Source organism: Aeromonas sp. SCS5 (assembly GCF_001887375.1).
GTDB classification, from domain to species: domain Bacteria; phylum Pseudomonadota; class Gammaproteobacteria; order Enterobacterales; family Aeromonadaceae; genus Aeromonas; species Aeromonas jandaei.
The window spans coordinates 277847-358665 of the sequence record NZ_LFCS01000007.1; the positions used below are offsets into that span (position 1 = coordinate 277847).

Below are 80819 nucleotides of genomic sequence, written 5' to 3' on the forward strand. Positions count from 1 at the left end.
CCATCACCGCTGGCAAGATCGCCCCGGCCAACAAAGAGATGTTCCTGGGCATGTGCCGCACTGAAGGTGGTGTGGAGCAGTTCAAGGCATTTGTGCAGACCGCCCCGGTGATCGCCGATGCAGACAAGCTGAAGAACAAGGCTCCTGCCGCTGTCGATGGCTTGACCGAAAACCAGCTGGCCATGTGCCGCAAGATGAAAATCGCGCCGGAGCAATATCTGGCCAGTCTCAAGAACGTTGAAGGAGCTCAATAATGGCCGTCCCTAACGAAGCGCAAATTGTCTACGACCTGTTCGTGGCAATGAATGCCTCTTATACCGCAGGCATTTCCGCAGCCAAGCCGCAATGGAACATGATTGCAACCGAGATCCCGAGCACCGGTTCTGCCAACTATTACGGTTGGATGAAAGACATCCCGGGTATCAAGGAGTGGGTCAGCGATCGCCAGCTTGTCAAACTCGGTGCGCATGGTTATGCCATCGAGAACAAGACCTGGGAATCCTCGATCACCATCGAACGCGAGAAGGTAGACGATGACCAGATCGGTATCTACGCGCCGCTTGCCCAGAAGTTTGGCGAAGACGTGGCCCTGTTCCCTGATGAGCTCACCTTCACTCTGTTGAAGGACGGCTTCTCAACTCTGTGCTGGGATGGCCAGCCCTTCTTCGATACCGATCACCCGCTCGATACCACTCCGGCCAGCACCTTCTCCAACGTGATCGGTAATCCGGCCACTGATGTGGGTGAGCCCTGGTTCGTGCTGGATACCAGCAAGGTGATCAAACCGATCATCTATCAGCTGCGCCGTCCGTTCGTGTTCAAGAATATGAACCCGACCGAAGAGTACACCTGGTTCAATAACGAGATGGCCGCCGGTACTGATGGCCGCTGCAACGTGGGCTTTGGTTTCCCGCAGACCGCTATCGGCTCCAAGGCTGCGTTGACCAAAGAGAACTACGAAAAAGCGGTCGAGATGCTGGGTACCATGAAGAAGTCCAGCGGTGTCCCGCTCGGTACTCGCCCAACCACCCTGGTTGTCGGTTACAAGAACCGCGCCGCTGCCAAGGCCCTGATCGACATGATGCTGGTCGATGGTGGCAACACCAACATCTATTACAAGGATGTTGAAGTTGTGGTCAGCCCCTACGTGGTCGCCACACCGGCGCCGTAATCGCAGGCCAATCAGCCCCGGCACTGCCGGGGCATCTTTCAACCGAGAGGATGAACCATGGCGACCAGACAAGTTGATTTGACCGATGCCGCCTGGGTGCTGATCTCTTCTGCAGCCAGAGGGACCATGCAGAACCAGAGTGGCCAAATAGTGAAGTTTCGCGCGGATGCGGCTTTGCCTGCGCCAAGCGTCACCGTCGGCCACGTTCTGGAACGTGGCGCCAGTGAGGCATGGGCATTTGAACCGGTGCAAAACCTATATGGCCGACTGGAAACAGGCAGCGGCCCCCTGATTGTCACCGAGGGCTAAGCCATGTTCGGTCGCAGCTTTCTGTTGTTGCCTGGGCCAGCAGGCCCCACACCGAGCCGCAAGAAAAGCGAGGTGCGCTGGGCAGGGTTGACGGGCGTTAGCCTGCCAGCTGATACCGACCGAGATCTGATTGCCCTGCTCAAGGGGCTGCCAGCACCGGCAGCGGGCACGCTGGCGCCGTTCTTCAACACAACCAGCGACAAGCTCAACGCCTTCAACGACAACACCAGCCTGGCGTTCAAGCTGAATCTGGTGGGCAGCTGGGCAGGTGGTTCGACCAACCGCTCGATGCAGCTCGACTTCATCGGCACCAATGGCAACCGTCTGGTGGCGAGCAGAGATGCTGCAGTGACCAGTGATGTCATTACCCTGGCGACGTTTTTCAGTATCGATGCCGGTGGCTTCATCGTGACCAACGGCACCAAGCCGGTGATCCGCTCCAACGGCGGCACCTACAACTTGACGGCCGTGCTGCTTATCGCCGAGCAGGTCACCAGTCAGACCACGATTTCAGCGGTGTAAACCGCCAGTAACGACCGTTTAAAGGAGCATTGAGATGGCCCCGAAAAAGAAAGCCACCCCGACCGGTGACGACAAAAGCCCGCAGCTGGCAGCTGCAACAGTGGGCGCGGGTACCGAGCTGGTACAAGCGCCGCCCCAACCGAAGAAAGATGGCGAAGTGTTGGTAGACCCTGACGCAGAAGCTGCCCGTCTCGAAGCTGAGCAGCAGGCCGCCGAAGAGGCGCGACTGGCCGCAGAAGCGCAAGCAGCCGAAGCTGCCCGTCTCGAAGCTGAGCAGCAGGCCGCCGAAGAGGCGCGACTGGCCGCAGAAGCGCAAGCAGCCGAAGCTGCCCGTCTCGAAGCTGAGCAGCAGGCCGCCGAAGAGGCGCGACTGGCCGCAGAAGCGCAAGCAGCCGAAGCTGCCCGTCTCGAAGCTGAGCAGCAGGCCGCCGAAGAGGCGCGACTGGCCGCAGAAGCGCAAGCAGCCGAAGCTGCCCGTCTCGAAGCTGAGCAGCAGGCAGTGGAAGAGCAACAGGCCCTTGCCAATAAGATGGTCGATGCTGGCATCGCAACGTTCAACAAAGAACAGCCTGACTGGCTGCTCGGCCAGTTCGACGTCAAGGCCAAGTCACCGGCCGGTTTCTGGCGCTGTGGCATCCAGTTCCTGCACTCCAGCGCGACCCGCGTCTTTGTGGTCACCGCGAAGGCCGATGTGCCGCACGACCACAGCTGCGAGATCCCGTGCTGCTACCTGACTCAGGAAGAGGCCAAACGCGTCTATGGCGAACAGTGGCTGACCGTGCTTATCGATAGCGAAGTGATCAAGGACTAAGCCATGCCTATCTACCGCAAGAAGCCTGTCGAAGTTGAGGCGATTCAGTGGACTGGTGAAAACCTTGCTGAGGTTTTGGCTTTCACTGGTAAGTCTCCACGTTTTGAAGAGTGGTTTAGTTCATTTGATGAGTATGCCGCTCATGTCGCATCGGATGGCAACAAGTTCAAGGTAATGACCCTTGAAGGAACCATGGTTGCAAATGTTGGTGATTGGATCATCCGAGGCGTCAAAGGTGAACACTATCCGTGCAAGCCGGATATCTTCGCTGCCACCTATGAGCAGGTAGGGGAATAGCCATGGCCATCTACGCGACGAAGCAGGATCTGGAAGACCGCGACGGCTCGATGCTCTACAACTTCGCTCTCGATCGCAGTACCGACACGCTGAACGATGTCTGGATTGATGAGGCACTGGCCACCGCCGATGACGAAATCAATGGCTACCTGAGTCGTCGCTTTGTGCTGCCGCTGCCGACCGTGCCGGATCTGCTCAAGCGCAACGCCATCGTGATCGCCTTCTACTGGCTGGCCGACCGCGACAATCAGGCCAGCGACCTGCTGCGCGAACGCTATGACCGTGCCATCGCCAAAATCAAAGAGATTGCGGCGGGCAAGATTGATTTGGGCCTGCCCACGCCGGATATGCCGCCAGAGGGCAGCGTCGGCAAGGTCGAACTGGTGCAAGAGAACGAGCGCCTGTTCACCCGCAACAGCCTGAAAGGGGTGCTGTGATGGCGATCTCGGTGCAGGTCTCTACCCGGGGCGAAGAGCTGGCGCGCTATCAGCGTCTGCTCGATACCCTGGGCCGCAACGACTACAAGGCCGAACTGCTGGAAAGCATCGGTGCCGTGGTCGAAAGCCAGACCCGCCGCCGCATCAGTGACGAGAAGACCGCGCCGGATGGTACGCCCTGGGCGCCCTGGTCAGATGCCTACGCCAAGACCCGCCACGGTGGCCAAAGCCTGCTGCAGGGTGATGGCGACCTGCTCGATAGCATCGAGTATCAGGTGCAACGCAACAGCGTGCGGGTCGGCTCGCCGCTGGCCTATGCCGGAGTGCATCAGGACGGATTCAGCGGCTCGGTGCAGGTGCCTGCCCACGTTCGCCGCATCAGTCAGGCGTTTGGCAAGGCGCTCAAGTTTCCGGTCTATCAGTCGGTCGGCAGCTTCACCCGCATGATGGAGATCCCCCAGCGCGAGTTTCTGGGCCTCTCCAGCGATAACCAGACCGAGTTGCTCGCCGTGATTGGCGACTTCTGGCAAGACGTGATGAAGGAGGCAGGCCTATGATCCGCCCTGATTTTGGCACCATCGGCAGCACCGTCAGTGCCTGCGAAGGGGTGGTGAACTACCTAAAGCCCTATCTGGAAGCCACCGGCCCCGGCGCGGATCGGCTGATTGACCGGGTGCAAACCGTGGAGCGTCACATCGGACGCTTCTCCGAGCCTGATGATGTCAAACGCTGGATGGGTAACCGCGAGGGCGGCATCCGTATCTGCGCCCAGCGGGTGGTATCGATGCGCCGTGAAGGCAGCCTGATCGGCACTATCGAGTTTGTCGCCTTCGTGTTCTGCGCTGACCAGTGGGCATATGACAAAGACCAGCGCGCCGAAGTGATTGCCGGTCGGCTGGCCAACGCTCTGATGTTGACCGGCGGATGGCGTGGCACGGATGCCTATAAGGCGCCGGAAGGCGTGCGGATGGACAACCTCTACACCACCGGCATCGACAAGCTGGGGCTGGCGATCTGGTCGGTGACATGGCGGCAAGACTGGCCGCTGGATAACCCCATCGACCCCGCCACGCTCGACGACTTCTTGCGCATGAACTGGCGCGCCGAGCAAGGCGATGGCTCACCGGTCTGCGAGGCAGATATCACCGTGCCAGGCCCAACACCTTAGGAGCAATGATGGAACTCTATCTGAAACCGGCCCCCGGGCTGGTCATCAAAAAGCCGGATGGCAGCAAGCTGGCCGCCGATGGCGAGAAGGTACCGCGCACCAGCTTCTGGCTGAAACGGCTGGCAGATGGTGATGTGAACGAAGTGAAACCGGCCGCCAAGGCCACCAAGAAACCGCAAGCGAAGGAGTGACCATGGCTCTCGGAACTATCCCCAATGACGTGCGCGTGCCGCTCGTCTATATCGAGATCGACAACTCGCAGGCCCTGAGCGGCAACATCGCCCAGGATCAGAACGTGATGCTGTTCGGTCAGATGATCGAATCGGGTACCGGTGCTGGTACCGCCGATCCGGATACCGTGGTCGAGATCCCGGTCAGCGAATCGGCCATTGATGCCCTGTTTGGTCAAGGCTCCATGATGGCGCTGGCCGCCAAGCGTTATCGCAAGGCCAACAGCTACACCCGCACCTTTGCCATCGCCAGCGCCGACTTGGCAGCAGGTGCCGCGGCAACCGGCTCGTTTATCTTCGGGGGCCCTGCCACTCAGGCCGGTACCGTCTATCTGCTGATCGCCGGTCAGTCGGTGCAGGTTGGCGTTATCGCCGCCGATACCGCCGCCAGCATCGCCACCAAGGCCGTGGCCGCCATCAACGCCAACAAGAACCTGCCGGTGACCGCTGCCGTGGATGGCACCGACACCGCCCGCGTCAACGTCACCGCCAAGTGGAAAGGGCTGACCGGCAACGATATCGACCTGCGGTACAACTACTACGCAGGCGAGCAGCTGCCGCCCGGTGTCACCATTACCTATACCGGCATGGCCAACGGTTCCGGCGCCCCCGATATGGCCGCGCTGATCGCCGCTATGCCGGACGAGTGGTACAACCACATCATGATGCCGTTCAACGACACCGCCAGCCTGAACACCCTGCGCGATGAACTGCTGACCCGCTGGGGCCCGCTCAAGATGTCTGAGGCGATCGCCTATACCGCGTTCCGTGGCACCTATGGCGAGACCATCACCTTTGGCGAAGCGCGCAACGACTTCCTGATCTCCTGCATGGGTACCAGCAAGTCACCCCATGCGCCGTGGGAGTGGGCAGCAAGCTATTGCGGTATAGCGGCATACCATCTGGCTATAGATCCAGCTCGACCTCTGCAGACGCTGGTTCTTCCAGGCATTCTTCCGCCTGTCAAGGCAGACAGATTCCCTGCACTACCAGAGCGCAACAACCTGCTCAAATCCGGCATCGCCACCTATCAGGTGCAGCCCGGTGACGTGGTGGCCATCGAGCGCGAAGTCTCGATGTATCAGAAGAACGCCTACGGCGATCCTGATCCCTCTTACCTCGACATCACCACCCCGGCCACCCTTGGCAAGATGCGTTACGACGTGCGGGTGATGGTCACCAACCGCTTCCCGCGTCACAAGTTGGTTAACGATGAAGCGTTGCCGCTGATTGACCCGGCACAGCCTGTTGTTTCACCGAAGCTGATGAAAGAGGCTTTGCTTGAGGTAGCGCTCGACTGGGTTGCTGCTGGTCTGATGGAGAACTATGACCTGTTCAAAGAGACATTGAGCGTGGTTCGTCCATCTGGTGATCGCAATCGTCTGGATGCGCTGAGCAATCCGGATATCGTCAACCAATTCCGCATCTTTGCGGAACTGATCCAGTTCAAACTCTAAGGGGGACACCATGGCAGATATTCTTGGTGAAGTGACCATTCGTGTGAATGGCAAAGAGCTGAAAACCAAGACCGGTTCTGTACTGAATCCGGGCGGTTTCACCCGTACCCAGCACACAGGTGGCGGAAAAGTTCGCGGCGTGAGCAAGCGTTACACCGCCCCCAGCATTGAGACCGTCATCGCCGCCGCTGAAGACGTCGATGTGATGGAGATCAACGCCATCGAAAACGCGGCACTGGTATGGGAAGGGGATAACGGCGTCAGCTATATGATGACCGGTGCCGCCGCAGCAGAGGTCGCTCCTCTGCGTGAGGAATCTGGCGATATTGCAGTCACCTTCTTCGGCGACAAGGTAGTGAGGATCTGACATGGCCGTTATTACCTTCGAACTGCTGCACGGTATCGAAGCGAAAGGGAGCGGCGACGAGCCGCTCCTTTATCGTGAAGTGGGCCTGCGTGAACTTACCACCGCCGATCTGATTAAAGCCCAGCTCGATGCTGAAAAAGTGGTGGTGCAAAACGGCAAGGCGGTCGCTTATACCAGCGATGTAATGTATGGACTTAATTTGCTGTGCCGTCAGGTTGCTTATATCGGTGAAATTCAAGGGCCGCTCTCTTTAAAGATGCTTGAGAAATTGCATGTCGATGATTTCAGTCTGCTGCAATTAAAGGCCACTGAATTGGATGATGCCTTGATGGAGGCGTTGGCCGAGCGGGGGCGATCTAATTCAGCTGGTTGATGGTGCAATGGGGTTAATGTTTGCCATGAGCAAATATATACCGACATCCGAGCTGGAAAATTTGCCATTGCGCCATCTGTTTATTCGCTTCGATAAATTAAAAAAGGCGCTGACTCCTAATAAATAAAGGTAAATATCATGGCCAAGCAACTTGTCACCGATATCGTTATTAACCTCGCTGGCAACTTGGCCGCCAAATCACGGCAATATGGCCAGAGCATGAGCCAGTTTGCTGCCAGCAATCAGCGCGCCATGGGCTTGTTGCGCATGTCTACCGATGCCGCATCCCGTGGCATCGACTCCCTGGGTAATCGTTACGTCGCATTGGGTACCGCCATGGTCGGCGGCGCAGCCGTTCGTGGCTATGCCCAGCTCGACCGCCGGATCTCCCGCATCGCCATTGCCGCCGACATCAGCCGCGACAAGGCCAAGGAGTTGAAGGACGAGATCAACGCCGTCAGCAACACCAAGGGCATTCGCATCGACCCCAACGAAGCGACATCCGCCGTCGAAGAGATCCTGACCAAGACCGGCGATCTGGCCTACGCCATCGAGAACCTGCCCAATATCGCCGCCGTTATCCAGGCCACCGGCGCCGGTGGCCTTGAAGTCGGTGGCATCTTCACCGAGTTCAAGAAGCTGGCCATCGACTCCAGCGAAGCGGCGATGAAAGCGATCGATACCCTCAACATGCAGGGTAAGCAGGGTGCCTTTACCCTGGCCAACATGGCCAAAGAGGGCCCCAAGATTTTCGCAGCCTATGCGGCCACCGGACGAGAAGGGGCCAGCGCTGTGACCGAGCTGGGCGCCGCGCTGCAGATCATCCGTCAAGGTGTCGGATCTGACGCCGAAGCGGTGACGGCCTTCGAATCCATCATCCGCGATATCACCCGCCCCGAGACCGTCAAGAAGCTCAAGCAGCTGGGCAATATCGACGTATTCGACCCCGAGAAGCTCAAGCAGGGCAAAGAGGTGATGCGCAGCCTGCCGGTGCTGATTGAAGAGATTGTCACCAAGTCAGGCGGCCTCTCCAGCAAGCTCTCCATGCTCAACCTGACCGATGAAGCCAAGCGGGCACTCAAGCCGGTGATCGCCGAGTACGTCCAGACAGGTGACGTCAAGGCGTTTGACGAGTTCCTCAAGCTCTCCGGCGATGGCAGCACCACCATGAACGATGCCGCCGTGGCCGCCAGCGACTTTGCCGCCAGCCTGCAGCTGGTCAGTAACAGCTGGAACCAGTTTGCCAACCAGCAGCTGGCAGCCCCCATTGCCGAGCTGGCCGATGCTATCAACAGCCTTGAACCTGATGCGGTGCAGAACTGGCTTGAGACTGGCAAGAACATCGCCCTGGTTGTCGGCGGTTTGGTGGCTGTCAAGAAAGGGATCGACGCCATCAAATGGACGAAAGGCGTGTGGGATGCGGCCAAGCCAAGCAAGGGCGGAGCAGGTGGCCTTGGCGGTGCCATGGCCGATCTTGGCGCGACCCCTGTCTATGTGGTCAATATGCCGGGTGGTGGCATGGGGGGGATGGGCGGTGGTGCTGATCTCCCGGGTGGTTCAGGCAATGGTGGACCAAACCCATCATCAACAACACCTCCTAAAAAAAACCGCTTTGGCATGACTGGATTGGCAGAATTGGCCACCATCACGTATGCAACAACGTTGGCTCCTGAATTCAGCCCTATTTCTTTTTCCAGAGCTCAGGAACGGGCAGCAGATGCAGAAAAAAATACAGGTCTGTTTGATATTTCAGCGCCAGAAGGATTGGCCGCTCCCGGTTTGCTCGATGTGTTTGACGAAATGAAGGCATTTTTTACCCGTGATATTCAGCCGATGGCGCGCCCTGACAATCTGGCTGCATCCCTCGATATCAAGGTCAGCGATGACCGCATCACCGTTCGCGCCCGAGATGCGGCTCCCGGGCTGCAGGTGCGCGTGGATAACGGCCCTTCATTGATGCCTTAAGGATGGTTTGAATGAGCTTTGAAGAGCGTTTGACCGCCTCGATTAGGGGTGTTGAATTCCTGCTGAATACCGTGGAAGGCAAAGGCGGTCGCCGTGCCATCCCCCGCGAATACCCCAAGCGCGAAAGCAGCTGGACGGAAGACAATGGCGCCGCGATCACCAATGAGCAGATCACCGGCAAGCTGGTTGGCAAAGACTATCTATCCCAGCTGCGCGCCCTGCTCGATGCCCTGAACCAGCCAGGTACCGGCGAGATGATCCACCCGTGGTGGGGCGTGCGCACCGTGCAGGTCGGCGACGTCAGCCACCGGCTGGATAACGAAGAGGATGGCGTTGCCTATGTGACCTTCACGGTCTGGGAAGCGGGCAAGAACCTGTTCCCCTCTGCTGCCATCGATACCGCCGCCACCCTGGGCAATGCTGCCGCCTTGGCGCAGGGCGCCAGTGAGCAATCATTCCTCGATTCATTCGTCACCGGCATCGATAACATGGGCGTGATGGTCGATACTTTCCTCGACGATCTGGACGAGTTGACCCGTGGCCTGCCATCCCTGCCTGATCAGTTTCGCGAGTGGACAGATCGCCTGATGCGCACCAAGGATAGCGTCGGCGCGTTGCTGGCCTACCCGGGCGAACTTGCCCGCGAGGTGACCGGCATCGTGGAGGATGTCAAAGGCGTGGTGACTGATCCCATCCGGGCGCTCTCTGTTTATGACCAGGTAAGCCGCCGTTGGGAAGGGATGCGCGCCGAGCTGGCCATCACTGGCGGCCTGCCGACCAGCATCAACAGCGATGTGGCAACTGGTGTTGCATCTTCGGTACCGACCATCGACACCCCCACCGAGCTGAATACCGCGCTCGATAACGGCAAGGCCTTCACTGCGCTGATTGACCGCGCCACCTCTACGGCGGCTGCCATTGCCATTGCCAGTGCTGATCTCGGTACCAACCGCGACTTTACCCCAGACCAGAGCGGTCAGGTGACCATCGGACAGTCGCTGACCGGTGATCAGGTCAACAACCAGATCAGCCGTCCGGTCACCATGGATGGCGTCGTGGGGGCAGATCGCAATCTGCTGCTCACTGCTGACGATCTTGAGCAGCTGGCCAACTACTGGGCCAACCGGTTGGCCGAGCTGGCCATGGACGCGGTAGAGGTCGAGCAGAGCGATGTTTGGCGTGCCCTGCGCGATCTGCGCCTTGCCCTGCTTAACGACAGCCGCGAACGGGGCGCCAAGCTGCCGCGCCGCCGTCAGATCACCCTGACCACCACCACCCCTTCTGCCCTGCTGGCGTGGCAGCAGTATGGCAATGCCGAATACCGCGATCGGCTGGTGATGGGCAACAAGCTTCGCGATCCGGCGTTCATCACCCCGAGCACCACTATTCAGGTGATTGACGAGGTGACCAATGGCTGAACCAATCACCCTGCGCGTCGATGGTCAGCTCTATAGCGGCTGGCAGAAAGTGCGCGTTACCCGCAGCCTGCGCGATATCGCCGGTGATTTCGAGCTGACCCTGACCCGTAAATGGGATGACGCCAAAGCGATGGCCATCCGCGAAGGCAGCGCCTGCACCGTGCATATCGGCAACGATCTGGTGTTGACCGGATACGTTGACGACTTCACCCCCAGCTATGATGCCAAGGAAGTGAGCTGGGTGGTCAGCGGCCGCAGCAAGACCAGCGATCTGGTGGACTGCTCGGCCATCTACAAGAGCGGCCAATGGCAGAACGTCACCCTCGACAAGGTGGCCCGTGATATCAGCAAGCCTTTCAATATCGAGGTAGTGGTCGAGTGCGATCTGGGTGCGGCCTTCCCCCGCGTTGCCATCGAGCAGGGCGAGACCTGTTTCGAGCTGCTCGATCGCTTGGCCAAGCAGCGTGCCGTGCTGCTCACCACCAACGAGAAAGGCCAACTGGTGCTGACGCAGGCAAGCGAGCAGGAGATGGGCGCCAGCCTTATTTTGGGCAAGAACATTCTGGCGGCCCGTGGCAACTTCAGCATGCGCGATCGGGCATCAGAATGGATCGTCAAGGGCAGCAGCTACGGCGGCGGCGCAACGTGGGATAACACCCCGACCACTACCATCGGCGGCCAGAAGGCGACCATCAGCGATCCGGATGTGCCGCGCTATCGCCCCCGCATCATCATTGCCGAAGATGTCACCACTGTGGCCGGTGCCAGCAAGCGCGGCCAGTGGCAAAAACAGCGCAGCATCGGCGAAGGAACCCAGACCGAGATCACCGTTGCTGGCTGGCGCACTCAGGGGATGGAAGGCGACAGCGGCCCGCTCTGGCGCATTAACCGGATGTGCCCGGTGAAGGACGAGATCCAGGGGTTGGATGTGAACTGGCTGATCGTCTCGGTGACCCTGATGGAAGATGACCAGGCAGGCCGCGAGGCCATCATCAACCTGACCCCCCGCGAGGCGATGCTGATCCCAGCAGAAGTAACCAAGAAGCAGACCAAAGAGGTGACCACATGGTAAGTGTTCGTGATGTGCAGAAGCTGCTGGCCCCGCTGCAGCGCCGCCTGCGCCTGATTGCCGATCGCGCCATCGTTACCCTGGTCAATGACGCCCTGCAGCGCCAGAACCTGCAACTCAAGGTGCTGGCAGACGAAGGCGCTGATGATGTCGAGCGCTTTCAGAACTACGGCCACACCAGCGTGCCGCCAGAGGGGTCTGAAGCCATCGTGCTTGGGCTCGGTGGTGCCCGTGCCGGACTGGTGGCCATCGCCGTCGAGCACAAGGGATTTCGCCCGAAAGACTTGGAGGCTGGTGATAGTTGCCTATACCATCTGGATGGTCACAACCTCACCCTTGGTAAAGAAGGCTTGGCAGCGCTCAGCGCGAAAAGCGTCATTATCACAGCCGAAGAGAAAACCACCACCATATCCCCTGATAACGAGTTTCAGGGCGCCATGCACGTCACGTTGAACATCATTGTTGATGGCGATGTGATCATCAACGGCAAGTCGTTTCTGGAGCATAAACACGATTTACCAGGTGGGGGGCAAACATCGCCCCCAGTGTGAGGGGCGATGACCACAGCCATCATTTGGAACAACGAAACCGGCCGGGGCGATATCGAAATCACCCCGGCCGGTTTGCGTCAGGATGATGGCCTCGAAACGCTGGTGCTGCAGGTGCTGTTCACCGATGCCCGTGCCGATGACTCCGATGTGCTGCCAGACGGCACCGGCGATAAGCGCGGATGGATTGGCGACACCTTTGCCGACCAGCCTTGGGGCAGCAAGCTCTGGCTGCTCGACCGCGAAAAGCTCACCACAGACGTGCGCAACAAGGCTGTGACCTACGCACAAACCGCCCTTGATGCCCATTTAAAGCCTGATTACGCCAGCAATATCGTGGTGACCGGCGCCATTCCCCAGTTTCAGATGCTGCAGCTCACCATCGCCATCACCCGCCCTGACAGAACCACCACCACCATGACCATCAACAAGCGGTGGGAGGCGCAAGCCAATGCCGTATAACGTCCCCACCCTGCGCCAGATCATCGCCAGCGGCCTGCTCGATATCGAGTCAAGCCTTGGCACCGTGCTGCCCAAGTTCGGCATCGAGCAGGCGCTCAATGCCGCCGTTTCCGCTGGCCAGCGCGACCTTTACGATCATCAGATGTGGATCGTCCGTCAGATCATCCCGACCAGCGAATCGGATGACCAGACCATCATCGAAGTCGCCCAGTTTGAAGGGGTGATCCGCAAGCAGGCCACCTATGCCGCTGGCCCTGCCACGCTGCAGGGTACTGTGCCAGCACCTGTCGGTACCGTGCTGCAGCACAGCGACGGCCGTCAATACACCGTCACCAGCAGCGCCAGCCCGAGTGGTGGCGTTGTTGCTGTGCAGGTTCAGGCTACAGAGGCTGGCGCAGCAGGAAACCTTGCCGCAGGCCAACCGCTGGCACTGGTCACACCCGTTCCCGGGCTGCAATCCAACGGCGTCAGCGAAGACATCAGCGGCGGCGCCGATATCGAGCCCATCAACCAGCTGCTGGAGCGCCTGCTGTTCCGCAAGCGCAACCCGCCACTTGGCGGCGCTGTGCATGATTACGTGGCATGGATGCGTGAGGTGGCTGGTGTTACCCGCGCATGGTGCTTTGATGCGTGGCATGGTGGCAGCACGGTCGGAATTGCGTGGGTTTATGATGACCGGATCGATATCCTGCCCACCGTGACCGACAAAGAGAACATGCAGCAATGGCTGTTCCGTCATCCTGATCCGGCGACGGGTGTGCTGGTTGGTCGCCCTGGTGGTATCGAGGCTGTTGATATCGGCCTGACGTTGAAAGCCACGCCGCTCACTATCACCCCGACCCCTGACAGTGCCGATATTCGCGCTGCCATCGTCGCCAACCTGAATGGCTATCAAAGCACGCTAGAACCAGGTCAAACCATGCTTTTGTCTCGCATTCGCACCGCCATTGGTTCAGCGGTTGGAGTTGAAAACTACACCTTGAATTTATCTGCAGATGTGCCGGCAGCAAGTAACCAGCTCAATGTCATAGGAGCCATCACATGGCCCACGCTGTAGAACAGTGGCATGAGGTATTGCTGCAGCAGATGCCGCGTGGCCGTGCTTGGCCACACGATCCTGAGTCGAACACGTCAAAGTACGCTCTAGGCTTTGCCAAGCGCCTGGTCGATTGCGAGGTAAGCGCAGACCATCTTTACCTTGAAATGCGGCCAGAAACCACCGTGGCGCTGCTGCAGGATTGGGAAGAGTATCTTGGCTTGCCTGAGTGCGCGGTGCCGAATCAGAACTTTGAGAGCCGCCGCAATGCAGTGATCGAGAAATACCACCGCAAAGGCGGCCTGCAAACATGGCAGATAGAAGCGTTGGCGCTGGCCCTTGGCTTTACCGTCGAGGTGCGCGAGCACTTCCCCCACCACGTTCTGCGTCCGGTTACGTACCCTATTTGGCCTGACCGCTGGCGCCACACTCTTGAGGTTGTGGTATTCGGTCTTCCTGATGGCCGTTTCCGTGTTACCGACACCGTGATCACCCCACTTAAAACCCAGACAGCCTTGCTGCTGGAATGTACTTTGTCCCGCTACAAGCTGGGCGGATTTACGTACGAATTTGTCTATGAGGTCTGACTATGTACTGGATTGATAACTCCACTGGCGTCTCTGTTCCTCCGGCAATTCCTCCGGTTGTATCTCCTACTAAGCTTAATTTTACTGATGGCGGTGACGGTGAACAGCCAAGCATTCCTGGTGCTGAATGGTTTAATATGGTCACCGATGAATTGCTCAATATTCTGCTGAGAGCCGGACTGTCACCAATAAAATCCAGTCACACTCAACTTGCAGATGCTATTCAACTTATCTCATTTTTTGCATACCCGGTAGGGTGCCCTATCCCATGGCCTGCTTCAGCACCTCCTGCCGGTTTTTTATTGATGAATGGGCAGTCATTTAATACTTCTACCTATCCAATTTTGGCTAGTAGATATCCATCTGGTGTTCTTCCTGATCTCCGCGGTGAGTTCATTCGTGGTGCTGATCTCGGCCGTGGCGTTGACCCTTCAAGAGATGTGCTATCTAACCAATCAGACGAGATTAAATCTCACACACACTCAACCACTGTTACTACTACTGAAGAGACAGTAACTTTCGGTCCAACGTCTGTAGCTGGTTATGTTCCGGGTTCTTCAGTTGGAGCATTTGGAGGCAGTGAGACTAGACCAAGAAACGTTGCATTTAACTATATCGTGAGGGCTGCGTAATGAGCGAACCGAAGGTTTTGTGGGGTGATGATGGGTTTGCATCCCAAGATGGATGGTGTGATGCGTTTTGCGCTCTTCCATCTACAGGTGAGTATTCAGGTAAATTTGAAGTTTGGGTGTCTCGTGGCACTGGTTTGCCTGCTGGGGCTTACCTTACTCAACCTCCTGAACCTGTTTCTGGCAAAGCAATTGTCATGAAAAATGGCGCATGGTCTTTGGTTGATGACTATCGCAATCAGATTGCCTACAACAAGACAAACCGGCAGTCTGTGGTTATCTCCGACCTTGGACCTCTGCCATCAGACCTGACATTCATTCCACCATCCTCCCGCTTCGATGTCTGGGATGAGGTTGTTGGCAGTTGGGTGAAGGATTCTGATGCTGAGCGATTGTGGCTAACTACTCAGGCCCAAAAACAACGCGCATCACTTCTTAGTGAAGCCAGTATCGAGATCGCCTCTCTACTCGATGCTCTCGATCCTGATGTGATTTCCAATCCTGATGATCAGGTGCAGGCTAAGCTGTTGCTCTGGAAACAATACCGAGCTGCTCTGGCAGTTATTGACTGCACCACTCACCCTGTTCAGTGGCCTTCAAAGCCTGTTTGAAGACAGTTCAATCTAACTATGCACAAGGGGCCAACAGGCCCCTTTGTTATCTCTTACCATTCGAATTCCTAGTGAATTGATCACTGGCGGCTGTGATCAATTCACTAGCATCCAGTGATCAATCTACCCGCGCGGCTACACCCCGATTGGGGGCGGTTGGCGCGGCATGGGCAAGTTGTTCCCGCAGCTCGGCACCGGGTTCGAAGTAAGCGGACTGTGGCAAGTCGTTGACCTGCACCGCCATGGCGGTCAGACGATCGGCCAGCTGCTGGCGATAGGCGAGGGCCTGATTGGCGTAGGCCACGATGCGATTCGAGTCGAAGTTGACGTTGGTGAGGGTGGCGAAGAAGGCCTTGGGCACGAAGGCATCGATCTCGCGGTCGATGACGCCCTGCTCGCGGGCAGCCAGCGCCCAGGCGCTGAGCCCCTGCAAGGTATAAATCAGCACATCCTGCAGATCCGAGGTTTCCGCCGTCTTGCCGCACATACCTTGTGCATAGGCGCAGCCGTTGCCTGCCGGGGTACGAATTGTCTGTTCACATTGCACACAAAACATCATGTCTCTCCTAATTGGACATTTCAGTTGTTTGTTTTGTGGCGATTCTATTCCTACGGCTCTGAACTTAATAGGCATTCAATTTGCCAATTCAATTTTCATTGATGCAGATCAAAAACAAAAAAGCCGCCCAGACAGGGCGGCAAGCGGGTGGATAAAAGGAGAGACAACTCAGGTTTGCAACAAAGCTCACTTCAACAATGGGTCAGGCCAGGTAGGCGCGCAGCATCCAGACCAGTTTCTCCTGCTGCTGCACGTAGTCGGAGAGGATGGAGGCCGTGCCCTCATCACCTGCATCGGCGGCTTGAGCCAGAATGCGGCGCTGAGCCACCAGCAGTTCACGGAAGCTCCCCAGCAGGGATTCGACACAGGCACGACCGTCGTGCAGCCCTTTCTGTTCGGGAATAGCGGAGACCTTGATGTAGTCGCTGAAGCTGTGCAGTGGCACGCTATCCAGGGTCAGGATGCGTTCTGCCAGGGCATCGACTTTCAGCAGCAGGTCGTTGTAAATCTCCTCGAACTTCAGGTGCAGCTCGAAGAACTGGTTGCCACGGATATTCCAGTGGAAGCCGCGGACGTTCATGTAGAGGATCTGGTAGCTGGCCAGCAACTTGTTCAGCTCGGCAGCCAGAGCTTGTGATTGAGCGGTATCAAGACCAATCGGGCTTTTCATCATTCACCTCCAGATAAGGAAATCGGGTTTGACAATCTGTCTTGGAACGAATTCAGATTAACCCCTTGTTATTTGAAGGGATAATCGCTCGTACCTAACAGTTTGATAGCGAGTGGCTATCAAAGCGGGGAGGGAAGTGGTGAAAGGGTGGGCTAGTTTGGGTACTTCTCGAGCAGAGCCATCAGGATGGCCTGACACTCGCTATCCGGCTCGCTATCGACGTTGCCAGCGCGAAAGTGGAGCTGGAAGGCACGCATGACGGCGCGACTCTGCTCGTCCCACTGGCCGCTCTGGGGGAGGCCGTAGCCGTAGCGAGCCAGCTGCTGCTGCCACATGGTGGCACTCCATTCGGGCAGAGGGTTGGCAAGCAGCTCTGCCACCCGGCTTTCATCTGGCCAGGCGCCGACGCCGTACTCCAGATAGAGCTGACGCCAGGGGAAGTGGGGGCCGGGATCCTGCTTGCGCTCGGGGGCGACATCGCTGTGGCCCAGCACCTGGGTCGGCGGGATCCGGTAACGGGCGACCAGCTCCCGACTGAGGGCGCCGACGGCGGCAATCTGCTGCGGGGTATAGGGTTGCCAGCGGCGGGCATCGGGGGCCAGCAGCTCATCTTCCGGCGGATAGCCGAGGTTGACGATCTCGATGCCAAGGGAGCTGGCATTGAGCCCGGCATATTGGTGCCAGCGGCTGCGCCCGGCATGCCAGGCACGCTGGCTATCCGGCACCAGCTGATAGACGGGGAGCGGTGTCTCGCGGCTGTCACGGGGGATCAGGTAGTGGGCGCTCACCTTGTGCTCCGGCTCGGTCAGCAGACGCAGGGAGTGGGCGTCATCCTCGTCGGTGTAGTGAAGGATAAGAAATGCGATCCGCTCGTTCTGGTTGGCGCTCTGATAGCGAGTGGAGAGCTGGTAGCTCTGCTGGTTGCAGCCTTGCAGCAAAGGGCCAAGCAGCGTGCCGAGAAGCAGCGATGCGGCGATGCGCCATCCCCTGACTGCTCGACGTTTGGGCAGTGTGATGGAGAGGCGCTTCGTCATGGCTGCTGGCCTGCCGGTTGAGCGGTGCAGTTAGCTGCGGTATTTGGCGGTGAGGCCGAGCAGGAAGTTGCGCAGGATCTGATCCCCGCAATCCTGATAGTGCTTGTGATCCTTGGAGCGGAACAGGGCGCTCAGCTCGGATTTGGAGAGGTTGAAGTTGGCGAGCTTGAGCGTGCCGAGCATATCCTCTTCTTTGAAGTTGAGGGCGATGCGCAGCTTGCGCAGGATCAGGTTGTTGTTGATCCGGTTTGGCACCACCTGGGGCGGCGCATCTTCCCGCACACCGCGACGGGTGACGATGAGACCGTCGAGGAACTGGCTCAGGGCAGAGTCGGGGCAGGCGGCATAGCCCGCTTCCTGCACTTCTCCCTCTTCGGCCTCTTTCATCAGCCAGCCGTGCAGTTGGGCATGGTCGATGGCCAGATTGCCCTTGGCAAACATCTCGACCATCTCGTCGTTGCTGATGGTGAGGGCGTAGCGCAGGCGGCGCAGAATATCGTTGTTGGTCATGCTGACTCCTGTTTAAACGGCGCAACTTTACCATCTGTCGGCCCCCGCGTCAGAAAAAGCGGGGTAACGATATCCTGGGCGTGAACCAGTCTGGCTCAATTCAGGTAGCGTGGCGCCTCCTGGCGCACCAGTTCAAGGGCATCCTGCAGCTCCAGCAGCTCGGGCTCCAGCTCGCTGACCGGCACGCCGTCGCGCAGCTGTTGCTCCAGTTGTGACAGCAGCCGCTGCAGGCCGGGCACCCCCGAGTAGGCGCAGCCGCCGTTGAGACGGTGGAGCTGGGCCAGCACTTCACCGTCGTCGATGGCACCCGCAAGAGCGGCATCCAGCACAGGCTCCACCTCGTCGAAGCTGGCCAGCAGCATGGTCAGCATCTCTCTGGCCAGATCCTCCTTGCCGGCCGCCTGCCGCACCGCCAGCGCCCAGTCGATCTGCTGATCGCCGACAATCTGGTGACGGCGATGGGCAAAGTCGGTGATGAGTCTGGCCAGCATGCTCTCGTCGATGGGCTTGGCCAGATAGTCATCCATCCCCTGGCGGATCAGGCGCTCCCGCTCGCCGGGAATGGCGTGGGCAGTCACCGCCACGATCGGCGTCTCGGTATTGAGGGACTGGCTGCGGATCGCCTGGGTGGCGCTGATACCATCCATGATCGGCATCTGGATATCCATGAAGATGATGTCGAACGGCTGGCTCTGGGCCTGTTTGACCGCCTCCTTGCCGTTCTTGCAGAGCACGACCTGAGTCACCATCTCCCTGAGCATGGCGGCGATGAGCTTGAGGTTGGCGGCGTTGTCATCCACTGCCAGCACCTTGATCGGCTGCAGCTGGCGAGCAGATGGCTGGGCCGGCAGCTGCTGGCGGCTCGCCTCCGGGGTGAGCAGGGCGTGCAGCAGCTTGCGATGGTTGAGCGGCTTGGAGAGACAGTGCTGTGCACCGTGAGCCAGCATCGCCTCGTAGAGCGCCGGTTCATGGCTGCTGAGCAGCACTATGGTGTTCTGCTGCTGGCCGCTCAGGCTGTCGAGTCGGCTGATCACCTGTTGCGGAGTATGCAGGGTGCTGCTGCCAATGAGCACAATGTCCTGTTCACTCATCTCTGGCCAGGGGGCATCGTTTGTCAGTAGCTGCACATCGAGCTGCCACTCGGCCAGCAGCGCCAGCAGAGCGGCGCGAGCAAAGGGGTCCGGCTCCAGCAGCCAGAGCCGTTTGTTGCGGATGCGATCCAGCGGCAGCTGATCGGTCTGCGGCAGGGGAGAGACCTCCAGATCCAGGCTGAAAGAGAAGACTGAGCCCTTGTCCAGCTCCGACTCGAAGCGGATCTGGCCGCCCATCTGCTGCACCAGCTTCTGGGTGATGACCAGACCCAGTCCGGTGCCGCCATAACGGCGCGAGATGGAGGAGTCGGCCTGATTGAAAGCCTGGAACAGCTGGCGCTGCTGCTCTTCCGAGATGCCGATGCCGGTATCCCGGATCCGCACGTTGAGCTTCACCTTGTGGTTGCTGCTGCCGAGCTGTTCGATATGAACATCCACGTTGCCGCGCTCGGTGAATTTGATGGCGTTACCGGTGAGGTTGGTCAGCACTTGCTGCAGACGCATGGGGTCGCCAGTGAGGGTATCGGGGACATCCGCATCGACCCGCAAAGAGAGCTCCAGCTGCTTGTCGTGGGCGCTGGGGCCGAGCAGGTGCATGGTCTCGTTGAGGGTGTCGCGCAGGCTGAAGGGGATATGCTCCAGCTGCAGCTTGCCCGCCTCCAGCTTGGAGAAGTCGAGGATGTCGTTGATGATGCCAAGCAGGTTGCGCGCCGACTTCTCGATGGTCTGCATGTAGTCGGTCTGGCTCGGCGTGAGGCTGGTCTTGAGCAGCTGGCGGGTAAAACCGATGACGCCGTTGAGCGGGGTGCGCAGCTCGTGAGACATGTTGGCGAGGAACTCCGATTTGACCCTTGCCGCCTCCTGCGCCCGCTTCTTGGCCATGTCGAGCTCGACGTTCTGGATCTCGATCTGCTCCAGCGTCTCGCGCAAATCCGAGGTGGCCTGATCGATATTCTGCTGCATCTCCTCGTGATATTCGGAGAGCGCCTTGGCCATCGCGTTGATACCGTTTTTCAGCATGTCCAGCTCGCCGGTCAGCTCGCCGCTGACCCGAGTGTCGAGCCGCCCTTCCCGGATCTTGTGCACCGCCTGCACCATGTTGGTGATGGGCTGGGTCACGCTCTTGACCAGCCGGAAACCAAACAGGGTGCTGACGGCGACCCCGAGCAGCACCATAATGATGGCGAAGAAGGTATCGCGGTAGTGGAGCAGCATGGCGCGATCCGTGGTCATCTGCATCGAGATGTAACCGATCATCGGCGGCTCCACATCGCTGGGCAGCGGGAAGCCATCCATGGTGGTTTCGGCCTGGATCGGGGTGCGCAATATGATGTCGTCACCGTAGAGGGTGATGCTGGTCAGCTCCGGAATCGGCTCGCCATCGGGCAGTTGCAACCGGGTGAAGTCCCTGTGGTAGTTGGACGTCACGAACAGCTGGTTGTCCTGAGTGAAGACGGCGATGGACTTGATGAGCGGCGAGTTCTTGCGATGGGTCAGACCAATCAGCCGCTTGAGGGATTCGCGGCTGTGCTGGGTCATACCATATTCACTGGCGATGGCCAGTGGCTCTATGATGTTGATCCCTTGATCGATCAGGTTGTTTTCCAGCTGCTGGTAGCGATGGAAGGTGAAGTAGCCGGCCATCAGGCCACCGATGATCAAGGTGGGTAATATGGTAAATGCCAGCACCCGCGCCCGAAGGCCGTATTTGGTCATACTATTATTCTTGTGGGACAATAGCCTGCTGCAGATTCCACAATCATGACATAGCCACCTATAGGCACCAAGTTTTATGGCCCAGTTTTTCAAGCCCCAAAAGAAATCCACCCAGCCCCAACGCATTGAATTTACGGTAGACACCCTCGATCACCACTGTGTCGGGATCGGTCGTCATCAAGGCAAGGCGATCTTTGTTGAAGGGGCACTGCCCGGCGAGACCATCAAGGCCCGCATCACCGAAGACAAAAAGCAGTATGGCCATGCCGCTCTGCAACAGGTGGTGACACCGGCCGCCAACCGCATTGCCCCTTTCTGCAGCCACTACCGCGAGTGCGGTGGTTGCAGCGCCCAGCATATGTCGGTGGCGGATCAGCAGGCAGCCAAGGCGGCCGGGCTGGTCAATCTGTTCGAGCGTCTTGGCAATATCAGTGCGCCGGTACTGGAGCCGGTGCTGACTGGCGAGGAGCGTGCCTATCGCCGGGTCTGCCGGCTGGCCATCAAATTCGACAAGAACGGTCGCTGCACCCGGGTCGGTTTTCGTCGCCGCAACAGCAACGATCTGGTGGAGATCGAAGGGTGCCCGGTGCTGGCCGAACCGCTCTCTGCACTGATTGCGCCGATGCGCGAGTGCCTCAATCGCTTGAAGAGCCAGCGCGAGCTGGGTCATGCCGAACTGATCCAGGCGGAGCAGGGGATCATGATGCTGCTGCGTCATACCGGTCGTCCCAACGAGACGGATCGGGCGCAGCTGGTGGAGTTTGCCGCCGAGCAGGGTATCGACCTCTATCTGCAGGCGGCCGACGACAAGATAGTGGCGCTGCATCAGCAGTTCGAGCCCTCTTACTCGCTGGATGGCCTGTCTCTTGCATTTGCTCCCGGTGACTTCATTCAGGTCAATGGCCCCGTCAACCAGCAGATGGTCGATCAGGCGCTCTCATGGCTTGGGGCGGGCAAGGATGACAAGGTGCTCGATCTCTTCTGTGGCATCGGCAACTTTACCCTGCCGCTGGCCCGTCAGGCCCGCGAAGTGGTGGGGGTGGAAGGTGAGCTGGCCATGGTGGCGCGCGCCGAAGAGAACGCCCGTCGCAATGGCATCAGCAACGCCCGTTTCTACAAGGCGGACTTGAGCGGCGATATCGTCGGCATGTCCTGGGCGCGGGAAGGGTTCGATCTGGTACTGCTGGATCCGGCTCGTCCCGGTGCGCTGGAGGTGATGGAGCACGTCGTGAAACTTTCACCCAAGCGGGTGGTCTACGTCTCCTGTAATCCGGTGACGCTGGCGCGTGATAGCCAGGTGCTGGTGAAGGGCGGTTATCGACTGGTGCGGTTGGGCATGCTCGACATGTTCCCCCACACCGGTCATCTGGAGTCCATGGCCCTCTTCGAGCGGGGCTAGCTAGTGCTCATCAGCAACCTGAACTGAAGCTGTTTGAGCAGACGTGATTGGGGTAACCTAGCCCCTCGTAATTCGGCTGGGCCTGCCGGAGAGACCTATTGTCTTTTTTGACAATATGCCTTGAAACCCTCTCCGGAAATCCCCATTTGAGGCGATCTCACAAGGGGTGAAAGTGACTACTTTCGGCCAAACACTTTAAAGGATTGATACCATGGTTGCGGTTCGCGATATTCATTTGAAAGACAACTTCACCCTGGAGGAGTGGGTCAGCTCGCTCACCCTGAGTGACAGTGACAAGGAGCAGTTGCGAACCGTCTACCAGTATTGCCTGACGTTGGGCGACGAGGCCCTCACCAGCAAGCTGCTGGTGCGCGGCATCGAGATGGTGGGCATCCTGCTGATGCTCAGCATGGATCTCGGTACTCTCAAGGCCGCCATCATCTACCCCTTTGTCGAAGCCGGTCTCATCAGCCAGGAGCGGATGGACGAGGATTTCGGGCCCAAGATCGCCAAGCTGGTGGAAGGGGTGCTGGAGATGGAGGCCATCCGCTCCCTGCAGACCCTCCATCGCAGCGAAACCTCGCCGGAGCAGGTCGACAATGTGCGCCGCATGCTGCTCGCCATGGTCGAGGATGTGCGCGCCGTGGTCATCAAGCTGGCCGAGCGGATCGCCTGCCTGCGGGAAGCGAAAAAGGCGGATGAAGAGACCCGGGTGCTGATGGCCCAGGAGATCACCAACATCTATGCGCCGCTCGCCAACCGGCTTGGTATCGGTCAGCTCAAGTGGGAGCTTGAAGATCTCGCCTTCCGCTACCTGCACCCGGAAACCTACAAGCAGATCGCCAAACAGCTGGATGAGAAGCGGCTCGATCGGGAACGCTACATTCAGGAGTTTGTGCGCTCCCTGCGCGATGCGCTGAAAGAGGCGGGGGTCGAGGCCGAGGTCTACGGCCGACCGAAACACATCTACAGCATCTGGCGCAAGATGCAGAAGAAGCATCTCGAATTCAACGAGCTGTTCGACGTGCGCGCGGTGCGGGTAGTAACCAAGCGGCTGCAGGATTGCTATGCGGCGCTCGGCATCGTTCACACCCACTTCCACCACATTCCCCGCGAGTTTGACGACTACGTCGCCAACCCCAAACCCAACGGCTATCAATCGATCCACACCGTAGTGGTGGGGCCGGAGGGCAAGACGGTCGAGATCCAGATCCGTACCGACCAGATGCATCAGGATGCCGAGCTCGGCGTCGCTGCCCACTGGCGCTACAAGGAGGGTCCGCAGGCTGGCGGCAAGGCCAACACCTTCGAAGACAAGATCGAGTGGCTGCGCAAGCTGCTCGCCTGGCAGGAGGATCTCTCCGAGAGCGGCTCTCTGCTGGAAGATCTGCGCAGTCAGGTGTTCGAGGACAGGGTCTATGTCTTCACCCCGAAAGGGGATGTCATCGACTTGCCGGCGGGTGCTACCCCGCTCGACTTTGCCTATCACGTCCACAGCATGATCGGCCACCGCTGCATCGGTGCCAAGATTGACGGCCGCATTGTGCCGTTCACCTACGCCCTTCAGACCGGCGATCAGGTGGAGGTGATCACCCAGAAAGAGCCGAACCCGAGCCGCGACTGGATGAACCCCAATGCCGGCTTCCTGCGCTCCAGCCGGGCGCGGGCCAAGGTAGCGACCTGGTTCAGAAAGCTGGATCGGGACAAGAATATCGTGGCCGGTCGCGAGCTGTTCGAGAAGGAGCTGGATCGCCACAACCTCAGCATGTCCAAGATCGACAAGGGCAACATGCTGCGCCGCTTCAATCTGGAGAGCACCGACGATCTGCTGGCTGGTATCGGCAGCGGCGATATCCGCATCAACCAGGTGCTCAACTATCTCGACACCTGCTACAACAAGCCGACGGCGGAAGAGGAAGATCGTCGCCTGCTGGAGAGGCTGGAGCAGAAGGCCAATGCGCCGATGCGCCACAAGCCCAAGGATCACATCGTCGTGGAAGGGGTCGGCAACCTGATGACCCATATTGCCCGCTGCTGTCAGCCGATCCCGGGCGATGCCATTCAGGGCTTCATCACCATGGGGCGCGGCGTCTCCATCCACCGGGAAGATTGCGAACAGTTGAAAGAGCTCTCCCGTCGCAACCCGGAGCGACTGATCGATGCGGTGTGGGGGGAGAACTATTCCGGCGGTTACAGCCTCACCATCCGGATCATCTCCAATGATCGCTCCGGCCTGCTGCGCGATATCACTACCGTGCTGGCCAACGAGAAGATCAATGTGATGGGGGTACGCTCACGCTCCAACGTGCGCGAGCAGACCGCCGAAATCGACATGGAGCTGGAGATCTACAACATCAACGCCTTCAACCGGGCGTTGGCAAAGCTCAGCCAGCTCAACGACGTAATTAGCGCCAAGCGGCTTTGATAGCGAACCGACCGGCCCCAGTGGCCGGTCTGTATTTGCGACCCTTTTTGAACTAATCGAAAGCGAATATCCCATGTCCCCACGTTATGACTTCTCCCGACTGTTTGACATGAGATTGCTCGACTGCGCGGCCTGATGTCGCTTCCTCCCCCATTTAACGAATCGAAAGTGAGTAGCCCATGTCCCAACGTTACGATCTGCCCCAACTGCTCGACATCATGGCTCGCCTGCGCGATCCGCAAAACGGCTGCCCCTGGGATCTGAAACAGAACTTCCAGACCATAGTGCCGCACACCCTGGAAGAGGCCTACGAAGTGGCCGATGCCATCGAGACCGAAGATTGGCAGGGGCTGAAAGGGGAGCTGGGTGACCTGCTGTTTCAGGTGGTGTTTTACGCCCAGCTTGGCAAGGAGCAGGGGCTGTTCGACTTCGCCGATATCGTCGATACGGTGAGTGAAAAGCTCATTCGCCGCCACCCCCATGTCTTCTCGGATGCCGACCTTGCCAACGAGCAGGCGGTGAAAGCGAACTGGGAAGCAGAAAAGGCCAGGGAGCGGGCGGCCCTCGACAAAGAGAGCGTGCTGGACGATATCCCGCTCTCGCTGCCAGCCCTGACCCGCGCCGCTAAGATCCAGAAACGCTGTGCCACCGTCGGTTTTGACTGGAAGACGCTGGGGCCGGTGGTGGACAAGATCCACGAGGAGATCGACGAGGTGATGGAAGAGGTGCTGATGGTCGATGTGGACGAGGCGCGGGTGAGCGACGAGCTTGGCGATCTGCTGTTTGCTACCGTCAATCTGGTGCGCCATCTGGGCAAGGATCCCGAGCAGGTGCTGCGGGGCGCCAACGCCAAGTTCGAGCGTCGCTTTCGTCAGGTTGAGCAGATAATCGCCGCAGAAGGGCTGAAAATGAGCGATTGCACCCTCGAAAAGCTTGATGCTGCCTGGGACAAGGCGAAGGAAACCGAGCAAAGTTGATTTGGCGCAAGATGGGGCGGCAAGGAGCCTGATAGATTTTTGCTCATTGTTTGGGAGAGGGGTTTTTGGTATACTGTTTCCCCGTCCTGCTTCATCCCCGAAGCACCCCTTAAAATTCCCTAAACTTCTTTCAGGTTCAGCATGACGACCAAATATATTTTTGTTACTGGTGGCGTTGTTTCATCCCTCGGCAAAGGCATTGCCGCAGCTTCTCTGGCAGCCATTCTGGAAGCCCGTGGTCTGGATGTGACCATCATGAAACTGGACCCCTACATCAACGTGGATCCGGGCACCATGAGCCCGACCCAGCATGGTGAAGTGTTCGTAACCGAGGACGGGGCCGAAACCGATCTGGATTTGGGTCACTACGAGCGTTTCATCCGCACCAAGATGACCCGTCGCAACAACTTTACCACCGGCCGTATCTACGCCGACGTACTGCGTAAAGAGCGTCGTGGTGACTATCTGGGCGCCACCATTCAGGTTATCCCGCACATCACCAACGCCATCAAGGAGCGGGTGATTGCCGGTGCCGAAGGCCATCAGGTTGCCATCGTCGAAGTGGGCGGTACCGTAGGTGACATCGAGTCCCTGCCGTTCCTCGAAGCCATTCGTCAGCTGGCTGCCGAAGTGGGCCGCAACAATGCCATGTTCATGCACCTGACGCTGGTTCCTTACCTGGCTGCTGCCGGTGAAGTGAAGACCAAGCCGACCCAGCACTCTGTAAAAGAGCTGCTCTCCATCGGTATCCAGCCGGATGTGCTGATCTGCCGCTCCGACCGTGCCATTCCGGCCAACGAGCGCGCCAAAATTGCCCTGTTCTGCAACGTGCCCGAGCGCGCCGTCATCTCCATGAAAGACGTCGACTCCATCTACAAGATCCCGGCACTGCTGAAATCCCAGAACCTGGACTCCTACTTCACCGAGCGTTTCGGTCTGGAGTGCAAGGAAGCCGATCTCTCCGAGTGGGAACAGGTTATCTACGAAGAGGCCAACCCGACTGGTGAAGTGACCATCGGTATGGTCGGCAAGTACGTCTCCCTGCCGGACGCCTACAAGTCCGTCAACGAGGCGCTCAAGCACGGTGGTCTCAAGACCCGTCACTCCGTCAACATCAAGTACATCGACTCTCAGGATATCGAGACCCGTGGCTCCGAGCTGCTGGAAGGTCTGGACGCGATCCTGGTGCCGGGTGGCTTCGGTGAGCGCGGTGTGGAAGGCAAAATTCTGGCTGCCCAGTATGCCCGCGAGAACAAGATCCCCTACCTGGGTATCTGCCTCGGCATGCAGGTTGCCATGATCGAATTCGCTCGCAACGTAGCGGGCATGGAAGGGGCTCACTCCTCCGAATTCAAGAAAGATTGCGCGTACCCGGTCGTCGGCCTCATCACCGAGTGGGTGGATGAAGAGGGCAACATCGAGACCCGTACCGAGAAGTCCGATCTGGGCGGTACCATGCGTCTGGGTTCCCAGCTCTGCCACCTGGTCGAAGATTCCAAGGTGCGTCAGATGTACGGCAGCCCGACCATTTACGAGCGTCACCGCCACCGTTACGAAGTCAACAACAAGCTGCTGCCGCAGATCGAGGCAGCCGGCCTGAAAGTGACCGGTCTCTCCGCTGACAAGAAGTTGGTGGAAATCATCGAGATCCCGGATCACCCCTGGTTCGTGGCCGCGCAGTTCCACCCGGAGTTCACCTCAACTCCTCGTGATGGCCACGCCCTGTTCGCCGGTTTTGTAAAGGCGGCAGGCGAGTATCAGAAGCGTAATTTGAAGTAATTGAAAATAAATGCGGTTGGGGCACTGTGCCACAGCCGCTTTTTTTGGCATATTTTTGTTGTTTTTTTACGAAACCTGAGGAAATACACATGTCCAAGATCGTTAAAGTGATCGGTCGTGAAATCATCGACTCCCGTGGTAACCCGACCGTTGAGGCCGAAGTTCACCTGGAAGGTGGTTTTGTTGGTATGGCAGCCGCTCCGTCTGGCGCGTCCACCGGTTCCCGCGAAGCGCTGGAACTGCGTGACGGCGACAAGAGCCGTTTCCTGGGTAAAGGCGTGCTGAAAGCCATCGAAGCCGTAAACGGCCCGATCGCTCAAGCTCTGCTGGGTAAAGATGCCAAGGACCAGGCCACTGTCGACCAGATCATGATCGACCTCGACGGTACCGAGAACAAATCCAAGTTCGGCGCCAACGCCATCCTGGCTGTTTCCCTGGCTAACGCCAAAGCTGCCGCTGCTGCCAAAGGCATGCCGCTGTACGCCCACATCGCCGAGCTGAACGGCACCCCGGGTGTTTACTCCATGCCGCTGCCGATGATGAACATCATCAACGGTGGTGAGCACGCCGACAACAACGTCGACATCCAGGAGTTCATGATCCAGCCGGTTGGCGCCAAGACCCTGAAAGAAGCCGTTCGCATGGGCGCAGAAGTGTTCCACAACCTGGCCAAAGTGCTGAAGTCCAAGGGCTACAACACTGCAGTTGGTGACGAAGGTGGTTTCGCTCCGAACCTGAAATCCAACGCCGAAGCGCTGGAAGTTATCGCTGAAGCCGTTGCCGCTGCCGGTTACAAACTGGGCACCGACATCACCCTGGCTATGGACTGCGCTGCTTCCGAGTTCTACGACGCAGAGAAGAAAGAGTACAACCTGAAAGGCGAAGGCCGTGTCTTCACCTCCAACGGTTTCTCCGACTTCCTGGCTGACCTGACCACCAAGTTCCCGATCGTCTCCATCGAAGATGGCCTGGACGAATCTGACTGGGAAGGTTTCGCCTACCAGACTGCTGAACTGGGCAAGAAAATCCAGATCGTTGGTGACGACCTGTTCGTAACCAACACCAAGATCCTGAAGCGCGGTATCGACAACGGCATCGCCAACTCCATCCTGATCAAGTTCAACCAGATCGGTTCCCTGACCGAAACTCTGGCTGCCATCAAGATGGCCAAAGACGCTGGCTACACTGCCGTCATCTCCCACCGCTCCGGTGAGACCGAAGACGCTACCATCGCCGACCTGGCCGTTGGTACCGCTGCTGGCCAGATCAAGACCGGTTCCATGAGCCGTTCTGACCGTGTTGCCAAGTACAACCAGCTGATCCGTATCGAAGAAGCTCTGGGTGCCAAAGCTCCTTTCCGCGGTCTGAAAGAAGTTAAGAACCAGGCTTAATCAAGCCTCGGTCGTCAACCTCGGTTGACCCGGCCAGACCTAAGGTTTGGCGAACAATCCGGAGCCCTTGTGGCTCCGGATTTTTTTATGGCTGTTTTTCGTCGGCGTTGCCAGCGTGGCAGAAGTTGGCAGCGCAGCTGGCCAGCCAGGGTCAGCAACGGCCAGACTGGCAACAGATACAAAAAAGCCCGCATGATGCGGGCTTTTTACTTGGGATGTGCTCAGCTCTTGGCGTTGTCAGCCTTGCTGTGGGGGTCAACTCCCGCAGTCGTTGCGGTAGCTGTGGCGCTCTGTTCGGCCAGTTGCGGAGAGCGCAGGCTGGCTGGCGCGAGCTGGCCATAGGCGCGCGACTTGCCATCAAACAGCAGGCTCTGCTGATACCAGGTGGTGGCCCAGCTGAAGTCCCGTTCGCGGGCCGCCGCTTCGTCGCAAGGCTGTGGCCGGTGCAGTTGCAGATCCCTCTTCCAGTTAAAGCAGGTGAGCTTGTCCGGCTCGCGCATCGGATACTCGACGATCTGCTCGCCGTAAACCCGCCCTATGGTGCCGCTGGCGGCATAGATGCCCCCGCGCGGCGGTTCGCTTAGCAGGGAGTGGCCGGTAAACCAGGGCGCCTTGCCCCCCAGCAGGTCGAGGATGGTGGGGGCGATATCCTGCTGGGCACCGATGCCCGGTTGATGGCGCGGGGTGATGGAGCCATCGGTGGCGAACATCAGGAAGGGGATCCAGTACCGCCCCATATGGCCGCTGCGCTCGCCAGCGGTGTGATCGGCGGTGATGACGAACAGAGTCGGGCCAAGGTTGGCCTGCTGGTACTCCTCGATAAAGCGGCCGAGCGCCTTGTCGGCATAGTGCAGCACGCTCATCTGCCGCTCGTTGCTGCTCTGATCGCCAAACAGCCAGGGCTCGCCCGGCGGCAGCTGGTCATCGTGGGTGGTGGTGTTGTTCACCATGTAGAAGAAGGGACGCGACTCCGCGCGCGCCTTGCTCAGGATAAAGCGGTAGAGATCCGGGTCCTGATAGCCCCAGCTGTTCTGCTCCACCTCGGCGGCGGGCATCTCCAGCTTGCCGTAAGAGGCCTGTGTCCCCAGCAGCTGGGCCAGCTGCCCGGTCTCCCCCTTGTGCATCCCCTGAAAGACCGCAGTGCTCCAGCCTGCGTCGCTCAACAGCTTGGGCAGGCACTCGTAGTGCTGATCCTGCAGCGGCGTATTGGGGATGCCCGCCTCCAGCGGATTTTGATAGGAGCAGAGGGCGGTAAAGAACCCCTCCACCGTGCGGCGGCCGCCGGCGATCAGACCATCGGTGCGCAGCCCCTCGCGGTGCAGCGCATCCAGATGAGGGGTGGTGAGCGGCGCAGCCGGGTTGTAGCTCTGCATCAGCTCGGCAGGCCAGCTCTCCAGCAGCATCAGGATGATGTTCATCTTGCGCTGCGGCGGTTGGTAAGGGGCGTGGCCATCGAGCTGTGCCAGCGTCGTCAGCTGCTGCGCCGCGGGTTGCGGCAGCTGCTGATAGAGCGGCGTGCCGCCGCCGGTCTCGTCGGCGGAGCTGCTGCTGACCAGCATGGCGTAGACGGGATTGAGGGCGAGCAGCGCCTGCTGGGGATTGCCGATGGCGTAGGCGCGATCCGGCTTCATCGGCAGATCGGTCAGGGAGCCGCGCACGCAGAGCACCGCTATGGCAAAGGTGAGCAGCAGCGGCAGCTCGCTCTTCGCCAGCGTCATGCGCGCCGGCAGGTGCAACTGGCGGCGGCACAACAGGGCGCTGGCCAGCGCACCGGCCAGGGTTGCGACCATCAGCAACGGGTACTGCTTGAGGGCGGTGGTGAGCAGACTGCCCGCCTCGCGGGTCACCTCGCCCAGCTCATAGCCGATATGGCGCCCCGAATTGGCGAAATACATCAGGTCGGCCACCTGCAACCCTGCCAGCACCATGGCCGGAACCCACCACCAGAGCCAGGAGAGGCGACGCAGCCTGAGCCGCACCGCCAGCCAGCAGAGCAGGGCGCTCGGCGCCCACAGCAGGGCCGCCGCCGCCAGATCGAAGCGAAAGCCCCACAGCAGCGCCTCAAGTTGTTGAGTGGTGGTCAGCACCGCAAAGCTGGCGGGCGACCAGAACAGCAGCAGGGATTTGAGCAGCAGTGCCAGGAGCGCGAGCAGCGCCAGACCCGACAGCAGAAAGCGAGCGAACATAGCCAATCCGGAGTTTCAGGAAGTCATCGAGCGGCTATTGATAACGGATGTAGTTGTTGGCTTACAAGCATTACTGTCACGCAATGGTAACCAGATGTGACAAGTGTGAAGAGGTTCGCCTTTGCCGGGGAGATACGAGAGCCAAGTGCGCTCGCATCCCCTCCCGGTGGCGACCTAGCTGGCGGCGGATTGGCTGGTCAGCCACTCCTGCAAGGCATTGGCAAAGGCGGCGGGTTGCTCGATGGGGTAGAGGTGGTTGGCCCCCTCGAGCCGCTTGAGCTGGCAGTGCGGCAGCTGCGCGGCAAGGGCCTCGCCGACCAGCGCGAACAGCGGGCGGGTCGCCGCTCCCAGCATCACGCAGGCGGGCAGGGTCAGGGTGGCAAGACGTGCGGGCGACCAGTCAGGGCGTTCGCTCTGGCTCAACTGCTTGGGCAGGCTGGCTGCCTCGGCCAGCTGCGCCTGCTGCCACTTGACGGGCTGGCTGGCAAAATAGCCGCCGCGGCCACCCGAGCCATCGATCAAACTGGCGACCGCCTGTGGCAACTTGCCCTCCTGCACCTGTACAAACAGCGGGCCGAACATGGCGCCGGCATCGGCCATAAAGGCGGCAAGACCCTGCTCATCGAGGGCGCCGGGGCAACCCGGCTCCACCAGACAGAGTGAGCGAAACCGCTCGGGCGCCATCAGGGCGGCGGTCAGGGCGACATCCGCCCCGTATGACCAGCCCGCCAGATGCACTGGCCCGCACGGCAACTGCTCCAGCAAGGCAAGCAGATCGCCGGCGTGGGTCTCAAGGCCAAACGGCCCCTCTCTGCCCGCCTCGCCAAAGTGGCGCAGGGTGGGGGCATAGACGGTGTAGTGCTGCGAGAGCCGCTCGATATGTTCGAGCCAGAGGGTGTGGTTGGCCAGCGCGCCATGGATCAGCAACAGCGGTTCGCCGCTGCCCGCCTGCAGGCAGGGCTGCGCGCTGCCATTGACGATAAAAGTGTGAGTCTGTGACTGCATATCAACGCCTCCCCGGCGTGTCATAAGAGCGGAGGAGTATATGACAAGCGCCCTGCGGCCGGTAAGTAGCCTCTTTCAGGCTGGCGCTAGCCACTATAAGCAAAAGTTGGGTCATTATCAGAAAACCCATAAATCCAGCTTATAGTGGCACCGACGAGCCTTGGGTTGCATCGGGGTGACTGATACAAGCCCCACAAGGGGATCTTCCGATCCTTGTTTATCTCGTGGCAGGGTTATAAGCGATTGTCCGAATACGCTGCGCTATTCGAACCTGCGGGCTTAATCAGTGAATGACAGAACCGCCTCCGTGTCAGTAAATTCTGCTATCGAGATGGTGGTTGCGAGCATTTTTGGTCACTCAAGATTTATACAAACTTGATTGTGCCATGCAGACATGTTCGGCCATTTTTCATTAGAGCTTCCATTATGAGACCAATAGATGACTTCTCCTGTTTTTGATATGCAGAAATAGTCACCATTATCTTCAATGAAAGGCAATAAATCTCTCGGTACACCTATAATTCCCCAAGCTATTCTAGCCATTTCAAAAATATCAAGGCGGCCTGCACCGGGCAGAATAACTGCTGCTTCAAAAATTGCGTTTGCGACATCACTACCAGATTTTAAAAAGCATCGATAGTCATTGTGAAATGTGATGCCTAGTTTTCTCTCTGCAATAGCTATTTCATCATCTGTCGGGATTCTAAATGGGTTATTTTGCATGAAACTATTCCAAAGCATTAATTGTCGGGGTGACTGTTGTATAGTATAAGTTTTGGAAAGATAAGTTGGATTAAATGATTACATCTTCTAAGAATGCTGCAAGCTTATAAGCTCTATCCAGATGAAAATCAAGTTGCGGGTCATCTATTTGGTGGTCATCAATCATTCTGAAGTCCATAAATAGCTTGTGTTTTATTTTATGGTAATGAAACTTGTTTTTGTTTTTTATTATATTTATGGCTCCGCGCACTTCGTTATATATTACTCTGTCTTTGTTGAGGTAATCATCTATTGCCCTCAGTTCATTGAGTAGTTCAGTTTCGATAGATTCAATTGTCATAGGTGCTTTATGGCCTATTATTAGCCCTTTTGTCGTTGGTGGAGGGTAAGTCAGGGGGCTATCAGAATATCTATTGTGATTGCTTTATTCGCGACTTTTCGAGTCTACGGGCTGCGGCCGGTAAGTAACCTCTTTCAGGCTGGCCACAGCCACTATAAGCAAAAGTTGGGGTATTATCGGAAAACCCATAAATCCAGCTTATAGTGGCACCGACGAGCCTTGGGTTGCATCAGGGTGACTGATACAAGCCCCGAAAGGGGATCTTCCGAACCTTGGTGATGTATTGGCGGGGATATTCGCGATTGTCCGAATACGCTGCGCTATTCGAACCTACGGGCTCCGATGTTTCAATTTTTATAACGTTGGAAATCAGCCGCGCCGGCACGGCGTCGGCTGCATTGACTTGTTAGGTCTGGCCCCCACCGTAGTAGACGACAGACCCGAAAGAAAACTTATGCCCATGCTCGGCACTCCATTCTGGGAAAGGCTTTTGCCTGCTGCCGCCCCGATACTCACGCCAAGCACTCAGCAAGCTGCGGTAATACGCTATCTCTTCCATGTGCCTGGTCTTTAACTCATTTACCGGCAGCCGAATGGCGTATGCCACAGCCTTAGCCAAAGCCTCATCCGCTTCCGACTCTGGGCCAAGAAATACCGACTCAGAAAGGTGATGAGTTGCAAAGTCCACGCTCTGCAATTCCTGCAGGACAAGACGGCTTAACGAGATTTCATCCTCAGGATCTTCCCGTAGAGCACGCTCAAATAGCTCCGAGTTGCCGCAAACTACACCACTCCACCGATATGGCTCCGGGGATCTCGGGCTCTCATCACACCACTTCTGAAGTACATCACCGACATAGGCTGCGGCTGGCTGCGGAAAGAACTGATGTATATCTCGGTTATAGAAATGCATTTCAGCCAATTCGCTAGCCATAGCCCGCTGCTCATCAACAGGAAGAATGCGTGACTGATCTATAAACGACCGCAATTCAACAAGCGCCTCCTTCTTGAGTCCTTTTTCTCTTAAGAGGCAGTAGCGCGCGTAGCCCTCATAGCCACTCTTGTGACGCAATGCTTCGGCTATTTCTTTCAGGCCCTTGAAGTTGGCCTTGTTCCAGTAATGCATGCTAGACCTTACTGTGATTAGATGGAAGGCGGCATTAATCCGTTAGCAGAGCATTCCATATAACTCCGTAACATTTTCACTGCCGCCAAGTAAAAAAATCATTAAATCATAATGTTACCCGTTTGCTTCTTATGCTGAGCGTATTCGCTTGACTTCCTCTTTTTGCGCCACCGTTACTACTGTGTGAAAAATCAGTGCTCAGCGCACTCTTGGCAAGCGCCGCCAAAGCACGCCTGCGTGAGCGGGTCAGAAATCAGCATAAGGCTGTCACCATGTTGACTGGGCAGTCGTGGGCAACGTTCGCTTATCCATTCCATCCGGCATGGCTACCGCCCCTGAATTACAGCCTCCAGTCTGCTGCTTTTAACCAACGGGGTGTGGCTGGCATGGCTCATGGGGTGACTCCGACGAGGCTCGTGTTGCCAATTGGCTATAGTACCGGCCTATTGGCCAAGGGAAAGGGTGATGCGGGGAATTCCTGAGCCAGATCAAGTAATTAGTCAATAACAGCTGGTCTGGTGCGCAGGTGGGGCGCGTGGCCATTGGTGAGGAAAACAGTTAGTGGGGAAAAGTGTCGGTGGGTAAAAGCAGTGACGGGTAAAAAACAAGAAGCCCCTGAACGGGGCTTCTCTTTGGCGGCATAGCCACTGTGAACGGCTGGGTTGACCGGCTCGCTGGCGCCTTGTCCGGGCGCCGGAGCGGGCTGGTGCGGGCTTACTCTTCGACCTTGTTGAGCCACTCGACCTTGTATTGGGCGCCGGCGCCCTGCGCCAGCTTGGCACACAGCGGTTTGAGGAAGGCTTCAATCTGCTCGTCCAGCATCCAGGGCGGGCTGATGATCAGCATCCCCGAGCCGTTCATGCCCCAATCCTTGGTCTGACCGGCCACTTCCAGCTCGGCGACCAGCACGTTACCGAAGTTCTCGCGCTTGATGGCGCGCAGCATGTCGCGGGATTTGTCCGCCTCTTCCCCCAGAATGGGGTACCAGAGGGCGTAGATGCCGGTGGCCCAGCGCTTCTGCGCTTTTTTCAGGGTATCGACCACGGCGAAGTAATCTTCTTTGAGCTCATAGGGCGGGTCGATCAGCACCAGCCCGCGGCGCGGGGTGGGCGGCAGCAAGGCGACCAGCCCCTCGAAGCCGTCCCTATGGTGAACGGCAACGCGCGGGTCGTAACCCATGTTGGCGCGCAGATCTTCCACTTCGTTGTTGTGCAGCTCCATCAGCGCCAGCTTGTCCTGCTCGCGGGTGAGGCGGCGGGAGAGCTCCGGTGAGCCGGGGTAGTAGTGGAGCTGGCCATCGACATTCATCTCGTCGATAACGGCGAAATAGGGGGCCATGGCGGGCCACTGGCCGCGCTCGTCCCACAGCCGGCCGATGCCGTCGGCATACTCCGCCTTCTTCTGCGACCACTCGCCGCGCAGGTCGTAGAGACCGCCGCCGGCATGGGTGTCCAGCACGATGAAGGGTTTCTCCTTCTTCTTGAGGGACTCGATGATCAGGGCCTGAACGGTATGTTTCAGCACGTCGGCGTGGTTGCCGGCGTGAAAGGCGTGGCGATAACTCAGCATATTAGGTCTCTGAGGGGGCCCTGCGTGGCCCCCAGTAGCGATAGATAGTTCAACAGATTCTGGCTCTTGCCGCGCACCAGGGTGAGGCTGCGCAGGGTTTGCAGCAGCACCCCCTGCTGGAGCCGCTCCAGCTCCAGCTCGTGGGCCAGCATGGCCTGATATTCGGATTCGCCGAGCCGCCCCTTGGCGTTTTTGCGCAGGGCGCGCCAGGGGGTCAGCACGGCTTCGGTTTGCAGCAGGGCGGGCTGCAGGTCGAGCAGGTCGACCGGGATCCCGAGCTCGTCGAGGCGATGCAGCAGCAGGGCCAGATTGACGTTGCCCCCCAGCTCCTGCACGGTGAGCCAGTCATGACTGCGGGCGCCGTACACCTCGCCGCTCCACTGCCAGAAGCCGCGCGGGGAGGGGAGTTCATCGGCAGCGACCCGCTCCGGGGCCATCAGCATTTCGTCACGCAAGGAATTCCTGCTCCATGGTTTCCAGCTCTTCGGAGAGGCTCATCCACTCCATCTCGACGTTCTCCAGCTCCTCCTTGATGGGGCCCTGGGACTTGAGCAGCTCGGAGAGCTTCTGCTTGGCACTCTCTTCGTAGATGGCCGGATCGGCCAGCTGGCTCTCGATGTCGGCCAGCTTGCCCTGCAGCTTCTCCATGCTCGCTTCGAGCTTTTCGAGCTTCTGGCGCAGCGGACGGGTTTGCTGGCGGAACTCCGCCTCGCGCCGCTTCTGATCCTTGCGCGCCACCGCCGAGTTGGCGGAGACGGGGCCATCGGCCGGTTTGGCGTTGGCCTCTTTCTCCTGCTCGCCGAGCCACTTGTGATAGTCGTCGAGATCGCCGTCGAACGGCTCGACTCGGCCACCGTGTACCAGATAGAAGTCGTCGGTGGTGGTGCGCAGCAGGTGGCGATCGTGTGATACCACCACCATGGCCCCTTCGAAGCCTTGCAGCGCCATGGTCAGGGCGTGGCGCATCTCCAGATCCAGGTGGTTGGTCGGTTCATCGAGCAGCAAGAGGTTCGGCTTTTGCCAGGTGATCAGCGCCAGCACCAGCCGCGCCTTTTCACCGCCGGAGAAGGGGGCCACCTTGTCGAGCGCCTTGTCACCGTGGAAGCCAAAGCTGCCCAGATAGTTGCGCAGCTCCTGCTCGGTCTTGTCCGGCGCGAGGCGCACCAGATGATCGAGCGGGGTGTCGTCGAGGCGCAGGGTCTCCAGCTGATGCTGGGCAAAATAGCCGATGCTCACCCCGGCGCTCACTTCCAGCTTGCCGGAGAGCGGCGGGTTGGAGCCGGCCAGCATCTTGATAAAGGTCGATTTACCGGCGCCGTTGCGACCGAGCAGACCGATGCGCGAACCCGGTACCAGATTGAGTTTGATCTTCTCGAGGATCACCTTGTCGCCGTAACCGGCGGAGAGGTTCTCCATGGCGATGAGCGGGGTCGGCAGGGCCGAGGGCTCGCGAAACTCGAAGCTGAACTCGGAGTCGGCGTGGGCGGGCAGGATCTTCTCCATCCGCTCCATCGCTTTCAGGCGGCTCTGGGCCTGACGGGCCTTGGAGGCCTTGTAGCGGAAGCGGTCCACATAGGATTGCATGTGGGCCATCTCGCGCTGCTGCTTCTCGTACATCGACTGCTGCTGGGCCAGATGTTCGGCGCGCTGCAGTTCGAAGTCGGAGTAGCCGCCGGTGTATTCGTTGAGCTTGCCGTTCTCGATATGGATGATGCGGCTGATGACCGAGTCGAGGAAATCGCGGTCGTGAGAGATCAGCACCAGCGTGCCCTGATAGCCCTTGAGCCACTTCTCCAGCCAGATGACGGCGTCGAGATCCAGGTGGTTGGTCGGTTCATCGAGCAGCAGCAGGTCGGAGCGGCAGAGCAGCGCCTGAGCGAGGTTGAGGCGCATGCGCCAGCCACCGGAGAAGCTGCGCACCGGCGAGCTGAGTTGCTCGTCGGCAAAGCCCAGGCCGTGCAGCAGTTCGGCGGCGCGGGCGCGGATGCTGTAGGCGCCGATGGTGTCGAGCTTGCTGTGCAGCTCGGCCACCAGCAGGCCGTTGTCATCCTGCTCGGCCTGGGCGAGCTCGGCCTCCAGCGCGCGGAACACCTTGTCGCCGTCGATCACGTAGTCGAGGGCAGAGCAATCGAGCGCGGGGGTCTCCTGCGCCACGCCCGCAATCTGCCAGCCGGCGGGCAGGCTGAAGCTGCCGCTGTCGATGGCCAGCTCCCCCCGTACCAGTGCAAAAAAGGTGGACTTGCCACAGCCGTTTTTGCCCACCAGACCCACCTTGTGGCCCGGGTGAATGGTGGCGGAGGCGTTGTCCAGCAGCTTGCGGCCGCCGCGGATCAGTTCGATTTGACTGGCAACTATCATGGGTGGGATCTGCTTGCTCAAAAATGGAGGAGAAAAACTGGCGCGGATCTTACGTGAAAAGGCGCAGATTTGCACTTTGGCGCGCGGCTCGCTATGGCTGCTATGACAAAAACATGCCATAACAGAGAAACCAGTTTGGTTACGGGAGGTTAGCATGCTTATCAGGGATATTATGACGACCCGGGTCGCCACCGTGTCGATGGATGATCGGCTCAGCGTCATCAAGGATATCTTCGAGCAGGCCCACTTTCGCCATCTGCTGGTGCTGGAGGAGGGGGAGCTGGTGGGGGTCATCTCCGACCGCGACCTGTTTCGCGCCATCAGCCCCTACCTCGACTCCGAGGCCGAGATGACTCGCGATACCGAAACCCTCACCAAGCGGGCACACCAGATCATGAGCCGCCACCCCGTCACCATCGCCCCCCAGCTCACCGTGCGCGAAGGCGTGCAGCTGATGCTGGATAAGAATGTCTCTTGCCTGCCGGTGCTGGAAAACGGGGCTCTGGTCGGCATCATCAGCTGGAAGGATTTTCTGCGGGTTGCGCTGACACCGGACGGGCTCTGAATCGCCCCGGCCGCCCGGGGCCGAACGGGAAGTGATAACCGGAATAAGAGAGGGGAGCCATGGCTCCCCTCTCGCATTGAGGCTAACTGGTCGCTTGGGCTTTATGACGCCGGCGGCTTGCCGGCATTGCTCGCAGGCATGCTGCCGGAGAGCTTGGGTTGCAGGTGGCTGCGGATTTCGTTCAGGGTCTGGCGATACTGCTCCCCGTGCTGCTCCAGAAAGGCGGGGCTATGGCGCAGGCGCCGCTCCAGCCGATCCACCACCAGCGCCACCTTGGGCGCCGCCATGCCGGCGGGCCAGCTGTGTTGCAGCAGCTCCAGCAGTTGCCAGGCATCACCGGGCAGGGCGGGAAACTCCTCCTGCAGTTGCAATCCCGCCTGCAGCGCCAGCTGGTGGTCGCCAAGGTGCATCGCCCGGTGGCGGGTCTGGCGCAGCTCGGTCAGGCGCTGCTCGCGGGCCGTCAGGCGCACTCCCAGTTCGCTCACCAGATGGCGAAAGAGCTGGCGGGTGAGGGGATGGGGGGCGACCCGGATGCGATATTCGGATAGCTGGGTCAGGTAGCGGCTCGCATGGTGCGGCAGCCCGCAGAACTGGCTGACGGCAAAGCCGAGCAGCAGGGTGACATGACTGGTGTTTGCCTGATCCGGCTGATGGTGCGAGATGAGGATCAACGCCTCGTCGAAGCGGTACTCCAGCCCCAGTTTCAGCGCCTGCAGCAGCTCGTACTCGTGCGCCTGCAGGGTCACGGTGCGCTTGAGGTGAACCCACTCCTGCAGCAGGGAGCGGATCCGGTTGGCGGAGGGACTCTGCCACAGCACCGCCAGCGCCGCGCTCAGCATGAAGCTCTCCAGCGACTGGCGGGGATGCAGCTCACCGAAATAGCGCAGGTTGAGGCTGTGGACCTGCTCCAGCACCTTATCCTCATCCTGCAAGATCAATCCCAGCAGCATGGCCAGCTGGTGCCAGCGTGGCTGGTGGGGGCGGATTTTTTGCAGCTCCTGCAGCGTGCCCCAGGCGGTTTGCCACTGATGTTGATGGAGCTGGCTGGCCAGCGTCAGCTCCCGCTTGGTGGCCAGCGGCAAGGTATCCTGATGGCGCTGCAGATCGGTGAGCGCGCTCTGCAGTTTGCCCAGCCCGAGCAGGCCGTAGAAGAGACCGGCTCGGGGCCAGCCGGAGCGGTATTCGTTGGCGCAGAGGGCGTAGTGCTGGGCGGCGGCCATCTGATCGGCGGATTGCAGCAGCAGATACCCCTTGAGTCGATCCAGCCAGGGGTTGAGCTCCCGATGTTCCGGCTGGAACAGCAGGTCTTCACAGGTGGCGGTAGCTATCTGCCACTCCCGCAGGGCGATGGGGGCGCTGAGGGAGGGGGTGAGTGAGCTTAGATGTACCAGCTGGCGCAGCACCTCGTCGAGCTGACCGGTCATAAAGGGGAGCGGCAGATAGAGGGAGAAGTAGAGATCCGAGGGGAGAAACTCCTGCTCGCTGGCGTCGGCATCGAGCAGCAGCAGGACGCAACCGGGTTGCAGCAGGCCGAGGTAGTGCGCCTCGTGGAGCAGGCGGGCCCCTTCAAGCCCCTGCTGCTTGTCCTGCTGGCAGATGATGGCATCAAAAGGTTGTTGCTGGAGCAGGGCAAACAGGCCGTTGTGCCCATGTTCCGGGTGGCTGTGGTAGTGAATATGTTCAGCCAGTACACCCTGTTCGGTCAGTTGCCGGATGATGGCGCTGCGCAGCAGAGGATCCTCATCAAGCAGCAATATCGCCATACAACACTCCCTTTTTACCAATCCTTGAATGGATCATGGTAGAGCCAAGGGACAGATAGGCCCAGTTTTGGGCGGATGAAAAGTTGACAGTAGTCAGCAGAGTGCGGGATGGGGCATGATGAGCAGTTATCACATCTCGCTTGTCTTGGCCGGGAAGCTGCACTCGGTCTGCCTGATCATGCGTTCCCCCTCTCCCCCGGCACCTTGCCAGCTTAGTTCGAGCTGCCCGAGGTGGCCAAGGTGGCGCAGCTCGAATTCGTAGCGCTGACAGGGATTATCCAGCGGCAGGGTGCTCATCCCCGCCGGCAACCGGTAGTCATAGCTGAGCTGCGGCCCATCCTGCAGCTGGCTGCGAAGCGGCACCAGTCCCTCCGGCGTGGGGGATGGCGCCTTCAGATAGCGGCGCAAGCTGAGCGGCGCGTCGATCGCCTTCTGATAGTTGAGGCCGTTCATGGCTGCCAGCTCCTCCTCCAGCCGTTGCAGCTCCCCCTCCAGACCCGTGATGACCACCCCCAGCTGTTGATGGGCTGGCGAGGCGCACCCGCCCAGCAGCAGGGTTGAGGCGAGCAGGGTGGCTCTGAAGCGGGGCATGGCATCTCCTTGACGGGTCATTGTGGTTGGCAGGGCAGACTATAGCAGGGGATTGCTGGGGGGCGTGCCCCGCAGCAGCTGGGCCAGCCGCTCCAGCCCTTCGGCCACACGGGCATCGGTAGCGGGCTGGCTCAGGCTCAGGCGTACCCCCTGCGGGGCGGCAAACTGGCCGGCGGCGAAGTGTTCCCCGCTTGCCACCCCGACGTCAAGGGCATCGGCTGCGGCGGCGAACTCCTGACTGCGCCACGGCTCGGGCAGTGGCAACCAGGCGTGCATGCTGCCCGGCTGCCAGCGGGCGCCGGGCAGCAGGTGGAGCAGCAGCTCGCCACGACGTGCCAGAGTCTGCCGCTGCTCGCGGATCAGCTGGTCGATCCCCGGCTGGCTCACCAGCTGGCAGGCCAGCTCGACCAGTAGGGGGCTCACCATCCAGCTGGAGAGGCGCATCGCCTGAGCGAAGGCCTGCTTGAGGTGGTCAGGCGCCAGCACGAAGCCGACCCGCATGCCGCCGCAGGCGATTTTGGCCAGACTGCCGAGATAGATGACCCGCTCCGGCGCCAGATTGACCAGCGGCACCTGATGGGGCTCCGGCAGCAGGCCGTTGACGTCATCCTCGATGATCAGCAGATCGTGCCGGCGGGCAACGGCGACGATGGCCTCGCGCCGTGCCAGCGACATGATGGCGGTGGTGGGGTTTTGCAGGGTAGGGGTGAGGTAGAGCACTCTGGCACGCCGACTGCGGCAGGCCGCCTCCAGCGCATCGGGCAGCAGCCCCTCCTCATCCATGGCAAGCCCGATGACCTGATTCTTCAGCTGGCGGGCATTGCCCAGCATGCCGGGATAGCTGAGCCCCTCGCACATCAGACTCTCGCCGACACAGCCGGTCGCCAGCATGGCCAGCATGATGCCGTGCTGGGCGCCGTGGCTGAACAGCAGCCGCTCCTCTTGCGCTGCAATACCCTGCCTTGTCAGCCACTCGATAAAGCGCTGGCGCTGATCCGGCTGGCCTGCCTCCTTGCCATAACCAAGCAGCAGGTTGAGATCCCCCTGACTCAGGTTTTCCAGCAGCGGGCGGATTAAGGCGGCCCGATCGAGCTGCACCGGCAGGTTTTGCCACAACTCGATGCGCGGCCCCTCCTCGGTGCGGATCACCCACTGATTGGCGGGATCCGTGCTCGCTCCCTTAACCCAGGTGCCGTGGCCGACCCGGGCGGCGACCAGCCCGCGCCGCTCCGCTTCGCTGTAGGCGCGGGTGACGGTACCCACAGTGACCCCCAGCTTGTCCGCCAGCGCCCTGTGGGTCGGCAGACGGGTTTGGGCGGGCAGCGAGCCATCCACAATGGCCTGCTCGATGGCGCTGGCCAGTCTGAGGTAGAGGGGGCCATCGAAGGGGGAGAGATCCGGCGTCCAGATTGTCATGGTGACAATAAATCCATTGATCGAAACTTGAGGGCAATATAGCGTGAATTTCAACCTGATAACAACCATTGAGGGTTGATTGTATCGATACAATCAACCTATCAAGATGAGGAGTCGCTCATGACGTTCGAATGGTATGCCACCCTGTTTGGCTTCGCCGTGCTCACCTGCGGCACGCCCGGCCCCAACAATTTGATGCTGACGGCCTCCGGTGCCAACTTCGGCGTGCGGCGCACCCTGCCACACTTGTTTGGCGTAGCGCTGGGGCAACCTGTGCTGCAACTGGTGCTGGCGCTGGGGCTCTATCCGCTGTTCGAGCGCTGGCCCTTGCTGCGCCTCGGCTTGCAGATCTTCGGCAGCCTCTATCTGCTTTGGCTGGCCTGGCGCATCGCGGTGGCGGGCGCTCCGAGCGATCCGGCCCGGCGCGCCCGGCCGCTGACCCTCCTGGAGGGGTTGGGTTTCCAGTTTCTCAACCCCAAGGCGTGGATGATGGGGATCTCCGCCATCAGTCTGTTCAGTCTGACCGGTGCCGGTTACTGGCCCAGCCAGCTGGCGGTGATGATCATGTTCGCACTGGTGGCTCTGCCCACCTGCTTTGTCTGGGTGCTCTTTGGCCATCAGCTGAGCAACTGGATCAGCACGGATCGGGGCTGGCGCCGGCTCAACGGCTCCCTCGGTCTGCTCACTGCCCTCTGCGTGGTGATGCTCTGGTATTGAGGCTTTTCCCACCCGCTTTCTCCTTGTGGTCGAGCTGCCGCTTCTGCATATTGGTGGGCTGCTTTATCTGGCAGATTGTCTGGCGGATTGTCTGGCAGAGAGTCCGATATGTGGTCTGAACGAGGTTGAGATGGATCTGAACTGGGTACTGCCCCTCGCGGGGTTTGCACTGGTCACCTGCGGTACGCCGGGGCCAAACAATATGCTGCTCACCAGCGCCGGGGCGGCGCAGGGATTTCGCCGCACGCTGCCGCTGCTGGTGGGGGTGGTCGGGGGGATAAACCTGATGATCCTCGCCATGGCGCTGGGGCTCGGGGTGATATTTGACAAGGTGCCGCTGCTGCACGACGGGCTCAAGCTGATCGGCTCGGCCTACCTGCTCTGGCTGGCGTGGAAGGTGGCGACCGCCAGCGGCCCGGCAGAAGGCAATCGGCCGCTTATTCCCGCCCATCAGGGGGCCATGCTGCAACTGCTCAACCCCAAGGCGTGGATGATGGCGCTCTCCGCCATCAGCGGTTTCACCCTGGCGGGAGAGGCCTACTGGCCATCCGCCATCTGGGTGCTCGCCATCTTCTTTGTGACCGGCCTCTATACCGGTGCTTTCTGGGTACTGTTCGGCGCTCAGGTGCGCCGTCTTATCCGCACCGCCCGGGGCTGGCGCCGTTTTAACCTCGGCATGGGGATCGCTACGGCGGCCTGCGTGCTGATGATCTGGATTTAGCCCGGGGTTGACCCGGGCCTTTACCGGCTGTCTTGTTGGCCCTGCGGGGCCTTTTTTATCTCGCTCGCGTGACCTTGCCTGCAAGGTGGCGTGGCACAGCCTTACCTTGGGATGAAAGGAGATGTTATGAAATGTATCGGTCTGCTGGGTGGCATGAGCTGGGAGTCCACTGTCAGCTACTATCAGGCGCTCAACCGCGGGGTGCGGACCAAGCTCGGTGGCTTGCACTCGGCGCGGGTGCTGCTCAATAGCGTCGACTTTGCCGAGATAGAGCGGCTGCAGCATGCCGGTGACTGGCCCGCCACTGCCCGCCTGCTGGCGGCCGAAGCGCGCAAACTGCAGGATGGCGGTGCCGATTTCTTGCTGATCGGCACCAACACCATGCACAAGGTGGCGCCCGAGATCGAGGCCGCCATCGATATCCCGCTGCTCCATATCGCCGATGCCACCGCGCGCCGCCTGCAAGCGGACGGGATAAAACGGGTCGGCCTGCTCGGCACCCGCTTTACCATGGAGCAGGATTTCTACAAGGGACGGCTGCAGACGCACTTCGGGCTGGAGGTGCTGGTGCCAGCCGAGGCAGAGCGGGAGCGGGTCCATCGCATCATCTATGACGAGCTCTGTCTGGGCGAGATCCGCGACGCGTCGCGCGCCGAGTATCTGTCCATTATCGCTGGGCTGGCCGTTGCCGGCGCCGAGGCGGTGATCCTCGGTTGCACCGAGATTGCCCTGCTGGTGGGGGAGGCGCAGGCGGCCGTGCCGCTCTACGACACCACCGCCATTCATGCCGAGGCTGCCGTCACCCTGGCCCTGACATCCGATTAATTAACTGGTCAGATCTCACTATTCATGCTTGTCTCATACCCCTTGCCATAAAAGCGTGTAAAATTGCGCCCTGAATTTTCCCCGGCCAACGCGGGTTGGCTGCGGTTTCCTAGCATGCAAGGCTGACATTGTGACTGAAGTTGACAGATTCGCGGACATTCGCCCTTACCGCGATGAAGAAGTGCCGGCGGCCATCGAACGGCTGATCCAGGATGATGAATTTATCGGTGCCATCGCCAAATACCGTTTTGGCTCCCTGATGAGCTGGCTGGGCTGGGCGATTCGCCCGCTGATCCGCCAGGTGCTGCGCTACAAGTGGTCAAAAGTGACCACAGTGCATCAGGTGCAGGTCGGGGTGACCAACTATATGTCCCGGATGATCGCTACCTCCACCAAGGGGGTGACCTTCTCCGGGATCGAGCATCTGAAGAAGGAGCAGGGCTACCTGTTCGTCTCCAACCACAGGGACATCGCCATGGATCCGGCTTTCGTCAACTGGGGTCTCTATACCCACGGTTTTGACACGGTCCGCATCGCCATCGGCGACAACCTGCTGCGCAAACCCTGCGCCACCGAGCTGATGAAGCTCAACAAGAGCTTTATCGTCAAGCGCTCCGCCAAGGGGCCGCGGGAGATGATGAAGGCGCTCGGCGAGCTCTCCGCCTACATCGGCCAGTCGGTGCACGAAGGCCACTCCATCTGGATCGCCCAGAAGGAAGGGCGCGCCAAGAATGGCGATGACAAGACCGATCCGGCCATCCTCAAGATGTTCTACGTCGACGGCAAGAAGCAGAAGATCGACTTCGTCGACTACATGCGCAGCCTCAATATCGTGCCGGTCAGCATCAGCTACGAGTTGGACCCCACCGACAAGGCGAAGGCGCGCGAGCTCTACGAGAAGTCGGTCAACGGCAGCTACGAGAAGGGCGAGTTCGAGGATATCGAGAGCATCGTTGCCGGCATCGTCGGCATGAAGGGGCGGGTACACGTTGCCTTCGGCGCGCCGATTACCGAGGGCTTCAGCGATCCGGACGAGCTGGCGGCCCTGATCGACAAGGCGATCTGGAGCAGCTATCGCCTCTTCCCGAGCAACTATCTGGCGGCCGATGTCTCTGGCAAGGCCAACACCATCGAGCAGGCGGCCTTCCTGACCCGTCAGTCAGAGGTGCCGGAAGAGCACAAGGCAATCTGGCGTGCCATGTATGCCAAACCGGTGGAAAACGCCGGAAAGGCTTGAATGAAACCGGTTGCGTGAAAAAAACGGGAGCAGATGCTCCCGTTTTTGCGTCTGGTCAAAGTCGCCGGCAAAAGGGTGGTGAATAATATGGTTTCAGCTGGTACGATCACCCGAAAAATGGGGTGCACGCTCTTGGCAACCACCGGATGAGTGTGTAACAGTGCCCCAATATGCTGAATGTGAGCATTAGCTCTAATCCCTCTGCACGGATCGCCGGGGGCATTATCGAAGGACCTGTAACAGGTCCTTTTTCATTGGGCGGCAAAGATACCGCGCAGATATACCTAACAGGAAGATGCTCGCACCATGATCACCGGTAGCCTGAACACGTTGCAGCGTACGCCGCTGCCTGCCCCGCTGGATCGCATCATGGTCGAGGTGGTCAAAAGCGTTGCCCTCTGGCGCGAGGCGCCCCTTGGCAAGAGCGAGATTGACGGCCTCAAGCTGTTCTGTCTGGTGAGCGAGGAGATGACCGAGCCGGCTGCGGATCGCCGTGGCGAGTTCCACCGCGACTATCTCGATATCCAGTTGCTGCTGGCAGGCGAAGAGTGGATCGGTGTCGGGCCCCATGAGTATGCGGATGAAGGTGCTGACCATCCCCATCCCGACCTCTGGTTTGTCGATGACGAGCAGACTACCTATCTGGCGCTGCAACCTGGCGATTTCGCCATCTTCTGGCCGGGCGAACTGCATCGCCCGCTCTGTACGCGCAACCAGCCCGCCAAAGTGAAAAAGCTGGTGGTCAAGGTACACCGGGATCTGCTGGCCATCGCCTGAGCATCCCCATTGACGCGAGCCCTGCGCAGCTGATGCGTCGAGACTCGCAAGCATTGAGAGGAGTGATGCGCACCACAAGTTGCGATGACTCTTTCAAGAGCAAGAATTGAAAAATTGGACGCACCCTCCTGCGACCATAAGCCCCCGGCAGGGGAATCCCATCCTCTTTTGGATGACACGACACTGTCGGCATAAAGCCGAAGCACAGGAAGATGTAGAAAATGAGCAAGTTGGTACTGATCCTTAACTGCGGTAGCTCTTCCCTGAAATTTGCCGTAATGGACGCCGAAACAGGTGAGGACATGCTGTCCGGCCTGGCCGAATGCTTCAATCTGGATGATGCACGTATCAAATGGAAACTCCACGGGGTCAAGGGCGAAGCCATGCTGGGAGCGGGTGCCGCTCACCAGGAAGCGCTCGACCACATCGTGGGCCACATCCTGCCGCAGGATCCGTCTCTGGCCGGTCAGCTGGTGGCCATCGGCCATCGTATCGTACACGGTGGCGAGCAGTTCTCCCGTTCCGTTCGCATCGATGACAGCGTGATCGCCGGCATCGAAGCCGCTATCCCGTTCGCCCCGCTGCACAACCCGGCTCACCTCATCGGTATCCGTGCTGCGCTCAAGGTGTTCCCGCAACTGGCTGACAAGAACGTGGCCGTGTTCGACACCGCGTTCCACCAGACCCTGCCGCAGGAGGCCTACCTCTACGCGCTGCCTTACAAGCTCTACAGTGAGCACGGCATCCGTCGTTACGGCGCGCACGGCACCTCCCACCGCTACATCGCGGAAGAGGCTGCCAAAGAGCTGGGCAAGCCGCTGAACGAACTGAACATCATCAACTGCCACCTGGGCAACGGTGCATCCGTTTGCGCCATCAAGAACGGCGAGTCTGTTGACACCTCCATGGGGCTGACTCCGCTGGAAGGTCTGGCGATGGGCACCCGTTGTGGCGACATCGATCCGGCTGTGGTCTTCTTCATGCACGACCAGCTTGGTTACAGCGTGGAGCAGATCAACCACACCCTGACCCGTGAGTCCGGTCTGCTGGGGATGACCGAAGCGAGCAGCGATTGCCGCTATGTCACCACCAACTACGCCACCGACGCCGGTGCCAAGCGTGCGCTGGATGTATTCACCTACCGCGTGGCCAAGTATGTCGGCGCCTACGCCGCTGCGATGGACGGTCGTCTGGACGCCGTGGTCTTCACCGGTGGTATCGGTGAGAACGCCGCCATGGTGCGCGAGATGGTGCTGGCGCGTCTGGCCCTGTTCGGCTTCAAGGTGGACAAAGAGGCGAACAATGCTGCCGTACTGGGTGGCGAAGGCCGCATCACTACCGCCGACAGCCGTTGCGCCATGGTGATCCCGACCAACGAAGAGCTGGTCATCGCCCGCGATGCCCTGGGTCTGGTCGGCTAACGCCAATCGGTCTCATCACAACGCCCGGCTTTTGCCGGGCGTTGTCGTTTGTGGCGACCCGTTATTTGACTTGGACGCTCGGGGCGTTACCCTGACGGCCACGTTTTGGCATTGCAGCATTGGGGGAGAGGAATGAAAGAGACGTTTTTTAACTGGCTGTCGGAGCTTGGGGTTGAGGTGACCGGCATGATGGGGCTGGTGATTGCGCTCGCTTTCATCCTCGTCACCTCGCTGCTGCTGCACATGATGTTGCACCGCTTTCTGCTGGTGCGGCTGGTGGGCATTCTCGGCAGGGCCAAGCAGGTGTGGCTGCCACCCCAGTTGCAACAGCGCCTCTTCTACCGGCTGGCTTTCGTCTTTCAGGGGGCCGTGCTGCTCGGTCAGGCCGAGATCTGGCTGCCGCGCAATTCCGATAGCCTGAAGCTTATCGAGATGTCGGCCCAGCTCTGGATCCTCTTCTTCCTGCTGCTCTCCTTCTTTACCCTGCTCGACTGCGTGCTGGCGGTGAGCCGCAACATCCGGCTGTGGCGGGATCTGCCTTTGCGCGGCATCTTCCAGGGGGCCAAACTGGTGGGCAGCATTCTGGTCGGCATCCTGATGATCGCCCTGCTGCTTGGCAAGTCACCGCTGTTCCTGTTCAGCGGTCTGGGCGCCATGACCGCGGTGCTGATGCTGGTGTTCAAGGATCCCATCCTCGGGCTGGTGGCGGGGATCCAGCTCTCTGCCAACCGGATGCTGAACGTTGGCGACTGGCTGCAGATGGACAAATATGGCGCCGATGGTGAGGTGACCGATATCGGCCTTACCACGGTCAAGGTGTCGAACTGGGACAAGACGGTCACCACCATTCCCACCTATGCCCTCATCTCCGACTCTTTCAAAAATTGGCAGGGGATGACCGAATCGGGCGGGCGGCGCATCAAGCGCAGCATCAATATCGACATGACCAGCGTGCGCTTCATGACGGCCGACGAGCAGTTGCAGCTCAAGCAGGCCCAGTTGCTGGCACCCTATCTCACCCGCAAGGAGCAGGAGCTGAGCAGTTACAACCAGCAGCTGAGCGATGCCTTGAGCTGCCCCATCAACGGTCGTCACCTCACCAACCTCGGTACCCTGCGCGCCTATCTGGATGCCTATCTGCGCGCCCATCCCGGCATTCGCAAGGACATGACTCTGATGGTGCGTCAGCTGGCGCCGACCTCTGACGGCTTGCCGCTGGAGATCTACTGCTTTACCGCGACGACGGCGTGGGCCGAGTACGAAGGGATCCAGGCCGATATTTTCGACCACATTTTCGCCATCATCGAGCAATTTCATCTGCGGTTGCACCAATCTCCCACTGGATACGATATGCGCTCCTGGCAGAAGGGGTAAGCGGGCGACCGACAGGGGCTGGCGGCGGATACAAAAAGCGATATTAATCGTCGACCCGCCGCTACTTGTCAGTTGAAATTTGCTTTGCAGAAGAGAAAAATGGCGGCCTTCTCTTCGCGCCCCTGATCCTCGTCTGATCAGCTGTCAGCCCAGAGATGTCAACTCAGTCATTATCATGGGAAAGTTATGAAGCTCCTTCGCAATAGTGTGGCAACACTCTGCTACAGCCTGCTGCTGACCGCTGCGCCGGTTTTCGCTGTTGAATATGCTCTGCCTGCGGCCAACAGCCGTCTGGTGGGGGAAAATCTGGAATACGTGGTCCCGGCCGAAGAGAACGGCCAGCCGCTGGAGGCCATTGCCGCAAAATTCCAGCTGGGGCTGACCAACATGATCGAAGCCAACCCCAAGGCTGACCCCCTGCTGGTGCAGACCGGCGAGAAGCTGGTGATCCCCCATCAGCTGATCCTGCCGGATGCGCCCCGTGAAGGGATCGTGCTGAACGTGGCCGAGATGCGCCTCTACTACTACCCCAAAGGCAAGAAGGTGGTGGAAGTGCTGCCCATCGGCATCGGCCAGCTGGGCACCGACACCCCGGAGAACTGGGTGACCAGCGTGCAGCGCAAGAAAGCGGGCCCGACCTGGACTCCGACTGCCAAGATGCATGCCGAATATGCCGCCCGTGGCGAGAGCCTGCCTGCGGTATGGCCGGCTGGCCCGGACAACCCCATGGGGCTGTTTGCGCTCTACATCGGCAAGATGTACGCCATCCACGGTACCAACGCCCAGTTCGGCATCGGCCTGCGGGTGAGCCACGGCTGTGTGCGTCTGCGCAACGATGACATCGAGTACCTGTTCAAGAAGGTACCGGTAGGCACTCGCGTCCAGTTCATCAACCAGCCGCTCAAGGCCTCTGTCGAGCCGGATGGCCGCCGCTATCTGGAAGTGCATCAGCCGCTGTCGCGCAGCGAGGAGGAGTTCAACTCCAGCCTGCCGGCACCGCTGCCGATGAGTCCGGCCATCACCCGTTTCATTGCCCACGCCGACAGCGATTCCCAGCTGGTCAAACAGGCGCTGGAGCAGCGCAGCGGCATGCCGGTCGCCATCAACGGCTAATCCCGGTAATCGGCCACAAGAAAGGGCGAACAGCGTGCTGTTCGCCCTTTCTCTTTTCTGGCCTTGTACGGGGCCGGATTAGCTGCGGCGCAGATTGTCGGCGAGCTCTCCGGCGAGCTGATCGAGCATCTGGTAGCGCGCCTTGTAGCTGGCCCGTTTGCGGGAGGGGATCTCCTCCAGCGTTTTGCGCGGTATCTGCAGCGGCAGGCTCATCCAGAGTTCATCCATGACGTTGCCCTGATGCTCTTCCCATAGCCCATCCAGATCGAACTTGACCCGGCTGGCGGTGCGCTTGCTGCACTGGTAGACGTGGCTTTGAGTGCGGATCCCGAGCAGGGTTTCACACCCCAGGCCACGGGCCAGTTCGGCTGCCATGTAGACCAGCAGGGACATGGGACGCAGGCCGCCGCACGCCTTGGTGACCAGCTTGATCTCTTCGCTCAACCCCTTGCCCCCTTGCAGCGAGCAGATCTCCAGCGTGGGCTGCGGCTCGCAGCGCAGGTTGAGGGCCATGAAGTAGAGCGCCGACTCGCCGAGCTTGAGGGTCAGGCTCATCTCCCCCTCTTTGGCCATGTGGGTCTGGTAATCAAGCTGCAGGGTGAGTGGCGCGGCCAGCTTGTCGCTCTGCCAGCTGGCAAGCTGCAAGCCGCTCTGGCTGTAGATCGCCTGCTGCTGCGCTTCGGGCAGGGCCCGTGCCAGCTGCCGGTAGTGGGCGGTGATGAGCCCGGCGCGGAGCCCCTTGCGCAGCCCCTTGTGGCGATAGGGGTGAATCGGCTTTTCCAGAATATCGGGGAAGCGGGTGATCGCCTGCGCCAGCAGCGGCAGCGTCTCCTGCTGGCGATAGAGGGCGCGGGCTCCCGGATGCAGCCAGAGGCGGCCAACGAATTTGGCCCGTCTGATGAGATGGCCCGACTCCTCTACCGGATGGAGACGGCGGGCGAGGGTGCGCAGTTGCGACAGATGAGAGGACATAGGCGTGGCCCTGGTTCGTTGGATTCAGGGCGGCGAGTGTAGGAGGGGATGGGGAGGATGTAAAAAGCTCGATAGTAACAAAATGTGAAGATAAAACGCTCAATAGCAGGGGCAAGTGCTCTGATCTCTCGCCCGGACGGAAAAGGAAATTCGGTTCTATCTCCTTGATGTAGAGATGATTTGCTGCGCAAAGGTTTTTATTGTGTTTTCTGTTTGTTAATAAAGGGGTTGAGCCGACAGGGACGGGTGATTAAGCTAGGCCGGTTTTTAGGGACGAGCCCGTCATCAGAGCGGGTAAAAGATGAAATAAAACGGAGTTTTGCATGACAGCCAGCACACCCATGTTAATCACCTTTCTGGTGTACATCCTCGGGATGGTACTGATCGGCTTTGTTGCCTATCGCGCCACCCGCAACTTTGACGACTACATCCTTGGCGGCCGCCGGATGGGGAGCTGGGTCACCGCCCTCTCCGCCGGCGCCTCCGACATGAGTGGATGGTTGCTGATGGGCTTGCCCGGCGCCATCTTCATCAGCGGCATCTCCGAGAGCTGGATCGCCATCGGTCTGGTCATCGGTGCCTACCTCAACTGGCGCTGGGTGGCGGGCCGCCTGCGGGTTCATACCGAGAAGAACCGCAACGCCCTGACCCTGCCGGACTACTTCACCTACCGCTTTGAAGATCACAGCAAGGTGCTGCGCATCCTCTCGGCGCTGGTGATCCTGCTCTTCTTCACCATCTACTGCGCTTCCGGTGTGGTGGCCGGTGCCCGCCTGTTCGAGAGCACCTTCGGCATGGATTACAACACTGCCCTCTGGGTCGGTGCGGCCGCCACCATCACCTACACCTTCTTCGGCGGCTTCCTCGCGGTGAGCTGGACCGATACGGTGCAGGCGACCCTGATGATCTTCGCCCTGATCCTCACGCCGGTCTTTGTCATCATCGCCGTGGGCGGGGTGGACAGCGCCATGATCGAGGTGGCAGCCAAGAGCGCCAGCAACCTCGACATGTTCAAGAATCTGGACGTTATCGCCATCATCTCACTGATGGCGTGGGGGCTCGGTTACTTCGGTCAGCCGCACATTCTGGCCCGCTTCATGGCGGCCGATTCCCACCACTCCATGGCCAATGCCCGTCGCATCAGCATGACCTGGATGATCTTCTGCCTGGGCGGCGCGGTGGCCATCGGCTTCTTCGGCCTGGCCTACTTCGCCCGCTTCCCGGAAGTGGCGGGCGGCGTCACCGGCAACCCGGAGCGGGTCTTTATCGAGCTCTCCAAGATCCTGTTCAACCCCTGGATCGCCGGCGTGCTGCTCTCGGCCATTCTGGCAGCGGTGATGAGTACCCTGAGCTGCCAGCTGCTGGTCTGCTCCAGCGCCATCACCGAGGATCTCTACAAGCCGTTCCTGCGCAAGAACGCCTCCCAGCGCGAGCTGGTGTGGGTGGGGCGCCTGATGGTGCTGGCCATCGCCTTGATCGCCATCAGCGTTGCCATGAATCCGGAGAACCGGGTGCTCGGGCTGGTGAGTTACGCCTGGGCCGGTTTTGGTGCCGCGTTTGGCCCGGTAGTGCTGCTCTCCGTGCTCTGGCCGCGAATGACCCGCAACGGTGCGCTGGCTGGCATGCTGGTGGGCGCCATCACGGTGATCGTCTGGAAACAGTTCGGCTGGCTGGGGCTGTATGAAATCATCCCGGGCTTCCTGTTTGCCTGTATCGCGATTGTGGCGGGCAGCCTGCTGGGAGAAGCGCCTTCGAAAACCATGCTGGAGCGTTTCCGCGAGGCCGAGGAGGAGTACAACACCCCGGCCGAGCTGGAAGGGGAGCCGGTCGCCGTCACCTGATAGCGGCACCTCTGTTCTGACAATCAACCCCGCCCCGGCGCATCTTGACCACACTGGTCAATCCTTGCGCCGGTTTGGCGGGGTTTTGCGCTATATGACTCACCTTTGGGCACTTTTTTCTGCTTGCCCGGCCCCTTCGGGGTATTGGCTTTCTTTTGTCTTTGCACCGAATATGGGACACTAGGCCGCTTGAAGGAGACCTAGAGCATGCGCCTATTCACCCTGATCCTGATCCTCCTGCTGGGAGGTCTGCAATATGACTTCTGGCTGGGGAAGAACGGGCTGTCCGACTACCAGAGTCTGTCGGAGGCCATCTCGCAGCAGCAGCGGGACAACCAGAGCCTCAAGGATCGCAACGACCTGATTTATCGCGAGATCGATGATCTCACCTCTGGCCTTGAGGCCATCGAGGAGCTTTCGCGCAACGATCTGGGCTACATCAAGCAGGGCGAGACCTTCTACCGGATCATCCCCAAAGAGAAAGAAAAAGAGAATGTGCCAGCGGATGCCCCTTACGATGACTGATGTGAGCCGCATTCCAGCCCTGACGGCGATCGTGCCGGCCGCCGGCATTGGCAGCCGGATGGGGGCCGAGTGCCCCAAGCAGTATCTGCAACTGGCGGGCAAGACTATTCTCGAGCACACCCTGGAGCGGCTGCTCGCACACCCCGCCATCGGGCAGGTGATCGTGGCGCTGGCTCCCCATGACCGCTGGTTTGACACCCTCCCGGTGGCGCAGGATGAGCGGATCCTGCGGGTCGAGGGGGGCGCCGAGCGCGCCTTTTCCGTCCTCAACGCCCTCCATGTGGCGCAAGGGGAGTGGGTGCTGGTGCACGATGCGGCCCGCCCCTGTCTGACCCACGGCGATCTCGACGCCCTGATTGCCACCGCCATGACGAGCGGTGGCGCCATCCTCGGCAGCCGGGTGCGCGATACCATGAAGCGCTCCGATGCGGCTGGCAATATCATTGCCACCGTCGAGCGCGAACAGCTCTGGCATGCCCTGACGCCGCAGATGTTCCCCACCGGCCCTCTCAAGCGGGCACTGGAGGAGGGGTTGGCGCTCGGTGCCACCATTACCGATGAGGCCTCCGCCATGGAGCGGGCCGGATTTGCGGTGCGGATGGTGGAGGGGCGCGCAGACAACATCAAGGTGACCCGGCCGGAGGATCTCTCTTTGGCGGGACTGTTTTTAAGCCAGCAGGCATAAGCCCACCTATCAGAACAAAGAGGTCTGAACAGACAGGCCGAACAAGGAGCGAGCATGATCCGGATTGGACATGGTTTTGACGTACACAAATTTGGTGGGGTTGGCCCCTGCATGCTGGGCGGGGTGCCGGTTCCCTACGAGCAGGGACTGATCGCCCACTCCGATGGCGACGTGGTGCTGCACGCGGTGAGCGATGCCCTGCTGGGCGCCATCGGTGCCGGTGACATCGGTCGCCATTTCCCCGATACCGCTGCCGAATTCAAGGGCATCGACAGCCGTATCCTGCTGCGGGATGTCTTTGCCCGCGTGCAGCGCGCAGGGTATGCCATCGGCAATCTGGATGTGACCATCATCGCTCAGGCACCCAAGATGGCGCCTCACATCGACGCCATGTGCGCCGTGCTGGCGGCCGATCTGCAATGTGATTTGAACCGGGTGAACGTCAAGGCGACCACCACCGAACAGCTTGGCTTTACGGGGCGCAAGGAAGGGATCGCCACCGAAGCCGTCGTCTTACTGGTGAAACAATAATGCTGGAACAACTTGCCTACCTGCACGGTGCGCCCACCGCCCGCGGTATCCTCAAGGCCGAGGCCGCCGACTTCGTTGTCAATGAAGACCTCGGGTTTGAACCCTGCGGGGAAGGGGAGCACATCTTCGTCCGGGTGCGTAAAACCGGCGAGAACACCGCCTGGGTGGCTGGCCTGCTGGCCGATGCGGCTGGGGTCAATCGCAATGCGGTGACCTGGGCGGGCCTGAAGGATCGCCACGCAGTGACCGAGCAGTGGTTCGGCATTCACCTGCCGGGCAAGGCCGAGCCGGACCTCTCCGTCATTGAGAGCGACAGCATCCGGATCCTGGAGGTGAAGCGCCACAACAAGAAGCTGCGGGTCGGCTATCTCAAGGGGAACCACTTCACCCTGCGTCTCACCGGTCTGGAGCAGGCCGACGGGCTGGAGTCCCGCCTGCAGGCTATCGCTACCCAGGGCGTGCCCAACTACTACGGCGAGCAGCGTTTCGGCCGTGAAGGCAACAACCTGGAAGCGGCCAAGGCGATGTTTGCCGGCAAGCGGATCAAGGATCGCAACAAGCGCTCTCTTTACCTCTCCGCCGCGCGCAGCATGCTGTTCAATGCCATCGTCAGCGCCCGTATCGAGCAGGGGCTGGCCCATCAGCTGCTGGCCGGTGACTGCGTGATGCTCAAGGGTAGCCACTCCATCTTCAGTGAAGAGAGTGTGACTCCCGAGCTGGAAGCGCGTCTCGCCTCCGGCGACGTGCAGCTCACCGCACCCCAGTGGGGCCGTGGCCGGCTGGCCAGCCAGGGGGCCGCTGCCGAGTTCGAACAGGGCGTACTGGCGGCGTACAGCGACTGGTGTGACGGACTGGAGAAAGCGGGGCTGGATCAGGATCGCCGCCCGCTGCTGCTCAAGCCGGAGCAGATGAGCTGGCAACTGGGGGGTGAGGTGCTGACTCTCTCCTTCTTCCTGCCGGCGGGCGCCTTTGCCACCAGCGTGGTGCGCGAGTTAATGCAGGCCGAAGAGGCCGATCACGGTTTCAGGAATCAAACCGATGCGAATTCTGGTCAGTAATGACGATGGTGTGCATGCCGAGGGTATCCGTGCCCTCAGCGAGGCGTTGCGCGCCTGCGGCGAGGTCGTGGTGGTGGCACCGGATCGCAACCGCAGCGGCGCGAGTCACTCCCTGACGCTGGAGGTGCCGCTGCGGGTCACCCGCATCAGCGAAACCGGTTATCATGCGGTGAAGGGGACGCCGACCGACTGCGTCCACCTCGCGGTCAACGAGCTGGTGCGCCCCGAGCCTGACATGGTGGTGGCCGGTATCAACCACGGTGCGAATCTGGGGGATGATGTCATCTACTCCGGCACGGTGGCGGCTGCGACCGAAGGGCGCCACCTTGGCTATCCCTCCCTCGCCATCTCGCTGGTGGGCAAGACCCATTTCGCCACGGCGGCCCACTATGCGGCCCTGCTGGTGAAGGGGTTGATGAAGCACCCCCTGCCAGCGGATCAGATCCTCAATGTGAACGTACCTGACCTGCCGCTTGAGCAGATCCGGGGGATCAGAGTGACCCGCCTTGGCAATCGCCATCGGGCGGAGTCGGTGATCCGCACCGAGGATCCCCGCGGTCAGCCCATTTACTGGATTGGCCCTCCCGGCGACAAGCAGGATGCAGGAGAAGGAACCGACTTTGCTGCCATCGAGCAGGGTTATGTCTCGATAACTCCCCTGACCATTGACATGACTGCCTATGACAGTCTCGCTGGTCTGGGGGCCTGGTTAGATCTGCAGGGATGAGGGTGTGATAGTACAGCGCCTGTTAAATCAGCTCATTGCGCAGGATATTCGCGATTTTCGCGTACTGGCGACCATCGCGAAAGTGCCGCGCCAGCTATTCGTGGATGAGGCCATGGCCCACAAGGCGTGGGACAACACAGCCTTGCCCATCGGCCATGGCCAGACCATTTCGCAGCCCTACATGGTGGCGCGAATGACCGAGCTGCTGATGCAAAATGATCCGGCCCATGTGCTGGAGATTGGCACTGGCTCCGGTTACCAGACGGCGATCCTCGCCCATCTGGTGGAGCACGTTTATACCGTGGAGCGGATCAAGTCGCTGCAGTTCCAGGCAAGACGCCGGCTGCGCCAGCTTGATCTGCACAATGTCTCGGCCAAGCACGGTAATGGCTGGCTGGGATGGCCCAACAAGGGGCCTTACGACGCCATTCTGGTGACGGCGGCGGCGAGCGAGATCCCGACGGCGCTCACCGATCAGCTGGCCGATGGCGGTCGGCTGGTGTTGCCGGTGGGCGACAGCCAGCAGACCCTGCAACTGATTGAACGCTCCGGCTCCCAGCTGACCAGCCGAATTCTGGAACCGGTGCGTTTTGTTCCCCTGATCGACGGAGATGTTGAGTGAAGTTGTTTTCCCGTTTGTATGTACTGGTAATGCAGTGGGCGCGCCACAAATACGCCCCCTGGTATCTCTCCATCACCGCCTTTATCGAATCGGTCTTCTGGCCCATCCCGGTTGACGTGATGCTGGCGCCGATGGCGCTCGGCAAGCCCCACAAGGCGTGGCACTACGCCACGCTGGCCACCGTGTTCTCGGTGCTGGGTGCGCTGTTTGGCTATGCCCTTGGCTACGCCCTGTGGGATCCGGTAGTGCAGCCGCTGGTGGCTTCCGTCGGTTATGAGGGCAAGATCGCCATCGCTCGCCACTGGTTCGAGCAGTGGGGCATCTGGGTCATCTTTATCGCCAGCTTCACCCCGATCCCCTACAAGGTCTTTACCGTGACGGCAGGGCTGTTGCAAATGGCTCTGTTGCCCTTCATCATCACCTCCCTCATCGGCCGCGGTTTGCGCTTTTTCCTGGTGGCAGGTTTGATGCGCTGGGGTGGCGAGAAGATGGAACGCAAACTGATGCACTACGTAGACGTGCTCGGTTGGCTCTGTATTGGTCTGGCCGTCGTGGCCTATTTCTGGTTTAGTCGTTAAGGATCCGCTATGCGTTCGCGTATTTGGCAGGGAAGCAGTGTCGTCGTTCTTTCATGGCTGCTGCTTGCCTGTTCCTCCAGTAAAAATGCCGCTCCGGTTGAGGGGCTGGGTGATGGTCCCTTCGTCTCGACCATCCCGACCCGTCAGGCCGGCGCTCAGGTCAGTGCCCCCATTCAGGGCAACAGCTATGTGGTGAAGCGGGGCGATACCCTCTATTCCATCGCCTTCAACTCCGGTAACGATGTGCCGTCGCTGGCCAGCCTCAACAACATCAGCCCGCCCTACAACATCTATCCGGGGCAGCGCTTGCGACTCGATGGTTCCAGCGCCAGCGTAAGCAGCAGCCGCAGTTCCGGCACCTATGAGGTGCGTCGCGGCGATACCCTGAGCAGTATCGGCCGCCAGTTCGGCATGACGCCGCAGGCGCTGGCCCAGAGCAACAACCTGAGTGCCCCCTACGCCCTGCAACCGGGTCAGGTGCTCAACGTTCAGTCTGCTGGCGGCAGCAGCACCCAGATGGTAGCCGCAACCCGCCCGGTGACACCGGTTCCGGTGCAGACCACCACGACCCGACCGAGCAGTGGCCCGCGTCCGTTGGCAGAACCAAGCGGATCTGGTCAGACCACGCCATTCATCTCGCAGAAATCCGTTGCTGCGGAGGCACCGAAGGAATACGCTCAGGTCAAAGAACAAAAAACAGACAACTCCCAGTCGAGACTCTCCTGGCACTGGCCCGCAAAAGGCCGGATCGTCGAGGGGTTCTCTGTTGCAGAACAGGGTAACAAGGGTATCGACATAGCCGGCCAGAAGGGGCAACCCGTCTACGCCGCCAGCAGCGGTAAGGTCGTATACGCTGGCAGTGCTTTAAGGGGGTACGGCAAGCTGATCATCCTCAAGCATGATGATGACTATCTCTCCGCCTACGCACACAACGACGAGTTGCGGGTGAAGGAAGGGGACAGCGTCAAGGGGGGCTCGGTCATTGCCAACATGGGCAGCACGGACGCGCCGGATGTGCGATTGCATTTCGAGATCCGGTACAGAGGCAAGTCGATCAATCCGATGAGCTATTTGCCAAAGCGTTAACCCCAGAGAGACCGTCTTACTCTGGTAACGTCAGGGAGACACACCATGAGCCAAGAACAACTGGTAATGCAGGATGCAGAGTTAGAGTTTGACGCTGACCCCGAGTCTCACGAAGAGGTAGAAGAGCTGGAGGAGGTGGCCGCCGAGGCGGAAGAGACCATCTCCGATGAATTGCTGGCACCGGAACTGAACAAGGTGATGGATGCCACCCAGCTCTATCTGGGGGAGATTGGCTTCTCCCCCCTCCTCACTGCCGAAGAAGAAGTCTATTACGCCCGTCGTGCCTTGCGGGGTGACAAAGCAGCCCGCAAGCGCATGATCGAGTCCAACCTGCGACTGGTGGTCAAAATCGCCCGTCGTTACAACAACCGCGGCCTGGTGCTGCTGGATCTCATCGAAGAGGGCAACCTCGGTCTTATCCGCGCGGTCGAGAAGTTCGACCCCGAGCGCGGCTTCCGTTTCTCTACCTATGCCACCTGGTGGATCCGCCAGACCATCGAGCGGGCCATCATGAACCAGACTCGCACCATCCGTCTGCCCATTCATGTGGTCAAGGAGTTAAACGTTTACCTGCGCACCGCGCGTGAACTCTCTCACCGTCTCGATCACGAGCCGACCGCCGAAGATATCGCTCAGGCACTCGATTGCTCGGTGGACAATGTGAACCGCATGCTCAAGCTCAACGAGAAGATCACCTCGGTGGATACCCCCATCGGTGGCGATCGCGACAAGGCTCTGCTGGATGTGCTCTCCGACGAGCGCGGCATGGGGCCGGAGCTGGAGTCACAGGAAGATGATATGCGCAGCAGCATTGTGCACTGGCTGGAGGAGCTCAACCCCAAACAGCGGGAAGTGCTGGCGCGTCGTTTCGGCTTGCTGGGTTACGAGCCAGCCACCCTTGAGGATGTGGGGGCCGAGATTGGCCTGACCCGCGAGCGGGTACGTCAGATCCAGGTCGAGGGGCTGCGTCGTCTGCGGGAGATCCTGCTGAGCCAGGGGCTCTCCATCGAGGCCCTCTTCCGCACCAATTAAGTCCGCACCAACGCAATACGGCATCAGCCAGATAGCACGAGGGGAGCAACTGCTCCCCTCGTTTTTTATTGTCTGTCGTCTGGCGATACCGATGCGGTTAGACCAGCTCGGCCAGCATGGTGTCGGCGTAGGGCACCAGCGCTTCGCCATTTTTCACCTTGGCCAGATAGTCCGGGTTGGCGATAAGTGGACGACCGATGGCCACCAGATCGAAGCGGTTGGCCTCGATGGCTGCAGCGGCGCGCTCGGCGTCGTAGTTGCCCACCCCGACCAGATTGCCCTTGTAGTGGGCGCGCAGATAGTCGGAGGCGCGGCCACCCAGATAATCGAAGGTGAGGTTGTCATCGAAGATGCCGAGGTGGATATAGGCCAGCGGGCGATCGTTCAGCTTGCCCAGCAGGTAGTCGAACACGGCGCGATCTTCCGGTCTGCCCGCCAGATGGACATAGGCACCCGGGGAGAGGCGAATACCGACCCGATCACCGCCGATGCGGGCACTGATGGCATCGACCACTTCCAGCGCGAAGCGGCTCATATTTTCCGGGCAGCCACCGTAGTTGTCAGTGCGCAGGTTGGTGGAGTGGTGCAGGAACTGGTCGATCAGGTAGCCGTTGGCACCGTGGATCTCCACCCCGTCAAAGCCCGCCTCGATGGCGTTGGCAGCGGCTGTCGCGTAATCCTGCACTAGCTGGGCGATTTCGGCCTCGGTCAGGGCGCGTGGCACCTGATATGTCAGCTCGCGCATGCGGGGCACAGTGCCCTCGTGCGCCACGGCAGAGGGAGCCAGCACTTCAGCCTGATGGAAGAAGGGGTGGGAGAGGCGGCCGACGTGCCACAGCTGGGCGAAGATCTTGCCGCCCTTGGCGTGTACGGCGCTGGTCACTTTCTTCCAGCCATCGATCTGAGCCTGGGTGAAGAGGCCCGGGGTATTGGGATAGCCCTGCGCATCGGGGCGGATGATGACGGCTTCGGAGACAATCAGGCCGATGTCGGCACGGCGAGCATAATAGGCAGCCATCTGCTCGGTCGGCACCAGACCGGGGCCTGCCATGCAGCGGGTGAGCGGGGCCATCATGAAGCGGTTGGCCAGGGTCAGAGTCTCATTAAGGCGATACGGCTGAAACAGGGTATTCATGATAGTGTGTCCTGAACGGGTTATTCTTGAACGTGCATTCAAGACGTTTTTTTGTTCCGATGCAAGTCTTTTTTGAATGCGCGTTCAAGATGGTTGGCCCCGACCTGCGAGTGGGGTACACTTGCCGACCTTTTCCAGCGCGCGTTGCCAGCGGCTCTTTTTGTGCCGTGGCAACGAACCATTTCCGACGGGAGGAGCCATGCGCATTGCCGAGTTTGATCGTGACGAGGTGCTACGAAATGCCATGGAGGCGTTTCGCGCCAAGGGGTACGCCAAGACCACCATGCAGGAGCTTGTGGCCGCTACCGGCCTGCACCCTGGCAGCATCTACGGCGCCTTTGGCAACAAGCGCGGCCTGCTGCTGGCGGCTGTCGATCACTATGTGGAGAGCAAGCGAGCCCTGCGTCGCTCCCTGCTCGACAATCCGAGCCCGCTGGCCGGTCTTGCTGCCTATCTCGATCAGGTGGTGACCGAGGCGCTCTGTGGCACCTGTCTGGTGACCCGCACCATGATGGAGCTGAGCGAACAGGATGAAGAGCTGACCCTGCGGGTCAAGGGGATCTACGGCGAGCTGGAGCAGGAGCTGGCGGATCTGCTGACGCAGGCGCAGCAGTGCGGTGAACTGGCGCCGGATCGGGATATCCGCACTCTCACCGCCCTGCTGCTGATCAACCTGCAGGGCCTTATCACCTTCGCCCAGTGCCGCCCCGATCGCCCCCTGCTCGACGACGTGGTCGCCCAGCTGATGCGGGCCCTGCGGGCGTAAGTTGGGTTTCCCCTTCTCCGTTTTTGTTTTGTAAATTGAGGGGGAAGGGGTCAATCAGATTGGCGTAATGAGCGCAGGATAAAATCCAGCACGGAGTTGAGCCTGCCCAGTACATCGTTATTCCACACTCGTATCACCCGAAATCCCTGCTGATTGAGATAGGCTGTCCGAGCCTCGTCATGCATCTGGTTCGCTTGTGTTCCATGTTGCGAACCATCCACTTCGATAATCAATCCCTGTTCAAGGCAGATAAAATCCACCACATAGGGGCCGATGGGCATTTGGCTGCGAAATTTCAGCCCCGCCAGACGGCGATTGCGCAGCTGTTGCCACAGTTTCTGCTCTGCCTGCGTGGCATCCCGTCTCAGCCGCTTGGCAAAGAGGTTGCTCTCCATAAATTGCCCCTGCTCCGTATCGCCCTATAGATATAGCCAGCTTCCCATCTGTTTACCGGTTGGGTATTGCGTCCCCTCACCCTAGCCCTCTCCCAAAGGGAGAGGGAACAGATCGAGTTGTGGTTGGGATTGGGCTGATCATCACAGTGTTCATTGCCGGATTCGAGCAGGGGAAGCTGGATTGGGTAATACGAAGATGACGGTAACTTTTTGAATGTATGTGGAATCGCCTGACTGGCGAACTGGTTGTCTGCTATGCAGCAAGTTGTAGCGTAACGGCTCCCTTCTCCCCTTGCGGGAAAAGGGTTGGGGATGAGGGGGAAGAAGCCCCCTCACCCTATCCCTCTCCCTCTCCCAATGGGAGAGGGAACAGCTCGAGGAGCTATCGGGATTGGGTAATACGAAGATGACGTTAACTTTTTGAATGTATTGGGAATCGCCTGGCTGACTACGATGCTGCAAGTTGTAGCGTAACGGCTCCCTTCTCCCCTTGCGGGAGAAGGGCTGGGGATGAGGGGGAGGGAGCAGGAGCAGCCCTCACCCTAACCCTCTCCCAGAGGGAGGGGGAACTGATCGAGGTCTGTGCGGGCATAGTGGTCGGTCAACAAGCACCTTCATCAAATCCTTGAGCTACACCTGCGCCGGTTGTTGCGTATGCGCCGATGGGGTATGCCAGACGCCGCGGTTTTACCTCGGCCCCACCAGCTCCTTCATCAAATCTTTCAGCCATACCAGCGCCGGTTGCTGGGCGTGCACGGGGTGCCAGACGCAGTTGAGGTGATAATCCGGCACGTCTTCGGGCAGCGGCAGGCTTTTCAGCGGCCAGTGGGTGGCGAGCAGCTCGGCCACCATGCTGGGCAGCACCAGCAGGTGATCGCTCTGGCTGACGATGGCGGCGGCGGACATATAACTCTGGCTGTTGACCGAGATGGTGCGGCTAAAGCCCTGACTCTTCAGATAGCGGTCGAGGCTCGCCTCCGAGGTGCCCAGCGGCGAGTGGAACACATGGGGCATGGCGATGAGCTGCTGCAGGGTGATGCGCTCCATCCACTGGGAGGGGTCATCCTCGGCACCGGCGGGGGCCGATTTGGCAATCGGCAGATCGGCGCGCACCAGTCCGGCCAGCGGTTCGGTGAGCCAGGTCTCCTTGCCCAGATACCCCGGCACCTGCATGTACTCGTCAAAGCCCAGCACCAGATCGATCTCGCCGCTTGCCAGCTCGGCTTCGGGCAGAGTGTCGCGCAGGATGCGGATCTCGATGGTGACCCCGGGCGCCAGCCGTCTGAGCCGCTGAATAAGCGGCGGGATCAGCACGCACTCCACGTAATCTGTGGTGCAGAGCACGAAGCGCCGCTTCGACTGGCTCGGCTCGAACTCTTCTTCCTCGGTGAGCTGCTGCTCCAGCAGCCGCAGCGCCTGCTGCACCCCGAGATGCAGCCGCTGGGCGCGCGGGGTCGGCAGCATCCCCTGCGGGGTGCGCACCAAGAGCGGGTCGCCGAGAAAGGTGCGCAGCCGGTTAAGGGAGTGGCTCATGGCGGGTTGGCTGATAAAGAGCGCCTCGGCGGCGCGGGTGACGCTGCCCTGCGTCATCAGGGCGTCAAACGCGAGCAGCAGATTGAGGTCGAGCTGGTGCAGTTTCATGGGGTGATTATTCGCCGTGTTTATGGAACAATCCATCCTATTCATTTGATGGATGGGGGCGCAACGTCTTAATCTGCGACCCACTCTTATTTTTCCGGGTTCCCGCGCCGCATCGGGCGTAAACGGGGGCCTCAATCCATGCAAGGAGCCTTGCGATGAGCATCAAGACCATTAACTCCACGCCGGCCGCCGACGGCTTCACCATGCCCGCCGAGTGGGCGCACCAGCAGGCCGTCTGGATGATCTGGCCGTTTCGCCCGGACAACTGGCGCGTAGCCGGTCGCTTCGCGCAAGAGACCTTCGCCAAGGTGGCCGATGCCATCGGTGGCGCGACTCCGGTCTTTATGGGGGTTCCGGCCCAGTTTATGGAGCAGGCCCGCGCCATCATGCCCGCCCACGTCACTCTGGTTGAAATGGACAGCGATGACTGCTGGGCCCGCGATACCGGCCCGACCATCGTTACAAACGCTGCCGGCGAGTGCCGCGGCGTGGATTGGGGCTTCAACGCCTGGGGCGGCCACAAGGGCGGTCTCTACTACCCCTGGAATCAGGATGAAGAGGTCGCAGCCCAGATGCTGACTCAGCACGAGATGGCTCGCTACGATGCGCCGCTGATTCTGGAAGGGGGCTCCATCCACGTCGATGGTGAAGGCACCTGCCTGACCACCGCCGAGTGCCTGCTCAACGAAAACCGCAACCCGCACCTGACCAAAGAGCAGATCGAAGCGCACCTGCGCGACTATCTGGGCGTTACCAGCTTTATCTGGCTGGACGAAGGCGTCTACATGGACGAAACCGACGGCCACATCGACAACATGTGCTGCTTCGTGCGCCCGGGTGAAGTTGCCCTGCACTGGACTGACGATCAGAACGATCCCCAGTACGCCCGCTCCGTGGCCGCCCTCAAGGTGCTGGAAGCGGCGGTCGATGCCAAGGGTCGCAAGCTGAAAGTGTGGAAGCTGCCCCAGCCGGGCCCGCTGTTCTGCACTGAAGAGGAGTCTGCCGGTGTCGAGAGCGGAACCGGTGTACCGCGCGAGGCAGAAGGCCGTCTGGCCGGTTCCTATGTGAACTTCCTCATCACCAACGATCGCATCGTCTATCCGCTGCTGGATGCCGCCACCGATGGCGAAGCCCAGCGCATTCTGGAAGAGATCTTCCCGGATCATACTGTGGTCGGCGTGCCGGCCCGCGAGATCCTGCTGGGCGGTGGCAATATTCACTGCATTACCCAGCAGATCCCTTCAGGTCAATAAGCTGGTCGAAGAGTGTAGAAATTCAAAACCCCACGCCGTGGGGTTTTCTCTCTTGATGGTGTGATGGTCGCCGGCGCAGATGCGGCGATCATCATGACAAACAGTCACCCTTTTACAGGAGATCCCCATGATCGAAGTGACCGAGGTTTCCATTGCCGAGCTGCGTGCCGCGCTCGAATCAGGCCGCACTACAGCGGTCGAACTGGTCAAGGCCTATCTGGCCCGTATCGAGGCCTACAACGGCCCCGAGACTGCCACCAAACTCAACGCCGTGGTGGTCGCCAATCCCGATGCGCTGAAAGAAGCCGAAGCTTCCGATGCCCGCCGCGCCCGTGGCGAAACCCTGAGCCCGCTCGACGGCATCCCCTACACCGCCAAAGACAGCTATCTGGTCAAGGGGCTGACCGCCGCCTCCGGCAGCCCGGCCTTCAAGGATTTGGTGGCCCAGCGCGATGCCTTTACCGTTGAGCGCCTGCGCGCCGCCGGTGCCATCTGCCTTGGCAAAACCAATATGCCACCGATGGCCAATGGCGGCATGCAGCGCGGCGTCTATGGCCGTGCCGAGAGCCCCTACAACGCCGACTACCTGACCGCGCCGTTTGCTTCCGGCTCCTCCAACGGCGCCGGTACCGCCACCGCCGCCAGCTTCTCCGCCTTTGGTCTGGCCGAAGAGACCTGGTCGAGCGGCCGTGGCCCTGCCTCCAACAACGGTCTGTGCGCCTACACCCCGTCCCGTGGCGTCATCTCGGTGCGCGGCAACTGGCCGCTGACTCCGACCATGGATGTGGTGGTGCCCTATGCCCGCACCATGAATGACCTCTTGGAAGTGCTCGATGTAGTGGTCGCCGACGATGCCGATACCCGTGGCGATCTGTGGCGCCTGCAACCCTGGGTGCAGCTGCCCAAGGCCTCTGAAGTGCGTCCGGCTTCCTATCTGGATCTGGCTGCCAAGGCCGATGCCCTCAAGGGCAAGCGCCTCGGCGTGCCGCGCATGTTTATCAACAAGGATGAACTGGCCGGCACCAGCGAAAACCCCGGCATCGGCGGCCCGACCGGTCAGCGCATCCATACCCGCGAGACCGTGATCGCCCTCTGGGAAGATGCGCGCAAGGCGCTGGAAGCCGCTGGCGCCGAAGTCATCGAAGTGGACTTCCCGCTGGTCTCCAACTGCGAAGGGGACCGACCCGGCGCGCCGACCGTGTTCAATCGCGGCATCGTGAGCCCGGAGTTTCTCAACGACGAGCTGTGGGAGCTCTCCGGCTGGGCGTTCGACGACTTCCTGCGTGCCAACGGCGATCCCAAGCTCAACAAGCTGGCCGATGTCGATGGGCCGAAGATCTTCCCCCACGACCCGGGCACCCTGCCGAACCGCGAGGGCGATCTGGCGGCGGGCATGGACGAGTACGTCAATATGGCCAAGCGCGGCATCAAGCGCTTTGACGAGATCCCCACAGTGCCGGACGGCCTGCGCGGCCTGGAGAAGACCCGCAAGCTGGATCTCGAGGACTGGATGGACGGGCTCAAGCTCGACGCCGTGCTGTTCCCCACCGTCGCCGACGTCGCCCCGGCTGATGCGGATGTGAATCCGGCCTCTGCCGATATCGCCTGGAGCAACGGCATCTGGGTGGCCAACGGCAACCTCGCCATTCGCCACCTCGGCGTGCCGACTGTCACCGTCCCCATGGGGGTGATGGCCGATATCGGTATGCCGGTGGGCCTGACCTTCGCCGGTCGCGCCTATGACGACAACAACCTGCTGCGCTTTGCCTCGGCCTTCGAGTCTACCGGCAGCAAGCGGATGGTGCCGCCACGGACGCCGCCGTTGGCTTGATTGGTGTTGTGAGTGAAATCTCTTTGGTTTATCCGAAGATAATGAAAAAACCACCCGCATAGCGGGTGGTTTTTTCTATGGATATTAACAAAGCAACCCCTTCCAAGTAACTCAATGTTATAATTTTAGAATTAAAGTTATTGTATATCCTGTTGAACTATATTTGCTGGGATGAATATGACATGGAAGTTATACTTCCGAAGTTTTTCATATCTTCTTTGCTATGAGGCGCTTGCTCTAAAAGTATGCTGTATCCATTATCAAAAACAGGAGGGGGATAAATATTTTCGGCGCTTATTAATAAGCCGGAGCCAAGCCATTTTTTTATTTTGCCAACGTTCATTTCGATTGCTAGACAGACATTTTTGGCCAAGTCAACATCTTGGATTTTTTGATTGACTTTAGGTTTGATTAGTATGGCGTGCTGTGCATGCGGTCTTAGAAAAACAGATGGTGCAGCAACTCTTAAATCAACTAGTTCGGTAGTTTTTCCAACGTAATATCCATCGGTGACAGGAGATTTTACATCTGCATCAGAAAAAACCATTAGTATATAAGCGGATGATTCATCGTCATCACGAGCATATACATATTCATATGTTCTATCATGCGTACTGGTTTTATATTTATGGATGCTAAACCAAAGCGCAATCCATAAGTTATCAACTAAGTCCAGCCATCTTGTCTTTATTCCATAATGTTGTAGTAACGGTTCCCTGACATTGATATTGATATTTGAAATGCATGGCATTCCACTAGTACAGGTATTGATATAGGTTGATATCTTACGGTTTCTTGTTGCTACAGATGAATTACTTGTACCATACCTATATATACTTGGTAGTAACTTTTTATATAAATCACACTGCCCTCTAAAGTAAACCTCACCGACGGATTTATTTAAAAACTTCACATATCCGACAACTTGGTTTAATGCATGTATTGACTCTACCCTAATAATAGGGCAACTATGACCACAGTCAAAAGAGAAAGAGCCTTAATGTATTGCATCGGGGTGGACCCATGAACTCGATATTATCTCCAAAATGCCTCCTGAAATTTACACGAAAATAGATAAAATCGTTTTCAGTGTATTCAATTTGTGGATGCTTATGAAGCCCTCAATGAGAATGAATGGGTCGTGGCCGAGAAGCTGGTGATATTCAGAGTTTCCTGTTGGTCTTGCCATGACTCGGTGCGTGGCGGTATGCGGACGATTACGCTGCGCTAATCGACCCTACATGATGTGGCATATTGTTACCTCCCCCTCATCCCCGGCCCTTCTCCCCTTGTCTGTGATCAAGAGTGGGAGAAGGGGGCAAATATGCTCCGCTGGTTGTGTGTTGGCTCTGTGGTTCGGGTGAATATGAGTAGCGTGGAATTGGTACGGACCATCCCCTCTCCCTCGGGAGAGGGTTAGGGTGAGGGGTTGCTATCTGTGTTGCAGGTTCGAATAGCGCAGCGTATTCGGACGTTCGCGAACAGGGGGTCGCTGCAGATTGATCCTGACTTCACCCAGACTTCACACAACCTCATTTTCCCCTCACAAATCCCCCGTATCTTCTGCCCACTGCTTAAAAGGCCCGGCTTGCCACAGGGGTGGCGAGGGGGCGGTTGGTTCGAGGGAGCAAGATGATGAAAGGTTGGATGAAGTGCGGATTGGCCGGGGCCGTGGTGCTGATGGCGAGTTTCTGGGGTGGCAGCGTGCGGGCGGCGGGGATCTCCCTCAAGCAGGTAAGTGGCCCTGTCTATGTGGTGGAGGACAACTACTACGTCAAAGAGAACTCCATGGTCTATTTCGGGGCCAAGGGGGTGACGGTGGTGGGGGCGACCTGGACGCCGGATACCGCCCGCGAGCTGCACAAGCTCATTAAACGGGTCAGCAGCAAGCCGGTGCTGGAGGTGATCAACACCAACTACCATACCGATCGGGCGGGTGGTAACGCCTACTGGAAGTCCATCGGGGCCAAGGTGGTGGCGACACGCCAGACCCGGGATCTGATGAAGAGCGACTGGGCCGAGATTGTCGCCTTTACCCGCAAGGGGCTGCCGGAGTACCCGGATCTGCCGCTGGTGCTGCCCAACGTGGTGCACGATGGCGACTTCACCCTGCAAGAGGGCAAGGTGCGCGCCTTCTACGCGGGCCCGGCCCATACGCCGGACGGCATCTTTGTCTACTTCCCCGACGAGCAGGTGCTCTATGGCAACTGCATTCTCAAGGAGAAGCTGGGCAACCTGAGCTTTGCCAATGTGAAGGAGTATCCGCAGACCATCGAGCGGCTCAAAGCGATGAAGTTGCCGATCAAGACGGTGATTGGCGGTCACGACTCGCCGCTGCACGGGCCCGAACTGATCGATCACTATGAAGAGCTGATCAAGGCGGCGCCCCAGAGCTGACCCGCGCTGTTTTTAACAATGCCGCGGCTTGTGGCAAGGGCAGCGCCGGTATGGAACGTTGCACACCCTCTATGCAAAAGGGCCCGTTACGGGCCCTTTTTGTTATCAGATCAGCCACTGCCACCAGGTGAGGCCGATGCTCATCACCACGGCAAAGCCCACGATGGCGATCACCAGACCGATCCGCATCCACTCCGCGCTGGTGTGATAGCCCATCCCCATCAGCAGCGGGATGCGGGCGTGGGAGTAGGTGGCGAGGTTGCAGCCGACGTTGGTGATGGCGGCGATGCTGAAGATGGCGAGCTCGGCAGGCACGCCGACCGCCAGCAGGGCCCCGGCAATCACCGGTGCCAGCGCCACCACCTTGGCGGTGGCCGAGGCGAAGGCGTAGGAGGTAAAGAGGTAGAGCCCCATCACCACCAGCAGCATGGGAATGGTGCCGAGCCCGCCGAGGGTGCTGTGCATAAAGCCGGAGAGTTCATCCCCCAGCCAGCCGGTAAAGCCGACCCGTTTCAGGTTGTCGGCCATCCCCATCAGCACGCTGAACCAGATCAGGGTATCGAAGGCGGCGCTGTTGCCCTTCACATCGTTCCAGTTCAGCACCCCGAGCAGCAGCAGGGCGGCCAGACCGAGAAAGGCGACCGTGGTGGCATCCAGCCCCAGATTGCTGCCGCCGACCCAGAGCACCACCAGACCGACAAAGACCCCGAGCAGGCTCTTCTCATGGCGGGAGAGGGGGCCCATTTTGGCCAGCTCCTCGCGGGCGAAGCGGGGGGCATCCGGCGTGTCGCGGGTCTCGGGGCGGATCACCAGATAGAGCACCAGCGGCATGATCAGCAGCAGACCGATGGCGGGCGGCAGCAGGTAGAGCGCCCATTCGCGAAAGCCGACCGTGAGCCCGGCGACGCTGGCGGCAATGCCGACCAGCGCCAGATTGCCGGCAAAGCCGGTGCTGAAGGCGACCGCCGAGGCGTCGTTCATGGCGCTGACGCTGGAGAGCAGGAACTGCCCCAGCTTGCGGTCATCCTTGTTGATGGTCTTGGCCAGCGAGTCCGCAATGGGGGCGACGATGGCGGCGCGGGCCGTGTTGCTCGGAGTGGCGGGAGCCAGAATAAAGTCGGCAACCGCCAGACAGTAGGCGGAGCGCAGGGTGGACTGGCCAAAGCGGCTGAGCAGCAGCAGGGCGATCCGCTTGCCAAGGCCGGTCTTGGCAAAGGCGCTGGCAATCATGAAGGCGATGACGATAAGCCAGATCAGCGGGTGGTTGAAGTCGACCAGCGCCCCTTCGATGGCCGCCTTGGGGGTCGCTTCGCCGCCGGCATGGAGCACGGCGTAGAGCCCGAGGGAGAGGATGGCGATATAGCCGGTCGGCGCTATGTTGGTGACGATGACCAGAATGGTGGCGATAAACAGAATGGCGGTGTGGTAGGCCGCCGGTGCCAGTCCGGCCGGGGCTGGCAGCTGCCAGCAGACGATAGCCAGCAGCACGGTCACGAGTGCGGCGAGCTGGGCGAGAGTGAGTTTTTTCATAAGATTCCTGTCCGGAATGAGTGGGGAGGGAGCGATTGAGGCCGCTTCAGCCCCCCTACTATAAAAGGGGTATTGATGGATGCCAAATCCATCAATTGCATCAAATTGAGCTTTCGATTAATTGCGGCTGGTTATTTGGGCTGCTTTGGCCTTGTGGAGTTGGGCTGGTGCAGGGCAACCGGCGGGCAATCAAAAGTGATGAACAGCAAAACGCCCGGGATCGGGCCTTTTGCCCTTGGTTGTTGTGAGTGCGCGGGATTAAGGCTGTTCAAGGCGGGTGGGCTTTCATAAGATGGCGTTTAGTCATTCCCCGGAAAACCATAAATTTTCGTTATGCAATATGCCTCTCTCGCTCGCCTCAAACAGGCCTTTATCACCGGGATGTGGGCCTCGCTGGTCAGCATCGTTATCGGCTTCGCCTTCAAGGTGTGGCTGGCGCAGTGGGTCGCCAAGGGGGAGCTGGCGCTGTTCAACAGCGTGGTCGATTTGATCTCCCTCTCCTTTATCCTGATGACAGGTTTTCGCTCCTCCATGGTGGTGAGCTACTCCCAGACCAAAAACGATCGGGACATCATCAATATCTTTCGCTACTTCCTCATCGGCATCGTGCTGCTCACCTGGGGGGCGGTGATCCCCTATATCAAGCACGGGCTCCATATCCGGGTGGAGTATCTGCAACTGGTGGGGGTTATCTTCGGGCTGGGGCTCAAGGTCTACTTCACCAATCTGGTGGCCATGTACCGGATGTATGCGCTCTCCAACCGGGTTACCTGGCTGGAGCCGCTGGCCAACGGCCTGCTGTTTATGGCCTGCTATTTCGGGCTGGGGATGGATGCGCTCGCTTCGCTCTTCTACGGGCTGACCTTTTCCTCGCTCGCCATCGCCGGTTATATGTATGTTTCGCGGCGCCGGGCCATCGCCACCAGGCCGCTCGCCAAGGTGGCGCTCGGCCCCGAGATGGTGAGCTATGTGAAGAAGAGCTTTACCGCCTCGCTGGAGGCTGGGGCCAGCATCCTGATGATTTACATCACAGTGCTGCTCACCATCCGCCACTTCAGCCTCGACGAGCTGGGGGATTTTCAGGTGGTGGTGCGCCCCATCTTCACCTATATGACCACCTTGTTCGTCTTCCCCATCTACCGCTTTGTGCTGCCTGAGCTGGCGGTCAATCTGCGCAACGGCGATCACCGCCAGATCAGGATGATCCGCAGCTGGATCTTCCGTCTCTCCGCCATCGTCAGTCTGGCCTTCTTTGGCTTGATGCTGCTGGCGGGCAAACCGCTGGTGCTGTTGTTCTTCCCCGCCGACTACGTGGGGGCGGTGCCGGTGCTGTTCCACTTCTCCATCTTCTTCATCTTTATGATGCTCAATGGCTATCAGCTCGCCTATATCAAGGCCCACGGTTACTTTACCCAGAGTTTGTTGATCCGGCTGGCGGGCATAGTGGCACTGGTCGCCGCCTACTATCTGGTGGCCGAGTTCACCGCCAACGTGGTGGCGATTATCGTGGCGTTGGGGCTTGGCTATATGGTGATGTTTATCCTCTCGACCCTGGCGGAGCGGCAGATCCTGCGTACCCTGCCACCCGAGCTTGCGACTGCGCCCTAGCCGTTGCTGCGTAGGCTCGCAGTATCTGTGGGCAGAAGGGGTTGGCAGGGGAGGATGGGTTGAAGCGTCAAAGGAAAAAGAACGCCCGATCGGGCGTTCTCTTTTTATAGGGCTCGCAGCCCCGCAGTTGCCCCTTTATGGCAGACGGGGCGTGGCGGACATCGGTATAAGCTGGAGTTGGGTCATTTCGGGAAAACCCATAAATCCTGCTTATAGTGAACCGGTTTGCCGCTGCGCCCCCGCACGGCGGTAAAAGCGGCCGCGCAGGGGCTTGTTCCGGTTTACAGGGATGGGTTTGCAGGGATTGGCGGAGGTTAGCGCCGGCCCTTGCCACCCTTGTTGCCAGCGAGGGCCTGCTTTCTGGCGCGCTGTTTCTGGGCCGCCTTGCTGTTGCGGCGCGGCTCGGGCTCGAAGCGAGTGAGATCCGGCTCAAAGCCGGGGAACCACTGCTGGGGCAAACGAGTGTCGAGCACCGCTTCTACCTTCTCCAGCAGCGGCGCATCTTCCGGGCTGAACAGGGTGATGGCGAGCCCCTTGTTGCCGGCGCGGCCGGTGCGACCGATACGGTGGACGTAATCCTCAGCCACAAACGGGAACTCAAGGTTAATCACGTAGTTGAGATCCGTGATATCGAGGCCGCGGGCCGCCACGTCGGTGGCGACCAGCGCCTGCAAGGTGCCGGCGCGAAACTCCAGCAGCACTTTTTCCCGCGCGCTCTGCGACAGGTCGCCGTGGAAGGCCAGCGCATTGATGCCCGCCTTGCCAAGCTGCTGGGCCAGTTTGTCGGTCCCCTGACGGGTGCGGCTGAAGATGAGGGCCGGTGCCCAGCCTTTCACTTTCAGCATATGTTCGACCAGCGCCAGCTTGCGATCGCTGTCCACCGTATAAACCCGCTGCTCTACTTCGGCTGCCGTGGTGTTGCGTGGCGCTACTTCAATCAGTTCGGGGTCGCGTAGCAGCACCTTGCTCAAGGCAAACAGGTTGTCATCGCAGGTGGCGGAGAAGAGCAGGGTCTGGCGATCCGCCGGGATCTGTTTGAGCAGCGCCTTGATCTCGTCCATAAAGCCCATGTCGAGCATGCGATCCGCCTCGTCAAACACCAGATGGCGCAGCGCCGCCAGACTCAAGGCCCCCTGTCGCAGATGGTCGAGCAGGCGGCCCGGGGTGGCGATCAGAATATCCACTCCGGCTTGAAGCGCCTCGACCTGCGCTGCGATACTCACCCCGCCGTAGACCAGCGTGCTGGTGAGACCGGTGCCTTGACCGTAGCGCGCCACACTCTCGGCGACCTGCACCGCCAGCTCGCGGGTCGGCACCAGCACCAGCGCGCGGATCGGGCGGGGCTCTGCCTGTGGCTGCTGTAGCAGCTGCTCCAGCAGTGGCAGCACGAAGGCTGCGGTCTTGCCGGTGCCGGTCTGGGCGCCCGCCATCAGATCGCGCCCCGCCAGAATGACGGGGATGGCGCTGGCCTGCACCGGGGTCGGCGCGGCATAGCCCAGTTCGGTCAGGGTCTGCTGCAAGCGGGGGGAGAGGGCCAGTTCGGCAAAAGAGGCTGTGGACATAGGGGCACCAGTCGGGGTTATCGCGGCCTGCGGCCACGATGCTGTGAGTGATCGTGGCCGCGATGGTAACAGATAGAGGGGGAGTGGCAGAAGGCGGGCCAGCTTAGCTGGCGGTTTCGGCGTCGGGGTTGCGGATCAGGTGGATCCGCTGGCCATCGTAGCTGGCGATATTGTGTTTGCCCTGCTGTTTGACGTGATAGAGCAGCTCATCGGCCAGATGCACCGCCTCGGCCACCGACAGGTAGTCGCGAATGCGGATCACGCCGGCCGAGAAGGTGATGGGGTCGGGCAGCTCGGCAATGGTGAGGGGGCGAGCCAGCAGCCGGGCGGCGGAGTGGCGCATCATCTCGTCATCGTCCATCCCCTTGAACAGCACGATGAACTCCTCGCCGCCCCAGCGGATGGCGCTGTCCACCTTGCGGATATTGCTCCTGAGGTGGCGGGAAAAAGCGACCAGCGCCTGATCGCCAATACCGTGGCCATAGGTGTCGTTGATCGACTTGAAGTTGTCGATGTCGAGGATCATCAGGTAGTCGTGCTCGTGCAGCATGGTGCGGTTGAGGATGTCGCGCCGCGGCAGCTGGGTCAGGTGGTCGGTGTGAGCCAGGGTACGCAGCCGCTGGTAGAGCTGCTTCCACGCCACCATCGCCAGCAGAATGATGATGATGTAGACCTTGAAGGCTGCGCTGTGGAGCGCCAGCTTGATGAAGTCGAGCCAGGAGTAGGACCACTTCAGATAGAGCACGGCGCCGCTTTTGGTCTGCATAAAGGGTTTGTTGAGACAGAGATGAAAGGCACGGCACGGCTCGGCGGCATCGAAGGCGATGGCGGTGCGGCTCGGGTTGAGATGTTGAAAGGGGCGCAGCACCTCGTTGAAGGCTTCATCTACCGCGATGTCGATGGCCAGCAGGCCATATTTGTAGCCGCCGCGCCCCAGCTGATAGGTGAAGGGGAAGTACATCACTATGGTGTTGCGCAGGCTGAAACTGTCTACCTCGATATCGGAGACCACCGCTTCATCGGTGCTGCAGAAGTGCCGGAGCTTGCTGAAGCTGGCGCAGCCGAAGTAGTGATACCAGGGGCGAAAACTCATCAGATCCACCCGGACAGAGCCCAGTTTGGCGGGCAGGATGCGCTCGTTGGCCACCATGCCGATCAGCCGGTAGTCGTCCCAGATGGTGTAGATGTTGATCACCTCCGGGTAGGAGAGGGCGTAACGGAAGGTGTTGAGGATATTGGCCGCCGGGTATTGCAGCGGGACATCGGCAAAGCGCTCCTTGCTCTTGAGGTCGTAGCCGTAGAGATAGTCGGTGCCGACGCCGCTCGGGGGCGGGCGCCGGTCGAGCGGATGGTGCTGTGCCAGATAGCTGGCGATGTTCTCCACCTTGAGGATCTTGGCCCGCTGATAGAAGACGTCGAACACGTTCTTCTGCTTGGCGGTGATGAGGTTCATATCGTGCTGGATATTGAGATAGGTGTAATAGAGGACGCAACCCAGCCCGCCCAATACCAGCAGGGCGAGCCCCAGCAGGGTGGCTCTGGGACGGTCGAGTCGAATCTGATACCAGGCCATGGCCGGGGTCTCTCCTGAGTGGGGTAAAGGATCCGCAGGTGGCGGATTGCGGGGGTGGACATGATTGAGTATATGCCACCCCGCTTGGCGTCAGCCCCGGCGCGGCCGGCTATTCAACCTGCAACACCTGCTCGCTGGCCAGATGGTGCAACCACTCTCGCACGATCAGCAGCACGGCGGCAAACGCCTCCTCCCGCGGCAACTGGCTGGCGGCGAGGGGATCCCCCTCAGCCATGGCGGCCAGCTGGCCAAAGGCTTGTTCCACCAGTTCCCGGCTCATGGTGTTATCCCCCAGCCCTTCGGCCAGCGAGGGCTCGCTGCGCAGGGTGAGAGGCAGACCGGGCGGTATATCGGGAGCGATGCGCATCAGCTCATCCTCTACTACCATGATGGCGCGCTCCAGTTCGAGCGGGGTGGGCGGCGCGTGGCGAAATGGCCCGGGCTGGATGGCGCGGGTGCCGAAAGCGAGCGTCCAGCTGGCGAGGGGAGCATCGGCGTGGCCAAGCCAGACCTGACTGCGCTGCTCGCCAATCTCCAGTAACAGTGTGGTGTCGGGGGCGGGATTCATGGTGCGGGACTCCTGTCGGGGGCGAGTGTGACAACCCTCTTTTGATAACGCCATCAACCGGCTTTGGCGAGCACAATTTCTGCCATAGCCCCTCTGTTTTGCGAGTGGCGGCTCACTTTGGTGTTAACACCTTGCAATAAATTCCTGTTGTGGCAGTCTGGATGGCCAAATGAAGGTTTTTGACCACTCATTGCCACCGTTTCAGGAGTTCAGATATGGATATTCGTACCGCTCCCCGCGCCATTGCGCTTGCCCTGCTGCTGGCCAGCAGTGTTGCCACCGCCAACGAGGCGCTGGTGATCCAGACCGACTTTGGCCTTAAAGATGGCGCCGTCTCGGCCATGAAGGGGGTCGCCTTCGGGGTGGATCGCACCCTGCCGCTCTATGACCTGACCCACGAGATCCCGGCCTACAACATCTGGGAAGCCTCCTACCGCCTCTATCAGACCCTGCAGTACTGGCCCAAGGGCACAGTGTTCGTCAGCGTGGTGGATCCGGGTGTCGGCACCGATCGCAAGTCGGTGGTGCTCAAGACCAAGAGCGGCCACTACATCGTCAGCCCGGATAACGGCACCCTGACTCTGGTAGCCGAACACTTCGGCATCGACACCGTGCGCCAGATCGACGAGAAGACCAACCGCCTCAAGGGCTCCGAGAAGTCCTACACCTTCCACGGTCGCGATGTGTATGCCTACACCGGCGCCCGGCTCGCCTCCGGTGCCATCAGCTACGAGCAGGTGGGCCCGAAACTGCCTGCCGAGGTGGTGAAGATCCCCTATCAGGCTGCGGTAGCCGAGAATGATGGCACCCTCAAAGGCACCATCCCGATCCTCGATGTGCAGTACGGCAACGTCTGGACCAACATAGACGATACCCTGCTGACCAAGGCGGGGATCAACAAGGGGGATACCGCCTGCATCAAGATCAGCGAAGGCTCTGCGGTCAAATATGACGGCAAGGCACCCTACGTCAGCAGCTTTGGCGATGTACCGGAAGGGCAGCCGCTGGTCTATCTCAACAGCCTGCTGCAGGTGTCGGTGGCGCTGAACATGGACAGCTTCGCTGCCAAGCATCAGGTGCAGTCCGGTGCCAACTGGCATATCAGCCTGAAGAAGTGCTCCTGACCCGCACATATATTAAGTAGCGATAGAAACAGCAACGGGCGCCTCGGCGCCCGTTTTGTTCTCTGGTAATAAAAGAAAGGGATCAGAACTCGTTGGAGAGCGCCTTGTACCCTTTGACCAGATCGATATTGGTGTGGGCCACGTCTTCGGAGAACTCGGCGGCATCCACTGAAACCCGGGGGATATGGGTCAGATCGCTCTGCTGGTTGATGCGGGTGGTGGAGGGGACGTAGAACTCCGGCGGCAGATCGCAGCCATCGATCACCGAGTTGTGACGCACCACGGCACCATCGCCGATATGGCAGTTGAACAGCACACTGTTGAAACCGATAAAGACCCGGTTCCCCACTTCGCACGGCCCGTGGACGATGGAGCGGTGGGCGATGGAGGTGTATTCGCCGATGGTGACGGCGGCGCCGGATTTGGAGTGGATCACCACCCCGTCCTGAATGTTGGAGTTGGCGCCGATGACGATGGGCTCCATCTCGCCGTTGGCATCCACCTCGTCGGCGCGGATCACCGCGTAGGGGCCGACGAAGACATTCTCTTTGATGATCACCTTGCCGCAGATGATGGCGGTTTTGTCGATATAGGCGGATTCATCGATGACCGGCAGGTGGCCGGAGGGATTTTTGCGGATCATGTTACATCCTGTGGTTGCCAAGAGGAGTGCTTGGGTGGTGGACGAGGCGTCCACCGGTCGGTCAGCTTACCCCTCGTCGCCCCTCGGTGAAAGCCCTGACTGGTCTGACCCTTGTCGCAAGCAGCGTCGCGATCACTGTTTCCGCTCGCCGGAATATGGGAGCATGGCTGCCATCCCGAGAGTCGGTTTGGATGGATATAAAGATGAAGAAGATGATGGCCCTGTTGGCTGGTGGTTTGCTGCTCTCCTCTGCGGTGCAGGCGAAAGGGGTGGCGGGTGACTTTGATTACTATGCGCTGGCGCTCTCCTGGTCGCCCGAGCACTGCGCCGTCAAACCTGCGGACAAGGATCAATGTTCCCGCAAGCTGGGCTTTGTGTTGCACGGTCTCTGGCCCCAGTACGATCGCGGTTACCCCGGCAACTGCACCCGCGAGCGGCTCGACGCCAACATGGAGCAAGAGTTTGCCGGCCTCTACCCTAGCCGTTTTCTCTATCGCCATGAGTGGGAAAAGCACGGCACCTGCTCCGGCCTGAGTCAGCCCCAATTCCATCAGCTGGCGAGCGACCTGCGCCAGAAGGTGAAGATCCCGGCCGCTTATCAATCCCCGGAAGAGCCGCTGCGCAAGAGCACCTTCCAGCTCAAGGCTGATCTGGCGAGCGCCAACGAGTGGCTGGCTCCCGACAACATCACGGTAGCGTGCGCCGATGGTGGCCGCTTCCTGCGGGAGATCTACATCTGCGTCAATAAAGAGGGGACGGATGCGGTCACCTGTTCCGCCGAGATGCAAAAGCGCGAGCGCCGCTCCTGCGGTCAGCCGGATTTCCTGCTGCGCAGCGTGCGTTGATGTGTCACTAGCGTGAGCGGGCCCATGATGGGCCCGTTCTATTTTTCCGCCATTTGCAGAAAGGAGTCTGGATCATGGATGCCCCTTCCCGTTTTGCTCGTCGCCTCGGTCTGCGTTACCCGCTGATCCAGGCCCCCATGGCAGGTGTGCAGGATCACCGATTGGCCATCGCCGCCTGTCAGGCAGGCCTGCTGGGCTCCTTGCCGGCGGCCATGCTCGGCAGCGAGCAGTTATCCGCCCAGCTGCAGGCAATGCGAGCTGCGACCGATGCTCCCTTCAACGTCAACTTCTTCTGCCATCGGCAGGAGGAGCCAGATCCTGATCAACAGATGCGCTGGCAACAGGCGCTCTCTCCCTACTATGCCGAGTTTGACATCAGCATGGCGGCAGCAACGGCTGCCGCAGCCAAGGCACCCACCCGGGCCCCGTTCAACGCACAACATGCCGAGCTGCTGACCGGGTTCAGGCCGACGGTGGTCAGCTTCCACTTTGGTTTGCCTGCCCCCGAGCTGCTTGCCAGCGTGAAGGCGAGCGGCGCCTATGTGCTGGCCAGCGCCACCACGGTGGCCGAGGCACAGTGGCTTGCTCACCACGGCGCCGATGCGGTGATTGCGCAGGGGCTGGAAGCGGGCGGTCATCGCGGCCATTTCCTCTCTGATGATCTCGCGCTGCAGCAGAGCACCTTTACCTTGCTGCCACAGATCCTCGCAGCGATCGACCTGCCGGTGATCGCCGCCGGTGGTATCGTCGATGGCAAGGGGATTGCCAACGCGCTGGCGCTGGGGGCGAGCGCCGTGCAGATGGGCACCGCCTTTCTCTGCTGCCATGAGGCGACTACCTCGCCGCTGCATCGGGCGGCGCTTCACTCATCTCGAGGTGAGCATACGGCGCTGACCAATCTGTTCAGCGGCCGCCCCGCCCGCGGCATCAGCAACCGGTTGATGCGGGAGCTGGGCCCGCTCTCGGATCTGGCGCCTTGCTTCCCTTATGCCAGTGGCGCCCTGGCTCTGCTGCGCGCAGTGGCGGAGTCCCGGGGCGATAGCGGGTTTTCTCCGCTCTGGGCGGGGCAGGATCTCTCCGGTTGTCGTGAGCTGCCCCTCCGCGAGCTGGTGGCGGAGTGGATAAAGGAGGCCGGGCTGGTGTGATTGCCTCTATACAAGAGGCAAAGAGAGCTGACTGGTGAGGGGATGGCTGGCGAACTGCGTGCTCAACCACCTGATAAGCGCTGTGTTATGGCCGCGAACAATCCGGATTTTACGCCTTTCTGTGGATAAGTCTGTGCAAAGCTTGTTGGTTGATATGAATAACCAATAAAGTGCAGTTTTTTGCGATTTTATTGCATTTTGGCCCTTGCCAATGTGATCAATCTCTCTATAATGCGCCCCATCGACACGGCAAGCGGCAACGCAGAAAGCCAAGTCGGTAACCTCGAAAAGCCTTTGCAAA

Annotated in this window: 80 protein-coding genes and 1 pseudogene (1 of these 81 cut by a window edge); 55 read left to right on the top strand and 26 right to left on the bottom strand. The window is 59.9% G+C overall.

Going from position 1 to position 80819, the window contains the following annotated elements; genetic code table 11:
* The 22 genes from BS300_RS11295 to BS300_RS11400 all read left to right on the top strand — a co-directional run.
* Positions 1–254, top strand: partial view of a phage protease gene (locus tag BS300_RS11295; protein ID WP_071912801.1) — the end only. 700 nt of this gene lie to the left of the window's left edge; 254 of the gene's 954 nt are visible here — the last part of the coding sequence; its start codon lies beyond the left edge, outside the window; it ends in the stop codon at positions 252–254.
* Positions 254–1171, top strand: coding sequence for a Mu-like prophage major head subunit gpT family protein (locus BS300_RS11300; RefSeq protein ID WP_071912804.1), 918 nt, complete (start codon positions 254–256; stop codon positions 1169–1171). The genes BS300_RS11295 and BS300_RS11300 overlap by 1 nt, the downstream gene beginning before the upstream one ends.
* A gap of 57 nt (positions 1172–1228) precedes the next feature.
* The gene (locus BS300_RS11305; protein ID WP_071912806.1) at positions 1229–1480 is read left to right on the top strand and encodes a hypothetical protein; all 252 of its coding nucleotides are present in this window, start codon (positions 1229–1231) and stop codon (positions 1478–1480) included.
* A gap of 3 nt (positions 1481–1483) precedes the next feature.
* Entirely contained in the window at positions 1484–2002 is a 519-nt protein-coding gene (locus BS300_RS11310; RefSeq protein WP_071912808.1) for a tail needle knob protein, read from the top strand.
* A gap of 34 nt (positions 2003–2036) precedes the next feature.
* Positions 2037–2813, top strand: a complete 777-nt coding sequence (locus BS300_RS11315) for a hypothetical protein (RefSeq protein ID WP_192849744.1) — start codon at positions 2037–2039, stop codon at positions 2811–2813.
* 3 nt (positions 2814–2816) lie between these two features.
* Positions 2817–3110 carry a hypothetical protein gene (locus BS300_RS11320; protein WP_071912809.1) on the top strand — a complete coding sequence of 98 codons (294 nt, stop codon included), beginning with the start codon at positions 2817–2819 and terminating at the stop codon, positions 3108–3110.
* Positions 3111–3112: 2 nt separating this feature from the next.
* Complete coding sequence (locus BS300_RS11325) at positions 3113–3547, top strand: DUF1320 domain-containing protein (RefSeq protein WP_071912811.1); 435 nt, start codon at positions 3113–3115, stop codon at positions 3545–3547.
* Positions 3547–4104 (top strand): phage virion morphogenesis protein, encoded by a 558-nt coding sequence (locus BS300_RS11330; protein ID WP_071912813.1) that lies wholly within the window; start codon positions 3547–3549, stop codon positions 4102–4104. The genes BS300_RS11325 and BS300_RS11330 overlap by 1 nt, the downstream gene beginning before the upstream one ends.
* Positions 4101–4715, top strand: a complete 615-nt coding sequence (locus BS300_RS11335) for a hypothetical protein (protein ID WP_071912815.1) — start codon at positions 4101–4103, stop codon at positions 4713–4715. Before BS300_RS11330 ends, BS300_RS11335 begins: the two co-directional genes overlap by 4 nt.
* A gap of 8 nt (positions 4716–4723) precedes the next feature.
* On the top strand, positions 4724–4906 hold the full coding sequence (locus BS300_RS11340) for a DUF2635 domain-containing protein (protein WP_071912817.1): 183 nt from the start codon (positions 4724–4726) through the stop codon (positions 4904–4906).
* Between the two features lie 2 nt (positions 4907–4908).
* Entirely contained in the window at positions 4909–6402 is a 1494-nt protein-coding gene (locus tag BS300_RS11345; protein ID WP_071912818.1) for a phage tail sheath subtilisin-like domain-containing protein, read from the top strand.
* A gap of 10 nt (positions 6403–6412) precedes the next feature.
* The gene (locus tag BS300_RS11350) at positions 6413–6769 is read left to right on the top strand and encodes a phage tail tube protein (protein WP_071912820.1); all 357 of its coding nucleotides are present in this window, start codon (positions 6413–6415) and stop codon (positions 6767–6769) included.
* 1 nt (position 6770) lies between these two features.
* The gene (locus BS300_RS11355; protein ID WP_071912823.1) at positions 6771–7142 is read left to right on the top strand and encodes a phage tail assembly protein; all 372 of its coding nucleotides are present in this window, start codon (positions 6771–6773) and stop codon (positions 7140–7142) included.
* Between the two features lie 138 nt (positions 7143–7280).
* Positions 7281–9107, top strand: a complete 1827-nt coding sequence (locus tag BS300_RS11360) for a hypothetical protein (RefSeq protein WP_071912824.1) — start codon at positions 7281–7283, stop codon at positions 9105–9107.
* An 11-nt stretch (positions 9108–9118) separates the two neighbouring features.
* Positions 9119–10525: a DNA circularization N-terminal domain-containing protein gene (locus tag BS300_RS11365; RefSeq protein WP_071912826.1), complete on the top strand. Its 1407-nt coding sequence runs from the start codon at positions 9119–9121 to the stop codon at positions 10523–10525.
* Positions 10518–11597, top strand: a complete 1080-nt coding sequence (locus BS300_RS11370; RefSeq protein WP_071912828.1) for a phage baseplate assembly protein — start codon at positions 10518–10520, stop codon at positions 11595–11597. Before BS300_RS11365 ends, BS300_RS11370 begins: the two co-directional genes overlap by 8 nt.
* On the top strand, positions 11591–12145 hold the full coding sequence (locus BS300_RS11375; protein WP_071912830.1) for a phage baseplate assembly protein V: 555 nt from the start codon (positions 11591–11593) through the stop codon (positions 12143–12145). The genes BS300_RS11370 and BS300_RS11375 overlap by 7 nt, the downstream gene beginning before the upstream one ends.
* 6 nt (positions 12146–12151) lie before the next feature.
* A complete protein-coding gene (locus BS300_RS11380) occupies positions 12152–12604 on the top strand; it encodes a phage GP46 family protein (protein ID WP_071912832.1) in 453 nt (150 codons plus the stop codon).
* Positions 12594–13661: a baseplate J/gp47 family protein gene (locus tag BS300_RS11385; protein WP_071912835.1), complete on the top strand. Its 1068-nt coding sequence runs from the start codon at positions 12594–12596 to the stop codon at positions 13659–13661. The genes BS300_RS11380 and BS300_RS11385 overlap by 11 nt, the downstream gene beginning before the upstream one ends.
* Positions 13646–14227 (top strand): putative phage tail protein, encoded by a 582-nt coding sequence (locus BS300_RS11390; protein WP_071912838.1) that lies wholly within the window; start codon positions 13646–13648, stop codon positions 14225–14227. The genes BS300_RS11385 and BS300_RS11390 overlap by 16 nt, the downstream gene beginning before the upstream one ends.
* 2 nt (positions 14228–14229) lie before the next feature.
* Positions 14230–14859, top strand: a complete 630-nt coding sequence (locus tag BS300_RS11395) for a phage tail protein (protein WP_071912839.1) — start codon at positions 14230–14232, stop codon at positions 14857–14859.
* Positions 14859–15467: a tail fiber assembly protein gene (locus BS300_RS11400; protein ID WP_071912841.1), complete on the top strand. Its 609-nt coding sequence runs from the start codon at positions 14859–14861 to the stop codon at positions 15465–15467. The genes BS300_RS11395 and BS300_RS11400 overlap by 1 nt, the downstream gene beginning before the upstream one ends.
* A gap of 139 nt (positions 15468–15606) precedes the next feature.
* Here the strand turns inward: BS300_RS11400 and BS300_RS11405 are convergent.
* From BS300_RS11405 to barA, 5 genes and pseudogenes are all read right to left on the bottom strand, one after another.
* Positions 15607–16023 (bottom strand): annotated as a pseudogene (locus tag BS300_RS11405) (hydroxylamine reductase); the annotation flags it as partial.
* A gap of 205 nt (positions 16024–16228) precedes the next feature.
* On the bottom strand, positions 16229–16696 hold the full coding sequence (locus tag BS300_RS11410; protein ID WP_033113084.1) for a Dps family protein: 468 nt from the start codon (positions 16694–16696) through the stop codon (positions 16229–16231).
* A 152-nt stretch (positions 16697–16848) separates the two neighbouring features.
* Positions 16849–17730, bottom strand: coding sequence for an N-acetylmuramoyl-L-alanine amidase (locus BS300_RS11415; protein ID WP_071912843.1), 882 nt, complete (start codon positions 17728–17730; stop codon positions 16849–16851).
* Between the two features lie 30 nt (positions 17731–17760).
* Positions 17761–18240 (bottom strand): DUF1456 family protein, encoded by a 480-nt coding sequence (locus BS300_RS11420; RefSeq protein ID WP_071912845.1) that lies wholly within the window; start codon positions 18238–18240, stop codon positions 17761–17763.
* 95 nt (positions 18241–18335) lie between these two features.
* Positions 18336–21047, bottom strand: coding sequence for a two-component sensor histidine kinase BarA (barA, locus tag BS300_RS11425; RefSeq protein WP_071912846.1), 2712 nt, complete (start codon positions 21045–21047; stop codon positions 18336–18338).
* A gap of 76 nt (positions 21048–21123) precedes the next feature.
* Here barA and rlmD point away from each other — a divergent pair, with 76 nt between their 5' ends.
* The 5 genes from rlmD to eno all read left to right on the top strand — a co-directional run bounded on the left by rlmD (position 21124) and on the right by eno (position 29018).
* Positions 21124–22446: a 23S rRNA (uracil(1939)-C(5))-methyltransferase RlmD gene (gene rlmD / locus BS300_RS11430; RefSeq protein WP_071912848.1), complete on the top strand. Its 1323-nt coding sequence runs from the start codon at positions 21124–21126 to the stop codon at positions 22444–22446.
* A 211-nt stretch (positions 22447–22657) separates the two neighbouring features.
* Complete coding sequence (gene relA / locus BS300_RS11435; protein WP_040068329.1) at positions 22658–24871, top strand: GTP diphosphokinase; 2214 nt, start codon at positions 22658–22660, stop codon at positions 24869–24871.
* Between the two features lie 179 nt (positions 24872–25050).
* A complete protein-coding gene (gene mazG / locus BS300_RS11440; protein WP_071912850.1) occupies positions 25051–25848 on the top strand; it encodes a nucleoside triphosphate pyrophosphohydrolase in 798 nt (265 codons plus the stop codon).
* Between the two features lie 141 nt (positions 25849–25989).
* Positions 25990–27627, top strand: a complete 1638-nt coding sequence (gene pyrG / locus BS300_RS11445; protein ID WP_033113091.1) for a CTP synthase (glutamine hydrolyzing) — start codon at positions 25990–25992, stop codon at positions 27625–27627.
* A gap of 89 nt (positions 27628–27716) precedes the next feature.
* Positions 27717–29018: a phosphopyruvate hydratase gene (gene eno, locus BS300_RS11450; protein WP_005335583.1), complete on the top strand. Its 1302-nt coding sequence runs from the start codon at positions 27717–27719 to the stop codon at positions 29016–29018.
* A gap of 221 nt (positions 29019–29239) precedes the next feature.
* Here eno and BS300_RS11455 read toward each other — a convergent pair whose 3' ends face one another.
* The 8 genes from BS300_RS11455 to BS300_RS11490 form a co-directional block, all read right to left on the bottom strand.
* A complete protein-coding gene (locus BS300_RS11455; protein ID WP_071912852.1) occupies positions 29240–31204 on the bottom strand; it encodes an LTA synthase family protein in 1965 nt (654 codons plus the stop codon).
* 174 nt (positions 31205–31378) lie between these two features.
* On the bottom strand, positions 31379–32209 hold the full coding sequence (locus BS300_RS11460; protein ID WP_071912854.1) for an alpha/beta hydrolase: 831 nt from the start codon (positions 32207–32209) through the stop codon (positions 31379–31381).
* A gap of 354 nt (positions 32210–32563) precedes the next feature.
* The gene (locus tag BS300_RS11465) at positions 32564–32932 is read right to left on the bottom strand and encodes an SMI1/KNR4 family protein (protein ID WP_071912856.1); all 369 of its coding nucleotides are present in this window, start codon (positions 32930–32932) and stop codon (positions 32564–32566) included.
* A 70-nt stretch (positions 32933–33002) separates the two neighbouring features.
* Positions 33003–33272 (bottom strand): hypothetical protein, encoded by a 270-nt coding sequence (locus tag BS300_RS11470; RefSeq protein WP_043849943.1) that lies wholly within the window; start codon positions 33270–33272, stop codon positions 33003–33005.
* Positions 33273–33678: 406 nt separating this feature from the next.
* Positions 33679–34398 (bottom strand): hypothetical protein, encoded by a 720-nt coding sequence (locus BS300_RS11475; RefSeq protein ID WP_071912858.1) that lies wholly within the window; start codon positions 34396–34398, stop codon positions 33679–33681.
* Positions 34399–35112: 714 nt separating this feature from the next.
* A complete protein-coding gene (gene rlmJ, locus BS300_RS11480; protein ID WP_071912860.1) occupies positions 35113–35967 on the bottom strand; it encodes a 23S rRNA (adenine(2030)-N(6))-methyltransferase RlmJ in 855 nt (284 codons plus the stop codon).
* Positions 35961–36422: a DUF2390 domain-containing protein gene (locus BS300_RS11485; protein ID WP_033113755.1), complete on the bottom strand. Its 462-nt coding sequence runs from the start codon at positions 36420–36422 to the stop codon at positions 35961–35963. The genes rlmJ and BS300_RS11485 overlap by 7 nt, the downstream gene beginning before the upstream one ends.
* Positions 36415–38325, bottom strand: coding sequence for an ABC transporter ATP-binding protein (locus tag BS300_RS11490; RefSeq protein ID WP_071912863.1), 1911 nt, complete (start codon positions 38323–38325; stop codon positions 36415–36417). Before BS300_RS11490 ends, BS300_RS11485 begins: the two co-directional genes overlap by 8 nt.
* 154 nt (positions 38326–38479) lie before the next feature.
* Between BS300_RS11490 and BS300_RS11495 the strand changes: the two genes are divergently transcribed.
* On the top strand, positions 38480–38890 hold the full coding sequence (locus tag BS300_RS11495) for a CBS domain-containing protein (protein ID WP_071912865.1): 411 nt from the start codon (positions 38480–38482) through the stop codon (positions 38888–38890).
* Positions 38891–38991: 101 nt separating this feature from the next.
* Here BS300_RS11495 and BS300_RS11500 read toward each other — a convergent pair whose 3' ends face one another.
* From BS300_RS11500 to BS300_RS11510, 3 genes are all read right to left on the bottom strand, one after another.
* On the bottom strand, positions 38992–40653 hold the full coding sequence (locus BS300_RS11500; RefSeq protein ID WP_071912867.1) for a hypothetical protein: 1662 nt from the start codon (positions 40651–40653) through the stop codon (positions 38992–38994).
* 129 nt (positions 40654–40782) lie between these two features.
* Complete coding sequence (locus tag BS300_RS11505) at positions 40783–41244, bottom strand: hypothetical protein (protein WP_043849949.1); 462 nt, start codon at positions 41242–41244, stop codon at positions 40783–40785.
* Between the two features lie 39 nt (positions 41245–41283).
* Complete coding sequence (locus BS300_RS11510) at positions 41284–42660, bottom strand: PLP-dependent aminotransferase family protein (RefSeq protein WP_071912869.1); 1377 nt, start codon at positions 42658–42660, stop codon at positions 41284–41286.
* A gap of 120 nt (positions 42661–42780) precedes the next feature.
* On the opposite strand from BS300_RS11510, the gene BS300_RS11515 reads away from it, so the two are divergent.
* The 8 genes from BS300_RS11515 (at position 42781) to BS300_RS11550 (ending at position 50845) form a co-directional block, all read left to right on the top strand.
* Positions 42781–43377, top strand: coding sequence for a LysE family translocator (locus BS300_RS11515; protein WP_071912871.1), 597 nt, complete (start codon positions 42781–42783; stop codon positions 43375–43377).
* A 130-nt stretch (positions 43378–43507) separates the two neighbouring features.
* Positions 43508–44098 carry a LysE family translocator gene (locus BS300_RS11520; RefSeq protein WP_042030532.1) on the top strand — a complete coding sequence of 197 codons (591 nt, stop codon included), beginning with the start codon at positions 43508–43510 and terminating at the stop codon, positions 44096–44098.
* Positions 44099–44224: 126 nt separating this feature from the next.
* Positions 44225–44923, top strand: a complete 699-nt coding sequence (locus BS300_RS11525) for an aspartate/glutamate racemase family protein (RefSeq protein ID WP_071912872.1) — start codon at positions 44225–44227, stop codon at positions 44921–44923.
* Positions 44924–45053: 130 nt separating this feature from the next.
* Positions 45054–46160, top strand: coding sequence for a 1-acyl-sn-glycerol-3-phosphate acyltransferase (locus BS300_RS11530; RefSeq protein WP_033113764.1), 1107 nt, complete (start codon positions 45054–45056; stop codon positions 46158–46160).
* A 306-nt stretch (positions 46161–46466) separates the two neighbouring features.
* Positions 46467–46937, top strand: a complete 471-nt coding sequence (locus tag BS300_RS11535) for a YhcH/YjgK/YiaL family protein (RefSeq protein ID WP_071912874.1) — start codon at positions 46467–46469, stop codon at positions 46935–46937.
* 221 nt (positions 46938–47158) lie between these two features.
* Positions 47159–48358, top strand: a complete 1200-nt coding sequence (locus tag BS300_RS11540) for an acetate kinase (protein ID WP_033113766.1) — start codon at positions 47159–47161, stop codon at positions 48356–48358.
* A gap of 132 nt (positions 48359–48490) precedes the next feature.
* Positions 48491–49732, top strand: coding sequence for a mechanosensitive ion channel domain-containing protein (locus BS300_RS11545; protein ID WP_071912876.1), 1242 nt, complete (start codon positions 48491–48493; stop codon positions 49730–49732).
* 186 nt (positions 49733–49918) lie between these two features.
* Positions 49919–50845, top strand: a complete 927-nt coding sequence (locus BS300_RS11550) for a L,D-transpeptidase family protein (RefSeq protein WP_071912877.1) — start codon at positions 49919–49921, stop codon at positions 50843–50845.
* Positions 50846–50923: 78 nt separating this feature from the next.
* Here BS300_RS11550 and BS300_RS11555 read toward each other — a convergent pair whose 3' ends face one another.
* Positions 50924–51817 carry a DUF535 family protein gene (locus BS300_RS11555; RefSeq protein ID WP_071912879.1) on the bottom strand — a complete coding sequence of 298 codons (894 nt, stop codon included), beginning with the start codon at positions 51815–51817 and terminating at the stop codon, positions 50924–50926.
* Positions 51818–52140: 323 nt separating this feature from the next.
* Here BS300_RS11555 and putP point away from each other — a divergent pair, with 323 nt between their 5' ends.
* From putP to rpoS, 10 genes are all read left to right on the top strand, one after another.
* Positions 52141–53658, top strand: a complete 1518-nt coding sequence (gene putP, locus BS300_RS11560; RefSeq protein WP_071912882.1) for a sodium/proline symporter PutP — start codon at positions 52141–52143, stop codon at positions 53656–53658.
* A gap of 207 nt (positions 53659–53865) precedes the next feature.
* Positions 53866–54183, top strand: a complete 318-nt coding sequence (gene ftsB, locus BS300_RS11565) for a cell division protein FtsB (RefSeq protein WP_041210187.1) — start codon at positions 53866–53868, stop codon at positions 54181–54183.
* Positions 54176–54868, top strand: a complete 693-nt coding sequence (ispD, locus tag BS300_RS11570; protein ID WP_071912887.1) for a 2-C-methyl-D-erythritol 4-phosphate cytidylyltransferase — start codon at positions 54176–54178, stop codon at positions 54866–54868. The genes ftsB and ispD overlap by 8 nt, the downstream gene beginning before the upstream one ends.
* Positions 54869–54922: 54 nt before the next feature.
* On the top strand, positions 54923–55399 hold the full coding sequence (ispF, locus tag BS300_RS11575; protein WP_033113773.1) for a 2-C-methyl-D-erythritol 2,4-cyclodiphosphate synthase: 477 nt from the start codon (positions 54923–54925) through the stop codon (positions 55397–55399).
* The gene (truD, locus tag BS300_RS11580; RefSeq protein WP_071912889.1) at positions 55399–56457 is read left to right on the top strand and encodes a tRNA pseudouridine(13) synthase TruD; all 1059 of its coding nucleotides are present in this window, start codon (positions 55399–55401) and stop codon (positions 56455–56457) included. The genes ispF and truD overlap by 1 nt, the downstream gene beginning before the upstream one ends.
* A complete protein-coding gene (surE, locus tag BS300_RS11585) occupies positions 56438–57184 on the top strand; it encodes a 5'/3'-nucleotidase SurE (RefSeq protein WP_041210183.1) in 747 nt (248 codons plus the stop codon). The genes truD and surE overlap by 20 nt, the downstream gene beginning before the upstream one ends.
* A 4-nt stretch (positions 57185–57188) precedes the next feature.
* On the top strand, positions 57189–57806 hold the full coding sequence (locus BS300_RS11590; protein WP_033113776.1) for a protein-L-isoaspartate(D-aspartate) O-methyltransferase: 618 nt from the start codon (positions 57189–57191) through the stop codon (positions 57804–57806).
* The gene (locus BS300_RS11595; protein ID WP_033113777.1) at positions 57803–58384 is read left to right on the top strand and encodes a YqaA family protein; all 582 of its coding nucleotides are present in this window, start codon (positions 57803–57805) and stop codon (positions 58382–58384) included. Before BS300_RS11590 ends, BS300_RS11595 begins: the two co-directional genes overlap by 4 nt.
* A 9-nt stretch (positions 58385–58393) precedes the next feature.
* A complete protein-coding gene (locus BS300_RS11600) occupies positions 58394–59470 on the top strand; it encodes a LysM peptidoglycan-binding domain-containing protein (protein WP_043849958.1) in 1077 nt (358 codons plus the stop codon).
* Positions 59471–59515: 45 nt separating this feature from the next.
* Positions 59516–60502, top strand: coding sequence for an RNA polymerase sigma factor RpoS (gene rpoS / locus BS300_RS11605; protein WP_041210181.1), 987 nt, complete (start codon positions 59516–59518; stop codon positions 60500–60502).
* A gap of 97 nt (positions 60503–60599) precedes the next feature.
* Here the strand turns inward: rpoS and BS300_RS11610 are convergent, their stop codons facing one another.
* Positions 60600–61637 (bottom strand): alkene reductase, encoded by a 1038-nt coding sequence (locus tag BS300_RS11610; RefSeq protein WP_071912891.1) that lies wholly within the window; start codon positions 61635–61637, stop codon positions 60600–60602.
* A gap of 199 nt (positions 61638–61836) precedes the next feature.
* Between BS300_RS11610 and BS300_RS11615 the strand changes: the two genes are divergently transcribed.
* Positions 61837–62403 (top strand): TetR/AcrR family transcriptional regulator, encoded by a 567-nt coding sequence (locus BS300_RS11615; RefSeq protein WP_071912894.1) that lies wholly within the window; start codon positions 61837–61839, stop codon positions 62401–62403.
* A gap of 50 nt (positions 62404–62453) precedes the next feature.
* On the opposite strand, the gene BS300_RS11620 is transcribed toward BS300_RS11615, so the two are convergent.
* Entirely contained in the window at positions 62454–62798 is a 345-nt protein-coding gene (locus BS300_RS11620) for an endonuclease domain-containing protein (protein ID WP_071912896.1), read from the bottom strand.
* A 687-nt stretch (positions 62799–63485) separates the two neighbouring features.
* Positions 63486–64439 carry a LysR family transcriptional regulator gene (locus tag BS300_RS11625; protein WP_058059628.1) on the bottom strand — a complete coding sequence of 318 codons (954 nt, stop codon included), beginning with the start codon at positions 64437–64439 and terminating at the stop codon, positions 63486–63488.
* Positions 64440–64594: 155 nt separating this feature from the next.
* On the opposite strand from BS300_RS11625, the gene aguA reads away from it, so the two are divergent.
* Together aguA and BS300_RS11635 are read left to right on the top strand one after the other, a co-directional pair.
* Positions 64595–65692, top strand: coding sequence for an agmatine deiminase (gene aguA, locus BS300_RS11630; protein ID WP_071912899.1), 1098 nt, complete (start codon positions 64595–64597; stop codon positions 65690–65692).
* Positions 65693–65819: 127 nt separating this feature from the next.
* A complete protein-coding gene (locus BS300_RS11635) occupies positions 65820–67523 on the top strand; it encodes an amidase (RefSeq protein ID WP_071912901.1) in 1704 nt (567 codons plus the stop codon).
* Between the two features lie 157 nt (positions 67524–67680).
* Here BS300_RS11635 and BS300_RS11640 read toward each other — a convergent pair whose 3' ends face one another.
* Entirely contained in the window at positions 67681–68436 is a 756-nt protein-coding gene (locus tag BS300_RS11640) for an FRG domain-containing protein (protein ID WP_071912903.1), read from the bottom strand.
* Positions 68437–69155: 719 nt separating this feature from the next.
* On the opposite strand from BS300_RS11640, the gene BS300_RS11645 reads away from it, so the two are divergent.
* Complete coding sequence (locus tag BS300_RS11645; RefSeq protein ID WP_081849377.1) at positions 69156–69920, top strand: CphA family subclass B2 metallo-beta-lactamase; 765 nt, start codon at positions 69156–69158, stop codon at positions 69918–69920.
* A 105-nt stretch (positions 69921–70025) separates the two neighbouring features.
* Here BS300_RS11645 and BS300_RS11650 read toward each other — a convergent pair whose 3' ends face one another.
* Positions 70026–71450 carry a DASS family sodium-coupled anion symporter gene (locus tag BS300_RS11650; RefSeq protein ID WP_071912905.1) on the bottom strand — a complete coding sequence of 475 codons (1425 nt, stop codon included), beginning with the start codon at positions 71448–71450 and terminating at the stop codon, positions 70026–70028.
* 75 nt (positions 71451–71525) lie between these two features.
* On the opposite strand from BS300_RS11650, the gene BS300_RS21095 reads away from it, so the two are divergent.
* Together BS300_RS21095 and BS300_RS11655 are read left to right on the top strand one after the other, a co-directional pair.
* The gene (locus BS300_RS21095; RefSeq protein ID WP_143241767.1) at positions 71526–71741 is read left to right on the top strand and encodes a hypothetical protein; all 216 of its coding nucleotides are present in this window, start codon (positions 71526–71528) and stop codon (positions 71739–71741) included.
* Positions 71742–71783: 42 nt separating this feature from the next.
* Positions 71784–73058, top strand: a complete 1275-nt coding sequence (locus BS300_RS11655) for a hypothetical protein (RefSeq protein WP_071912908.1) — start codon at positions 71784–71786, stop codon at positions 73056–73058.
* Between the two features lie 314 nt (positions 73059–73372).
* Here the strand turns inward: BS300_RS11655 and BS300_RS11660 are convergent, their stop codons facing one another.
* The 3 genes from BS300_RS11660 to BS300_RS11670 all read right to left on the bottom strand — a co-directional run bounded on the left by BS300_RS11660 (position 73373) and on the right by BS300_RS11670 (position 76761).
* Complete coding sequence (locus BS300_RS11660; protein WP_071912910.1) at positions 73373–74620, bottom strand: DEAD/DEAH box helicase; 1248 nt, start codon at positions 74618–74620, stop codon at positions 73373–73375.
* A gap of 103 nt (positions 74621–74723) precedes the next feature.
* Positions 74724–76193 carry a GGDEF domain-containing protein gene (locus tag BS300_RS11665; protein ID WP_071912912.1) on the bottom strand — a complete coding sequence of 490 codons (1470 nt, stop codon included), beginning with the start codon at positions 76191–76193 and terminating at the stop codon, positions 74724–74726.
* Positions 76194–76302: 109 nt separating this feature from the next.
* Positions 76303–76761 (bottom strand): hypothetical protein, encoded by a 459-nt coding sequence (locus BS300_RS11670; protein WP_071912914.1) that lies wholly within the window; start codon positions 76759–76761, stop codon positions 76303–76305.
* A gap of 215 nt (positions 76762–76976) precedes the next feature.
* Between BS300_RS11670 and BS300_RS11675 the strand changes: the two genes are divergently transcribed.
* Positions 76977–77885 (top strand): S-adenosyl-l-methionine hydroxide adenosyltransferase family protein, encoded by a 909-nt coding sequence (locus BS300_RS11675; protein WP_071912915.1) that lies wholly within the window; start codon positions 76977–76979, stop codon positions 77883–77885.
* 82 nt (positions 77886–77967) lie between these two features.
* Here BS300_RS11675 and BS300_RS11680 read toward each other — a convergent pair whose 3' ends face one another.
* A complete protein-coding gene (locus BS300_RS11680) occupies positions 77968–78528 on the bottom strand; it encodes a carbonate dehydratase (RefSeq protein ID WP_005343397.1) in 561 nt (186 codons plus the stop codon).
* A gap of 203 nt (positions 78529–78731) precedes the next feature.
* Here BS300_RS11680 and BS300_RS11685 point away from each other — a divergent pair, with 203 nt between their 5' ends.
* Positions 78732–79373, top strand: coding sequence for a ribonuclease (locus BS300_RS11685; RefSeq protein WP_071912918.1), 642 nt, complete (start codon positions 78732–78734; stop codon positions 79371–79373).
* A gap of 74 nt (positions 79374–79447) precedes the next feature.
* The gene (locus tag BS300_RS11690; RefSeq protein WP_071912920.1) at positions 79448–80518 is read left to right on the top strand and encodes a nitronate monooxygenase; all 1071 of its coding nucleotides are present in this window, start codon (positions 79448–79450) and stop codon (positions 80516–80518) included.
* Positions 80519–80819: the final 301 nt, after the last annotated feature.

Excerpts from the sequence above, each read along its gene's own strand:
- BS300_RS11300 (WP_071912804.1), top strand. The coding sequence starts at position 254 with ATGGCCGTCCCTAACGAAGCGCAAATTGTCTACGACCTGTTCGTGGCA.
- BS300_RS11305 (WP_071912806.1), top strand. The coding sequence starts at position 1,229 with ATGGCGACCAGACAAGTTGATTTGACCGATGCCGCCTGGGTGCTGATC.
- BS300_RS11310 (WP_071912808.1), top strand. The coding sequence starts at position 1,484 with ATGTTCGGTCGCAGCTTTCTGTTGTTGCCTGGGCCAGCAGGCCCCACA.
- BS300_RS11315 (WP_192849744.1), top strand. The coding sequence starts at position 2,037 with ATGGCCCCGAAAAAGAAAGCCACCCCGACCGGTGACGACAAAAGCCCG.
- BS300_RS11320 (WP_071912809.1), top strand. The coding sequence starts at position 2,817 with ATGCCTATCTACCGCAAGAAGCCTGTCGAAGTTGAGGCGATTCAGTGG.
- BS300_RS11325 (WP_071912811.1), top strand. The coding sequence starts at position 3,113 with ATGGCCATCTACGCGACGAAGCAGGATCTGGAAGACCGCGACGGCTCG.
- BS300_RS11330 (WP_071912813.1), top strand. The coding sequence starts at position 3,547 with ATGGCGATCTCGGTGCAGGTCTCTACCCGGGGCGAAGAGCTGGCGCGC.
- BS300_RS11335 (WP_071912815.1), top strand. The coding sequence starts at position 4,101 with ATGATCCGCCCTGATTTTGGCACCATCGGCAGCACCGTCAGTGCCTGC.
- BS300_RS11340 (WP_071912817.1), top strand. The coding sequence starts at position 4,724 with ATGGAACTCTATCTGAAACCGGCCCCCGGGCTGGTCATCAAAAAGCCG.
- BS300_RS11345 (WP_071912818.1), top strand. The coding sequence starts at position 4,909 with ATGGCTCTCGGAACTATCCCCAATGACGTGCGCGTGCCGCTCGTCTAT.
- BS300_RS11350 (WP_071912820.1), top strand. The coding sequence starts at position 6,413 with ATGGCAGATATTCTTGGTGAAGTGACCATTCGTGTGAATGGCAAAGAG.
- BS300_RS11355 (WP_071912823.1), top strand. The coding sequence starts at position 6,771 with ATGGCCGTTATTACCTTCGAACTGCTGCACGGTATCGAAGCGAAAGGG.
- BS300_RS11360 (WP_071912824.1), top strand. The coding sequence starts at position 7,281 with ATGGCCAAGCAACTTGTCACCGATATCGTTATTAACCTCGCTGGCAAC.
- BS300_RS11365 (WP_071912826.1), top strand. The coding sequence starts at position 9,119 with ATGAGCTTTGAAGAGCGTTTGACCGCCTCGATTAGGGGTGTTGAATTC.
- BS300_RS11370 (WP_071912828.1), top strand. The coding sequence starts at position 10,518 with ATGGCTGAACCAATCACCCTGCGCGTCGATGGTCAGCTCTATAGCGGC.
- BS300_RS11375 (WP_071912830.1), top strand. The coding sequence starts at position 11,591 with ATGGTAAGTGTTCGTGATGTGCAGAAGCTGCTGGCCCCGCTGCAGCGC.
- BS300_RS11380 (WP_071912832.1), top strand. The coding sequence starts at position 12,152 with ATGACCACAGCCATCATTTGGAACAACGAAACCGGCCGGGGCGATATC.
- BS300_RS11385 (WP_071912835.1), top strand. The coding sequence starts at position 12,594 with ATGCCGTATAACGTCCCCACCCTGCGCCAGATCATCGCCAGCGGCCTG.
- BS300_RS11390 (WP_071912838.1), top strand. The coding sequence starts at position 13,646 with ATGGCCCACGCTGTAGAACAGTGGCATGAGGTATTGCTGCAGCAGATG.
- BS300_RS11395 (WP_071912839.1), top strand. The coding sequence starts at position 14,230 with ATGTACTGGATTGATAACTCCACTGGCGTCTCTGTTCCTCCGGCAATT.
- BS300_RS11400 (WP_071912841.1), top strand. The coding sequence starts at position 14,859 with ATGAGCGAACCGAAGGTTTTGTGGGGTGATGATGGGTTTGCATCCCAA.
- BS300_RS11410 (WP_033113084.1), bottom strand. The coding sequence starts at position 16,696 with ATGAAAAGCCCGATTGGTCTTGATACCGCTCAATCACAAGCTCTGGCT.
- BS300_RS11415 (WP_071912843.1), bottom strand. The coding sequence starts at position 17,730 with ATGACGAAGCGCCTCTCCATCACACTGCCCAAACGTCGAGCAGTCAGG.
- BS300_RS11420 (WP_071912845.1), bottom strand. The coding sequence starts at position 18,240 with ATGACCAACAACGATATTCTGCGCCGCCTGCGCTACGCCCTCACCATC.
- barA (WP_071912846.1), bottom strand. The coding sequence starts at position 21,047 with ATGACCAAATACGGCCTTCGGGCGCGGGTGCTGGCATTTACCATATTA.
- rlmD (WP_071912848.1), top strand. The coding sequence starts at position 21,124 with ATGGCCCAGTTTTTCAAGCCCCAAAAGAAATCCACCCAGCCCCAACGC.
- relA (WP_040068329.1), top strand. The coding sequence starts at position 22,658 with ATGGTTGCGGTTCGCGATATTCATTTGAAAGACAACTTCACCCTGGAG.
- mazG (WP_071912850.1), top strand. The coding sequence starts at position 25,051 with ATGTCCCAACGTTACGATCTGCCCCAACTGCTCGACATCATGGCTCGC.
- pyrG (WP_033113091.1), top strand. The coding sequence starts at position 25,990 with ATGACGACCAAATATATTTTTGTTACTGGTGGCGTTGTTTCATCCCTC.
- eno (WP_005335583.1), top strand. The coding sequence starts at position 27,717 with ATGTCCAAGATCGTTAAAGTGATCGGTCGTGAAATCATCGACTCCCGT.
- BS300_RS11455 (WP_071912852.1), bottom strand. The coding sequence starts at position 31,204 with ATGTTCGCTCGCTTTCTGCTGTCGGGTCTGGCGCTGCTCGCGCTCCTG.
- BS300_RS11460 (WP_071912854.1), bottom strand. The coding sequence starts at position 32,209 with ATGCAGTCACAGACTCACACTTTTATCGTCAATGGCAGCGCGCAGCCC.
- BS300_RS11465 (WP_071912856.1), bottom strand. The coding sequence starts at position 32,932 with ATGCAAAATAACCCATTTAGAATCCCGACAGATGATGAAATAGCTATT.
- BS300_RS11470 (WP_043849943.1), bottom strand. The coding sequence starts at position 33,272 with ATGACAATTGAATCTATCGAAACTGAACTACTCAATGAACTGAGGGCA.
- BS300_RS11475 (WP_071912858.1), bottom strand. The coding sequence starts at position 34,398 with ATGCATTACTGGAACAAGGCCAACTTCAAGGGCCTGAAAGAAATAGCC.
- rlmJ (WP_071912860.1), bottom strand. The coding sequence starts at position 35,967 with ATGCTGAGTTATCGCCACGCCTTTCACGCCGGCAACCACGCCGACGTG.
- BS300_RS11490 (WP_071912863.1), bottom strand. The coding sequence starts at position 38,325 with ATGATAGTTGCCAGTCAAATCGAACTGATCCGCGGCGGCCGCAAGCTG.
- BS300_RS11495 (WP_071912865.1), top strand. The coding sequence starts at position 38,480 with ATGCTTATCAGGGATATTATGACGACCCGGGTCGCCACCGTGTCGATG.
- BS300_RS11500 (WP_071912867.1), bottom strand. The coding sequence starts at position 40,653 with ATGGCGATATTGCTGCTTGATGAGGATCCTCTGCTGCGCAGCGCCATC.
- BS300_RS11505 (WP_043849949.1), bottom strand. The coding sequence starts at position 41,244 with ATGCCCCGCTTCAGAGCCACCCTGCTCGCCTCAACCCTGCTGCTGGGC.
- BS300_RS11510 (WP_071912869.1), bottom strand. The coding sequence starts at position 42,660 with ATGACAATCTGGACGCCGGATCTCTCCCCCTTCGATGGCCCCCTCTAC.
- BS300_RS11515 (WP_071912871.1), top strand. The coding sequence starts at position 42,781 with ATGACGTTCGAATGGTATGCCACCCTGTTTGGCTTCGCCGTGCTCACC.
- BS300_RS11520 (WP_042030532.1), top strand. The coding sequence starts at position 43,508 with ATGGATCTGAACTGGGTACTGCCCCTCGCGGGGTTTGCACTGGTCACC.
- BS300_RS11525 (WP_071912872.1), top strand. The coding sequence starts at position 44,225 with ATGAAATGTATCGGTCTGCTGGGTGGCATGAGCTGGGAGTCCACTGTC.
- BS300_RS11535 (WP_071912874.1), top strand. The coding sequence starts at position 46,467 with ATGATCACCGGTAGCCTGAACACGTTGCAGCGTACGCCGCTGCCTGCC.
- BS300_RS11540 (WP_033113766.1), top strand. The coding sequence starts at position 47,159 with ATGAGCAAGTTGGTACTGATCCTTAACTGCGGTAGCTCTTCCCTGAAA.
- BS300_RS11545 (WP_071912876.1), top strand. The coding sequence starts at position 48,491 with ATGAAAGAGACGTTTTTTAACTGGCTGTCGGAGCTTGGGGTTGAGGTG.
- BS300_RS11550 (WP_071912877.1), top strand. The coding sequence starts at position 49,919 with ATGAAGCTCCTTCGCAATAGTGTGGCAACACTCTGCTACAGCCTGCTG.
- BS300_RS11555 (WP_071912879.1), bottom strand. The coding sequence starts at position 51,817 with ATGTCCTCTCATCTGTCGCAACTGCGCACCCTCGCCCGCCGTCTCCAT.
- putP (WP_071912882.1), top strand. The coding sequence starts at position 52,141 with ATGACAGCCAGCACACCCATGTTAATCACCTTTCTGGTGTACATCCTC.
- ftsB (WP_041210187.1), top strand. The coding sequence starts at position 53,866 with ATGCGCCTATTCACCCTGATCCTGATCCTCCTGCTGGGAGGTCTGCAA.
- ispD (WP_071912887.1), top strand. The coding sequence starts at position 54,176 with ATGACTGATGTGAGCCGCATTCCAGCCCTGACGGCGATCGTGCCGGCC.
- ispF (WP_033113773.1), top strand. The coding sequence starts at position 54,923 with ATGATCCGGATTGGACATGGTTTTGACGTACACAAATTTGGTGGGGTT.
- truD (WP_071912889.1), top strand. The coding sequence starts at position 55,399 with ATGCTGGAACAACTTGCCTACCTGCACGGTGCGCCCACCGCCCGCGGT.
- surE (WP_041210183.1), top strand. The coding sequence starts at position 56,438 with ATGCGAATTCTGGTCAGTAATGACGATGGTGTGCATGCCGAGGGTATC.
- BS300_RS11600 (WP_043849958.1), top strand. The coding sequence starts at position 58,394 with ATGCGTTCGCGTATTTGGCAGGGAAGCAGTGTCGTCGTTCTTTCATGG.
- rpoS (WP_041210181.1), top strand. The coding sequence starts at position 59,516 with ATGAGCCAAGAACAACTGGTAATGCAGGATGCAGAGTTAGAGTTTGAC.
- BS300_RS11610 (WP_071912891.1), bottom strand. The coding sequence starts at position 61,637 with ATGAATACCCTGTTTCAGCCGTATCGCCTTAATGAGACTCTGACCCTG.
- BS300_RS11615 (WP_071912894.1), top strand. The coding sequence starts at position 61,837 with ATGCGCATTGCCGAGTTTGATCGTGACGAGGTGCTACGAAATGCCATG.
- BS300_RS11620 (WP_071912896.1), bottom strand. The coding sequence starts at position 62,798 with ATGGAGAGCAACCTCTTTGCCAAGCGGCTGAGACGGGATGCCACGCAG.
- BS300_RS11625 (WP_058059628.1), bottom strand. The coding sequence starts at position 64,439 with ATGAAACTGCACCAGCTCGACCTCAATCTGCTGCTCGCGTTTGACGCC.
- aguA (WP_071912899.1), top strand. The coding sequence starts at position 64,595 with ATGAGCATCAAGACCATTAACTCCACGCCGGCCGCCGACGGCTTCACC.
- BS300_RS11635 (WP_071912901.1), top strand. The coding sequence starts at position 65,820 with ATGATCGAAGTGACCGAGGTTTCCATTGCCGAGCTGCGTGCCGCGCTC.
- BS300_RS11645 (WP_081849377.1), top strand. The coding sequence starts at position 69,156 with ATGATGAAAGGTTGGATGAAGTGCGGATTGGCCGGGGCCGTGGTGCTG.
- BS300_RS11650 (WP_071912905.1), bottom strand. The coding sequence starts at position 71,450 with ATGAAAAAACTCACTCTCGCCCAGCTCGCCGCACTCGTGACCGTGCTG.
- BS300_RS21095 (WP_143241767.1), top strand. The coding sequence starts at position 71,526 with ATGGATGCCAAATCCATCAATTGCATCAAATTGAGCTTTCGATTAATT.
- BS300_RS11655 (WP_071912908.1), top strand. The coding sequence starts at position 71,784 with ATGCAATATGCCTCTCTCGCTCGCCTCAAACAGGCCTTTATCACCGGG.
- BS300_RS11660 (WP_071912910.1), bottom strand. The coding sequence starts at position 74,620 with ATGTCCACAGCCTCTTTTGCCGAACTGGCCCTCTCCCCCCGCTTGCAG.
- BS300_RS11665 (WP_071912912.1), bottom strand. The coding sequence starts at position 76,193 with ATGGCCTGGTATCAGATTCGACTCGACCGTCCCAGAGCCACCCTGCTG.
- BS300_RS11670 (WP_071912914.1), bottom strand. The coding sequence starts at position 76,761 with ATGAATCCCGCCCCCGACACCACACTGTTACTGGAGATTGGCGAGCAG.
- BS300_RS11675 (WP_071912915.1), top strand. The coding sequence starts at position 76,977 with ATGGATATTCGTACCGCTCCCCGCGCCATTGCGCTTGCCCTGCTGCTG.
- BS300_RS11680 (WP_005343397.1), bottom strand. The coding sequence starts at position 78,528 with ATGATCCGCAAAAATCCCTCCGGCCACCTGCCGGTCATCGATGAATCC.
- BS300_RS11685 (WP_071912918.1), top strand. The coding sequence starts at position 78,732 with ATGAAGAAGATGATGGCCCTGTTGGCTGGTGGTTTGCTGCTCTCCTCT.
- BS300_RS11690 (WP_071912920.1), top strand. The coding sequence starts at position 79,448 with ATGGATGCCCCTTCCCGTTTTGCTCGTCGCCTCGGTCTGCGTTACCCG.